The 115,343-nt window shown below is 60.3% G+C and carries 96 protein-coding genes, 2 pseudogenes and 1 riboswitch (1 of these 99 only partly in view); of the genes and pseudogenes, 57 read left to right on the top strand and 41 right to left on the bottom strand.

Annotated elements, in window-relative coordinates:
- Positions 1–173 precede the first annotated feature (173 nt).
- Positions 174–608 carry a pyridoxamine 5'-phosphate oxidase family protein gene (locus tag LVY75_01040; GenBank protein XAZ20580.1) on the top strand — a complete coding sequence of 145 codons (435 nt, stop codon included), beginning with the start codon at positions 174–176 and terminating at the stop codon, positions 606–608.
- An 81-nt stretch (positions 609–689) separates the two neighbouring features.
- Here the strand turns inward: LVY75_01040 and LVY75_01035 are convergent, their stop codons facing one another.
- On the bottom strand, positions 690–2,567 hold the full coding sequence (locus tag LVY75_01035) for a DUF4139 domain-containing protein (GenBank protein ID XAZ20579.1): 1,878 nt from the start codon (positions 2,565–2,567) through the stop codon (positions 690–692).
- A gap of 222 nt (positions 2,568–2,789) precedes the next feature.
- On the opposite strand from LVY75_01035, the gene LVY75_01030 reads away from it, so the two are divergent.
- The 13 genes from LVY75_01030 to LVY75_00970 all read left to right on the top strand — a co-directional run bounded on the left by LVY75_01030 (position 2,790) and on the right by LVY75_00970 (position 15,966).
- On the top strand, positions 2,790–4,313 hold the full coding sequence (locus LVY75_01030; GenBank protein ID XAZ20578.1) for an aldehyde dehydrogenase (NADP(+)): 1,524 nt from the start codon (positions 2,790–2,792) through the stop codon (positions 4,311–4,313).
- 148 nt (positions 4,314–4,461) lie between these two features.
- A riboswitch (TPP riboswitch) is annotated at positions 4,462–4,560 on the top strand.
- A gap of 51 nt (positions 4,561–4,611) precedes the next feature.
- A complete protein-coding gene (thiM, locus tag LVY75_01025) occupies positions 4,612–5,412 on the top strand; it encodes a hydroxyethylthiazole kinase (GenBank protein XAZ20577.1) in 801 nt (266 codons plus the stop codon).
- A complete protein-coding gene (gene thiE / locus LVY75_01020) occupies positions 5,409–6,044 on the top strand; it encodes a thiamine phosphate synthase (protein XAZ20576.1) in 636 nt (211 codons plus the stop codon). The genes thiM and thiE overlap by 4 nt, the downstream gene beginning before the upstream one ends.
- The gene (thiD, locus tag LVY75_01015; GenBank protein ID XAZ20575.1) at positions 6,041–6,853 is read left to right on the top strand and encodes a bifunctional hydroxymethylpyrimidine kinase/phosphomethylpyrimidine kinase; all 813 of its coding nucleotides are present in this window, start codon (positions 6,041–6,043) and stop codon (positions 6,851–6,853) included. The genes thiE and thiD overlap by 4 nt, the downstream gene beginning before the upstream one ends.
- A 183-nt stretch (positions 6,854–7,036) precedes the next feature.
- Positions 7,037–7,516, top strand: a complete 480-nt coding sequence (locus LVY75_01010; protein XAZ20574.1) for a GNAT family N-acetyltransferase — start codon at positions 7,037–7,039, stop codon at positions 7,514–7,516.
- A 26-nt stretch (positions 7,517–7,542) separates the two neighbouring features.
- Complete coding sequence (locus LVY75_01005) at positions 7,543–8,565, top strand: glycoside hydrolase family 3 protein (protein ID XAZ20573.1); 1,023 nt, start codon at positions 7,543–7,545, stop codon at positions 8,563–8,565.
- A 44-nt stretch (positions 8,566–8,609) separates the two neighbouring features.
- The gene (locus tag LVY75_01000) at positions 8,610–10,256 is read left to right on the top strand and encodes an ABC transporter substrate-binding protein (protein ID XAZ20572.1); all 1,647 of its coding nucleotides are present in this window, start codon (positions 8,610–8,612) and stop codon (positions 10,254–10,256) included.
- A 62-nt stretch (positions 10,257–10,318) separates the two neighbouring features.
- On the top strand, positions 10,319–11,296 hold the full coding sequence (locus LVY75_00995; protein ID XAZ20571.1) for an ABC transporter permease: 978 nt from the start codon (positions 10,319–10,321) through the stop codon (positions 11,294–11,296).
- A gap of 1 nt (position 11,297) precedes the next feature.
- Positions 11,298–12,176: an ABC transporter permease gene (locus tag LVY75_00990; protein ID XAZ20570.1), complete on the top strand. Its 879-nt coding sequence runs from the start codon at positions 11,298–11,300 to the stop codon at positions 12,174–12,176.
- Positions 12,173–12,976 carry an ABC transporter ATP-binding protein gene (locus LVY75_00985; protein ID XAZ20569.1) on the top strand — a complete coding sequence of 268 codons (804 nt, stop codon included), beginning with the start codon at positions 12,173–12,175 and terminating at the stop codon, positions 12,974–12,976. Before LVY75_00990 ends, LVY75_00985 begins: the two co-directional genes overlap by 4 nt.
- On the top strand, positions 12,973–13,872 hold the full coding sequence (locus LVY75_00980) for an ATP-binding cassette domain-containing protein (protein XAZ20568.1): 900 nt from the start codon (positions 12,973–12,975) through the stop codon (positions 13,870–13,872). Before LVY75_00985 ends, LVY75_00980 begins: the two co-directional genes overlap by 4 nt.
- Positions 13,873–13,941: 69 nt before the next feature.
- Entirely contained in the window at positions 13,942–14,622 is a 681-nt protein-coding gene (locus LVY75_00975; protein XAZ20567.1) for a hypothetical protein, read from the top strand.
- A gap of 192 nt (positions 14,623–14,814) precedes the next feature.
- Positions 14,815–15,966: an alpha-hydroxy-acid oxidizing protein gene (locus tag LVY75_00970; GenBank protein XAZ20566.1), complete on the top strand. Its 1,152-nt coding sequence runs from the start codon at positions 14,815–14,817 to the stop codon at positions 15,964–15,966.
- Positions 15,967–16,004: 38 nt separating this feature from the next.
- Here the strand turns inward: LVY75_00970 and LVY75_00965 are convergent, their stop codons facing one another.
- From LVY75_00965 to LVY75_00945, 5 genes are all read right to left on the bottom strand, one after another.
- The gene (locus LVY75_00965) at positions 16,005–16,883 is read right to left on the bottom strand and encodes an ABC transporter ATP-binding protein (GenBank protein ID XAZ20565.1); all 879 of its coding nucleotides are present in this window, start codon (positions 16,881–16,883) and stop codon (positions 16,005–16,007) included.
- The gene (locus tag LVY75_00960; protein XAZ20564.1) at positions 16,880–17,914 is read right to left on the bottom strand and encodes an ABC transporter ATP-binding protein; all 1,035 of its coding nucleotides are present in this window, start codon (positions 17,912–17,914) and stop codon (positions 16,880–16,882) included. The genes LVY75_00965 and LVY75_00960 overlap by 4 nt, the downstream gene beginning before the upstream one ends.
- Positions 17,915–17,918: 4 nt before the next feature.
- Positions 17,919–18,776, bottom strand: coding sequence for an ABC transporter permease (locus LVY75_00955; GenBank protein ID XAZ20563.1), 858 nt, complete (start codon positions 18,774–18,776; stop codon positions 17,919–17,921).
- Between the two features lie 5 nt (positions 18,777–18,781).
- Positions 18,782–19,786 (bottom strand): ABC transporter permease, encoded by a 1,005-nt coding sequence (locus tag LVY75_00950; GenBank protein ID XAZ20562.1) that lies wholly within the window; start codon positions 19,784–19,786, stop codon positions 18,782–18,784.
- A 64-nt stretch (positions 19,787–19,850) separates the two neighbouring features.
- Positions 19,851–21,752, bottom strand: a complete 1,902-nt coding sequence (locus tag LVY75_00945; GenBank protein XAZ20561.1) for an ABC transporter substrate-binding protein — start codon at positions 21,750–21,752, stop codon at positions 19,851–19,853.
- Positions 21,753–22,129: 377 nt separating this feature from the next.
- On the opposite strand from LVY75_00945, the gene LVY75_00940 reads away from it, so the two are divergent.
- From LVY75_00940 to LVY75_00905, 8 genes are all read left to right on the top strand, one after another.
- Positions 22,130–23,734 carry a beta-xylosidase gene (locus LVY75_00940; protein ID XAZ20560.1) on the top strand — a complete coding sequence of 535 codons (1,605 nt, stop codon included), beginning with the start codon at positions 22,130–22,132 and terminating at the stop codon, positions 23,732–23,734.
- Between the two features lie 296 nt (positions 23,735–24,030).
- Positions 24,031–24,915 (top strand): dihydrodipicolinate synthase family protein, encoded by an 885-nt coding sequence (locus tag LVY75_00935; GenBank protein XAZ20559.1) that lies wholly within the window; start codon positions 24,031–24,033, stop codon positions 24,913–24,915.
- Positions 24,916–24,938: 23 nt separating this feature from the next.
- On the top strand, positions 24,939–25,598 hold the full coding sequence (locus LVY75_00930; protein XAZ20558.1) for a GntR family transcriptional regulator: 660 nt from the start codon (positions 24,939–24,941) through the stop codon (positions 25,596–25,598).
- Positions 25,599–25,650: 52 nt separating this feature from the next.
- A complete protein-coding gene (locus tag LVY75_00925; protein XAZ20557.1) occupies positions 25,651–26,982 on the top strand; it encodes a sugar ABC transporter substrate-binding protein in 1,332 nt (443 codons plus the stop codon).
- Positions 26,982–27,920 carry a sugar ABC transporter permease gene (locus LVY75_00920; protein XAZ20556.1) on the top strand — a complete coding sequence of 313 codons (939 nt, stop codon included), beginning with the start codon at positions 26,982–26,984 and terminating at the stop codon, positions 27,918–27,920. Before LVY75_00925 ends, LVY75_00920 begins: the two co-directional genes overlap by 1 nt.
- Positions 27,920–28,741 (top strand): carbohydrate ABC transporter permease, encoded by an 822-nt coding sequence (locus tag LVY75_00915; GenBank protein ID XAZ20555.1) that lies wholly within the window; start codon positions 27,920–27,922, stop codon positions 28,739–28,741. Before LVY75_00920 ends, LVY75_00915 begins: the two co-directional genes overlap by 1 nt.
- A 25-nt stretch (positions 28,742–28,766) precedes the next feature.
- On the top strand, positions 28,767–29,822 hold the full coding sequence (ugpC, locus tag LVY75_00910; protein XAZ20554.1) for a sn-glycerol-3-phosphate ABC transporter ATP-binding protein UgpC: 1,056 nt from the start codon (positions 28,767–28,769) through the stop codon (positions 29,820–29,822).
- On the top strand, positions 29,819–30,805 hold the full coding sequence (locus LVY75_00905; protein XAZ20553.1) for a PfkB family carbohydrate kinase: 987 nt from the start codon (positions 29,819–29,821) through the stop codon (positions 30,803–30,805). The genes ugpC (LVY75_00910) and LVY75_00905 overlap by 4 nt, the downstream gene beginning before the upstream one ends.
- Positions 30,806–30,809: 4 nt before the next feature.
- On the opposite strand, the gene LVY75_00900 is transcribed toward LVY75_00905, so the two are convergent.
- Positions 30,810–31,481: a GntR family transcriptional regulator gene (locus tag LVY75_00900; protein XAZ20552.1), complete on the bottom strand. Its 672-nt coding sequence runs from the start codon at positions 31,479–31,481 to the stop codon at positions 30,810–30,812.
- Between the two features lie 26 nt (positions 31,482–31,507).
- Complete coding sequence (locus LVY75_00895; GenBank protein ID XAZ20551.1) at positions 31,508–32,533, bottom strand: Gfo/Idh/MocA family oxidoreductase; 1,026 nt, start codon at positions 32,531–32,533, stop codon at positions 31,508–31,510.
- 220 nt (positions 32,534–32,753) lie between these two features.
- Between LVY75_00895 and LVY75_00890 the strand changes: the two genes are divergently transcribed.
- The 5 genes from LVY75_00890 to LVY75_00870 all read left to right on the top strand — a co-directional run bounded on the left by LVY75_00890 (position 32,754) and on the right by LVY75_00870 (position 37,990).
- A complete protein-coding gene (locus tag LVY75_00890; protein ID XAZ20550.1) occupies positions 32,754–34,466 on the top strand; it encodes a dihydroxy-acid dehydratase in 1,713 nt (570 codons plus the stop codon).
- The gene (locus tag LVY75_00885; protein XAZ20549.1) at positions 34,463–35,335 is read left to right on the top strand and encodes an amidohydrolase family protein; all 873 of its coding nucleotides are present in this window, start codon (positions 34,463–34,465) and stop codon (positions 35,333–35,335) included. The genes LVY75_00890 and LVY75_00885 overlap by 4 nt, the downstream gene beginning before the upstream one ends.
- A 167-nt stretch (positions 35,336–35,502) precedes the next feature.
- Entirely contained in the window at positions 35,503–37,062 is a 1,560-nt protein-coding gene (locus tag LVY75_00880) for a GMC family oxidoreductase N-terminal domain-containing protein (GenBank protein ID XAZ21391.1), read from the top strand.
- 73 nt (positions 37,063–37,135) lie between these two features.
- Positions 37,136–37,486 carry an MbcA/ParS/Xre antitoxin family protein gene (locus LVY75_00875; GenBank protein ID XAZ20548.1) on the top strand — a complete coding sequence of 117 codons (351 nt, stop codon included), beginning with the start codon at positions 37,136–37,138 and terminating at the stop codon, positions 37,484–37,486.
- Between the two features lie 9 nt (positions 37,487–37,495).
- Positions 37,496–37,990: an RES domain-containing protein gene (locus tag LVY75_00870; protein ID XAZ20547.1), complete on the top strand. Its 495-nt coding sequence runs from the start codon at positions 37,496–37,498 to the stop codon at positions 37,988–37,990.
- Between the two features lie 55 nt (positions 37,991–38,045).
- On the opposite strand, the gene LVY75_00865 is transcribed toward LVY75_00870, so the two are convergent.
- The 6 genes from LVY75_00865 to LVY75_00840 all read right to left on the bottom strand — a co-directional run bounded on the left by LVY75_00865 (position 38,046) and on the right by LVY75_00840 (position 47,048).
- On the bottom strand, positions 38,046–39,410 hold the full coding sequence (locus tag LVY75_00865; protein XAZ20546.1) for an alpha-glucosidase/alpha-galactosidase: 1,365 nt from the start codon (positions 39,408–39,410) through the stop codon (positions 38,046–38,048).
- 22 nt (positions 39,411–39,432) lie between these two features.
- Positions 39,433–41,100: an ABC transporter ATP-binding protein gene (locus LVY75_00860; protein XAZ20545.1), complete on the bottom strand. Its 1,668-nt coding sequence runs from the start codon at positions 41,098–41,100 to the stop codon at positions 39,433–39,435.
- A gap of 10 nt (positions 41,101–41,110) precedes the next feature.
- On the bottom strand, positions 41,111–42,244 hold the full coding sequence (locus LVY75_00855) for an ABC transporter permease (GenBank protein ID XAZ20544.1): 1,134 nt from the start codon (positions 42,242–42,244) through the stop codon (positions 41,111–41,113).
- A gap of 1 nt (position 42,245) precedes the next feature.
- Positions 42,246–43,253: an ABC transporter permease gene (locus LVY75_00850; GenBank protein XAZ20543.1), complete on the bottom strand. Its 1,008-nt coding sequence runs from the start codon at positions 43,251–43,253 to the stop codon at positions 42,246–42,248.
- 118 nt (positions 43,254–43,371) lie between these two features.
- Complete coding sequence (locus LVY75_00845; GenBank protein ID XAZ20542.1) at positions 43,372–45,459, bottom strand: ABC transporter substrate-binding protein; 2,088 nt, start codon at positions 45,457–45,459, stop codon at positions 43,372–43,374.
- Positions 45,460–45,581: 122 nt separating this feature from the next.
- Entirely contained in the window at positions 45,582–47,048 is a 1,467-nt protein-coding gene (locus tag LVY75_00840; GenBank protein XAZ20541.1) for an alpha-glucosidase/alpha-galactosidase, read from the bottom strand.
- A 214-nt stretch (positions 47,049–47,262) separates the two neighbouring features.
- Between LVY75_00840 and LVY75_00835 the strand changes: the two genes are divergently transcribed.
- Together LVY75_00835 and LVY75_00830 are read left to right on the top strand one after the other, a co-directional pair.
- Entirely contained in the window at positions 47,263–48,138 is an 876-nt protein-coding gene (locus LVY75_00835; GenBank protein ID XAZ20540.1) for an AraC family transcriptional regulator, read from the top strand.
- Between the two features lie 203 nt (positions 48,139–48,341).
- Entirely contained in the window at positions 48,342–49,370 is a 1,029-nt protein-coding gene (locus LVY75_00830) for a zinc transporter ZntB (GenBank protein XAZ20539.1), read from the top strand.
- 81 nt (positions 49,371–49,451) lie between these two features.
- Here the strand turns inward: LVY75_00830 and LVY75_00825 are convergent, their stop codons facing one another.
- The 9 genes from LVY75_00825 to LVY75_00785 all read right to left on the bottom strand — a co-directional run bounded on the left by LVY75_00825 (position 49,452) and on the right by LVY75_00785 (position 56,805).
- Entirely contained in the window at positions 49,452–50,231 is a 780-nt protein-coding gene (locus tag LVY75_00825; protein XAZ20538.1) for a molybdopterin-binding protein, read from the bottom strand.
- A complete protein-coding gene (locus LVY75_00820) occupies positions 50,228–51,055 on the bottom strand; it encodes a cytochrome b/b6 domain-containing protein (GenBank protein XAZ21390.1) in 828 nt (275 codons plus the stop codon). The genes LVY75_00825 and LVY75_00820 overlap by 4 nt, the downstream gene beginning before the upstream one ends.
- Before the next feature lie 127 nt (positions 51,056–51,182).
- The gene (locus LVY75_00815; GenBank protein ID XAZ20537.1) at positions 51,183–51,812 is read right to left on the bottom strand and encodes a hypothetical protein; all 630 of its coding nucleotides are present in this window, start codon (positions 51,810–51,812) and stop codon (positions 51,183–51,185) included.
- A 91-nt stretch (positions 51,813–51,903) separates the two neighbouring features.
- Positions 51,904–52,485, bottom strand: coding sequence for a TetR/AcrR family transcriptional regulator (locus LVY75_00810; GenBank protein XAZ20536.1), 582 nt, complete (start codon positions 52,483–52,485; stop codon positions 51,904–51,906).
- Between the two features lie 49 nt (positions 52,486–52,534).
- Positions 52,535–53,149 carry a LysE family translocator gene (locus LVY75_00805; protein ID XAZ20535.1) on the bottom strand — a complete coding sequence of 205 codons (615 nt, stop codon included), beginning with the start codon at positions 53,147–53,149 and terminating at the stop codon, positions 52,535–52,537.
- 239 nt (positions 53,150–53,388) lie between these two features.
- On the bottom strand, positions 53,389–53,826 hold the full coding sequence (gene flgD / locus LVY75_00800; GenBank protein XAZ20534.1) for a flagellar hook assembly protein FlgD: 438 nt from the start codon (positions 53,824–53,826) through the stop codon (positions 53,389–53,391).
- 449 nt (positions 53,827–54,275) lie between these two features.
- Complete coding sequence (locus tag LVY75_00795) at positions 54,276–54,587, bottom strand: DUF2934 domain-containing protein (protein XAZ20533.1); 312 nt, start codon at positions 54,585–54,587, stop codon at positions 54,276–54,278.
- Positions 54,588–54,714: 127 nt separating this feature from the next.
- On the bottom strand, positions 54,715–55,998 hold the full coding sequence (locus LVY75_00790; protein XAZ20532.1) for a cystathionine gamma-synthase family protein: 1,284 nt from the start codon (positions 55,996–55,998) through the stop codon (positions 54,715–54,717).
- A gap of 120 nt (positions 55,999–56,118) precedes the next feature.
- Positions 56,119–56,805, bottom strand: coding sequence for a dimethylsulfoniopropionate lyase (locus LVY75_00785; GenBank protein XAZ20531.1), 687 nt, complete (start codon positions 56,803–56,805; stop codon positions 56,119–56,121).
- A gap of 556 nt (positions 56,806–57,361) precedes the next feature.
- On the opposite strand from LVY75_00785, the gene LVY75_00780 reads away from it, so the two are divergent.
- The 6 genes from LVY75_00780 (at position 57,362) to LVY75_00755 (ending at position 62,140) form a co-directional block, all read left to right on the top strand.
- On the top strand, positions 57,362–57,796 hold the full coding sequence (locus tag LVY75_00780; protein ID XAZ20530.1) for a helix-turn-helix domain-containing protein: 435 nt from the start codon (positions 57,362–57,364) through the stop codon (positions 57,794–57,796).
- Positions 57,797–57,804: 8 nt separating this feature from the next.
- Positions 57,805–59,643: a peptide antibiotic resistance protein gene (locus LVY75_00775; GenBank protein ID XAZ20529.1), complete on the top strand. Its 1,839-nt coding sequence runs from the start codon at positions 57,805–57,807 to the stop codon at positions 59,641–59,643.
- A gap of 12 nt (positions 59,644–59,655) precedes the next feature.
- Positions 59,656–59,874 carry a hypothetical protein gene (locus LVY75_00770; GenBank protein ID XAZ20528.1) on the top strand — a complete coding sequence of 73 codons (219 nt, stop codon included), beginning with the start codon at positions 59,656–59,658 and terminating at the stop codon, positions 59,872–59,874.
- Between the two features lie 47 nt (positions 59,875–59,921).
- A complete protein-coding gene (locus LVY75_00765) occupies positions 59,922–61,079 on the top strand; it encodes a YcaO-like family protein (protein XAZ21389.1) in 1,158 nt (385 codons plus the stop codon).
- Positions 61,076–61,813, top strand: a complete 738-nt coding sequence (locus tag LVY75_00760) for an antibiotic resistance protein (protein ID XAZ20527.1) — start codon at positions 61,076–61,078, stop codon at positions 61,811–61,813. The genes LVY75_00765 and LVY75_00760 overlap by 4 nt, the downstream gene beginning before the upstream one ends.
- Positions 61,814–61,888: 75 nt before the next feature.
- Positions 61,889–62,140 carry a hypothetical protein gene (locus LVY75_00755; GenBank protein XAZ20526.1) on the top strand — a complete coding sequence of 84 codons (252 nt, stop codon included), beginning with the start codon at positions 61,889–61,891 and terminating at the stop codon, positions 62,138–62,140.
- Between the two features lie 55 nt (positions 62,141–62,195).
- On the opposite strand, the gene LVY75_00750 is transcribed toward LVY75_00755, so the two are convergent.
- Positions 62,196–63,524 carry an aminotransferase class I/II-fold pyridoxal phosphate-dependent enzyme gene (locus LVY75_00750; GenBank protein XAZ20525.1) on the bottom strand — a complete coding sequence of 443 codons (1,329 nt, stop codon included), beginning with the start codon at positions 63,522–63,524 and terminating at the stop codon, positions 62,196–62,198.
- Positions 63,525–63,624: 100 nt separating this feature from the next.
- Here LVY75_00750 and LVY75_00745 point away from each other — a divergent pair, with 100 nt between their 5' ends.
- The 5 genes from LVY75_00745 to LVY75_00725 all read left to right on the top strand — a co-directional run bounded on the left by LVY75_00745 (position 63,625) and on the right by LVY75_00725 (position 68,516).
- The gene (locus LVY75_00745; protein ID XAZ21388.1) at positions 63,625–64,596 is read left to right on the top strand and encodes a nitrate ABC transporter substrate-binding protein; all 972 of its coding nucleotides are present in this window, start codon (positions 63,625–63,627) and stop codon (positions 64,594–64,596) included.
- A 45-nt stretch (positions 64,597–64,641) separates the two neighbouring features.
- Positions 64,642–65,535: an ABC transporter substrate-binding protein gene (locus LVY75_00740; GenBank protein XAZ20524.1), complete on the top strand. Its 894-nt coding sequence runs from the start codon at positions 64,642–64,644 to the stop codon at positions 65,533–65,535.
- Complete coding sequence (locus tag LVY75_00735) at positions 65,532–66,473, top strand: amino acid ABC transporter permease (GenBank protein ID XAZ20523.1); 942 nt, start codon at positions 65,532–65,534, stop codon at positions 66,471–66,473. The genes LVY75_00740 and LVY75_00735 overlap by 4 nt, the downstream gene beginning before the upstream one ends.
- Positions 66,470–67,249, top strand: coding sequence for an amino acid ABC transporter ATP-binding protein (locus tag LVY75_00730; protein XAZ20522.1), 780 nt, complete (start codon positions 66,470–66,472; stop codon positions 67,247–67,249). The genes LVY75_00735 and LVY75_00730 overlap by 4 nt, the downstream gene beginning before the upstream one ends.
- Before the next feature lie 85 nt (positions 67,250–67,334).
- Positions 67,335–68,516: a M20 family metallopeptidase gene (locus LVY75_00725; protein XAZ20521.1), complete on the top strand. Its 1,182-nt coding sequence runs from the start codon at positions 67,335–67,337 to the stop codon at positions 68,514–68,516.
- 10 nt (positions 68,517–68,526) lie between these two features.
- Here LVY75_00725 and LVY75_00720 read toward each other — a convergent pair whose 3' ends face one another.
- Both LVY75_00720 and LVY75_00715 read right to left on the bottom strand, forming a co-directional pair.
- Positions 68,527–69,711 carry a GTP-binding protein gene (locus LVY75_00720; protein XAZ21387.1) on the bottom strand — a complete coding sequence of 395 codons (1,185 nt, stop codon included), beginning with the start codon at positions 69,709–69,711 and terminating at the stop codon, positions 68,527–68,529.
- Positions 69,712–69,800: 89 nt separating this feature from the next.
- Complete coding sequence (locus tag LVY75_00715; protein XAZ20520.1) at positions 69,801–76,361, bottom strand: DUF4082 domain-containing protein; 6,561 nt, start codon at positions 76,359–76,361, stop codon at positions 69,801–69,803.
- Positions 76,362–77,437: 1,076 nt separating this feature from the next.
- Here LVY75_00715 and LVY75_00710 point away from each other — a divergent pair.
- The gene (locus LVY75_00710) at positions 77,438–79,297 is read left to right on the top strand and encodes a tetratricopeptide repeat protein (protein ID XAZ21386.1); all 1,860 of its coding nucleotides are present in this window, start codon (positions 77,438–77,440) and stop codon (positions 79,295–79,297) included.
- 225 nt (positions 79,298–79,522) lie between these two features.
- Complete coding sequence (gene poxB, locus LVY75_00705) at positions 79,523–81,253, top strand: ubiquinone-dependent pyruvate dehydrogenase (GenBank protein XAZ20519.1); 1,731 nt, start codon at positions 79,523–79,525, stop codon at positions 81,251–81,253.
- Positions 81,254–81,354: 101 nt separating this feature from the next.
- On the opposite strand, the gene ugpC (LVY75_00700) is transcribed toward poxB, so the two are convergent.
- The 6 genes from ugpC (LVY75_00700) to LVY75_00675 form a co-directional block, all read right to left on the bottom strand.
- Entirely contained in the window at positions 81,355–82,458 is a 1,104-nt protein-coding gene (gene ugpC, locus LVY75_00700) for a sn-glycerol-3-phosphate ABC transporter ATP-binding protein UgpC (GenBank protein ID XAZ20518.1), read from the bottom strand.
- Positions 82,458–85,049, bottom strand: a complete 2,592-nt coding sequence (locus LVY75_00695; GenBank protein ID XAZ20517.1) for a non-lysosomal glucosylceramidase — start codon at positions 85,047–85,049, stop codon at positions 82,458–82,460. The genes ugpC (LVY75_00700) and LVY75_00695 overlap by 1 nt, the downstream gene beginning before the upstream one ends.
- Positions 85,050–85,068: 19 nt before the next feature.
- On the bottom strand, positions 85,069–85,920 hold the full coding sequence (locus LVY75_00690; GenBank protein ID XAZ20516.1) for a carbohydrate ABC transporter permease: 852 nt from the start codon (positions 85,918–85,920) through the stop codon (positions 85,069–85,071).
- Entirely contained in the window at positions 85,917–86,825 is a 909-nt protein-coding gene (locus LVY75_00685) for a sugar ABC transporter permease (protein ID XAZ20515.1), read from the bottom strand. The genes LVY75_00690 and LVY75_00685 overlap by 4 nt, the downstream gene beginning before the upstream one ends.
- Before the next feature lie 124 nt (positions 86,826–86,949).
- Entirely contained in the window at positions 86,950–87,369 is a 420-nt protein-coding gene (locus tag LVY75_00680) for an extracellular solute-binding protein (protein ID XAZ20514.1), read from the bottom strand.
- A gap of 306 nt (positions 87,370–87,675) precedes the next feature.
- Entirely contained in the window at positions 87,676–88,155 is a 480-nt protein-coding gene (locus LVY75_00675) for an extracellular solute-binding protein (GenBank protein XAZ20513.1), read from the bottom strand.
- 295 nt (positions 88,156–88,450) lie between these two features.
- Between LVY75_00675 and LVY75_00670 the strand changes: the two genes are divergently transcribed.
- Together LVY75_00670 and LVY75_00665 are read left to right on the top strand one after the other, a co-directional pair.
- Positions 88,451–89,482 (top strand): LacI family transcriptional regulator, encoded by a 1,032-nt coding sequence (locus LVY75_00670; GenBank protein ID XAZ20512.1) that lies wholly within the window; start codon positions 88,451–88,453, stop codon positions 89,480–89,482.
- Between the two features lie 132 nt (positions 89,483–89,614).
- Positions 89,615–90,448, top strand: a complete 834-nt coding sequence (locus LVY75_00665; protein ID XAZ20511.1) for an inositol monophosphatase — start codon at positions 89,615–89,617, stop codon at positions 90,446–90,448.
- A gap of 6 nt (positions 90,449–90,454) precedes the next feature.
- Here LVY75_00665 and LVY75_00660 read toward each other — a convergent pair whose 3' ends face one another.
- The 5 genes from LVY75_00660 to LVY75_00640 all read right to left on the bottom strand — a co-directional run bounded on the left by LVY75_00660 (position 90,455) and on the right by LVY75_00640 (position 95,985).
- Positions 90,455–91,534: an ABC transporter ATP-binding protein gene (locus LVY75_00660; protein XAZ20510.1), complete on the bottom strand. Its 1,080-nt coding sequence runs from the start codon at positions 91,532–91,534 to the stop codon at positions 90,455–90,457.
- Positions 91,535–91,557: 23 nt separating this feature from the next.
- Positions 91,558–92,379, bottom strand: coding sequence for an ABC transporter permease subunit (locus LVY75_00655; protein ID XAZ20509.1), 822 nt, complete (start codon positions 92,377–92,379; stop codon positions 91,558–91,560).
- Positions 92,376–93,266 (bottom strand): ABC transporter permease subunit, encoded by an 891-nt coding sequence (locus LVY75_00650; GenBank protein ID XAZ20508.1) that lies wholly within the window; start codon positions 93,264–93,266, stop codon positions 92,376–92,378. The genes LVY75_00655 and LVY75_00650 overlap by 4 nt, the downstream gene beginning before the upstream one ends.
- On the bottom strand, positions 93,266–94,411 hold the full coding sequence (locus tag LVY75_00645; GenBank protein XAZ20507.1) for an extracellular solute-binding protein: 1,146 nt from the start codon (positions 94,409–94,411) through the stop codon (positions 93,266–93,268). Before LVY75_00645 ends, LVY75_00650 begins: the two co-directional genes overlap by 1 nt.
- Positions 94,412–94,647: 236 nt before the next feature.
- The gene (locus LVY75_00640; protein ID XAZ20506.1) at positions 94,648–95,985 is read right to left on the bottom strand and encodes an epoxide hydrolase; all 1,338 of its coding nucleotides are present in this window, start codon (positions 95,983–95,985) and stop codon (positions 94,648–94,650) included.
- A 250-nt stretch (positions 95,986–96,235) separates the two neighbouring features.
- Here LVY75_00640 and LVY75_00635 point away from each other — a divergent pair, with 250 nt between their 5' ends.
- Positions 96,236–96,619 carry a nuclear transport factor 2 family protein gene (locus LVY75_00635; protein ID XAZ20505.1) on the top strand — a complete coding sequence of 128 codons (384 nt, stop codon included), beginning with the start codon at positions 96,236–96,238 and terminating at the stop codon, positions 96,617–96,619.
- Positions 96,620–96,694: 75 nt separating this feature from the next.
- On the opposite strand, the gene tkt is transcribed toward LVY75_00635, so the two are convergent.
- Both tkt and LVY75_00625 read right to left on the bottom strand, forming a co-directional pair.
- A complete protein-coding gene (gene tkt / locus LVY75_00630) occupies positions 96,695–98,725 on the bottom strand; it encodes a transketolase (protein ID XAZ20504.1) in 2,031 nt (676 codons plus the stop codon).
- A gap of 167 nt (positions 98,726–98,892) precedes the next feature.
- On the bottom strand, positions 98,893–101,919 hold the full coding sequence (locus tag LVY75_00625) for a glycosyl hydrolase-related protein (GenBank protein XAZ20503.1): 3,027 nt from the start codon (positions 101,917–101,919) through the stop codon (positions 98,893–98,895).
- 211 nt (positions 101,920–102,130) lie between these two features.
- On the opposite strand from LVY75_00625, the gene LVY75_00620 reads away from it, so the two are divergent.
- The gene (locus LVY75_00620; protein ID XAZ20502.1) at positions 102,131–103,267 is read left to right on the top strand and encodes an ROK family transcriptional regulator; all 1,137 of its coding nucleotides are present in this window, start codon (positions 102,131–102,133) and stop codon (positions 103,265–103,267) included.
- A gap of 16 nt (positions 103,268–103,283) precedes the next feature.
- Here the strand turns inward: LVY75_00620 and LVY75_00615 are convergent, their stop codons facing one another.
- Positions 103,284–104,330: a Gfo/Idh/MocA family oxidoreductase gene (locus LVY75_00615; protein ID XAZ20501.1), complete on the bottom strand. Its 1,047-nt coding sequence runs from the start codon at positions 104,328–104,330 to the stop codon at positions 103,284–103,286.
- Positions 104,331–104,607: 277 nt separating this feature from the next.
- Here LVY75_00615 and LVY75_00610 point away from each other — a divergent pair, with 277 nt between their 5' ends.
- From LVY75_00610 to ugpC (LVY75_00585), 6 genes and pseudogenes are all read left to right on the top strand, one after another.
- Positions 104,608–105,906: an extracellular solute-binding protein gene (locus LVY75_00610; protein ID XAZ20500.1), complete on the top strand. Its 1,299-nt coding sequence runs from the start codon at positions 104,608–104,610 to the stop codon at positions 105,904–105,906.
- A gap of 68 nt (positions 105,907–105,974) precedes the next feature.
- Entirely contained in the window at positions 105,975–106,904 is a 930-nt protein-coding gene (locus LVY75_00605) for a sugar ABC transporter permease (protein XAZ20499.1), read from the top strand.
- A complete protein-coding gene (locus LVY75_00600) occupies positions 106,901–107,743 on the top strand; it encodes a carbohydrate ABC transporter permease (protein ID XAZ20498.1) in 843 nt (280 codons plus the stop codon). Before LVY75_00605 ends, LVY75_00600 begins: the two co-directional genes overlap by 4 nt.
- 40 nt (positions 107,744–107,783) lie before the next feature.
- Positions 107,784–109,023 (top strand): annotated as a pseudogene (locus LVY75_00595) (ROK family transcriptional regulator).
- A gap of 31 nt (positions 109,024–109,054) precedes the next feature.
- On the top strand, positions 109,055–109,909 hold the full coding sequence (locus LVY75_00590; protein ID XAZ20497.1) for a sugar phosphate isomerase/epimerase: 855 nt from the start codon (positions 109,055–109,057) through the stop codon (positions 109,907–109,909).
- 21 nt (positions 109,910–109,930) lie between these two features.
- Complete coding sequence (gene ugpC / locus LVY75_00585; GenBank protein XAZ20496.1) at positions 109,931–110,992, top strand: sn-glycerol-3-phosphate ABC transporter ATP-binding protein UgpC; 1,062 nt, start codon at positions 109,931–109,933, stop codon at positions 110,990–110,992.
- Positions 110,993–111,404: 412 nt separating this feature from the next.
- On the opposite strand, the gene LVY75_00580 is transcribed toward ugpC (LVY75_00585), so the two are convergent.
- Positions 111,405–111,698, bottom strand: a complete 294-nt coding sequence (locus LVY75_00580) for a hypothetical protein (GenBank protein ID XAZ20495.1) — start codon at positions 111,696–111,698, stop codon at positions 111,405–111,407.
- An 82-nt stretch (positions 111,699–111,780) separates the two neighbouring features.
- Here LVY75_00580 and LVY75_00575 point away from each other — a divergent pair, with 82 nt between their 5' ends.
- The 5 genes and pseudogenes from LVY75_00575 to LVY75_00555 form a co-directional block, all read left to right on the top strand.
- Positions 111,781–112,710, top strand: coding sequence for a J domain-containing protein (locus LVY75_00575; protein ID XAZ20494.1), 930 nt, complete (start codon positions 111,781–111,783; stop codon positions 112,708–112,710).
- 2 nt (positions 112,711–112,712) lie between these two features.
- Positions 112,713–113,042, top strand: a complete 330-nt coding sequence (locus tag LVY75_00570; protein ID XAZ20493.1) for a chaperone modulator CbpM — start codon at positions 112,713–112,715, stop codon at positions 113,040–113,042.
- A gap of 225 nt (positions 113,043–113,267) precedes the next feature.
- A pseudogene (locus tag LVY75_00565) lies at positions 113,268–113,441 on the top strand (alcohol dehydrogenase).
- Between the two features lie 307 nt (positions 113,442–113,748).
- Positions 113,749–114,771, top strand: a complete 1,023-nt coding sequence (locus LVY75_00560; GenBank protein XAZ20492.1) for an ABC transporter substrate-binding protein — start codon at positions 113,749–113,751, stop codon at positions 114,769–114,771.
- Positions 114,768–115,343: the 5' portion of an iron ABC transporter permease gene (locus LVY75_00555; protein XAZ20491.1), read on the top strand. Its footprint extends 465 nt past the window's final position; the window shows 576 of its 1,041 coding nt (coding positions 1–576); the start codon lies at positions 114,768–114,770; its stop codon lies off the right edge, out of view. Before LVY75_00560 ends, LVY75_00555 begins: the two co-directional genes overlap by 4 nt.

Raw genomic sequence — 115,343 nt, 5'->3', positions numbered from 1 at the left:
TCGCCTCCGCGAGCAAGCTTAGTTTTCCTGGATCCGATGAATCCGCTGTCTTACTCGGTGTATCGGCGCCAGAGGCGCCGTACAGACCCATGGCATCAGGCGTTCAAGCGGGCCGCATATTCCATGGAACTTCGATCATCGCCGGTTGTTTTCACCTGGATTGGAGAACCACCATGGCATCAATGACAAAAGAAGAGCTGTCGAAGCATCTGAAGAAGCTGGATTTCTGCATGTTTTCGACACGTGGAGCCTCGAACCGGATCAGCACTCGGCCGATGAGCAACAATGGCGACGTCGAATATGACGGAGATTCCTGGTTCTTTTCCTATGCGGATACGCGCAAGATATCCGACATTCGGAAAGACAACGCGGTGCAGCTGACCTTCACTGCGCCACCGCATCTGCTTGGCAAACCGGGCATATTCATCGCGATCGATGGTAACGCTTCGCTCATTGAGGACGTCTCGGAATTCGAGCAACACTGGGTCAAGGGACTGGAACGATGGTTTCCCGAGGGCACCCAGACGCCTGGGCTTGCCTTGATCAAGGTTGCGGCACGTTCGATCCAATATTGGGACGGTGAAGAAAACGGCAAAGTCGAGGTCTGAGATCCGCAAGCGATGCTTCACCGACGCCGATAGTGCCGTCGGCGGCAGCAGGAATTGGCGCCCAACTCGTCCTCAGCCAAGCTAGAGACGAGCTATTGCTTCCCCGAGCTCCTTGCGAAGCTTTTCAAGCCGATCTCGCGCCTCGTCCCGTTGCGCCCGCAATGCCTTGATCGACTTCTCCTGTTCCGTCAGATCCTGAAGGAACTGCTGCTTGAGCGGTGTGTCGCCGACAGAGGAAAGCAAGCCTGAAATCCGTGAGGATTCTGACGTTGCGTCTTCAATTGCCTGCATGACCGTAGCCAGGTCCCTCTCCGCTTCCTTTTGTGCCTTCCTTGCCGTCACAAGGCCCTGAAGTTTCGAGGCGATTTCCGGAGACGGCCCTTCATCGAGCCATTGCAGGATCACAGTGTCATCGATATCGGCAATCGCCTGCGTCTCGCTCTCGGCCATGCGCCATTCGATGGTCGTCGAAACCTTCTTGCCCGCGGGGACGATCATAGTTGCCCGCGCACCTTGCGGTGTCTCTTCCACGCCTCCGGACTTAACCAGTTCCCATCCTGCCATGCCCGGGTCTTCCGCGACAAACGTCCTGTCGGCATCAGCGCCCCAGACGGAGAAGGTCTTTCGCAGCCGTCGCTCCAGTGTGGCCTCGAGATAACCGTCCTTTACGATGACAGTTCGAAAAGAACTGGATATGGCGCTTGCCACTTCCTGCTCGATCTTCTGATCGGCGGCAAACGTCGCCTTTTCCACGCCGCCCGGCTTCACATTGCCTATGCGTGCGTCGCCGACATAACGCCCTTTGTCGTCATAGACTGCCGCCACCGCCGGCGGTAGCGAAGTCCCCGTGTCGTTGGTGAGCACGAGGGCTGCATCCGGATGTTGCGCACCATCGCGATAGAGAGCGACGAACTCTGCCTTGATCTCGCGATCCAAGATCGGCACGGAAATCGTCTCACCGTTCTTCAGGTCGTATACGCCGGGAAGATCGAAGTTTGCGACCACGTCGCCCTCGTCGGCAGTCGCACCGATGGTAGCGGCTGGAGCAGCCTCAACTGGAGCAGGAGCCTCGGCCAGCGGCTTGTTCGCCAGCGCGCCTCCAAACTTGCTACGTTTGGCGCCTCCAAGGTCCAGATAGGCGAAATCCACTTCCGGGCGTGATGGCCATGCTCTGGCATACAGTCTCTGGCGAAGCGTCACGGGCTTGCCGGACGTCAGAGAAATGGAAACCCCGTGCCAATCCTCGCCGGACGCATTCTCAAGGACTGCCCAGGCTTGCAACCGCGCTTTGCCCTTGGCGTCAACAATGATCCTGTAGGACGGCTTCCAGAGCGGGGCTGCCACGACATAGGAGATATCTACGGCCGCCGACGCCTTGCCTTCGAGCGCGATGGTGACGGCCCGGCTTCCCTGCACGCCGTCACTCGACAACAGTTCTGCGGCTCGGGAAATCATCTCGGCGTCTTTGGGATCGTCGAGCTTGTAGGCCATAGCGCCACCGATCTCGGCAACGTCAAAGGCACCGCTGTCCAGCATCACGATCAGCCGTGCGCGTTGCTTCTCGCTCGCAGGCTCTACTCCGACGATGCGGCCCTTCACTCCGTTCGCAGAGACAGGCGCTCCTCTGAGAGACCGTAACACACCCGCCGCCGAATCCAGATCCTGCGGCTTGATCGGGAGCACCTTGAATGTTTCGTCCACCATGTCTGGGCCGGTGGTCGAAAGGCCCTTTACGGGCGCGGGCCCCGATACGACGAGGGTCTTGAGAAAGTCATCCATCTGATCGGTCGGCACGTCGATGACAGCATTGCCGTCCTCTCCGACATCAAGATTGCGCACATATTCGGCAACGCCGCCTGACGACAGCCGGATCGACTTGATCGTCCCGGTTTGTGCAAATGCGGTTGTGGAGAGCAGTACTGCGGTAAGTGCCGCACAGACAACGGATGCGTATTTCATGGAGCCCCCTCGATTAATCCCGAGCGAGAATGAGCGTAAAAAAGGGGCGGCATTTCGGCATACGATTGCTTTTCCGCAAGCTCGCGCCCAGCCCTTGTCGAGACGCGACCAAGTCTCTGCCGGAGATCTCCATCTTCGATGCGATATCGGGAAAGATGTCGTGAAATTGAGAAGACGAACGCCTATATACGTCGCTCGAATCTGTTTGAAAGGAAATCCGTCATGACTATCAATGGAAGCCTGCTCGTCGCGGGATCGGAGAAGCGCGGCACGCGCGGCGAGCTCTACGGTGTCGAAGCAGCCACGGGGACGGCGCTGCCCGTCTCTTTCGGTGGCGCCTCCGCCGAAGACGTCGAAGAGGCGACCAGGCTTGCATGGGAGGCCTTCGCTTCCTACCGGGAAACCGATCTCGAAACACGGGCTGCCTTTCTTGAAACCATCGCCAGCGAGATCGAGGCCATCGGCGACGAGCTGATCGTGCGGGCAATGGCGGAAACCGGACTTCCGCGTGGACGTCTCGAGGGCGAGCGCGCTCGCACGATGGGACAGCTTCGACTATTTGCGAAAGAGGTGCGCGAAGGCCGCTTCCAGGAGCTTCGCTTCGACGGCGCGGATCCCTCCCGCAAGCCGGTTCCGAAGCCTGACCTGCGCCTGCGTAACGTTCCCCTGGGGCCCGTCGCGGTTTTCGGCGCATCGAACTTTCCGCTCGCCTTCTCCGTCGCCGGCGGTGACACGGCATCTGCGCTCGCAGCGGGATGCCCGGTCGTCGTCAAGGCGCATTCCGCTCACCCGGGCACATCGGAACTGGTCGGCCGCGCCGTTCAGCGCGCCGTTGCCAAGGCTGGTCTGCATGCCGGCACGTTTGCGCTCCTCTTCGATACCGGCTTCGAAGTCGGTCAGAAACTGGTGGCCGATGCCAGAATCCGCGCCGTCGGCTTCACGGGCTCGCGCCGCGGCGGCACTGCGCTGATGAAGATCTCTTCCGAGCGCAAGCAGCCGATCCCGGTCTATGCCGAAATGAGCAGCATCAACCCGGTCATCTTCTTCCCCAACGCGCTGAAAACCCGCGCGGCGGAGATCGCAACGGCTTTCGTAGGCTCGCTTGTCCTCGGTGCCGGGCAGTTCTGCACCAATCCCGGCCTCATTCTCGCCGTCGACAGCGAAGGCCTGGACACTTTCATTGCCAAGGCGCGGGAGCTTCTGCCCGATGTCGGCGCCCAGACGATGCTGACAGGTTCCATCGCCAAGGCGTTCTGCGATGGCGTTGCCCGGCTGGAAAAACATCCCGAAGTCAGGCTCGTTGCCAATGGCAAGCCCGGCAGCGAATTCGAAGGCACGGCCGCTCTCTTCGAGACGACGGCTGCAGCATTCCTTGCGCATCACGAGCTGCAGGACGAGGTCTTCGGAGCAGCCGGCCTTATCGTGCGCTGCCGTGATCTCGCCGAACTCGAGCGCGTCCTCGACGGCCTCGAAGGCCAGCTGACCGTTGCCCTGCACATTACGAGCGAAGACGAACAGGACGCCAAGCGCCTCGTTCCAAAGCTGGAAATGCTTGCCGGACGCCTGCTCGTGAACGGCTTCGGAACCGGCGTGGAAGTATCGCCCGCCATGGTGCACGGCGGCCCCTACCCGGCAACGGCCGATGGCAGATCGACCTCCGTCGGGACGCTCGCCATCTACAGGTTCCTGCGTCCGGTTTCGTATCAGGACTTTACGACCACCCTGCTTCCAGCGCCGCTGCGTTGATCGAGTAGAGCAGCCGGACCTTAAACCGGCATCTGAAAATTGCACCACGGGCGCTCAGGCGGCCCGTGGTACGCATTGGCAAAACCTCAGTCTCAAAATCGTCATTTTGCCGATGACAGCGACGCCATTCTCTGCAAGAAAGAGTGCTGTTGAGAGACAGGGGCGCCCGTTTGCGAAAGCGGGCTGAGAAGCACCCTTCGAACCTGAACCGGATAATGCCGGCGGAGGGAGTCGCTCGGGTCGCCATCTGCTTCATCGCATGATCGTTCCCGCGCCTGCCCCGCCTGAAAGGGGTACTATGGAGAACAAGACACCCGGAGCACTGTTGACGGCGATGCGGGCGAAGCCACCGCTCGTGCAGTGCATCACCAATTACGTGGCCATGAACATCGCCGCCAATGTGGTCCTTGCGGCGGGTGCATCGCCTGCCATGGTCCACGCCGCCGAAGAAGCCGGAGAGTTTGCCGCAATCGCCGGCGCTTTGACCGTTAATATCGGCACGCTCTCCACCCAGTGGATCGACGGCATGCATGCTGCGGCAAAGGCTGCAAACGCGAGCGGCAAACCTTGGGTCCTTGATCCGGTTGCCCATTATGCGACGTCCTTCCGCCGCAAGACGGTTTCCGATCTGCTGGCGCTTCGCCCGACGATCATCCGCGGCAATGCTTCTGAAATCATCGCGCTTGCCGGTGGCGAGAGCCGCGGCCAAGGCGTCGACAGCCGCGACCCGGTTGAGCAGGCAGAAGCGTCCGCGCGGCTGCTTGCCGAACGGCATGGAGCGGTCGTCGCCGTCACCGGTGTGGTGGATTTCGTGACGGATGGTGCGCAGGCGCTGCGCATTGAAGGCGGCTCGCCGTTGATGCCGCAGGTGACTGCGCTCGGCTGTTCGCTCACCTGCCTGACCGGCGCCTTTGCCGCCACCATTCCCGCCGATCCTTTCGCAGCCGCTGTCGCAGCACTTTCTACCTTCGCGGTTGCCGGCGAAGAGGCGGCCAAGGATGCTGCCGGCCCCGGCTCCTTCTCCTGGCGCTTCCTCGATCAGCTCGCCGCGCTCGATGGAGCAAAGCTCGATGCAAAAGTGAGGATCAACGCCACATGAAACGCTTCGATCTTTCCCTCTATCTGGTCCTCGATCCCGATCTCTGCGCCGATATCGGAATGGTCGAGACGGCGCGGCTTGCCGTTGCCGGCGGCGCCACGATGGTGCAGCTTCGTGACAAGCATGGCGGGACGGCAAGGATGATCGAGACCGGTCTGGCGCTGAAGGAGATCCTGAAGGATACCGGCGCTTTGCTCGTCATCAACGACGACGTCGAGGCAGCCATCGCGATCGGCGCCGACGGGCTGCATATCGGCCAGGATGATATGGGGCCAGCCGTCGCCCGGGCGATGATCGGCCCGGACATGATCCTTGGTCTGTCAGCCGAGAGCGAAGCGCTGGCAGCGGCCATCGATCCCGCTATCGTCGACTATGCCGGCATCGGCCCAATCTTTGCGACACCCACCAAGGCAGACCACAAGCAGCCGATCGGCTTTGACGGGTTGGCGAGACTGGTGAAAACCGCCCCCGTTCCGACGGTTGCAATCGGCGGCTTGAAGAGCGAGCATGTCACTTCCGTCTTCGCGGCCGGAGCCGATGGGCTTGCTGTCGTCTCGGCGATCTGCGGCACCCCGGATCCTCAGGCAGCGACGATCCGCATCTCCGAGGAAATCCGAAAGGTCCGCCGATGATCCGCAACGTCCTGTCTATCGCCGGCTCCGATCCATCCGGTGGCGCCGGCATCCAGGCCGATCTCAAGGCTTTCTCTGCTCGCGGCGTCTATGGCATGGCGGCGCTGACGGCCCTGACGGCGCAGAATACGCAAGGGGTGACGGGCGTGCATCTTGTCCCGCCCCTCTTCGTCGCCCAGCAGATCAAGGCGGTCTTTGCCGATGTGCGCGTCGATGCGGTCAAGATCGGCATGATTGCCAATGCCGGCATTGCCGAAGCCGTTGCCGAGGCGCTGGCGCCTCATCGCGGGATTCCCATCGTCGTCGATCCTGTCATGATCGCCAAGGGCGGAGCGGCACTCCTCGACCCGCGGGCTGTCGATGCGCTGACGAAGCATCTGCTGCCGCTTGCGACGCTGCTCACCCCCAACCTGCCGGAAGCCGCAGCGCTGCTGCACGAAGAGGTTGCCGAAAGCCGCGAGCAGATGGCCTCGCAAGCCGAGCGCCTGCGAGCGCTCGGCCCTGCCGCTGTGTTGGTCAAGGGCGGTCATCTCGAGAGCAATGAAAGTCCCGACATATTGGCAACCGACTCCGGCCGGCATTGGTTCGAGGCGAAACGCGTCCCCACGAAGAATACACACGGGACCGGCTGCACACTTTCCAGCGCACTCGCCGCCGAGCTCGCAAAGGGTGCTTCGCCGCAAGCGGCTGTTTCGACTGCGAAAACCTATCTTGCGCAAGCAGTCGCTGCCGCGGGCGAGCTGGCGGTCGGCTCTGGCCATGGACCGATTCATCATTTCCATGCCCTGTGGAAAGACGCCGGGCTCTGAGCCGGATCACAGACCCGATAATGCCCAGCGGCCCGGTTAAACCGGGCCGCTTTGTTTTGCCTACCCCCAGTTGAACCAGGATTGCCTGCCAAAAAGCCTGTTGACATGGCCGCTCGGATATCGAAAGTTATGTCATTAAAAAGGGATACATTCCGTAATAACGGAATAATTGGAGGAATTCGGGTGTCGGACCTGCTTGTGAGCTTATATTCCACGAAGCTCGCCGAACTGAAAGAGAAGGCCGGCTCCATCGGCATCGTGATCCGTCCAGCCCTGCCGCCGGAACTTCATGTCGTCGTTACCTGGGTGCGCGAACATTTCAGCGAGAACTGGGCAAGCGAAGTGAGCGTCGCCTTTTCCCGCCAGCCTGTCGCCTGCCTGATCGCCGTCGAGGATGGCAAGCTGCTCGGCTTTGCCTGCTATGACACGACCGCCCGCGGCTTCTTCGGCCCGACTGGCGTCGATCCGGCCGCACGCGGCAAGGGCATTGGCCTCGCCCTCTTTTCCGCCTGCCTGCAGACCATGAAGACGCTGGGCCACGTCTATGCCTTCATCGGCGATGCCGGCCCCGTCGATTTCTACGTCAAGACCGCCGGCGCGGTCGAAATTCACGCCCCCGACAAGGGCATTTACGAAGGCATGCTGCGAAGCCAGCCGAAATGACCATCTGATACCGGAGTATTGAAATAGTGTCCTCGACCCCGCTCGCTCTCTTCGTCGGCCTTCCCAATCCGACGCTTTCGGACGACGAATTCGCCCTCTTCCGCGAGACGAATCCGCTCGGCCTCTTCGTCGGCCGTCGCAATCTGCGCAATCCGGAGCAGGCAAAGATCCTGATCGACCGTTTCCGCGAGGCCGTCGGCCGCGACGATGCGCCCGTCTTCACCGACCAGGAAGGCGGCCGTGTGCAGCATATGGATGCCGGCCCCTGGCCGCTTTTCCGCAGCTTCGGCCAGTTCGCCGAGCTTGCGCGCCATGACTTCGCACTCGGTAAGAAGGCGCTGCGTCTGTCCACCCAGGCCATGGGTGTGATGATGACCGAACTCGGCCTGTCGAGCGGCTGCTCGCCGGTTCTCGATCTCGTTTTCGAAACAACGAGCGCGGTGATCGGCGCCCGCTCCTTCGGCCCCGATCCGGATTTCATCGCTGCACTGGGCCGCGAAGTGGTCGATGGCCTCCTCGAAACCGGTAACATGCCGGTCATGAAGCACATTCCGGGCCACGGCCGCGCCACGCTCGATTCCCACAAGGAACGCCCGGTCGTCGACGGCTCGCGCGAAACACTGACCGCAACCGACTTCAAGCCTTTCGTGGCGCTGAAGGACACGCCTTGGGCGATGGTCGCCCATGTCGTCTACTCCGCTTACGATGCCGAGCTGCCGGCTTCCATCTCGCCGATCATGCATGACGTGATCCGCAAGGACATGGGTTACGACGGCGTTCTGATCTCCGACTGCATCTTCATGGATTCGCTGCAGGGCACTCTGCCAGGGCGCGTCGCTCAGGTTCTCGATGCCGGTTTCGACATTGCGCTTCACAGCCATGGCGACGTCAAGGAGAGCGAGGCCGCCGCCAAGGCCGCGCGCCCGCTGACGGAAGCCGCTCAGAAGCGTATCGCCGCCGGCAAAGCCCGCCTCGGCACTCTCAAAATCGACTATCGCGCTGCCCATGCGGAAGTCGAATCGATGTTTGCAAGCGCACTGGTCTCCTGACCAGCGCGCGTATTCTTCACCTCATAAGAAAAGGGGAATTTGTAATGAAGAAATATCTTTTAGCGGCTGCGGCCCTGACGATGCTATCGGGCTCGGCCGTCGCGCAGACCGTCCTCACGGCCAATATCGAGCCGGCAACCACCTGGGTGCGCAACTTCAACCCGTTCAACCAGACTTCGTCGCGTCAGTCGACCCTTGACTTCATCTATGAGCCACTGGTCATCTTCAACCGCTTCGACAGCAACAAGCCGGTCTATCGCCTGGCCGAAAGTTTCAAGCTCTCCGACGACCTGAAGAGCATCGATTTCAAGCTGCGTCCAAACCTGAAGTGGTCGGACGGCCAGCCGCTAACCTCGGCCGACGTCAAGTTTACCTATGACTATCTGAAGAAGTTCCCGGCCCTCGATTTCGTCAGCATCTGGACCTTCATCACCGATGTGCAGGCGGTCGATGGCCAGACAGTCCGCTTCACGCTCGCCAATCCAAGCTCGCTTGCAGCCGAACAACTGTCGCAGCTGCCGATCGTGCCCGAGCATGTCTGGAAGGATGTTGCCGATCCGGTCACCTACGCCAACGAAAATCCCGTCGGCAGCGGTCCGCTGACCGAAGTGCCGCGCTTCACCGGCCAGACCTATGACCAGTGCCGCAACCCGAACTACTGGGATGCCGAGCATCTGAAGGTCGATTGCATGCGCTTCCCGCAGCTTGCCGACAACAACCAGATCCTGACGGCGACCGCCGACGGCACGCTTGACTGGGGCGTCTCCTTCATTCCCGATATCGACAATGTCTATGTCTCGAAGGATCCGGCGCATTATCACTACTGGTATTCGCCGAGCAGCATGGTCGCCTTCCTGTTCAATCTCGAAACGTCCAACGAGGCCAACAAGAAGGCCTTCAACGACGTGAAGTTCCGCCGTGCGGTCTCCATGGCGCTTGACCGCAAGACGATGATCGATGTGGCTGGCTACGGCTATCCGACATTGAACGAAGACCCGGGCCTGATGGGCGAGCTCTACAAGAGCTGGGCGGACCCGTCCGTTATGGCCGAGTTCGGCAAGTTCGCCGCCTATGACGCCGATGCCGCCAAAGCGCTGCTCGACGAAGCCGGCTATGTCGACAAGGACGGCGACGGCCTGCGTGACAATCCTGACGGTTCGAAGATCTCCTTCTCGATCATCGTTCCGAACTCCTGGACGGACTGGATCGACACGGTCAATATCGCGATCGAAGGCATGCAGGCAGTCGGCCTTGATGCCAAGATCGAGACCCCGGAAGAAGCCGTCTGGACCTCCGATCTCATCGACGGAAAGTTCGATGCGGCGATCAACAGCCTGCCGGCTTCGGCCTCGCCCTATTATCCCTACAAGCGCGCCTTCAGTGCTTCGGACAAGGGCAAGACCCGCTTCACCGCACAGCGCTGGTTCAACCCGGAAGTGGAAGACCTGGTCACCCAGTTCACCCACACGGCCGATCTCGACAGGCAGAAAGAAGCGATGAACAAGGCTCAGCGCATCGTTGCCGAAAACATGCCTGTCATCCCCGTGTTCAACAACCCGAACTGGTATCAGTACAACACCAAGCGCTTCACCGGCTGGTCGACCAAGGAAAACCCCTTCGTCAATCCGTCCATCTCGCGCACCAACCCGGCACGTCTTCTGAACCTGCTGGCGCTTGAGCCGGTCAAGTAAGCCATTGTTGCAAACTGCGGGAGCGGCGCGGCAAGCGCCGCTCCCGTTTTGACGGAGTCCCCATGGCCTTTCTACTTCGCCGCCTCGCTTTTTACCTGGCGGCCTTCATCGCGGCAGCGACGATCAACTTCTTCCTGCCCCGGCTGATGCCGGGCGATCCCGTGCGCATCATGTTTTCGAGCGCGGGCACCGAACTGCCGCCGGAAAGCCTGCAAGCGCTGAAGCTGACTTTCGGCTTCGTCGACGGGCCGCTCTGGCAGCAATATCTGACGTACCTCGGCAGCATCTTCACCGGCGATCTCGGCCGTTCGATCAAATATTTCCCGCTGCCGGTCACGTCGGTTCTCGGCCATGCGCTGGTGTGGACTGTCGGCCTGATGGGCACGGCGACGATCATCAGCTTTGCGCTCGGCACCTTCCTCGGCATTGTCGCCGCCTGGCGGCGCGGCAGCAAATTCGACGTCATCGTCTCGATCGGCGCGATCTTCGCGACATCGGTGCCCGCCGTCGTCACCTCGCTGATCGTGCTGTTCTTCTTCGGCTTCACGCTTGGCTGGTTCCCGAACGGCTATGCTGCCGATCCCTCGCTCGATCCAGCCTTCAGCTTCCAATATGTGGGCAGTGTCGCCTATCACGGCGTCCTGCCGATGATCACGCTCTGCACTGTGCTGGTCGGCGGTTTTACCGTCACCATGCGCAATAACATGATCAACCTGCTCGGCGAGGACTATATCATCATGGCCCGCGCCAAGGGCCTCTCCGACCGGCATGTGATGCTCTGGTATGCGGCCCGCAATGCGCTGCTGCCGACCGTCTCGAGCCTGGCGATTGCCATCGGCACCATTCTCGGTGGCTCGCTGGTGACCGAGGTCGTCTACAACTATCCGGGCCTCGGCAACATCCTCTACCAGGCGATCCTTGCGCGCGATTATCCCGTCATCCAGGGCCAGCTTCTCATCATGACCGCGACCATGCTGATCGCCAATTTCATCGTCGATGTCAGCTATGTGCTGCTCGATCCGCGACTGAAGGGAGCGTGAGATGAAGAGCCTTCTCCGCAATCGAAAGGCGCTGATCGGCCTCGCCATCATCGCCTTCATCGTCATCGTGGCGATCGCAGCACCGTTGCTGACGCATTACGATCCCGCCGCCCGCACCGGCCGTCCGCACCAGCCGCCGTCTGCCGAACATATTCTCGGCACGACGCGTATCGGCCAGGATGTCTTCGCCCGGATGATCTATGGCGCGCGCACCTCGCTTGCCGTCGGCTTCGGCGCCGGCCTGCTGATCACCGCCGTCGGCACGGCGCTCGGTATCATCTCCGGTTATCGCGGCGGCAAGACGGACGAGGTCATCAGCTTCTTTACGAACATGGTGCTCGTCGTGCCGAACCTGCCGCTGTTGCTCGTTCTCGCAGCCTTCATCGGCCAGGCGAGCCCGATCGTCATCGCGCTCATTCTCGGTGGCACGTCCTGGGCCTGGGGTGCGCGCGTGACCCGTGCCGAAACGCTCTCCGTCAAGCAGAAAGACTATGTCAAATCGGCTGAGATGATGGGTGAGCCGCAATGGCGCATCATGACATTCGAGATCTTCCCCAACGTGATTTCCATCGTCGGCATCAATTTCATCGGTAGCGTCATCTTCGCCATCATCACCGAGGCGACGCTGGAATTCCTCGGCCTCGGCGATCCGCGCGTCGTCTCCTGGGGCACCATGCTCTACAACGCGCAGAAGGCCTCCGCGCTTTCGGTCGGCGCCTGGTGGGATATTCTCACACCCTGCTTCGCGCTCGCCTTCCTCGGCATCGGCATGTCGCTGCTCAATTTCGCCGTCGATGAGATCGCCAATCCGCGCCTGCGTACCGGCAATCATCTGAAGCGCTGGTCTTTTCTCATCCGCTCCGGGGAGGGCCGCCTGTGAACCACCCGTTGCTTTCAGTCAAAAACCTCACGATCGACTATATCGGCGAGGAAAAGGACTTCCGCGCCGTCGACAATGTCAGCTTTGATGTTGCACCCGGCGAAGTCTTTGGTCTGGCCGGCGAATCCGGCTGTGGCAAGAGCACGATTGCCTTTGCCATCAGCCGCCTGCACAAGCCGCCAGCGCTGATCCGCAAGGACAGCCAGATCCTGCTTGCCGGCCGTGATGTGCTCGATCTCGACCCGAAGGCGCTTGCCGCCTTCCGCTGGCGCGAAGTCGCCATGGTCTTCCAGAGCGCCATGAATTCGCTGAACCCGGTGCTGCGCATCGAGGACCAGTTCTATGACGTGCTGCGCACCCACAAGGGCATGACGAAAGCCGAAGCGCGCGAGCGCACGGCCGAGATGCTGCGGCTCGTCGATATCGCGCCGGAACGTATGCGCAACTATCCGCACCAGTTTTCCGGCGGCATGCGCCAGCGCATCGTCATCGCCATCTGTATGGCGCTCGATCCGAAACTCGTCGTCATGGACGAGCCGACGACGGCGCTTGATGTGGTCGTGCAGCGCGAAATTCTGCAGCGCATCAACGAACTCCGCAAGCAGTTCGGCTTCTCGGTGCTCTTCATCACCCACGATCTCGGGCTGATGGTGCAGTTCTGCGACCGCATCGGCATCATGCTCCAGGGCAAGCTCGTCGAGCAGAACGAAGCCGAGGCGATCTACAAGACGCCGCAGCACGAATACACCCGGAAACTCTGGGCCTCCTTCCCCTCGCTTCACGGAGGCGTGCTGCTATGAGCGATGCCATCCTCGCACTCGACAAAGTCACCAAGACCTTCGGCCACGGTGATTCCGCCGTTCATGCTGCACGCGCCATCTCCTTTTCGCTGCACGCCGGCCGCGCGCTGGCGATTGTCGGCGAATCCGGCAGCGGCAAGACCACCTGCGCCCGCATGGCGATGCGCGAATATTCGCCGACCGCAGGGCAAATCCTCTACAAGGGCCGTCCCGTCGAAGGCGCCAAGGCGGACGAGATCGCCCGTTACCGCCGGTCGGTGCAGATGATCTTCCAGGACCCATTCGCCTCGCTGAACCCGGCCCACACGATCGCTCATCATCTGCAGCGGCCGCTGAAGCTCCACCGGCCTGACATACGCGGCAAGCAGATCGATGCGACCGTCCGTGAACTGCTCGAACGCGTGAAGCTTGATCCGGACATCGTCGCGCCGAAATATCCGCACGAGCTTTCGGGCGGTCAGCGCCAGCGCGTCAATATCGCCCGCGCCCTTGCCGCCCAGCCGGAAGTGATCGTCGCCGACGAACCGACCTCAATGCTTGATGTTTCCGTGCGCCTCGGTGTTCTCAATCTCCTGAACGAGATGAAGAAGGAGATGAATCTCGGCCTGCTCTACATCACCCACGATATCGCCACCGCCCGCTATGTGGCGGAGGATATCGCCGTCATGTATTCCGGCCAGATCGTCGAATGGGGCAACACGGCCAAGGTAATCGACAATCCGCTGCATCCCTATACCCGTCTTCTGCTCTCGGCTGTCCCCGATCCGGACGTGCGCTTCGACGATCCGCGCACGCGCCTGCAGCCACAGGAGGTGGACGATATCCGCCGCCGCTCCGCCGCGCCGCAGGAACAGGTGGTGCAGCATGAGCCGGATCATTTCGTGCGTTTGATCTGAGCAAGGCTTGCTGGCTTCGACTGTCACCCTATGCTAGGGGACGGTCCCTTTCAGCGAGACGAAACCGCCATGCTTCCCTGGATCCAGCTCGATTCCGCGACCATCCCCGGCGACGGTGGAGAGCTGCGACTGAAGCAGCGCGGCAGTGAATTTTCCATCATGCTCGGCACCAACGAGCTGATGAACAGCCGCCTCAGCGGTTCGGAAGAAGCACTCGCTACTCTGTCCTTTGAACGGATCAAATCGCATCCGAAGCCGAAGATCCTGATCGGCGGGCTCGGCATGGGCTTTACCCTGCGGGCCGCTCTTGCGGTCGTGCCCGAGGATGCCACTATCGTCGTTGCCGAACTGATTCCGGAAGTCGTTGCCTGGGCACGCGGCCCGATGGCTGAAGTGTTCAGAGGCTGCCTTGACGATCCGCGTGTGTCGATCCACCACGGGGATGTCGGCGAAGCGATCCGCGCCGGAAAGGGCGGCTATGACGCTATCCTTCTCGACGTCGACAATGGGCCTGACGGCCTGACCCGCAAATCCAATGACCGACTCTACGATTATGCCGGGCTTAAATCCGCCCGAGAGGCCCTGCGTCCCGGCGGCGTGCTGGCCGTCTGGTCCTCCGGGCCGGATCCGTCCTTCACGCGGCGTCTGAAGGACTGCGGCTTTGCCGTCGATGTGGTCAATACGCGGGCCAACGGCAAGCGCGGCGGCGCGCGCCACGTCATCTGGCTCGCAGTCAAGCCCGGTCGCTGACCGACCCCCCGGCAATAAAATGCATCTTTATCAGCAAAGGCGACGGATGCGTGCGCAAGAGAGCTTGAGATTGGTGCGGTAATAATCGTATCCCATAGATCACGGATCGCGACGACGAGGAGGTCTCGCGGCCATTCATCGGCCGAGCCGCATGCGGAGGCATGACGCGCCGGCCCTCGATTGGATACGGGTATGCGCCTTTCAGACTGCCATAACTTCCACGATTTCCGCCGTCTCGCCAAGCAGCGCCTTCCGGGGCCGATCTTCAACTATATCGACGGCGCCGCGGATGACGAGGTGACTTACAGGCGCAATACCTCATCTTTCGAAACCTGCGATCTTCTGCCGAGCGTGCTGCGTGGGGTCAGCGATGTCGATATGTCGGTCACCGTCATGGGCCAGAAACTCGCCATGCCGGTCTATTGCTCGCCGACGGCGCTGCAGCGGCTCTTCCACCACGAGGGCGAACGCGCAGTGGCACACGCCGCCGGCAAATTCGGTACTATGTTCGGCGTTTCCTCGCTTGGCACGATCAGCCTGGAAGAGGCGCGGCAGATCAGCAGCGGGCCGCAGGTCTACCAGTTCTATTTCCACCGCGATCGCGGCCTCAATCGTGAAATGATGGCGCGGGCGAAGCAGGCGGGCGTGCAGGTGATGATGCTGACCGTCGATAGCATCACCGGCGGCAATCGCGAGCGCGACAAGCGCACCGGATTTGCCATCCCTTTCAAGCTCAACCTGTCGGGCATGGCGCAGTTTGCCGTCAAACCGGCCTGGGCAATCAACTATTTCACCCATGAGAAATTCCGCCTGCCGCAACTCGACAGCCATGTGGACATGGGCAGCGGCACAATGTCGATCAGCCGCTACTTTACCGAGATGCTCGACCCCGCCATGAACTGGGACGATGTCGCCGACATGGTGAAGATCTGGGGCGGGCAATTCTGCCTGAAGGGCATCATGACGGTCGAGGATGCCAAGCGCGCTATCGATATCGGCTGCACCGGCATCGTGCTGTCCAACCACGGCGGCCGCCAGCTCGACGGTTCACGCAGCGGCTTCGACCAGCTGGCGGAAATCGTCAATGCCGTCGGCGACAGGATCGACGTCATGGTCGACGGCGGCATCCAGCGCGGCACGCATGTGCTCAAGGCACTCTCGCTCGGCGCCAAGGCGGTCGGGGTCGGGCGTTATTATCTCTTCCCGCTTGCAGCCGCCGGCCAAGCCGGGGTCGAGCGGGCGCTCCTGCAAATACGGACGGAAATCGAGCGTGGCATGAAGCTGATGGGCGCCGCTTCCGTCAGCGAGCTGTCGGCCGGCAACCTGCGTTTCCGCACCTCCTGAGACGGAGCACTGCGCCCGATATCACGGTGCGAACTTTATCAGGCTCCGACGATCTCACGGGGCGCAGGTGCACCGACATCCTGCCGGCGCTGGCGAATGATCGTCGACGCCTCGCGGGGATCGGGCGGCAGCACGGCATTCTTCAAGGCGAACGAATATTCGTGCTGCGGATTGTCCAGCACGGTACGCGCATCGCCGCTTTCGACGACCACGCCCTTGCGCATGATAATGACACGGTCGGCTATGTAATAGGCGGTCGCGAGATCATGAGTGATGTAGATGATCGATACCTTCAACGTATCGCGCAATTCGCGAAAGAGATTGACGATCGACATGCGCAGTGACGCATCCACCATGGAAACCGGCTCGTCGGCGACGATGAGCTTCGGTTCGGGAATGAGCGCGCGTGCCACCGCGATGCGCTGGAGCTGGCCACCGGACAATTCGTGCGAATAACGTCCTCGAACCTCCGCAATGGAAAGGCCGACCCGCTGCAGCGCCGTATCTGCCAAGGCCTCCCTTTCGGCGCGGCTCTTCGCACCCTTGAAGCGATGCGCCGTGGCATACAGATACTCGTCGATGCGCGTCAGCGGATTGAAGGCTTCGAAGGGATTCTGGAAAACCGGCTGAACCCTGGTCATGAAGGCTTCGCGGGCGCTACGGCCGCTGATATCGCCAATGTCGGCGCCGTCGAAGCGGATGGTGCCGCGATCTGCGGCCTCGCTGCCGAGGATCATCTTGGCGAGCGTGGATTTGCCGGAGCCGGATTCGCCGACGATCGTGAAAATCTCTGGGCTGTCAGCCGCAAGCGCAAAGCTCACGTCATCGACTGCCGTCATCCTGGCACGTGAAAAGAACCCGCCGATCGGAAAGAACTTGCTGACATTTTCAAGCTGGAGAAGGTGTTCGCCACTCATTGGATCTTGTACTCCCCTGCCCTGAAACATGCCACGCGCCCACCGGTCGCGCTCGGCTGCATGACAGGAACCTCCTTCGAGCACCTGTCGATCGCAATCGGACACCGTGGATGGAAGCGACATCCCGACGGCGGGTTCGAGAGCGCCGGAGGTTTGCCCTGCAGACTCTTCCGCGTCCGCGTATCGCCGATGCGTGGCAGGCTGCCGATCAGATGAGCCGTATAGGGATGTTGCGGATTGTCGAAGATCGCCTGCGTCGGCCCTTCTTCGGCGAGCCGCCCCGCATACATGATCGCAAGGCGATCGGTGATGGCAGCATGGACGGACATATCGTGGGTCACGAAGATGACCGAGGCTTGCATGCGTGTCTGCACCTCCTTGATCAACGCAAGAACATCCTGCTGCACCAAAACGTCGAGCGCCGTCGTCGGCTCGTCGGCGATGATGAATTCCGGTTCGCAGACGGTCGCAAGCGCGATGGTCAGCCGCTGGCGCATGCCGCCGGAGAGCTGGTGCGGAAAGGCTTCAAGGACATGCGGGTCGAGATGCAGGCGGGCAAGATGCGCCTCGACCCGCTGGCGGAAGGCTGCTTGATCCAGACCCATGTGGCGGGAGGCGAAATCGTTGAAAGCATGCTTCACCCGCCGGACCGGGTTCAGCACGTTCATCGAGCCCTGCATGATGTAGGAAAGATGTCGCCAGCGCGCGGCCCGCATCTTTTGCGGTTCGCCATAGACATCGATCGGCTTGCCATCGAAATTGAAATTGACCGTACCGCCGACGACCCGCATCGGCGGGCGAATGGCTCCGGCAAGCGTCTTGATGAGCGAGGTCTTGCCGCTCGAGGATTCTCCGGCAATGCCGTAGATTTCGTTCTTGCGTACAGTCAGGCTGATATCGTCGACGGCCCTGATCTCGCGCCGGACTCCGAAATAATCGTTGACGTAGTAGCATTTGAGCCCGTCGATCGTCAGCGCGTCCCGGGAGTTTTCGACGAGGGTCAAAGGTGCTTTCCTCAAAGAATTCTGCATCGTCTCACGCTCCCATCCGGGCCAGCCGCGAGCGCGGATCGATATATTCATTGACCGACATGGCGAGCATGAAGAGGCCGAGGAAGAGGATGACCACGAACAGCATCGGGAAGGCCACCCACCACCAGATGCCGGCAACCATGGCCGAATGTGCATTGGCCCAGTAGATCATGCCACCGATTGTCGGCCGGTTGATGTCGGAAAAACCGAGAATGGAGAGCGTCACTTCCAGGCCGATCGCCCAGATCAGATTGTTCATCGTCGTGAAGAAGACGATCGGCATGACATAGGGAAGATGTTCGCGAACGAGGATTTGCGACGTGCGCATGCCCGAAAAGACGGCGTGCCGGGTAAATTCCCGTTGCCGTAGCGATAGCGCGACGGAGCGGATGAGCCGGCTGTCATGCGTCCAGCCGAGCAGGGCTGCGACGACCGCCAGCATCGACCATGTCATCTGGTCACGCAGGACAAAGACCAGAAGAAGCAGGATCGGGATGTTTGGCAATGCGCCCAGCGTATCGTTGATGCCCATGATGATCTGGTCGGTGCGGCCGCCGATGTAACCGGAAACGAGGCCGACGACGAGCGCGATGAGGCGGCTGATAACGGCGACGATAATGCCGAAGAGCAGCGTGTTGCGCAGCGACGCGCCGATCTGCCAGAAAACATCCTGGCCGCGCGAAGTCGTGCCGAACCAGAATTCGGCGGATGGCGGCATGTCGGGGATCACCACATAAATGGCGTTCTCGTCATAAGGCGAGAAGAAGGAAGAGACGATCAACCCGACAATGATCAGGATCAGGATCGTCCCGAGCAGGAATTCGCGGTTGTAACGAAGCAGGTCTCTGAGGATCTTGAACATCGCTATTATCCCAGTTTCACGCGCGGATCGATCAGCGGATAGATGATATCGATCACGAAGACGGCCGCAGCGACGGCAATGATGGCGATGGTCGTGACGCCCAGGACCAGGCTGTAATCGCCGGAATAGATGCCCGAGATCAACAGCTTGCCGATGCCCGGATAGTTGAAGACGAACTCGACGATGACGGCACCGCCGAAGACATTGCCGAGGCTGAGCGCGAGACCCGTGACCTGCGGCAACATGGCGTTGCGGGCCACATAATACGAAAAGATGCTGCTCGAGCGCACGCCGCCGAGCTCGGCATAGACGACATGATCGTCAGTGATGATGTTGGAAACGAGCGAACGCATGGAAATGAACCAGCCACCGATGCCGACGAGCACGAGCGTCAGCGCCGGCAGAATGCCGTGTTCGATAACCGAGCTGATGAAGGCCCAGCTGAATGCGGGCGTGAGATTGACCTGCGCGCCGCCACTGATCGGCAGGATCGGCCAGACGAAACCAAAGAGAATAACGAGGCTGAGGCCGATGATGTAGGTCGGGATCGGCTGCAGTGCCATGATGACGATACCGGCAAGCTTGAGCAGACGGCTGTTGCGGAAATAGCCGGCAAGCGCGCCGAGCAGGTTGCCGATGATCCATGCGATGATCGTAGCAAGCGTCAGAAGGCCGACGGTCCAAGGCAAGGCGCGTCCGATGACGGTCATGACCGGTGTCGGGAAGGACGACAGCGACGGACCAAAATCACCGGTCAGCACCCGTCCCCAGAAAGTGAAATACTGATCGATAAGCGGGCCGCCGGTTCCATAGAGTTCCCGCAGCGATTCGCGCAGAATTTCAACCGATTGTGGATCGGTCGAGCCGAAACTCGTCAAAAGCGACACGGTCTGCTCCACCGGATCAACAGGCGAGAAATGCGCGATCAGGAATGCGAGCGTGATGCCGGTGACGACCACGAAAAGGAACTGCAGGAAACGTTTACCCGCATAGATCAGAAAGCCATTCATGGCATCCATCCTCCACTAGCAGAAGGGGAGCGGCCGGCAATCGGCCACTCCCGTGTCGACGCGATCAGTTCTTCGGAGCGTCCGGATTGGCCTTCAGGCCGGTCACCATGTAACGAATGTTCGACCAGTTCGGACCCGAAGCGGAATAGGGGTTTTCAGCGCTCGGATAGTTCGTCCAGTAGGTCGTGTCGAACGGGGCGAACTTGTTGTAGGCCATCAGCGGAATCATCGGCATCTCTTCGACCGCGAGCTTCAGGAAATCCTGACCGACCTTGGTGACGTCGGGCGAGTCGAAGGCGATGGACCGGTTCTTCGCGATGATCTGATCGAGACGCGGATCCTGCCAGCGTTGCAGGTTGCGCGGCGGCTGGATCTGGCCGAGCGGCTTGATGAATTCCGAATGGTAGCTGTCCAGGAAAAAGGACAGATCCGGATGACCGCCCCAGGTCTCAATGCTCCAGTAGATTGCGGCTTCGTAATCGCCGGCACTAAGGCGCTGACCGTTGGTCGGACCGGCAACATCCACCTTTGTAGCGATGCCGTTCTGGCTCCATTGCTGGGCGATAACGGTGCCGGCACGCGCGAGTGTCGGAATGGCGTCGCCCTCGACCTGCAGGCGGATCGTGAACGGCGTGCCGTCAGGCTTCATCCATTGATTGCCGCTCTTCTTGAAACCGGCCTTCTGCAGGAGCTCGGTCGCAGCTTGAACATCCTGCTTCCACCAGCCGAAGCCGAAGGTACGCTGCAGCTGTTTCGGATCGGTCGGGATCTGGTCGCCCCACTGGCCACGCACCATGGTGGCGATCTGGGCGGAGATATTGGGATCATAGGGCTTGATCTTGCGGCTGCCGGTATCGAGCTCGAAATTGGTGAGCCAGTCCTGCATCGGTGCGTAATAATCGTCCGGAGCCGAGCCGGTCGGCGGCGTGGCGAGAGCAGCCAGATTGGCGGCACCGCGATAGGAGCCGAGGGCCACGGCGCGGATATCGATCATCAATGCCAGCGCCCAGCGCACGTCCTTGTTGTCGAAGGGCGGCTTCTTGGTGTTGAGCAGCACGGAAGGCAGGGTCGGATCGGGATGGGCGAAGGGGAAGCCCTTCAGCCAGGAGGCGACGCTCTTGCTGTCGCGCATCATCGCAAACATGCCCTCGGGTGCCATGTCGTTGATCACGTCGAGATTATGATTGCGCTGCTCGATGACGCGGGCTTCCGGGTTACCGGCGGCTCGATAGACGACATATTTCACCTGCGGCGGCTCCTTGGCAGCCATGCCGATCGAAGTGCGCTGCCAGTCGTCGCGCAGTTTCCAGATGGTCCAGTTGCCAGCCTTGTCATAGCTCTGCAGCACATAGGCGCTGAGCGAGACCGGCGGATTGTTCTTGAATGCCAGGGGATCGCCGGCCTTTTCGAAGACATGCTTCGGCATGATCCAGGCAGCGTTCCAGCGCACGGTGAACACTGTGTGGAAGCGCGAATTCGGCTTCTTGAGATGGAGGATCACCGTCTGCGGATCTGGGTTTTCCACGCTGGCAACGTTGACGGAAAAAGGCGCGCTCCAGGACATGCCGGGATGGTCGATCTGAGTCTTGACCGTATAGGCCACGTCGTCGCTGGTGAATTCGACACCGTCGCTCCAATAGATGCCCTTGCGCAGCTTCACGGTCATTTGCGTGAAATCGGCATTATAGGCCGGCGGCTCGGTAGCGAGCGCATTCTGCCAGGCATCCGGACCACCCTCCGGATTGATGAACCAGAACGTATCGGTCGTCAGCTGCTGCAGGCCGTTGACATTGGCAGACCCACCACCGCCCGGCGCCCAGACATTAAACCAGTCGGCATTCTGCTGCGGCGTGCCCTGGATGATCAGAGTTTCATTGCGCGGAATTCCGGCAATGAAGTCCTGCGCATAAGCAGGCAGAGCGGCTAGAGACAATAAGGCAATGGCTGCAAATCTTGGGAACTTCATCGGACGCTCCTCCTCCTTGGCCCGCAGAGGCGGGCGCTTCCCGTAATCCGTTATCGATCGCGTTCCGGCGAAAGCGTCTTCATAGGGACCTGATAGTCCATATGGCTCCTCCAGACGACAAGTTTCGCCTCAACATTTATCGACAATTTTTCGCCAAACGGCAACAGGTAATTTTTTAAATGCCAAAAACTCTCGTAAATACCGGCATTTTTCATCACCCATTTAATCGTCATTTTTTATATTATTGACAAAATGGTCATTTCGCTTAGCTTTTGCGGCGAGCGCGGCGCCCTCCCAAGACAGCCGCAACTCATCACAATATTGGTCGGTTAGCCTTCGGGAGGAGGCCGAGGCTTGGCCGTTCAAGAGGAAAGACGATGACGAGTTCCTATGACGTGACCATCAACGTTCACGCCGGCAGGCCGACAGGGGCCTATAAACCGCTGTGGAACTGGTTCGGCTATGACGAGCCGAACTACACCTATTCCCCCCATGGCAAGAAGCTTCTGAAGGAGCTGACAGAACTCAGCCCCGTCGCTCCGCGCATTCGTACCCACAATCTGTTGACGAGCGGCGACGGCAAGCCGGCACTGAAATGGGGCTCGACCAATGCCTATACGGAGGATGCGAACGGCAATCCCGTCTATGACTGGACGATCATCGACCAGATCTTCGACGCCTATGTCGAGGCCGGCAACATTCCGCTGATCCAGATCGGCTTCACGCCGGAGGCGCTTTCCGATTTCGACGGCCCCTACAAGCATCATTGGGAGCCGGCGGATAAATACGCAACGATCACCACCGGCTGGACCGCGCCGCCGAAGGACCTGAAAAAATGGGGAGACCTCATCGAGGCCTGGGCACGGCATCTTGCCGATCGCTACGGCGAAGATGTCGTCTCCTCCTGGCCCTGGGAAGTCTGGAATGAACCCGACGGCCATTACTGGACGGGTACGATTCCGGAATTCTGCGCCATGTATGATGCGAGCGCACGTGCCGTAAAACGCGCCCTGCCGAAAGCACGCGTCGGCGGTCCGCACACGTGCGGCGGCTTCGCCAATGAGAAGGCGCAGACTTTCCTGCGCGCCTTTTTGCGCCATGTTGTCGAGAACAAGCCGCCGATCGATTTCATCGCCTTCCACGCCAAGGGCAACCCGGTCATCTTCGACGGCCATGTGCGCATGGGTCTGCACAAGCAGCTGCGCGACATCGAAACCAATCTCGCCATTATCAACGAATTCCCCGAGCTTCGGCATCTGCCCGTCGTGATCGGCGAATCCGACCCGGAAGGCTGTGCGGCCTGCTCGGCCCGCGTCCACCCGCAGAACGGCTACCGCAACGGACCGCTCTACGGCGTCTATGTCGTCGAGAGCATGATCCGCACTTATGAGCTGTCACGCCGAGCCAATATCGAGATCGAAGGTGCGGTGACCTGGGCCTTCCTTTTCGACGACCAGCCCTATTTCGACGGCTTCCGGGATCTCGCGACTAACGGCGTCGACAAGGCGGTGCTGAACGGCTTCCGGATGCTCGGCAAGCTTGGCGGCGAGTGGCTGGAATCCGAAAGCGACTATCGCCGCGATATCGAGGATATCATGAGCCACGGCGTTCGCGACAAGCCCGACGTCAACGTCGTTGCGACCCGCGACGACAAGGGCGTCTCCGTTCTCGTCTGGCACTATCATGATGACGATGAGGCAGGCCCCGCTGCCGATATCAGCCTGGCGATTGACGGCTGGGGCAATCGTCCGGCCGCGCTCAAGCATTTCCGCATGGACGAGCAGCATTCCAACTCCTTCCGCATCTGGAAGGAAATGGGCAAACCGCAGGATATCGCGGGCGCCGATTACGCCAGGCTCGAGGCCTCGGGAAAGCTCGCCGAGATCGACGACAAGGCGTCTGTTTCGGTCCGCGACGGCAAGATCAATCTCACCTTCTCCCTGCCGCGTCAGGGCGTTTCTCTCCTACGCCTGGACTGGTGAGACGGCGGGAAAAGTGGGAGCGCAACCCTCCAAGTTGCGCTCCGTAACCACCTCAGAGCAATCCGGCGCGCGGTCATCGTCACGTCATTGACCGCGTGTCGTTTCACTGCGCCACAATTGGCGCCGTCGAGACCATCCCGCGTAGCACCGCGGGCAACAACGAGCCGCCTGTCCCCGAGACCGCGACGCTCCAACATTCCACAGCCCTTTGCCATCAAGAGACCAATTTACCACAAACAGGTTTACAGCTAATAACTGACATGTTAGCCATACAGTACTGACATGAAGGAGACATATTGATGACGGGGTTTGGTTTGTCGGTCGCATTGGCGACACCTTTTGACCGCAGCGGCGCCATCGCCGCCGAGGTCATGCTCGCCCAGGCAAAGCGAAGCCTTGATTCGGGCTGCGCCAGCGTCACTCTGTTCGGAACAACAGGCGAAGGCGCATCGATCGGCAGCCAGGAACGCGAACGGATCCTCGACGCATTTATTGCCGCCGGCGTTCAGCCCGGGCAGATCGTCGTCGGTGTGCTCGTCGACGCGGCGGAGGATGCGGCGCAGCAGATGTCACAGGCCCTGTCGAAGGGCGTGCGCAGTATCCTTCTCGCCCCGCCCTCCTATTTCAAAAACGTCAGCGATGATGGTATCTTTGCCTGGTTTGCCGATGTGTTTGCGCGTGTCGGCGAGGCAGCGCGTGATGTACTGGCCTACAATATTCCCTCGGTCACGATGGTCGCGTTGAGCATCGACCTGATCAGCCGGTTGCGAAAGGCTTTCCCCTCCATCGTCACCGGCGTCAAGGACTCCTCCGGCGACTGGCCCTACACCGAAACCCTGCTGCGCCAGCATGGCGACCTGATCATCCTGATCGGCGACGAGCGGCACCTCGCCAAGGGTGTGCGCATGGGCGGTCAGGGTGCGATTTCGGGCATGGCCAATTTTGCGCCGCACGAAGTCCGCGCCATGGCCGTCGACGGCAATGACGATCCGCGCGTCGAACAGTTCGTTGGCGAACTTCTCAAGCACCCCGTGACGCCGGCTGTGAAAGTCATGGTGGCAAAAATGACTGGCGATGATAGATGGCTTGCGGTTCGCCCTCCTTTGACGTCAATCTCCGCCGATGGCAGACGCGAGCTTGCCCTTGCCTTTGACGGACTTTTTCGCACAAAGGCAGCATAGCGGTCATGTACGAGGAGAGCCCGATGGATGGAGCGGACGAGCAGCCGACGCTGAGAGAGAAAGCTTATGAAAGCTTTACCAGGCATCTGCTGGCGCGTGACGTCCGTCCCGGGCAATTCGTCTCGCAGCGCAGGCTTGTCGAACTGACCGGCCTGACGCTCGGAGCTATTCGCGAACTTATACCGCGGCTAGAAGCCGAGGGCCTGATCAAGACGGTGCCGCAGCGCGGGCTTCAGATTGCCCATATCGACCTGAACCTCATTCGCGAAGCCTTCCAGCTCCGGCTTTTTCTCGAAAAGGAAGCCGTCGGGATCTTCACAGAGACGGCAAGCGACGCGGCGATCGCGGCACTCCTGAATCAGCATCGTGAGATCGTCGCGGCAATCGAGGCCGGCAATCATTCCCACGAACTGGAAATCCATGCCCAGGCTGTCGACTGGGGCATGCATGACGCCTTCATCGATGCGCTAGGCAACACGATCATTTCCAACGCCTACCGCGTCAACTCCATCAAGATGCGCCTGATCAGCCAGGAACGCTTCCGCATCGACGGGCGCGTCGGCCCCGTCATGGGTGAGCATCTTCGCGTGCTGGAGGCGATTGAGCAAAGGAACGTGCAAGGCGCCGTCGATGCGCTTGCCGCACATATCAATCACGCGCGAAGTCGTGCGCTGAGAATTTAGAAAGACGCCTGCGGTGAGGAGATCGCAGGCCACACAAGAGGAGGAGAGCAGCATGTCATCATCATTCATTCGTCCCACGCGCCGAAACTTCCTGGCGGGTTCGGCAGCGATCGGCGCCGCCGGCCTGCTCGGCATCAGGCCTGCTTCGGCAGCAGTCGACTGGAAGCGCTTTGCCGGAACGACGCTCGAGGTGAACCTCGTCAAGAGCCCGCGCAGCGAAACGATCCTCAAATATCTGAGCGAATTCGAAGCGCTGACCGGCATCAAGGTCAACGCAGAAGCCACGCCTGAACAGCAGCAGCGTCAGAAGACGACGATCGAGCTCAGCTCCGGCAAGCCGAGCTTCGACGTCGTGCACCTCAGCTACCACGTGCAAAAGCGCCAGTTTGAAAAGGGCGGCTGGCTTGCCGATATCAGCGGCTTCGTCAAGGACCCGTCACTGACCGACCCGTCGCTGGTCGAAAGCGACTTTGCGGAAGCCGGCATGCAGTTCGCCAAGGATTCACAAGGCGTGCTGCGCTCGCTTCCCTTCTCGGTGGACTACTGGATTGTCTACTGGAACAAGGAACTGTTCGAGAAGAAGGGCCTGTCCTATCCGTCGACATTCGATGAGATGGCTAGTGCCGCTGAAGCCCTGACCGATAAGTCCTCCAATACCTACGGCTTCGTGGCTCGTGGCCTCAAGAATGCCAACGTTCCGGTTTGGACCACCCTGCTGCTCGGCTATGGCTCGACGCCGCTCGGCCCGGATGGAAAGCTGCGCACGACCTCTGACGAAGCCGTCGAGGCGGCCAAGATGTATCAGCGCCTGATGACGAAGTCTGCGCCTGTTGGCGTGTCCGGCTTCAACTGGGCGGAGGCACAGTCTGCCTTCCTGCAGGGCAAGGTCGGCATGTGGCTCGATGGCGTCGGCTTCGCGCCGCCGATCGAGAATCCGGAAAAGTCCCGCGTCGTCGGCAAGGTCGGCTACGGCATCATGCCGAAGGGACCAAAGGCACAGGCGGCCGCCACGACCGGTGACGGCATCGGCGTCACCGCCGCCAGCAAGAACAAGGAAGCGGCCTATCTCTTCTGCCAGTGGGTCATTTCCCACGACATGGGCGCGCGCCTTCTGCAGGCGGGTGCCGGCGTTCCCTTCCGCAATTCGATTCTCGAAGACGCCAAGGTTCGCGAGGGCGTCACCATGCCGAGCACCTGGGTCGATGCCGTTGCGGGCTCGGCAAAGGTCTCGCAGCTCGCGCTGCCGGTCATCATTCCGGTCACCGAGTTCCGCGACATCTATGGCGTCGGCTTGACCAACATGATCGGCGGCGCCGATCCGGCAGCGGAACTGAAGAGCGCCACGGCGCAGTTCGAACCGGTACTGGCCCGAAGCGAGGGATAATGGCATCCGTGAGCATGGACACCACGCGATCGAATAGCATCGCAAACGGGAGGAGCAAGCCAGGTCGGCTTGCTCCAAACTACTGGCCCTTCGTTGTCCCGGCGCTGCTCGTCATCGCCGCGGTCATCGTGTTTCCTTGGGTGTTTACGCTCTGGATGAGCGTGAACAGCTGGACCCTGGGCCAGCCGGTGGTTTTTGCCGGTCTGGACAATTACACCCGGCTGCTGGTGGACATGCGCTTCTGGGAATCGCTTTGGCACACGGCGCTCTACACGCTGCTTGCCGTCGTCGCCCCGCTCATCCTGGGCACGCTCGCCGCCCTGATTTTCGACGCACAGTTTCCGTTCCGCGGTTTGCTGCGGGGCGTTTTCGTCATGCCGATGATGGCGACACCGGTCGCCATAGCGCTCGTCTGGACGATGATGTTCCATCCGCAGCTCGGCGTGCTCAATTACCTGCTGTCGCTCGTGGGCATCGGGCCGCAGGAATGGATCTACAACCAGAACAGCGTCATTCCCTCGCTCGTGCTGGTCGAGACCTGGCAATGGACACCGCTGATCATGCTGATCGTTCTCGGGGGCCTGGCGGCCGTTCCGCGCGAACCCTATGAGAGTGCCGAAATCGACGGCGCCAACGCCTGGCAGAAGTTCCGCTACCTGACCCTGCCGATGATCGCACCCTTCCTGATGATCGGCGTGATGATCAGAAGCATCGATGCGGTCAAGAGCTTCGATATCATCTATGCGATGACCCAGGGCGGGCCAGGCACCGCATCGGAGACGATCAACATCTATCTCTATAATACGGCCTTCTCCTACTATGACATCGGCTACGGGTCGGCGATGGCGGTCGTCTTCTTCATCATGATTGTCGCGCTTTCCTTCGTCCTGATGATGATCCGGCAGCGCGCCAACTGGTCCGACACGGAGACACGCTGATGAAACGCAAGACGATCGATCGCATCGGGCTGCTGTTTGTCGCCCTCGTCATGGTCTCCCCTGTCATCCTGTTCTTTCTCTGGATGATCTCGCTGTCGCTGAAATATGAAATCGACAATGGCGCCTATCCGCCGATCTTCATCCCCGAGCGTTTCGCCTGGTCGAATTACATGAAGGTCTTCGAGGAGAATAATTTCTTCCTCTATTTCTGGAATTCGATCCTTGTAACCGGCGGCGCAACCTTGCTCGCGCTGCTGATCGGCGTACCCGCCGGCTACGGCATCGCGCGGCTCAAGGCGGAGCGTTCCGCCATGGTCATCATGATCGCCCGCATGACGCCAGGCCTGTCCTTCCTCATTCCGCTGTTCCTGCTGTTCCAGTGGCTGAACCTTCTCGGCACGCTCTGGCCGCAGATCATCATCCATCTGGTGGTAACGGTGCCGATCGTCGTCTGGATCATGATCGGCTATTTCGAAACGACGCCGATGGAGCTTGAAGAGGCGGCCAGCATCGACGGTGCGACCTCCTGGCAGGTCTTCCGTCTGGTGGCGCTGCCGATCGCCAAACCCGGCATCGTCGTGGCTTTCATCCTCTCGGTCATCTTCTCCTGGAACAACTTCGTCTTCGGCATCGTGCTTGCCAGCCGCGAGACCAGAACCCTGCCTGTGGCCGTCTATAACATGCTCTCGTTCGAGCAGGTCAGTTGGGGGCCGCTTGCTGCAGCCGCACTCATCGTAACCCTGCCCGTGCTGGTACTCACCATGTTTGCGCAAAAGCAGATCGTTGCGGGCTTGACGGCTGGTGCCGTCAAGGGCGGCTGACCCAGGCATTCAAAGGACCATCAACATGGCAAATGTGAATATTCGAAACGTCCAGAAACGCTTTGGCGCCGTCAATGTCATCAGGGACATCAGCGTTGATATCGCCGACGGAGAATTCGTTGTGCTCGTCGGTCCGTCCGGCTGCGGCAAATCCACCCTGCTGCGCATGATTGCCGGCCTGGAGGAAATGAGCGACGGCGAAATCCGGATCGGTGCTCGTGACGTCAGCAACCTGAGGGCCCGCGACCGCGATATCGCAATGGTCTTCCAGAACTATGCGCTCTATCCGCATATGAGCGTCGCCGACAATATGGGCTTTGCTCTGAAGCTGAAAAAGGCCGACACGTCGGAGATTTCCGAACGGGTCACTAAGGCGGCTAACATCCTTGGCCTTGAAAAGCTGCTCGACCGTTATCCCAAACAGCTCTCAGGGGGCCAGCGTCAGCGTGTCGCCATGGGCCGCGCATTGGTGCGCGATCCGCAAGTCTTCCTGTTCGACGAGCCGCTTTCCAATCTCGATGCGAAGCTGCGCGTGCAGATGCGCGCCGAAATCAAATCGCTGCATCAGCGTATCAAGACGACGACGATCTATGTCACCCACGACCAGATCGAGGCGATGACGATGGCTGACAAGATCGTTGTTCTGCATGATGGCGTCATCGAGCAGGTCGGCGCTCCCCTGGAACTCTATGACCGCCCCGCCAATCTCTTCGTCGCCGGCTTTATCGGCTCGCCCTCGATGAATTTCATCGACGGCAGGATTGAAGAAGGTGTCTTCCGCACCGAAATGGGCCTCATCTTGCCACTGCCGGAAAACATCAAGAGCGCACCACCCGCTGGTCAGCTCGTCTACGGTATCCGTCCCGAACATATTCGCGCCAGCCAAGGCGGCATTGGCGGCCGTGCCGAAATCGTCGAGGGAACGGGATCGGAAATCTTCGCCAAGCTGGATTGCAATGGCGAACAGATTTCCTGCCTCTTCCGTGAACGGCTGGCAATCGCGTACGGCGACACAGTTTCGATCGCGATCGATCCGGCAAGTGTCCATCTCTTCGACAAGTCAACTGGCCGACGCATTTGAGCCCGACCTTCTCCGATGCGGGCAGCAAGCCGCGCCACGTGCTCTGCGTCGGTGCTGCCGTGCTCGATACACTGTTTCGTGTCCGCACGATCCCGCAGACGCCGGGTAAGGTTCTGCCCTATGAAATGCTGCAAGTGGCCGAGGGCATGGCTTCCAGTGCGGCCTATGCGATCGTGCGCCTCGGTGGTCTTGCAAGCCTGTGGGGCGCAGTCGGCGACGATCCGGCCGGCCAGCAGATCCTGTCAGAGCTCGAGCAAGCGGGAATTGATGTCGGCGGCAGCGCCCGGGTTGCGGGCGCCCGTTCGGCCGTTTCGACGATCCTCATCGACGACGATGGCGAAAGGCTGATCGTTCCCTTCTACGATCCGCGACTGCACGAACACGTTAAGGAGGTCACAGCCGACGATCTCGCGGCGTTCAATGCCGTCATGGTGGATGTGCGCTGGCCCGCTCTTGCCCTGAAGGTCCTGCAAGCAGCAAGGGCAGCCGGAAAGCCAGCAATCCTCGATGGCGATGTCGCTGCGCCTCGCATCATCGACATGCTGGCGAAACATGCCGACCACATCATCTTTTCAGAGCCGGCAGCCGGTAGCCTTTCGCAGATCGACGATCCGGCCGGCATGGTACCGCATCTCAAGACGCAATATCCGCAGGCCTTGATCGTGGTCACCGCCGGGGAGCGCGGCAGCTATTGGTGGAACGAAGAAACAGCTGACGTCGCACATGTGCCTGCATTTCGGGTCAAGACGATCGACACACTGGCGGCCGGGGATATTTTCCATGGCGCCTATGCGTTGGCGGTCACGGAGGGATTGACGACAAATGCGGCTATCCGGATGGCCTCTGCCGCCGCAGCGTTGAAATGCAGCACCTTTGGCGGGCGGCTCGGCGCACCGCAGCGTGCCGAGGTTTCGGCTTTGCTGGGGGAAGGCGATCGCACGCCAACGGCGGCAGCCGATATGATTGCCGGCCAATCCATCTAGGACCTCAGTTTTCGCTCACATAGGCGAGGTAGCGCTTCTTGCTCGGCTGCAGGTGATCGACACAGAGCTGCGCCAAGACCCAGTTGTCCCTACCTTTCAGCATCTCGATCATCAGCCGATGATGTTCGTGTGAGATCTGCAGCGATTCCTTGCTGGACATGGAATTGGCACGTACCGGCAGGCTGAGGCGCATATAGAGTTCGATCGACTGGACGAGATGGGAATTGCCACAGGCCCCGAAGAGCGTCAGGTGGAACCGGTCGTTCGTCTCATGCACGCCGCGCAGATAGCCGGATTCCACATGCCGGCCGTGCTCTTCATGCAGGACCGTCAGTTCAGCGATCAGCTCGTCGGGTGCCGGCAATGGAATCCAGAGCGCGGCCTGCCGCTGCAGCAGCTCGCGCACGTCATAGATCTCCTGCACCTGTCGAGGGGTCAGCGAACGGACAGTGGCACCCTTATTGCGCTCGCGCACGACAATGCCCATCGCCTCCAATTGGACAATCGCCTGGCGGGCGAAATGGCGGGTGACATGGAAGCGCGCCAGCAGCGTGTCTTCGGTCAGCCGCGTGCCTGGCGCCAGCCGTCCGAAGATGATGTCTTCCTCAAGGGCGCGCGCGATGCTCAGGTCGTCGTGTTCGATCTCGCCTTCACTGATATCGTCAAGCATCTGCATCCATAATCCTCCGGCGGCTGGCCATCTTATCGCGGTTTGCCTCGAGCGTCGAACCGGCTCAGCCGATAGATATCTTCAACCAGCGCCAGCGTCTTCATGTTATCGTCGGGAACAGTCTCCATCGCCGCACGCCCCTCCAGCCCATCGAGGAAATGCGCGATCGTTGCATCATAGGCGCCCTGATAGACCGCATCCGCATCAAATTCCTCCAGGCGCTGAATTTGCCCCTTCGCCGAAAGACTGATGCCGTCCAGTTCCAGCGTCGCCTGTGTACCAAAAACCCGCAGATGGTCACGCGGCGCCGGCGGAGCGCCATGCACCGCGAGATTGGCGTTTACAGTGACCATCACCCCGTCGTCCAGACGGCGCAGGACGACGGACGCAACATCTTCGGCGACAATGTCGTCATTGCTGCGCTCGAGATGTGCGGCAACAACCTCCATCTCGCCGAACAGGTAGCGCAGCGTATCCAGGTGATGGATCATCACCTCCATGACAAGAAGGCGTTCCTGTGTGCGGAAAAACGGCTGGCGGACGAGCGCCGGCCTTCTGCCCTCACCGTCTGCAATCATCCCACTCGACAGGAATTCGAATTGGACCTGCCTGACGGCGCCCGCGATGCCCTCCTCCAGCCATGCCTTCAGCCGGCGATAGTAAGCGCGAAACCGCCAGTTCTCATGCACCATCAACCGGATCGACGGCGGCAGACCGGCAACGAGAGCAGCGGCCTGATCGTAGTCACGCGCGAGCGGCTTCTGGCAGATGATATCGAGGCCCCTTGCCGCGGCAAGCCGCACAAGCGCAACATGGGCCTCGCGCGGCGCGCAGATATCGACCGCATCGAGCGCTTCATTCGCCAGCATCGTCTCCGCAGTCGCGTAAGCGCGTGGAATGCCAAAGTGCTGGCTTTTGGCCTCGCGCGCCTCGGTGGAGGGATCGGCGATCGCGACGATCTCGGCGCGTGCCGACTGTTTTGCCCATGCCGGCAGATGATATTCACTCACCCAGCCGGCGCCAATAATCCCTACACGCCTTCGCCTGATCTCTTCCATAAATCACCGCACCCTATTTTATCGATAATCTAAGCGCCGCCGGCCGGAAAGCCAATGCGTAATGCAGATAAAAAACGGAAAATATCGTGAATTATATTGAGTTTTCTTTATAAAAATCGCCGACCAAGCTGATCCGCATGCGTGTCGCCATATCTTATTTATTGACAATCCTGCATATCCCACTAGGCTTGAGATCAATTTAAGGGACGAGGGAGGAACAATGTCGAGCGGTCTTCGTCGCAAGCTGACGAGTTACGGCGATCAGGGTTTTTCCCTTTTCCTCCGAAAGGCCTTTATCAAGGCAATGGGCTATTCGGACGATGCCCTCGATCGCCCGATCGTGGGGATCGCCAATACTTACAGCGATTTCAACCCCTGCCACGGCAATGTCCCGCAGCTGATCGAAGCGGCCAAGCGTGGCGTTATGCTCGCAGGCGCCATGCCTATGGTTTTCCCGACAATTTCCATCCATGAGAGCTTCGCCTCACCGACCTCGATGTATCTGCGCAATCTGATGGCGATGGAAACCGAGGAAATGATCCGCGCCCAGCCGATGGATGCCGTCATCCTCATCGGCGGCTGCGACAAGACCCTGCCGGCGCAGATCATGGCCGCTGCCAGCAGCGAGATACCGGCGATCTTCCTGCCGACGGGGCCGATGGCCGTCGGCCATCACAAGGGCGAAAGGCTCGGCGCCTGCACCGATTGCCGCCGTTTCTGGGGCCGCTTCCGTGCAGGAGAAATCGACGAGGCGGAGATTACCGATGTCAATAACAAGCTCGCAAGCTCGATCGGCACCTGCACGGTCATGGGAACGGCGAGCACTATGGCCAACCTGACCGAGGTGATGGGTCTCTGCCTGCCGCGGGCGGGATCGGCACCCGCCGCAGAATCCGAGCGGGTACGGCTAGCCGAAGAGACGGGCCGTGTCGCCGCCGCGCTTGCAGCCAACCCGGATGCGCCGACTGTCCGCGATATCCTGACCCCAGCGGCCATCCGCAACGGTCTTGTCGCCCTGCAGGCGATGGGCGGCTCGACCAATGCCGTCGTCCACCTTGCCGCCATTACCGGGCGGCTCGGCATTCGCCTCGACATGGCCGAGCTCGACAGGCTGGGCAAGGTCATACCACTTCTCGTCGATCTGCAGCCATCCGGCCAGCACTATATGGAACAGTTCCATGAGGCCGGCGGCGTGCAGACGCTGTTGAAAGCCGTTCGCCACGAGATCGACGGCAGCCAGCAGACGGTCTATGGGAAGACCATTGGCGAGGTGATCGACGCCGCCCCCGATGAGCCTGGGCAGACAATCATTCGTACCGTCGAAAAGCCGCTGAAGCCGATCGGCACCATTGCCGTACTCCATGGCAATCTCGCGCCTCGCGGCGCAGTCATCAAACAATCTGCCGCATCGAAGGATCTGCTGCAACACGAGGGGCGAGCGGTCGTGTTCGATTCCGTCGAGGACATGACCCTGCGGATCGACAGCGACGACCTTGACGTCAGCGCCGACGATATTCTCGTTCTGCGCAATGCCGGTCCGAAAGGCGCGCCGGGCATGCCCGAAGCCGGATACCTGCCGATCCCGCGCAAGCTCGCCCGGCAAGGTGTCAAGGACATGGTGCGGATTTCCGATGCCCGCATGAGCGGCACCGCCTTCGGGACCATCGTACTCCACATCGCCCCCGAAGCTGCCGCCGGCGGACCCTTGGCGATCGTCAGAACCGGTGACCGCATCCGACTCGACGTCAAGGAGAGACGCATTGACCTTGCCATCGACCAGACAGAATTCGACCGGCGGATGGCGGAACTCGGAGAGATATCGGCTGCCGAGCCCGTGCGCGGCTATGCGAAACTCTACCATACGCGCGTGCTGCAGGCCGATGAAGGCGTCGATTTCGACTTCCTCCAACATGAGGAACTGGATCGGAAATGAGCCAGCCGGACAGTGAAGCGCCATTCTGCCTGCCACGTCTGCCATTGACCCGTCTTCCGAACAAGCCGCTGCCTCAGGGCACGATCGACACGCATTTCCATGTCTTCCGGTCGGACGCACCCCTCAACACGCCGCGCAGCTATACGCCAGAGATCGCGACGACGGCCGACTGGATCGCCTTTGCCGACCGGCTCGGTATCGGCAGGGGCATTCTCGTGCAGCCGAGCGTCTACGGCCTCGACAACCGGGTGCTTGCCGAGGCGCTGGCTGCCTTTCCGAAACGCCTTCGCGGCATTGTCGTCATCGATCCCGAGACCAGTGCCGAAGAGATCGCCCGCCTCGACAGGCTCGGCGTCCGCGGTGTGCGCATCAACACCCGCAACAAGGGCGGCCTGCCGCTGGCAGCCGCCGAAAAGCTTGCTGCAGCCGTCCGTGAGTTCGGCTGGTCGCTGCAGTTTCAGATCAATCCGGACCAGATCGATGATCTCGCCGGGCGGTTGCCGCCTCTCGGTGTCCGCTTCGTCATCGATCATCTGGGCTTCATGCCGCTCACCGACAGCGCATGGCGTGAGCATCTTCCGGCGCTGCAGCGGTTAGCCGATCATGCCGGCGGATATATCAAGCTGACGGCGCCTTATCGGCTGACGCGTGACCGCGGCTATCCCGGCTTTGCCGAAGTGGTCCGAGCGCTTGCGGCCAGCCATCCGGAAAAACTGCTCTGGGGCAGCGATTGGCCACACACCGAACTCTGGAGCGATATGCCAGATGATGCCGACCTGATCGATGGGATGCAGGATGCAATCGGCGACCTCGCGCTTGCCCGTAAAATCTTCATCGAGAATGCCGAAACGCTATTCTTTGGGCGCTGAGCGCAAAGCGCCTTGACGATCGCCAGTGTCATCTATGTCATTGTTGTCACTCGTTTTGTCAGTCGATTGCGAGTCGGCGGATACCATCATCCCGGTTCGGAGGAAATGTGAGCAAGAGCTATGACTTCATCATTGCTGGTGGCGGATCCGCGGCCTCGGTTGCCGCGATGCGGCTGGTGCGGGATTTTGGGTTTTCGGTGCTCATCATCGAGCGCGGACCGCGCGATACGGCGAGGCTTATGTCCTTTCCTGCCGGTTACATGAAATACCTTGCCCGCGACGATTTCCTCGAGATGCACCACACGGTGGCGCAGCCGCAACTCGGCGGCCGTGGCCCGATCGTGCCGGTCGCAAAAGCGCTTGGTGGCGGCAGTGCGGTCAATGCCATGGTGTATATGCGCGGCCAGAAGGAGGACTATGACAGTTGGGCCACCTATCTCGGCAACGGAGCAGAGTGGTCCTATGCGGATATGCTGCCGCATTTCAAAGGCATCGAAGCAAACAGCCGTTTCAATAACGAATTCCACGGCATTTCCGGCAATCTGCGCGTCTCCGAGCCGCGCCATATCTCGGATACGACCGAGGATTTCATCCTTGCGGCCCAGGGGCTCGGCCATCCCTACAATCCCGATTTCAACGGCGTCAGGCAGAATGGCGTCGGTATCATGCAACATACCTTCGCCAAATGGGGCCGGCGCACGCAACGCTCGGATGCGAAGAAAGCCTTCCTCGATCCGCTCTCGGGCGACAGCAGGCTGGAGATCATCACCGAAGCCCGCGTCGATCGCCTGATCATCAGGAACGGCCGCGCCGTCGGCGTCTCCTATACGCGGGCTGGCCAGACGCATGAGACCATGGCCGAACGCGAAGTGCTCGTTGCGTCGGGAACCTATAACAGCGCCAAGCTGCTGATGCTCTCGGGCATCGGGCCTGCCGACCATCTGCGTGAACACGGGATCGAGGTGATAGCGGACCTTCCAGGTGTCGGCGCCAATCTGCAGGATCATCACGAGGTTCCGGTCATCGCCACCACGAAAGGCAAATCAGGCTATTTCGGCGAGGACAAGGGTTGGCCGATGATCCGCAACGGGCTTCAGTATCTGCTCTTCGATTCCGGGCCGGTGACGACGACAGGCATCGAGTCCTGCCTCTTCTACGATCCCGATGGCGGTGAGCGGCCGACGATCCAGCTCTATTGCGCGCCGATCGTCTACCTCGATCGTGATGTCTCCTCCGCCAAGCCGACCTGGGGCGTGACCTTCACCTCCTGCCTGCTTCGCCCGAAGGCGCGCGGCAGCGTAAAGCTGCGCTCCGCAAACCCGGCCGAGCAGCCGCTCGTCGACTGCAATTTCTTCGGCAACCCCGATGACCTGCGCCTCACCCTGGCGTCTCTGAAAACGGCGCGGCGGCTTCTGGAAACCGAGCCTTTCCGTTCCAAGATCGCCATGGAAATCCTGCCCGGCAAGGCGCTGCAAGATGAGGAGGCGCTCACGAAATTCGCTGGCCAGACGGTCAAGACCAACTATCATCCCTCCGGCAGCCTGCGCATGGGGCCGGATAACGATCCGATGGCAGTGGTCGATGGCGCGCTCAAGGTTCGGGGGGTCGATGGCCTGCGGGTGATCGATTGTTCGATCATTCCCTTCATTCCCTCGGGCAACACGAACGCGCCAGCCATGGCGATCGGCTCCAAGGCGGCCGACATGATCGGCCGGCGACATCGATAAAAACGCCGTGATCATTGAATGCCGCTCATTTCGACGCTATATAGTGTCAGTAATACTGGCATGGAGATGGATCATGGGCTTGGCACAATATGCAGATGACGGGCTATTTGCCCCGCGCAAGATCGCCGATGCCTTTCGCACGACGAGCGAGGAAATTGCCCGCACGGCAGGTCTCGGCAAGGATGCGATCCAGCGCAAGGACCGCCTGCGCTCTGACAAGACGCAACGACGCCTGCGCGAGATGATCGAGGTCGTCAACAAGGTCGAGCCCCGCTTCGGCTCGGCGCTGATGGCCTATGCCTGGTATCGTTCCGAGCCCCTGTCAGGCTTTTCCGGCCAGACGGCTATGCAGCTCGTTCGCGACGGGCGGGCGGAGGAAGTCCTCGACTATATCGATGCGATTGATGCCGGTATCCACGCCTGATCCCGGCCGATGCGCTACGAAGGAAAGCTATATCGCGCACTGAACCCGATCCATGCACGCCAGCCGCTCTCCGGCCGGGGCGCAGAGCTTTATGGCGGCCGCTTCAACCCCAAGGGAACGCCAGCGCTTTATACGTCGCTCTCGGTGCTGACGGCACTGCGGGAGGCCAATCAGGTCGGCAGCCTGCAGCCGACGACACTCGTCTCTTACGAGGCCGATATCGAACGGATCTTCGACACGAGGGACGCGACCGCCCTTCAAGGGCTCGGTATCGATGCTGCAGGGCTCGCCACAGCAAGCTGGCGCGATGAGATGAAGGCCAAGGGCGAAGCAAGGACGCAAATGCTTGCGCGCGAACTCCTGTCCGACGGCTATCACGGGCTACTGGTCAGAAGCTTTGCGCCGGCGGCGAGAGCCGACGACCTCAATCTCGTGCTCTGGCAATGGAGCGATAAAGCTCCCTGCCGCCTGACCTTGATCGACGACGAAGGCAGGCTGTCCTGACCGATTGGTTTGATCGGCGCCGACTTTAAACCGGCGCCGATTGCCTTACGGGCTCTCAGGCCGCGCGAACCTTGTTCGGTCGCGCCCATTCGGGCAGCCAGTCGCCATGAGCGGCAAGCAACTCGTCCACCAACGACCAGATCTGGTCGAGATCAAGTTCGGCGGCCGTATGCGGGTCCATCATCGCGGCATGATAGATATGCTCCGGATTTTCCGTCATCAGCGCCTGGACCGTCAGTTCCTGGACATTGATATTTGTGCGGATCAGCGCCGTCAGCTGCGGCGGCAGGTCGCCGATAAAGGTCGGCTGGATCCCAGAGGCATCGACCAGGCAGGGCACTTCGGCAGCGCAATTGGACGGCAGCGACGTGATGCAGCCATTGTTGCGCACATTGCCGTAGATAACAGAGGGCTCACCCGTCCAGACCGAATTGATGATCGAGGAAGCATATTCCTTCGATTCCTTGACCTCGATCTTGTCGGCCGAACGATAGGCTTCCGCCTGCCCCTTCCAGCGGGCGATCTGCTCGATGCAGCGCTTCGGATATTCGTCGAGCGGAATGCCGAACTTCTCGATCAGATCCTCACGGCCTTCCTTGATGAAGTAAGGCGTGTATTCGGCAAAATGCTCCGAGCTTTCGGTGACGAAATAGCCGAGCCGCGTCAGCATCTCGTAGCGCACCTTGTTGGGGCAGCGCGGGTTCCAGCCGGGCTTCGGCGCGCGGCCTTCGCGATAGGCGCGAACCAGATCCGGATAGAGGTTCCTGTAGGAACCATCAGGCTGGCGATGCTCGAACTTCAGGTAGAAGGCCATGTGGTTGATGCCGGCCGAGCGGTAGCGGATCTCGTCATAGGGAATGTCGAGATCGTGGGCGAGCTCCATCGCCGTGCCCTGTACGGAATGGCAGAGGCCAACCTGCTTGATATCGGGATATTTTTCGGAAATCGCCCAGGTGTTGATCGCCATCGGGTTTACATATTGCAGCATGATGGCGTTGGGGCAGACTGCGCGGATGTCCTCGCAGATCTTCCAGAGATGCGGCACGGTCCGAAGACCGCGCATGATGCCGCCGACGCCGAGCGTATCGGCAATCGTCTGACGCAGGCCGTATTTCTTCGGCACTTCGAAGTCGGTCACCGTGCAGGGCTCGTAACCGCCGATCTGGAAGGCGACGACGACGAAATCGGCGCCCGAGAGTGCCTTGCGTTGATCGGAATAGGTTTCCGCCTTCGCCTTCACGCCAAGCGTCGAAATCAGCTTGTTGACGACGATGGCGCTTTCTTCCAGTCGCTGCGAATTGATATCCATGAGCGCGATCGTGGCGCCTGACAGCGCCGGACGCTGCAGGATATCGCCGACGATATTCTTCATGAAAACGGTGGAGCCAGCTCCGATGAACGTTATTCTGGGATTTGCCATATGAACCTCCGGCATTCTGAAATTACGCTACCTCGAAAGCGGCTTTGACGAGCCGTTCGGTGTAGGGTGTCTTGGGATTGGAAAGGACTTCGTTGACGGGTCCCTCTTCCATGATCTTGCCGTGCTGCATGACGATGACACGGTGGCAGAGGGCGCGCACGACCTTCAGGTCGTGCGAAATGAACAGGTAGCTCAGGCCTCGCTCATGCTGCAGCTTGCGCAGGAGTTCGATGATCTGCGCCTGGACGGACAGATCGAGCGCCGAGGTCGGCTCGTCGAGCAGGATGAATTCCGGCTCCAGTGCGATCGCCCGCGCAATGGCGATGCGCTGGCGCTGGCCACCTGAAAATTCATGCGGGAAACGCGACAGGATATTGCCCGGCATGCCGGCGGCAGTCAGCGCTTCGCGTACGCGGTCCAGCCGCTCACTCTTGGTGGCACCAAGCTTGTTGACCACCAGCCCCTCCTCGATGATCTGACCGATCGTCATGCGCGGATTGAGCGAGGAGAACGGATCCTGGAAGACGATCTGCATGCGTGAGCGCAAGGGGCGCATTTCTGCCCGTGACCTGCCGTGGATCGGCTGCCGGTCGAAATAGATCTCGCCATTATCGGTGTCGTTAAGCCTGAGAATAGCCTGGCCGAAGGTCGTCTTGCCGGAACCGGATTCACCGACGAGGCCCAGCGTCTCGTGCCGCCGCAGCGTCAGGTTGAGACTGTCGACGGCGACCAGTTCGCGCAGTTCCGGCCTGAAGAAGCCGCCATGGCGCAGCATGAAGGAGACGCGCACGCCACGGGCGTCGAGAATGATATCCGATCCCTCCGGCAACGGGTTGGCCTGTCCGCGCGGCTCGGATCCCAGAAGATGCTTGGTATAAGGATGCTGCGGATTGGCGAAAAGCTGCTCGGTCACATTGTGCTCGCGCATCTCGCCATGCTGCATCACGTAAACATAGTCCGAGAACTTGCGCACGACCGTCAGGTCATGGGTGATCAGGATCACTGCCATCCGCAATTCCGTCTGCAGATTGCGGATAAGGTTGAGGATCTGCGCCTGGACGGTCACGTCGAGCGCCGTCGTCGGCTCGTCGGCAATCAGGACATCGGGATCATTGGCAAGCGCCATCGCGATCATCACGCGCTGGCGCTGGCCGCCCGAAAGCTGGTGCGGATATTGCCGCAGGCGCGCTTCGGGATCGGGGATCTGTACCTGCTTCAAAAGCTCCAGCGCTTTGGCATTGGCCTGCTTGCGGCTCATCTTGCGGTGAACGCGGATCGCTTCGACGATCTGGCTGCCGATCGTGTAGATCGGGTTCAGCGAACTCATCGGCTCCTGGAAAATCATCGAGATGCGGTCGCCGCGCAGCCTGCGGCGGGCCTTCTCGGAGAATTTCAGGATATTGTTGCCGTCATATTCGACGCTCGAACGCGGCGAAATCACCGCGCGCTTGGAAAGAAGCCCCATGACGGTGCGTGCCGTTACCGATTTGCCGGAGCCGGATTCACCGACGATGGCGATCGTTTCGCCGCGATAGAGCTGGAAGGAAATATCCTTCACGGCTTCGACGGTGCCATGCTCGACCTTGAAATTCACGCCGATATTGCGCGCATCGATAATAGGGCTTTCCTTGCGGCCGTCGTGATCGTGACGGACGGGCGGGGCAAAGGAACTGACAAGAGCAAGAGCCATCTTCATCACCTCAATAGGGATCGACCGCATCGCGCAGACCGTCGCCCAAAGCATTGAAGGCGAAGACGGTGACCAGCACGAAGGCGACGGGCGAGAGAATCCAGGGATAGGTTCCGATGACGGAATAATTCGCCGTATCCTGCAGCATCAGCCCCCAGGAGATCAGCGGCGGCTTCACGGCAAAGCCGAGGAAGCCGAGGAAGGATTCGAGCAGCACGACGCTCGGAATGTGGATGGTGACGGCGACGATCACGTGGCTCATCACATTCGGGAAAATATGCTGGAAGATGATGCGCCGGTCGGTGGCACCAACGGCCATTGCTGCCCGCACATATTCGATGCGCGCCAGCGCCAGAGTCTTGCCGCGCACCTCGCGCGACATCTGCGCCCAGCCAAGCGCCGACATGACGAAGATCACGAAGGCGAGGAAGATGTTGGTCGGCGCTGTGATCGGGATCAGCGATGTCAGCGCCAGATAAAGCGGCAGCTGCGGGAAGGCGAGCACCAGCTCGACGAAGCGCTGCACCCAGATATCGAAGGCACCGCCATAGTAGCCTGACACCATCCCGACAGTGGTGCCGACGACGGTGACGATGAAGACCACCGTCAGCGCGATCATCAGCGAGATGCGTGAGCCGATAATGGCGCGCGACAGCACGTCTCGGCCGAACTTGTCGGTGCCGAGGAAATGCACCGGTTCGCCATCGACCGTGCCAAAGAAATGGCGATTGGCCGGGATGAGACCGAGTAGATTATAGTCAGCACCCTTCACGAAGAAGCCGAGCAGACGCGGATTGTCATAATCCAGGCCGACGACCGGCTGGAAAGTGACCGGATCGAGCTCTTCGGAATCCGCAAGCGCATAGACGCGCGGCCAGACGAGACTGCCCTCCTTGTCGTGGATGCTGATGAGCTGCGGCGGCGCAAAGCCGACATCGGTCGCCTTCGGATCCATCGGCGCGAAGAAATCGGCAAAGATCGCCATGATGATCAGGAGCCCGACGAGGATGAGGCCGATCATGCCGGTCCAGGAGCGCCGCAGCCGGCGCCAGACCAGAGCCATGTAGCTCTCATTGCCATGGCTGGTATTCTTGACCGTTTCCTCGTGTGGCGGCGGCGGTGTGGAAGAGTCGAAGGCAAACATATCAGGCTCCTCCATATTGACGGACCCGCGGATCGAGCATGGCAAGCAGCATGTCGGCGATGATGTTGCCGACGATCAGTGTCGCCGACAGCACCAGCATGAAAGTCGCGGTGACATAGACGTCACCGATCGCCATGGAGCCGACGATTGCCGGACCGACGGTTGGTAGAGCGAAGATGATCGCGGTCTCGATCTCGCCGGTCAGCATGTAGGGAAGCACGACACCCTGATACATGACGAGCGGATGGAGCGCGTTTGGAACGGCGTGGCGCATGACGACCGCGCCGCCCGAAAGCCCCTTGGCGCGCGCTGTCTCGACATATTGGGCGTTCAGCGTATCGAGCAGATTGCCGCGCATGACGCGCATATTGTAGGCGAGCCCGCCGAAGGTGGCGATCGCGACGACCGGCCAGACGTGGCTTACGAGATCCATGAATTTCGCCCAGGACCACGGCGCTCCGCCATATTGCGGTGAGAAGAAGCTGCCGATTTCCGTCACATTGAACTGGAAGACGAGCAGGTAGACGATGATCAGCGCCATCAGAAAGCGCGGCACCGTCATGCCGAGGAAAGAGATGCCGGAGAGCAGGCTGTCGATCCAGCTATATTGGCGGGTCGCCGCCCAGATGCCGAAAGTGATGCCGAGGATCGACGCGAAAATGTGGCAGACCAGCGCCAGGGCCAGCGTGCGCGGCAGGCGCTCGCCGACAACGTCGGCAACCGGCTTGTTGTAGAACATGCTGTAGCCGAAATCGCCTCTGGTCACTATGCCCGTGATCCAGTTGACGTACTGGACGACCAGCGGCTGATCGAGGCCATGTTCGACACGATAGGCCTGAGCCTGGGCATCGGCTTGCGCGAAGGAAGCGCCGCCCTGATTGATCAACTGCGAACGGATGTAATCGGCATAATCTCCGGGGGGTGCCTGGATAATCGCGAAGGTCACCACACTCAGGATGAAGAGGACGGGGATCGCCGAGGCGATGCGCATGAGCAGGAATCGTAACATCAGACGGTTCGCTTCTCCTTGCCGCCAGTCGCTCGTCTCAGCGCGGCCGGCTTGTTGATTCTGACCGGCCGCGCGCAGCACGCGCGACCGGAAGCTCTTGTCATTCGGGAGGGAGCTCTTAGTTTATCGGACCCTTGTCCCCGGGCTTACCGGGAAGCTGTTGAGGGAAGAGTTCGTACTTGCCCTGCTTGTCGGCGGCCACCCACACACGCTCGCGGATGACGGAGTCCTCGGCCCAGTTGAACATCATGATCGGCGTGCCCTCGGGAATATTCGAGAAACGCTTGTTGATGATCAGCGCGCCCGGATATTCGGTCAGGCCGACGGTATCGACGTGTTCGGTCGCAGTCTTCTGGTACTGCTTCATGAGCGCGACGCGTTCGTCATTGTCCTGGCTCGTGCGGAACTTGTTGACGATGTCGGCAAGCTCCTTTTCGTAAGGCAGGAGGTCGAGCTGATTGTCCTTGCCGGCGCGATGGTGCCAGCTGGTACGCGGGCCGACAGCGGCAAGCTGCTCGGTGTTCTGCACCACGGAGGCGAGCTCGGTTGTGTTGCGCTGGATCAGCCAGTCGAACTGGCCGGCATAATGCGCATTGTCCCGCTTCGGGCCATCAAGAGCATTGATGATGATCTTGATGCCGAGCTTTTCCATCTGGCCGACGACACCTTCGGCAAGGCTCTTGTCGGTGGTGTAGTCGTTGTTGACGAGAAGCACGATCTCGACGTTCTTGCCGTCAGCTGTTCCGGCCGGGAAGTTCACGAAGCCATCGCCGTCGGTATCCTTCAGGCCGACCTTGGCGAGCAGTGCCTTCGCACCCTTCAGATCGAAGGGATAGTAGACTGTCGAGTTGCGATCATAGAAGCTCGTGCCTGAGGAAAGGCCGCCTGCATAAATTGCCGTGAACGGTCCCTTGACGAGGGAGTCGCCGATTGCCTTGCGGTCGACCGCCATGGTTATGGCCTTGCGGAAGTCCTCGTTGCGGTCGAGTTCGCGGATCGCCTGACTGCGAGCGTCGGGATCACCCCAGCCATTGCCCGACAGGTTCATACGCAAGTTATAGCCGATGAGGCGCGGACCGAAGGCGAGACGCGCCGGAGCGGTCTTTTCGGCAGCGCGCTTGAGCGAGGCAACGAAGTTTTCCGGCTGCTCGAGGTTCGAGAAGTCGGCAGAACCGGCTACAGCCTGCACGTCACGGTCGGCCCAGGTCGAGAGCTTGTAGTGCAGCTCGTTGAGATAAGGCAGCTGATTGCCCTTCTCGTCGACCTTCCAGTAATAGGGATTGCGGCGCATGACGATGATATCGTCAGGCCGATATTCAACCGGCACCCAGGCGCCCATCACCGGCATGTTCATGAATTCCGGCGGGAAGGCGTTCTTGAACTGGTCGTAAGTGTTCTTCGAATATTTTGGATGCTGGAGTTTGAGAATATGCGATGGACCCGGGCAGAAGTTGGGGTAGGCCATCGTATAGAGATACTGCTTCGGGAAGGCTTCCTTGAAGGTCCATTCGACTGTGTAGTCGTCGATCTTCGTGAGCGTCGTTCCCTCACCGAAGGCCTCCGGCGACGCACCGCCACCGAGCGGCGAAACGTTCGGGTCGATGACTTCGTCTTCCCAATAGAACATGAGGTCATCGGCGTTGAAGGGCGCGCCGTCGGACCACTTGGCGCCTTCGATCAGGTGCATGGTGAGCTTGTGACCGTCCTGCGACCACTCCCAGCCCTTGGCGAGGTTCGGCAACGGCTCGGTATCCTTGGCTTCCACCTGGAATAGCGGTGCTGTGCGTGTCAGGCATTCGGAGAGGCCGATATCGATACCGCCCCAGCCCTGCGTCTGACCGGCACCGTAGTTCCAGCCTTCCGGCCGACCGCCGATGACATGGCGCATCACGTCGCCATAGACGCCGGGACCGTCAGGCATGTTCTCGGTCTTGAAGACCATCGGTTCCTTGGGCAGGCGATCCTTGACCGCCGGCAGCTTGCCGGTGTCGACGAAATTCTTCGTTACCCAGTCCGGCTCATGATATTCGGGCAGCGCCTTGAACTCCAGGATGGAGTCGCGGGACACATATTTGATCTTGCCTTCCGCCGGGAAAGCCGGCGGGGCTGGCGGCACTGTAGGCTCGGACGCATAGGCATTCAGGGCCGCGACTGAAACGCTGAGCGCCAGTCCTGCCAGGATGCCGATCTTACGGAAATTCGTCATCGTCTCTCCCTCTTGTTCCGGAGCGCTTGTACGCGTCTCCGCTTCTCCTCAAACGATAATGAAGGAAGCTTAAGCGCGACGGCCTTCCTCCCGAAGAACCGCCGCAGCCTCCCTCACCTGATTTAAACAGCCTGCTTCAGCGCGGCCTTTTCAACGCGAAGTTCCTCGATGGAGCGGACATGGCGGCGCGCAGCCCCTTCCCACTCTCGCGTCTTGACCTTGGAATTTGCCAGCCGCTCCTTGGCAGCCGGGACGGCATCAGCATATTGCGGCAGCCAGCGCGCCTGGGCGACCACCATTTCATCGACCATCTGCCAAACCTCTTCCGGGGTCGAGACGGCACCAACCAGCGGATCGTGCAGTACGGCGAGCTTCAGGAGATCGATATCGCCGGAAATCGCCGCATGCACCGACATGCGCTGGACATTGATCGACGAGATGCAAGTCGCAGCACAGGCTTCCGGAATGGTGATGCCGGAGACCATGTTGATGCCGAAGCGATCGACGAAGCCGGGCGACTCGATGATGGCGTCGGATGGCAGGTTGGTGATGACGCCGGTATTCTTGACGTTGAAGTGACCGCGATAGACCCGACCGGTCTCCAGCGCCTCCAGGATATGGCTCGCATGCTCGTTGGAGCGCTTGGCCGGATCGATCGGCTTTTCGGCCGAAGCGAGGAATTGCGGGAACTCCGTCTCGAACCAGTTGCGGGTCTCTGTCGAGTGACGCAGATAGCCGCCGGTCTCGCCATGGATCCAGTCCGACATATCGATCCAGCGGGTGATTTCGTCCGGCCGCTTGCGATACCAGGGCAGGTATTCGGAGAGATGACCGTTGCTTTCCGTCGAATAGACGCCGAAGCGCTTCAAGACGTCGATACGCAGCTTCTCCTGCTGCGAATAGACAGGGTGCGCCTCGAAAGCGGCGACCAGCTCATCCTTGCCGATCTTGCGGCCGTTGAGACGCAGATCGACGAACCAGGTCTGGTGATTGATGCCGGAGCAGATGTAGTCAAGCTCGCTCTGCGACTTGGCGCCCAGCACTTCGGCAATCTGTTCGGCGCCATGTTGGACACCGTGGCAGAGGCCGACCGTATCGACCTTGCCATATTCGATGGCCGCCCAGGTGTTCATCGCCATCGGATTGGCATAGTTCAGGAACTTCGCGCCCGGTGCTGCGACCTCGCGGATATCCTTGCAGAAATCGAGGATGACGGGAATATTGCGCTGGCCATAGAGAATGCCGCCGGCGCAGATCGTATCGCCAACGCACTGGTCGATACCGTATTTCAGCGGAATTCTGATGTCGTCGGCATAGGCTTCCAGCCCGCCGACGCGCACGCAGCTGATGACATAACGCGCGCCTTCCAACGCCTTGCGGCGATCTGTCGTGGCCGTCACCTTTGTCGGCAGCTTGTTCGACTCGACGATTTTGTCGAGGATCGCCTTGATCATCTGGAGGTTATGCTCGCTGAGGTCGGTCAGCGCGAATTCGATGTCCTTGAATTCCGGCACGCAGAGAATGTCCGTGAACAACTTCTTGGTGAAACCGACACTGCCTGCCCCGATAATAGCGATTTTGAAACTCATATCCTTCACCTCGATCCGATCAAATGCTAGGTAAAAAGACGGCAAAGGAGGATCAGGCGGCATGCTTTCGCACATCGTCTGAAAATACCGGGAAATAGCGCCTGTATTCCTCCCGGCCGTTCTTTCGACCGCGATCTCTTCCTCTTGTGAGAGGGGATTATGCGCATATTCGCAGGAGCGGCCAGAGAAGGATTATGCTTTCGAGGGTAATTTTGTGCTGCATGATTTGATCGCCAACGGCCAGTCGATGAGAACCGTTTCGCTGCCGCGCGGACGGCAGCGTTTGCATGCCATGCCCACGAGCGCCGGTTACGAGGTGCGTGAAAACGAGACCTATGATTGGGACGGCAGAAAGCGCGGCCTGACACCCTTCACGGTGCTGCAGCATACGATCAACGGCACCGGCCGCCTGCGCTACCAGAATCGCAATTACAAGCTCCAGAGCGGCGACACGATGATGGTGCTCGTGCCGCACAATCACCGCTACTGGCTGGAAAAGGGCGACCGCTGGGAATATTTCTGGATCTCGATGAACGGTGAAGAAACGCTGCGCATCCACAAGATGGTGCTGGCACTCGCCGGGCCGGTCTTCAAGCTGCAGCAATCGACCATCGATCATCTGGCGGACTGCAGCCTGCGGCTCGTCAAAGGCGCAAACACGCCGGGCTCGGCCTCGGCGGTCGCCTATGAAGCCGCCATGGCGCTCTATGATGACATCTTCGGCGCCTCCGCCTCGATGGCCGAACAACGCGCCATGCAGGCGGTGACCGACCATATCAACGCCAATCTGGAAAAACCGCTTCCGGTCAGCGAGCTTGCGGCGATCGTCGGCTTGAGCCGCGCCCACTTTTCTCGCAGCTTCGCCGAAAGCGAAGGCGTGCCGCCCGCCGAATATGTCCTGCAGCAGCGCCTGCAACGCGCCGCAAAATTGTTGACCAAGGCGGATTTCCTGCCGGTCAAGGAAGTCTCGATCATGTGCGGCTTCGAAGACGCCAATTACTTCGCCAAGGTCTTCCGGCGCGTTTACGGCATCACGCCGACGGAGTTTCGCACGACCGGCATGTATGCGAGCATCGGCCGCGGCCGGTAGGCGATCAATTGAAGACAGAATGTATCCCGCGACAAAATCGCCGGCGCGACCAGGATTTATGGAATTCGATCTAGCACCTCAAGTTCAGACGAATGCCTGCAGCCTTGTTCTCCGGGCACAGACCATCTTGCCGCCTGACAGCGACTCGCTAAGCTGTTGATCTGTGCTTACGGGAGGTGGGCTTTGGCTGCTGGAGGTTATTCATGGGCGAGCAGGTGGTGAGCATCGCAAGTTACGGCGTCGAGCCGGGTTTGCGTTTCGCCGTGCTTCTTGACGGCAATGGCGGCTGTCGCACCCTCGACATGGAAGCAGTGCGCCGATGGACGCCGGATGACGGCGTCATCTGGCTGCATTTCGAACGCGATCATCCAGCCGCTGCCGAATGGGTGACGACCAGAGGCGGCTTCGACCCGCTCGTCGCCGACGCCTTGCTGGAAGAGGAAACGCGGCCGCGCGTCGAAGCCATCGATGACGGGCTGCTGATCATTCTTCGCGGCGTCTGTGCCGCTCCGCCGGAAGAGGCGGAGGTCAGGTCGGCGGAAATCGATCTCGTTCCCCTTCACGTATGGGCCGATCAGCGCCGGCTGGTGACCCTGCGCGACAGCGGCCACTATATAACCGCCTTGCGCGATATCCGCCTTGCGCTCGACAAGGGCAAGGGCCCGAAGCAGACGGGGGAACTGCTCGCCCTTGTCAGCGAAAAGCTGGTCCGCGACCTCGAACCCGTGCTCGACACGATGGACGAAGAGGTCGACGAGCTGGATGAATTGATCTTTCACGGCGAAGCCAGCGAAGTCCGCGAGCGGCTGAAGCAGCTTCGCCGCCGGTCCGTGCAGCTTCGGCGCTATCTCGCCCCCCAGCGCGACGCCCTGAACCGCATCGAGCATGACGACGCACCGTGGCTGAAGGAGCGCGACAAGCTGCGTTTCCGCGAGGTCATCGACAAGCTGATGCGCTTCATCGAATATCTCGACGCCATCCGTGACCGTACCGGCATTCTTCATGACGACCTGTCCACGGTCATCAGCGAAAGGATTGCCCGCAATTCCAATCGCCTCGCCGCGCTCGCCGCCCTGCTGCTACCGCCGAGCGTGGTCGCCGGTCTTTTCGGCATGAATGTTGGCGGTATCCCTGGCGTCAACGATACTTGGGCTTTCATCATCATCGTTGGCTTTGTTGCGGTCACGTCCGTTGCAACGCTGATGGTCCTCAAACGGATCAACTGGCTATGAGCAGCCAAGGGCAGAGATCCCGAACTGCCTTTCCTGATGATTTCAATACAAGACGATTATCGCACGAGGGCACGGGATCGCTCAGATCCCTGCGTACCACTCGTAGCCGCGGTCTTCCCAGAAACCGCCATTGCCGCCCCACAGGCCGGCAAAGCTGTCGACGATCTCGATGCGCATGATGTATTTGGCCTGCTTGTAGCCGAGTTGCCGTTCGACCCGCAGCCGGAGAGGCGCGCCATGACCGACGGACAGATCCTTCCCGTTCATCTGATAGGCTAGGATGGTCTGCGGATGGAACGCGTCGATGAGGTCAATGCTCTCATAGTAGCGGCCACTTCCATCGAGTGTCTTCTCCAGCTCGTCGGCACAGTGAAAGACCGCAAATCGAGCGTTCGGCTTCAGTCCTGCCGAGCTCAGGACGGCCCCAAGCGGAACTCCCGTCCATTTCCCGATTGCGCTCCACCCCTCGACGCAGTCATGGCGGGTGATCTGGGTGCGAGCCGGAAGCCTCTTGAGATCAATGAGGGAGAGTTCCTGAGGCCGATCGACGAGACCGTCGATCTTCAATCGCCAGTTTGCGAATTTGCCTTCGACGAGTTCGGCATAGTCTTCGCTGTCAGGCGCGCTCGTGCCGTTCACGCGGAAAGAGGGAGAAATGTCCGTCTCGGCAAATTCGCGGGCGAGAGCATCGCGTCCCTGCAGTAGCCTTTGCGCCTTCATCGTCAGATTTTCGGCCGAGCGGATAACGCTTGCCACGCCGGCGTTCTGTTCCAGTATGTCGCAGCCTGAGAGCGTGAGTGCCGAGGCGCCGAGCGTGCTGCCGATAAGAAAGCGCCTGCGGGTCAGAAAGTCGCGTGTCATGAATGTGGACCTTTTTCTCTGATGGCATAGCGACCCGTGATCATCGAGCGCATGTTGTTCCAGGTTCCCGACAGCACGACCATCGCCACATGGACGAGCACGAAGAGGACGAGAAGCGTTGCGGTCATGAAGTGGATCGTGCGCGCCGACTGGCGCCCGCCGAAAATATCCACCAGGGCCGGCACGATGGCATTAAAGCCGGGAGACATCGTCAGGCCGGTCAGCAACATGGTCGGCAGCAGAATGACGATCACGGCAAGGTAAGTGAGCTTTTGGAGCGCATTGTAGTGCTTCGCTTCTTGCCCTCGCGGGAAGCGCAGACGTGCGTGGTCGAGGATTTCGCGCCACAGATGACGCGGGGAAAGGTCTCTGCGCGCCGGTGCGAGGTCACGCCGAAAATGGCCGCTCAGGATGCCGAAGCCAAGATAGAAAATGCCGTTGACTAGAAACACCCAGGCAAAGAAGAAGTGCCAGCGGCGGCCGGTTGCGAGATCCTGAAACGATGGAATGGTCGCCCAGGCCGGAAATGCCCGCGGCGTCGGGCTCCCCTCGAAGGTCGAGACGCCCAGAACACCTGATGTCGGCACCTCGACGCCGGCGATCCGGACGAAACCACTGATATCGTCGCCCTGTCCGCTCGAGCCGATCGTCAGGACAGCTGGATCCCCGTCTGCCCCATAGTGCCCCCAGTAAAGTTCGGGATGAGCGTTGAAAATCTGCAATCCGCTCAAGAGCAGGACACTCAGGCAGATGACGTTCAGCCAATGCGTCAGCCGCGTGACTAGGGAATGACGATGGATCATCAGGATCCGGGAGTATCGCATATTGTCGTTGTCGGGACTGTCGCTCACGGATGCGGCCTTCCGGTCGAGTTGATTTGTTGGGTGTATTGCAATGCTGGATGCCGCCGGTCGGCCAATGGGGGCGGAAGCCGACCGGCGGCGACGTGGCTCACATGGGAGGCACCACGCCATTCTTGCCGACGATAACGCGATGCGCGACTGTGCCGCTCGAGGCCTTCTCGGCCGATATGAAGACCATCGCCCCTGCAACCAGGTCGTCTTTGGTTGCAGGGGCGATGGTCACCACCGGAGTGCCGTCAGGAATGGAAATCTTCTTTTCCTTGCCGTGGTAGGACACGGTAACGGTCCGTCCATCGACATCCTTGACCGCATCGGCGACGGTGGCATTGGTCATGCTGCTGTTCGGCTTGAGGTCCCATCCAAAGCTTCCTTCGCCGGCTCCCTTGAGCGCGGGCGGAAAGATCAGAACTTCGAGAGCGCCATCTCCACCCTGATCCTTCGGCAGGGAGGCGATGCCTACGTAGTCTCCGGGCTGGATGTCGGTGACCTTTGCGTTGGCGACGCTGGCAACCTGCCAGCCGTCGGCGAGAGCGACATCGACGGTTTCTCCCTCGCGCGTCTTCACTTTCAAGTTAGAACCTGCGAAGTCGACGACACTGCCTCGGATGTGGAGTTCGGCCTTTTTCTCTTCGGCTTGGACAGAGGCTGGCGAAACAAGGGTTGCCGGAATGCCGGCCAAGCCGGCGACCATGATGACTGGAAGAAGTCTGCGCAACATGTGAGATTCCTTACCTACTAGTTGGTAGTTTCGACGGCGCTATTTTGCCAGATATTTCCGTCGACGCACCGCCCCGCCGACAGGAATGAGATCATCGCGGCCGCAGCCGTTGAAGACTAGGCTCGAGAATAAGTTCGAAGACAGCGGGCGTCCCATAGGCTCGTGCCGATAGCATTGCGCCATGGACAGTGGCCATGAAAGCCTCCGCCTCTATGCGCGCCGGGCACGAGATTACCAGGGATCCTTGCTGGTCACCGCGCTCGATGACCGATGTCAGCCATTCGGAGAGATGCTGAAAATAGGCCCGCACTTCGATCGCCACCTCCAAAGGAAGGGCGGGCAGCTCGCTTGCAAGAAGCGCGCAGACACAAAATGGACGGCTCGCATCCTCGATACATTGCGCCCAAAAACCGGCATAGGTCTTCAGCAACTCGAGCGGATCGCTGAACCTGCTTTCAACCTCGGCCAAACCAGTCTCGGCCCTTGCGCGATAGCGGGCGACAAGCGTGCGCACTAGATCGACCTTGCTTGGAAAATGATGATGGATGCTGGCTTTGCGGATTCCGACAACGGCAGCGATGTCGGCATAACTGAACCCGTTATAGCCGCCCGATACGATCAGCTTTTCTGCACTGTCCAGGATTTCGTCATAGGTAGTCGAAAGATTGCTCATAAATAATTTCTACCTTCTAGTAGGTAGACAATCAACCTCACTTCCCCTTTTATTTTTGGAAAATATCCCGAACATGATGAATGGCGGGGTAGAGGGACGCAACGAGCAGGACAGAAGCCGTAACGTTGAAGAACCTCAACCTGCGCCCGATCGACAACCATCCCCTCAGAACTGTGCCGGTCCAGGTCCAGATCACGTTGGATAGGAGACCGATCACTCCGTAGGCAGCAGCAATTATCATTGCCGAACCGATCGAACGATCCGGATCAAACAGGGTTATCGCCGACAGCCCGGTTGCCCAGACTTTGGGATTGATCACCTGAAAGGCCGCGGCACCGACAAACGATAGGGGCCTTGCCCCCGCGGCGCTGTTTCTCGCCGCCTGCGCAGTTGCGATCCTGTATGCAAGCCACAGAAGATAGAGGACTGACGCGATTTCAAATAGTCCAACCAGAAACGGAGCGGCGTCCAGAAGCGTTATAAGACCCAGGCCCATCACGAGGACTATTCCCGAAACTCCTCCCGAAATTCCGAGGAGATGCTGCAGCGAGCGTTTAAGTCCAAAATTTGCCCCTGATGTCATGACCATAACGTTGTTGGGGCCGGGTGTGATGGTCGCCGCAAAAACGAATAGAAACAGCGGTAAAAGAATCTCAATGGTCATATTTTCTTCCCGGCGGCAGGATGCCTGCTGTGGCCACATCGATCATGGAAGCAAGCGTGGCTGATCCGGTGAACTCCCGTAACCCTGGCTGCGCTGGAGCGCGTCAGATGGGAAGGGCACTGCGGGTCTTTGGACGGAGACAGCCGATCAACGATTGGTTTCGCAGATGTGTCGCGCACACTCGCCGAAGATCTTTGCCCGAAAGATCTTTCCGCGGCGCAAAAGTGCCTCGGTGAAGGTCAGGGTCCTTCGTTCGCTGCGTTACTACCGTCCGGTTGCGAGAGGCTGACACCAGGCTGGATAAGAATCTTCCCGCCCTCCGTCGTTGTGGCTATGATTCCGTCGCTATAGATCTTGACGGAAGCAATCGTACCTTTGACCGTGCCATCCGCGCTCTCGATATATTTGCCGATATAGCCTTCGGCCTGAGCGAGGCTGGAACCTGCCAGCAGGGCATCCAGCTTCTGATTCGTCTGGATCGTCTGTTCGACCTGCGAGAAGCTGGCGAGCTGGGCCAGTTGTTCACCGGCATCCACGGGATCGGTCGGATCTTGGTTCTTCAACTGCGCGATGAGGAGCTGCAGGAAGTCGTCATAGTTCACCATCGCCTTCTGCTGCGCGGTGGTCGGGTTGCCCGCCGTGGAAGAGCCGAGGCCCGTGAGAGAACTTGTCGTCATAATCGATCTCGGTTGTTTGGGTCAGTTGGAAGCGTGTGATACCGACATTAATTACCTACTAGTCGGTAGTTTAAGCGATGGGTTTTTGCGTGAAGATATGTATGCGGAAGCGTATCAAATGCCTACCTTCTAGTAGGTTCAATGTCAATGTTGAAAGATGGGGACTTCTGCCCAGGGCAAGTTCTGCCTTCTCGCCATGGCCGCCACGTGCCGCCCTCACATTACCGCCCAAAGGCTATCGCTTGGCCGACCGCCGTCGGTGACGGAGATCATCCAGCCGGAGGCTCGAAAGATGGATATGGTTCGTCGAGAACTCGCCGACGTTTCTGGCCGCGCAGCCGCATTTCGAGACCTGGGTTCGTCGTATCCGACAGGCACGACCTATCGGACGCAAGAAGACAGCACAGGACACGAGCTAAAGGTCGGCGCGCGATATCGGCCCGATTGACTCAGTGCTTTGTGACGCCCCCGGATGCCCTGGCGGGCTTCGCCGGCGGAGGTGTCGTAGAAACACTCTGGGCATCGCTCTTGGTCTTCCCAACGCTTTTAGCCTTCGCTGTGCTTTTCGGCTTCGCAGGAGTGCCAGCAGTGGTGGCCTTTTTTGGGCGAGACTTCTTGGCGGGCTGACGGTTAGCCTCGCCGCTCGCCGCGATTTCCTGAAACGCCCGGAGCCAATGCTTCAGATCTTCGCCGTGTGGCCGACCTTCCCGTTCCCAAATCTCGTAGGCGCGCTGTCTGATACGATCCTCATTCGATGCCATCTGACCCTCCCGTCAAGCTGTTGCCAGGAGCAATCAGATGGCGCGCCGCGCTCCAACGGCAATGGCTACGCGCGCATTTCCCAGCGTCATCCGGTGCGCTGTTGGCAGCGACGCTGAAGGTTGCGACCTACGCTGCGTCGAGTGCCAGGGTGAGGTCGGCAATGAGGTCGTCTGGATGTTCGATGCCGATCGACAGTCTGATCGTTGCATCGAGAACACCGATGCGCTGACGTACCTCGGCCGGTACGCCTGAATGGGTCATGGTCGCCGGATGCGATGCCAGGGATTCCGTCCCGCCGAGGCTGACGGCAAGCTTGAAGATCTTCAACGCGTTGAGAAACCGGAACGAGGCCGGCTGGCCGCCCTGGATATCGAAGGAGAATGTCGAACCGGCGCCGCTGCACTGGGCGGCGAATGTCCTGCCGACGGCAGAGCCGGGATCGCTGTAAGGCAAGTAATGGATCGTCTCGACCTTGGGGTGCTGCCTCAGGAAATCCGCCACTGCCTTCGCATTGCTGTCTGCCCGCTCCATGCGGATCTGCAGCGTTTCGAGCGAGCGCCCGAGCATCCAGCATGAATGCGGATCGAGCTGCGTGCCGATGGCACCGCGAAGCGCCTTCACCTGCTTGATCAACGCCCGGCTGCCGAGTGCTGCTCCGGCGATCAGATCCGAATGGCCGCCGACATATTTGGTCAGGGAATAGAGGGAAATGTCTGCGCCATGCTCTATCGGGCGCTGGAAGACCGGGCCGAGCAGCGTGTTATCGCAGGCGACGATAGGTGTATGGCCCTGCTTCTGACCAATCACATCTGCAACCCGTCGGATCATCGCGACGTCGACAAGACTATTGGTCGGGTTTGCCGGCGTCTCGATGAGGATAATCGAAACGCGGCCCTTGGCCATTGCCTGCTCGGCCGCAGCCTTTACCGAGGCCTCGCTGACGCCGTCTGCAAAGCCGACGGCGGCAACGCCAAGATTGAGGAAGGTCTTCGCAAGCAATGTTTCTGTCCCGCCATAAAGCGGTTGCGAGTGGAGGATCGCATCTCCCGGACGAACGAAGGCGAGCAGTACCGTCGCGATGGCCGACATTCCCGATGAAAACACCGCGCCGCTCTCGGCTCGCTCGTAGACCGCCAGACGATCTTCCACGATCTCGCTGTTGGGATGATTGAAGCGCGAATAGACGAGACCTGCACCCTTGCCTTCCGGCGGCTCTTTCCGGCCGGAGACATAGTCGAAGAAATCGCGACCGTCTTCGGCGGAGTTGAAAACGAAGGTGGACGTCAGGAAGACGGGCGGCTTGACCGCACCTTCGGAGAGTTCCGGATCATAGCCATAGTTGAGCATCTGGGTTTCCGGATGCAGGGGATGATTGCCGATATGGGTTCTTGGAGGATGCGGTGCAGTCATGGAACGTCTCCCTCAATTAGCGGCTTTCCGGCATCAACAACGTGCCTGCGCCTTTCTAATATCTGGAGCGCTGCAGCAACAGAGAAACACCCCTCACGACCAGCTCGGCAAATTTGCCATTCACCTTCCGATCTCTTCAACGTGGCACCAGACCGCCAGAAGCGGGGTGGTGGTGCAACGCATGGCAAAGGACTGGCCCGCTTCAGCAGCAAAGACGCCGCCTATTCCGGTCGAAAACCAGCTCTCCCCGGCGATCGAAAGCTCGCAGGGAGAAAGCAGCAGGAAGGCCCTTGAAAACCGCTGCACGTGATCCGGAAAACGGCTATAGGGTTCCATGTAGGTCAGGCCGACCCGGATATCCGCCCGGTCTTCCAGGCCACCCGGGCCAACAATCACGCTATGCGCATGGGCCCTTTCAAAATTCAGGCTGGCAAATGGTCCGCTTCTGCCTCTGATCCAAACGAGCGATTCCGCAAGACGCCAAACACTTTGCGCCACTTCGGCGTAGATGTCTCGAGCAGCGATTGCATTTTGAAGAGCCGCTTCGAGGCCTGAAGGGATACCCGTATCGGGGAGCCGCTTGTCGCGTAGCGTTCCTGTGCGTTCCAGCTTTTGAAAGACTTTTCCCGCGACAAAACTCGCCATCGTCGAGGCCGAAGGATGCAGCATCGCGCGGGCCAGCAGGTTCAGGAAATTCTCGAGCTCCACCGGCCGTTCGGCAGCACCTCGCTCGCGCAGCCTGTGTTTCACCGGCTCTTTCTCGTCGGTGATAAGTAGATCTGCGTCTCGTTTGATGGTCCTGCCCATAACGTTCTCCGTGGAGGACCTTCCCTACAGTGCCCCACCCAGATCCGGCAAGGACTCTGATCAATCTGCCTCAGCCAAAATTGACGATCACGAAGACGGAGGTCCACGCTCTTGTGGATGACGACATCAGGCCTTTATATCCGCGAAATGGCGCCATCGCGGCGCGCATTGAGCAATCCTTGTTATGCACAACTTCATGCAGTCGGTTCCGCTACACGACCCTAGACCGATCGTCGGAACTGCTCGTTGCAACCCCTTCTCGCAAACCAACTTCAGGACGCTTTCTTCCACGCCTTATCCTGCGAGGAAAGCACCCGGCCTATTTCACGCGAAAGCGGACAAGGGAAGCTTTTCCAGGATTTACAGTTCCTAGCCAATATTTTTACTGTCCTGGCCCAGATCAGAGTTATTCAACCGAATGATTCCGATAAAGAAAAGCTATTTTCAACAAAGCGTTACTGGTGCTGCAGCGTCGATCACAGAAATTATTATATTACTTTCGGTTGCATTTTGGCGCAAACCTCGCAATGATCGCCGTTGACCGGAGGTTCCAGCCATGAAGGCCAAGTCGCCCACATCGATCGATACCTATGTCGGCAGCAGGGTGCGGGCACGCCGCAAATTGCTCAGGCTGTCGCAGGTCGGGCTTGCGGAGCGAATCGGCGTTACCTTCCAGCAGATCCAGAAATACGAAAAAGGCATAAACCGCATTGGCGCGAGCCGATTGCAAACGATCGCCGAGACATTGGGCGTACCCGTTCAATTCTTCTTCGAAAATGACACCGAGCCGACCACCTATAACCTTGTCAGCAACGGCAAGGATGATCTGAACGCGTTCTTGACGTCGAAGGATGCCCAAGCCCTCAACCGAGCCTTCATGGCGATAGAGAGCCCGGCTATCCGGCAGAAGCTCGTTGCCCTTGCCAAGAGCCTGGCCAGGAGCACACAGCCTGACAGTGACGACATCATCCATCCCGAAACTGGCGCCTGAGGGCTCTTGTGGTTCACCTCCAGACCTTTGGCGAGTTGCGACTGACGGACAGCTTGGGCGCGCCGATCCGCTATCCGGTCAAGGCCCTGGTGATGCTTGCCTATCTGCATTGCTCGCCGGACCAGCAGCGCAGCCGACAAGAGCTTGCGCGGTTCTTGTGGAACGAGACGGGAGATCATCTTGCAGATCTCAATTTGCGGAAGCTGATATCGCGCATTCGCGATACGACGACATCCGACGAACAGATCCTGAATTTCGGGCCGCCTTTCGTCACCCTGAACAAGAATGTCCTATCGGTTGATCTCGACATATTGCGCCAGGAAGAACAGCCGGTTGCGCAATTGGCGGCCGTCAGCGATCTCGTGCAACGTGGCTTCATTCCCGGTCTGAACGCGTCAACCAGAGCAATCGATGGGTGGATCGAGCGCGAACGGCAACTCCATCTGCTCACCCTGCGGGATATCTTCGTCAAGGCCGCGGATCATATCCGCGATGACGAGGAACGTCGCCTTCTGCGCCGCTCGGGACTTCAGCTTCTTGAAGCCTTTCCCGGTGACGAGCAGATCCGCTCGGTCCTTCGCGGTACGGCGGACGATCATTCGCAATACCGGCCACAGGCGGCGCGCGCCGTGGCAATGGCAAGCAGCCGCATTTCCGAGCAACAAGGCGCCGGAATGCCGCAAATCATAACCGCAGCATCAACACCGCGGCTTGTGCTGCTGCCTCCGGGTGCAACGGCGCTGTCGCGGGAGGCGTCAATTGCTGACGCCCTCATCGAGGATGTCACGATCGAGCTCTGCGCCCTGCGCAACATATCCGTCGTCGCACCCCATACGGCCGAGCAGATTCGTCGCGACTCCGACAAGGCCACGATCGTTCAGCGGCACTCGATTTCCTACCTCCTGGATACGCGGCTTTCCGGAGAGGGCCTGTATGCGCAACTTATCTATTTTCCAACCGACGAGATTTTGTGGGCGGCACGATTTGACATGGCGGTAGAAACGCTGCCGGCGCAGAGGCGCTCGATTGCCCAGAGACTTGCCGACGCCGTCTCCGGACAATTGAAACGAAATGAAAGCATTCGTCTTCGTAACGAGGCTGATCCGCAGGCCTATCATTCCTATCTCGTCGGCGCAGGCCTGCTCACCAAGCTCAGCCTGCCGGACATCCGCCGTGCCCGGAAATCCTTCAAGCGCGCACTGCATTTTTCGCCAGACTATGCCCCTGCTTTCACAGGCCTGGCGCGGACATTCACCAGCGAGTGGCTGGTGACTGCGCAAGGCGATCCCGCCCTGCTGCAGCTTGCGGAAGATCAGGCGCTTCGTGCGATAGAGAGGGATCTGGAATCGGCAGCCGGGCATCGGGAACTGGGTGTTGCGAAGCTCTACCGGGGAGCGGTCGATGACAGCGTTGCAGCACTTGACCTCGCCGAAAGCCTCAGCCCGCATTATGCCGATGTGATCTATAGCCATGCGGACACGTTGGTCCATGCATCGCGGCCGCAAGATGCGCTGGAGAAAATCAAGAAAGCCATCTCGCTCAATCCGATCGCACCCGACGCCTACCTCTGGTGCGCGGCCGGGGCGAGCTACTTCCTTGAACGCTACGAAGACGCGCTCGGCTTTGTCGATCGGATGAAGGACAAGGCACCAGCCTATCGCATTGCGGCGGCCAGCTGCGCGATGATCGGCGATCGAAAACGGGCGCAGTTTTATCGGCAACGCGCCGAGCTCCTCAATCCCGCTTTCGAGGTCGAGAAATGGCTCGCCTTGGTGCCTTTCAAGGAGCGGTGGCAAAAAGAGCTTTACCGGGACGGTCTTTTCAAGGCCGGATTTTCAAAAACCTAAGGGAGAAATACTATGGCAAAAGTTGTTGTATTGGGCGTAACAGGCGAAAAGGGACTCTGGCTCGTGGATATCGCCGCGGGCACCGTAACACCGGTGCAGGTGCCTGCCAGCGGTGATCTGGCGGCAGCCGTCAAGCAGCGCGATGCCGGCGGCGTATTCATCAAGAATGTCGATTTCGCGATTGCCGTCTCCTCGGCTGATACGGTCTTCTCCGGCCACGTGGACGGCTAAGGCGCGCGACGCTGACCGGTCAATCCGACCTTTATTCCGATCGAACGATTGCGCCGCGGGACACGTTGTCCCGCGTCGCGCCCTATTTGGAGGCGATGGGCATCACGCGCCTGTCACGACAGACCGATCTTGATTGTGTCGGTCTTCCGGTCTGGTGCGCCTATACGCCAAACTCCCGCTCCATTGTCATCGCTCAAGGCAAAGGACTTGAGGATATCGACGCCAAGGTCTCGGCGGCGATGGAAGCCTTGGAGCGCGCTGTGGCAGGTGAGCCAATCACCACCACTACGGTTTCATCGGCGCGTGACCTGCGACGCCGAGGCGATTGCGCCGAACCGCTCGATTGCCTGATCGCAAGCGGAGAGCAGACCGTGGGCGAAGACGAGGTGCTGACCTGGAGCCTGGCAACCGAATTGCTTCACGATCGACCGATCCATGTTCCACAGGATGCCGCCCTCCTCGATCGGACGCGACCGAACCGTTTCTGGATGTCGTCGGACGGGCTTGCCTCGGGCAATACACTTGAAGAGGCAATGTTTCATGGCATCCTGGAGCGCGTCGAGCGCGATGCCCACGTCCTGTGGCAGATCGTCAGCGATCACCAGCGCGACGCATCCTGCGTCGATCCGAGAAGTTTTGCCGATGCCGCGCTCTCAGACCTGATCGACAGGATCGAGGCCGCGGGGCTCATCTTGAAACTCTTCGATATCACGAGCGATATTGGTATCCCCTGCTTTACCGCGCTCGTCGCTCCATCAACAATCAACGGCAAAATACCGCTCCGGTTCGTCGAGGTTACAGGCGGAAGCGGCGCTCATCCCTGGGGCGTGCGAGCGGCAATCCGCGCTGTAACGGAAGCGCTTCAGTCGAGACTGACCTATATCAGCGGCGCCCGCGACGATGTCTGGCCCGAACTGTTCACGACACCGCTTCCGATACAGACCCGCAGTGCCTTTCTTGCCGTCCCCGCTTCGGTCTCTGCGGCCGCCATCGCAAGACCAGCCGGGACCGTGTCGGATCTGTTGCAGGAATTGCTGGAGAGACTTCGCGCCGGCGGGATCGGCTCGGTAATCGCACTCCCCCTGACGCCAGCAAACCTTCCATTTTCGGTGGTGAAGATATTCATACCCGATCTTGAAAACCCGGCAGGCAACAGGCTTCATCGTTTCGGCCAGCGGGCCCTTGCAAGGGCTATGCGCGCGTGAAAGTCGTCTTCATTGGCCCGAGCCTGCCTGACGCGGCCAAGCACGCCGCCACGGATATCGCTCTCCGCCCGCCGGCTGTGCAGGGAGATGTGCTAAGGGCGGTGGAAGATGGCGCCAACATCGTTGGCTTGGTAGACGGCGGCTTTGAGAATACCGCCCCGGTTTGGCATAAGGAAATTCTCTTCGCCCTTTCCCTTAATGTCACGGTCCTCGGCGCCGCCAGCATGGGAGCGCTGCGCGCAGCCGAATGCCGGGCGTTTGGAATGATCGGCATTGGCAGGATTTACAACGACTATGTCAGCGGAGCCGTCGTCGATGATGCCGATGTCGCGCTTCTACACGAGCCGATAGAATTGGGCAGCAGAGCGCTGACCGTGCCGATGGTCAATGTGAGAAGCACTTTGGACGAGATGGAAAGGCTGCGGCTCTTCGATAAGGCCTTTCGCCTGGCTCTCGAACAGGCAGCTCTAAACATCTTCTTCAAAAAGAGAACCTGGGCTCTCATCGTTCGCGCATGTGCGGCAATACCGGCATCGCGAAAACAGTATTGGCTCGACATGCTGAGGATGCACACGATCGACCAGAAACGGATCGACGCCCTCGCTCTTCTCGAAGCTGTTCGCGACCGGGATGATCAGCGCGTGTCGACAAATCGCGACTGGGAATTCAGAAGAACCACGCTTTGGTCAGAACAACTGACCCGCTTAAAGGCTCGAGCGCCATTACACCCATAACGTGTTTCACGCGTTTTTCACACACTTTAGTACCGAACTGTCCTTATTGTCCCCTGGGCAATCTGGAGAATCGATATGTCGGTCATAGGGTCGGGAAAGCGCCTGTACGAATCGGCGGCAGCCATGGACAATCTTGACGAGCTGATGGCTTTGGCTCGGATGATCACCTATGCAAAAGCGGTCGCTGAAGATTTGAAGATCGGACCGAGCGCTCAATCTCTCGACGCGGCATTGACGGCGGTCACGCGCGAGCTGCGCAGGGCAACCGATGCGGATCTTCCCGGTCTGGAGCCTCTGCTTTCGGACATGAATATCGAGCTGCACTGATTCGCCCTACCGCTGATGCGCCAGTGACTATACGAAAGCCACAGGACGCCGAAGACTAGGCCGGACTGGCCGCGAGGGCGATCGAGTCGGCCACGGCATCTACGCGATCCGATAGGATGGCCGTTGCCACGCGAAGATGTGCGCTTGGAAGGATGGAGAATTTCGCACCGGGATGAACCGCGATACCCCGCGCCGCCAGCGTGACCATCGCGAAGGGTTCGGATGAGACTGGCACCCAGGCGCATAGTCCGCTGCCATGCTGCGCCTCGATCCCACGCTCGCCCAGGGCATCGACCAGATCGGCCCGACGCCGGAAATAAATGTCACGAGAGCGCTGCAACGAGGCTTCCGTCAGAGGGTCCCTCAGAAGCCAAGCCGTGGCCGCCTGGAGAATACGGCTTGTCCAGCCAGCGCTGAAGCTGCGGTAGGACTGTATCTGTTCGACGATCGCCCGCGAGCTTGAGAGCACGGCAAGCCTCAGATCCGGACCATGCGTCTTTGAATAAGAGAGAATATGAATTGTCCGGTCGGCAAACCGGCCGCCGAGTGAATGACGCGGAGCCGTGGAAATGTCGGCGACACCGTCATCCTCGACGATCAACGTGTCGGTGCCGTCGAGAATGTCTCCAAGCCTTTGCAATCGCTCGCTGCTGACGTTCTGACCGGTCACTGAGTGAAGCCGCGGCTGAAAGATGAAGGCGACGGGCCGCAGCTTCATCGCGGCTTCGAGAGATGCAGGCTGCGGCCCCTCCCTATCGCACTGGACCGGAAGGATCCGCACGCCTCGATCCTCCAGAATATCAAGAAGCCGCATGGCGGTCGGATCTTCGATCGCAACGGAGGCACCGGGCATGACGAGCGCCTGGATGAGCGTGTAGACTGCGTTGTAGCCCCCGTTCGTCGCCAGGAATGCCTCCGGTTCATATGGCCAGGTCTTTCGCACAATCTCTTCGAGCTCCGGAAGGATACGGCTCCGCTCATAGCTGTTGAGATTTTCCGCCGACGCTCCGTAGGCCATGGCTTGCGTAAGCTGCGGCAAAAGCCGGACATCCGGTACCGCCGATGTCAGGTCGAGCACGTCGGCTCCATAACGGCCGGAACTGCCGAGCCGTTCTGGCTTTGCCACGAAACGGTCGCCGCTCACCCAGGTGCCGTTCCGTCCCCTGCCGCTAATGATTTTCTGACGTCTCAGCTCGCTCCAGGCCTCTGAGATCGTTGCCGGGCTGATTCCGAGCGCAAAGGCGAGATCGCGGATCGGCGGCAGCTTCGTCCCGACGGGAAGCGCCCCGGCCCGGATCAAGGCACTGGTTTCAATCGCAATTCCTCGAATTGTCCGATCGGTCAATTTTTGGGCAAACCACGCCGCATCGACAACATCGCTCATTTAATCACCACTTTTAATGTTCAATAACGTAATAACATTTGATCAGACAAATTTGAACATTTAATTATCTCGAAAACAAGGTCTTTGCGAGTGAATGCCGATGCCTCTTAGCCTGCGACTTGCCCTGCGTGACTGGGACTACATGACGCCCCTGGTTCTCGGCGATGTCTCCTCTCCCAAGCTTGATATCAAGGTCGAACGCGTCGGCACATTGCTCTCGCATCTCGGCAAGAGCGACGACTACGATGTCGCGGAGATGTCCTTCAGCCGCTATACGCAGCTGCGCATCGATGGCGACGAGAGCGTCGTCGGCATTCCGAACTTCATCATGCGCGGCTTCCGTCACCGCTGCATCATCACCCGCAAGGACGGCCCCGTCACCGAACTTGGTGAACTGGCCGGAAAGCGCATCGGCGTCACCGGATGGCGCGACTCCGGAAACACATGGACCAGAGCGGCGCTGCGCCGCGAGGGTGTCGGCGTCGATGATGCCATGTGGTATGCGGGCCGCCTGACGCAAGCGCATCCGGTGGTCGATCGCCTCGACGGGTTCGGCCGGCCCGGCCGCATCGAAGCGGCTCCCGGTGAGCGTCCCATGGTCGACCTGCTCGAGGAAGGCTTCCTTGACGCGATCTTCACGCCTTTCATGCCTGACGGCTACTTCGGCGGCGGATCGCCGTTCCGGCAAGTCGTTTCCGATTTCAGAAGTGCCGAACGTCGATATTTCGCCGATGTGGGCTATGTTCCAGGCATGCATCTGATCGGCATCAAAGCGGGCATCGTCGCGCAGAACCCGTGGGTGATCGAAGAACTCAGCAAGCTGATCGATGAATCGCAGCGGATGTGGCTGAGCAAACGCCGCAAATACGCAGACACCTCGCCCTTCATGATGGACGAGCTTTTGAAATCTGCGGCCGAGCTCCCGGCCGGCTGGGAAGCCAGCGGCTTTGCGGTCAACCGCAAGATGATCGCCGATTTCGCCAACGAGCTTCACGTCCAGGGCATCCTGCCGCAGCTGATGACGCCGGAGGATCTCTTCTCCTTCGATGTGGACGGTAGCCGCATCGGGTGAGCGCATGACGAAACGCATAATTCGAACCAAACAGGGGAATGAACAATGTCGATCAGGAAAATTGCATGCCTTGCTCTGACGAGCGCGGTGATGATCTCGGGAACGGCCTTCGCTGAAGACGCGGCCCTGCCCAAGCTTTCGGTCAACGATGCGCTCCATGCGCAGTTGCCCGAAGCGATCCGCACGTCCGGCAAGATGATCTCCGTCAACAATGGCTCGTTTCCTCCCTATGAAATCGTCACGGGCACCGAAATGACCGGCGCAAGCGCCGATCTGACCGATGCGCTCGGCCAGGTTCTCGGGGTCAAGATCGAGCATGAGACCGTCGGCGGCCTGCCGGCGCTGCTCGCCGGTGTGAATTCTGGCCGCTACCAGTTTGCCTTCGGTCCCGTCGGCGACTTCAAGAGCCGCGAAGAGTCTAACGACTTCGTCGACTGGGTGCAGGAATTCGTGGTCTTCTCGGTGCAGAAGGGCAATCCGAAAGGTATCAGCTCCCTCGATACCGCTTGCGGCAACCGCATTGCCGTCATGGCCGGCGGCTCGGCCGAAAAGGTCATCCAGGTGCAGGCTGAAAAGTGCAAGACCGATGGCAAGGGCGCGATTGAAGTGCAGTCCTTCACCGACCAGCCGAGCTCGATCCTGGCCGTCCGCTCCAAGCGGTCGGATGCCTTCTTCTCCTCTCAGGCACCGCTCACCTATTTCGTGTCCCAGGCCAACGGCCAGCTGGAACTGACAGGTGTCGGACAGAAGAACGGCTTCGAGAACCTCTACCAAGGCGCGGTTGTCGCAAAGGGCTCGCCCCTCGGCCCGGTCCTGCGTGACGCAGTCAAGGTGCTGATGGACAACGGCACCTATGCCGCGATCATGAAGAAGTGGGGCCTTGAGAACAATATGATCAAGGAGCCTGGCATCAACCTCGGTGGGACGCTTCCGAAATGAGCACACAAACGCAAACACTCGCATCGCCCCCTGGCGATGCGAGAAGCCGGGACGTGGCCCATGCCCACAAGCCCTTCCCCAAAGGCCGCGTTGCGGCCTGGGCCATCACGCTTGCGATCGCCGCCTACTGCGCCTGGTCGGTCGCGCACAACGAGAATTTCGGCTGGCCGGTCGTCGCACACTATTTCTTCGACCCGACCGTCATCAGCGGCCTCTACGTCTCCCTTGGCCTGACGGTTGTTGCGATGATCATCGGCATCGCTCTCGGCCTCGTGCTGGCCGTCGCGAGAATGTCCAGGGATCACCTCGCAAGCACCCTCGCCTCTCTGTTCATCTGGTTCTTTCGCGGAACACCGCTCCTGGTGCAGCTGATCTTCTGGTACAATCTTTCGACGCTCTTTCCGACGCTGTCGATCGGCATCCCCTTCGGCCCGACTTTCATGAGCTGGGATACGAATTCGGTGATCAGCCCGATGACGGCCGCGATCGCGGGACTCGCCCTCAACGAGTCCGCCTATATGGCGGAAATCATCCGCGGTGGCCTGCTTTCGGTGGACAAGGGCCAGTACGAGACGGCGGAAGCCTTTGGCATGACGCGCATCCGCGCGCTTCGCCGCATCATCATCCCACAGGCCATGCGCTCGATCGTTCCGCCGACCGGCAACCAGTTGATCAGTATGATCAAGGCCACCTCCCTCGTCAGCGTCATCGCCATGGCCGATCTTCTCTATTCGGTGCAGTCAATCTACAACCGCACCTTCGAGATCGTACCGATGTTGCTGGTCGCCGTCCTCTGGTACCTGCTCATCACGTCGGTCCTCAATGTCGGTCAGGCCTATATCGAACGCTATTACAGCCGCGGCGATCGCCGCACGGGTGCTGCCAAGCCTGTAAAGGAAGCGGCCATCATGGCACAGGCAACGGAGGCAGGCGCATGAACGAGATCGCCACGATCGAGCCTCTCGTCAAGGCACGCAATGTCCATAAGTCCTTCGCAGATCTGGAAGTGCTGAAGGGCATCGATCTCGACGTTGCACCCGGCGAGGTCGTCGTCGTCCTTGGACCCTCCGGCTCCGGCAAGTCGACGTTCCTGCGCTGTATCAACCACCTCGAATCCATCAATCAGGGTTCGATCGAGGTGGACGGCGAACAGATCGGCTACCGCCTGCACAAGGACCGGCTGCTGCAGCTGTCGAACCATGCGATCGCGCTGCAGCGGCGCAAGATCGGCATGGTGTTCCAGCAGTTCAATCTCTACCCGCATATGACGGCGCTGCAGAACATCATCGAGGCACCGGTCGGCATACATGGCGAAAGCCGAAAGGTCGCAACCGAAAATGCCCTCAGGCTGCTCGAACGGGTCGGGCTTTCGGCCAAGGCCGACAGCTATCCGCGTCAGCTTTCCGGCGGCCAGCAGCAGCGCGTGGCGATTGCCCGCGCGCTGGCCATCAAGCCGAAGCTGATGCTCTTCGACGAGCCGACCTCGGCACTTGACCCCGAGCTGGTCGGCGAGGTTCTCGCTACCATGCGGGATCTGGCAAATCAGGGTCTGACAATGATCGTCGTCACCCATGAGATCGGTTTTGCGCGGGAAGCGGCCGACCGCGTCGTCTTCATGGATGGCGGCAAGGTCGTGGAACAGGGCAAGCCGGAAGACGTGATCGGCAACCCGCAGCACCCCCGTACCAGAAGCTTCCTGTCGCGCTTCATCTAGCGCGGCGGCTCCCATGCTCTTGCCTTGCGGGCTGGCTTTAGCGTGAGCCGGCCGGCGATACCGCGCCCATCAAACTGGAATTGCCATGTCCCTCGACAATGATTTTGCCCGCCTCTCCGATTTCGAACCTATGGAAGCGGAGCTGACGGCCATCCGCCGGCATCTCCACGCCCACCCCGAGCTCTCCTTCGAGGAAACCGAAACAGCCCGTTTCGTTGCTGAAAAGCTCGAATCCTGGGGCTATGAAGTAACCCGCAATGTCGGGGGCCATGGCGTGGTTGCGCGCATGACGGTCGGAGCCGGAAAGAAGAGCATCGCCATCCGCGCCGACATGGACGCCCTGCCGATCACAGAGGAGACCGGTCGCCCCTATGCCAGCACGGTTGCCGGCAAGATGCATGCCTGTGGGCATGACGGCCACACGACGATCCTTCTCGGTGCAGCCGAATATCTGGCGCGCACGCGCCGCTTCAACGGCACCGTCAATCTGATTTTCCAGCCCGCTGAAGAGGCAGGCGCATTGAGTGGCGCACCCGCCATGATCGCCGACGGGCTGTTTGAACGCTTCCCCTTCGACGTCATTTTCGGTCTGCACAATCATCCAGGCGCACCCGAGGGCACCTGGCTGATGCGATCGGGCCCGCTGATGGCCGCTGCCGACAGCGCCGAGATCGTCATCAGGGGCAAGGGCGGCCACGCCTCGCGGCCGCATCTGACCGTCGATCCGGTGGTCGTTGCCTGCAACCTCGTCGTCAGCCTGCAATCGGTCGTCTCCCGCAGCATCGATCCGACACAGACCGCCGTCGTCACGGTCGGTGCAATCCACGCCGGCGAAGCCGCAAACGTCATCCCAGAAAGTGCAAAACTGCTGCTGAGCATCCGCTCCTTCGATCCGAAGGTGCGAGACACCTTGGAGGCCAGGATCCGCAGGCTCACTGAGACGATTGCAGACGGTTACGGCGCAACCGCGGAAATCGAATACACGCGCGGACACCCCGTGGTCGTCAATTCGGAGACGGAAACCGAATTCGCCCGTAAGGTTGCAGAAGAGCTGGTCGGTGCCGACAAGGTAGCCCTCTGCAACCTCATCCCCGGCAGTGAGGACTTCTCGCATTTCCTCGAGCACAAACCCGGCAGTTTCCTGCGGCTCGGCAACGGTGTGGAATCCGCGATCCTGCACAGCGCCAAATACGACTTTGCCGACAAATCCCTGACGGCGGGCGCCGCGATGTGGGCGCGCTTGACCGAACGCTATCTCGACGACTGAGAGCCTTCGCCTACCAGGCCGGGAACGGATCTTCGAGGGCCGCCCAGTCGCGCGGGTCGGCGCTCGCGAGGCAATCGTCCAGTGCGGTCCGCACGCCCGTCTCGTCCATGCCAACGCCGATGAATACCAGTTCCTGCCGGCGGTCGCCCCAGGCGCTGTCCCACCGGCTCTGCAGGTGTTGCTGAAACTGTTGATGGTTCGGCCAATCCTGTCGCGGAACGGCCGCCCACCAGAGACCCATGGGTTCGCAGCGACGTTGCACCCCGGCAGCCGACATCAGGCCCACGTGGCGCGGACGTGTGGCAAGCCAGAAATGGCCCTTGGCGCGCAGCACTCCCGGCCAGGGCTCGTCGAGGAATGCACGAAACCGCTTGGGGTCGAAGGGACGCCGCGTGCGGTAGACAAAGCTCGATACCCCGTATTCCTCCGTCTCCGGAACATGTTCGCCCGGGCTGTACAATTCCTTGTGCCACAAGGGATGCGCAGCGGCCTTTTCTTCATCGAAAAGGCCGGTATTGAGAACTGTTGCCAGGGAGACCTTGCCGAGATCCGTCTCCACCTGGCGTGCATCGGGGTTGAGGGACGCAACAATCTTGCGGACCTCCGCGCGGACCTCTTCAGTCGCGTCCGAGATCTTGTTGATCACCACAATATCGGCAAACTCGATCTGGTCGACCAGCAGGTCGATGAGGGTGCGGCGGTCCTCGCCGTCGCGTTGCAGGCCCCGGTCGGCAAGCAGATCGGCAGTACCGTAGTCGGCTAACAGGTTCGCGGCGTCGACCACAGTGACCATCGTGTCGAGCCTCGCAAAATCGGAAAGCGAAACACCGTTTTCATCGCGGAAGGAAAATGTTGCTGCAATTGGGCGTGGCTCGGCGATGCCGGTACCCTCGATCAACAGATAATCGTACCGCCCCGCTTCGGCCAATCGCCGCACTTCCGTCAGCAGGTCGTTGCGCAGGGTGCAGCATATGCAGCCGTTGCTGAGCTCGACCAATGCCTCCGTCGTATGCGAAAGGTTGCAGCCGCCGTCTCGAATGAGGCTTGCGTCTATGTTCACTTCACTCATGTCGTTGACGATGACGGCAACCCGCAAACCCTCCCGGTTGTTCAGGACGTGACTGAGAAGTGTCGTCTTGCCAGCACCCAGAAAGCCGGCAAGCACGGTCACCGGCAGCCGCTCGATCCCGTTCATCGGCATGCCCTGGATATGGCCGCCCGGAGCGATTGGCGTTTGCGTCGTATAAGCCTCATACGAATCCTTCGTAATCTCCTTGTGATAGGTCATGCGGCAAGCTGCGGGCGGAAGATCACATCGGCATAGTAATTGGCTGAATCATAGGTATTGCTCGGGAAGAGCCCCGTGGTCGCCGATCCGCCATAGGCGTAGACACCGTTCCCGCCGGCCGCGGCACTGGACTGGGCCGTCAGCGGACCATTTGTCACGGCATTGTTGAAGAAGGCATCCGTCGCGACGTAAGCGCCTGTTGTGTGATAGGAGGCGACATAGGTGGTATTGGCTGTGATGGTGACGGGTGTTGTAAAGTTGACCGTCTGCCAGCCGCTTGCCGTGGTGTTGGTGAAGGTGGCGGTCGCGAGCTTGGTGCCGGTGGAACTCCACAGGTCGACGACGTTCTGTCCGTTGTCGTTGGCGCTGCGATAGAACTTGATGCCGGTAATGTCGCCGCCAACATTCGACTGGAACTTGACGCCGAGCTCAAGCTGCTGACCGTCGTTGAGGTTCGTCTGGGTCGGCGTGCTGGAGGCGGAGAACAGGCTGTAGGTCGTTGGTGCTGCCGACACTGCGACACTGAAGGTCTCGTTGGCCGAAAGACCACCGAGATCGGTCGCCGTTACCTTGACGCCGTAAGTGCCTGATATCGTGGGCGTACCACTGAACGTCCGGGTCGTGGCATTGAAGCTCAGCCAGGTGGGCAGCGCCGTACCGTCGGCGGCCGTTGCCGAGTAGGTCAGCGTCTCGCCGCTGTCGACATCGGTGAAGGTCGTCGTCGGCACCGCGAAGGAGAAGGCAGAGCCGACGGTGGCGTTCTGGGTCGCCGTCTGAACGGCCAGCACCGGTGCGTCATTGGCGCCATGGATGGTGATGGTCAGGCTGGCCGTGGCGGTGGCCCCGGCCGTGTCGCGCATCGTGTAGCTGAAGACATCGCTCAGCGTATTGGTCGACTGGCGCAGCCCCTGGACAGCGGCATTGGTCTCGTTGACGGCATAGCTATAGGCACCCGATGCATTGAGCACGAGGCTGCCATAGGTGCCGTTCAGCGCCGTGCCGAGCGTGCCCGATGTCGAGCCGAAGACCACGGCCGTGACCGTCTTGGTGTCGCCGGCATCCGGATCGGTGTCGTTGGTCAGCACGTTGCCGCTCGCAACCGCACCGCCCGAACCATTGGCCACCCCACCCTTCTCGGTCGCGTCGCCAGCATCGGCAACCGCCGTTGGCGTCGTATTGCCAGGCGTCGATACGGCGATGCTGAAGGTCTCGTTGGCCGAAAGGCCACCGAGGTCTGTCGCCGTTACCTTGACGCCATAGCTTCCGCCTGTCGTCGGCGTACCACTGAACGTCCGTGTCGTGGCATTGAAGCTCAGCCAGGCGGGAAGCGCCGTGCCATCAGCAGCCGTTGCCGAATAGGTCAGCGTCTCGCCGCTGTCGACATCGGTGAAGGTCGTGGTCGGCACCGCGAAGGAGAAGGCAGAGCCGACGGTGGCGTTCTGGGTCGCCGTCTGGACGGCCAGCACCGGTGCGTCATTGGCGCCATGGATGGTGATGGTCAGGCTGGCCGTCGCGGTGGCCCCGGCCGTGTCACGCATCGTGTAGCTGAAGACATCGCTCAGCGTATTGGTCGACTGGCGCAGCCCCTGGACGGCGGCATTGGTCTCGTTGACGGCATAGCTATAGGCACCCGATGCATTGAGCACGAGGCTGCCATAGGTGCCGTTCAGCGCCGTGCCGAGCGTGCCCGATGTCGAACCGAAGACCACGGCCGTGACCGTCTTGGTGTCGCCGGCATCCGGATCGGTGTCGTTGGTCAGCACGTTGCCGCTCGCAACCGCGCCGCCCGAACCATTGGCCACACCACCCTTCTCGGTCGCGTCGCCAGCATCGGCAACCGCCGTTGGCGTCGTATTGTTCGCGGTCGAGGGGCGGAAGACCACATCGGCATAGTAATTGGCGGCACCGTAGGTGGCGTTCGGGAAAATACCTGTCGTGGCCGATCCGCCATAGCGGTAGACGCCATTGCCACTGGCTGTCGCCGTCAGCGGGCCGCTGGTGACGGCCGTTGTATAGAAATTGTTGGTCGCGACGTAAGCGCCTGTTGTGTGATAGGAGGCGACATAGGTGGTATTGGCTGTGATGGTGACGGGTGTTGTAAAGTTGACCGTCTGCCAGCCGCTTGCCGTGGTGTTGGTGAAGGTGGCCGTCGCGAGTTTGGTGCCGGTGGAACTCCACAGGTCGACGACGTTCTGTCCGTTGTCGTTGGCGCTGCGATAGAACTTGATGCCGGTAATGTCGCCGCCAACATTCGACTGGAACTTGACGCCGAGCTCAAGCTGCTGACCGTCGTTGAGGTTCGTCTGGGTCGGCGTGCTGGAGGCGGAGAACAGGCTGTAGGTCGTTGGTGCTGCCGACACTGCGACACTGAAGGTCTCGTTGGCCGAAAGACCACCGAGATCGGTCGCCGTTACCTTGACGCCGTAAGTGCCTGATATCGTGGGCGTACCACTGAACGTCCGGGTCGTGGCATTGAAGCTCAGCCAGGTGGGCAGCGCCGTACCGTCGGCGGCCGTTGCCGAGTAGGTCAGCGTCTCGCCGCTGTCGACATCGGTGAAGGTCGTCGTCGGAACCGCGAAGGAGAAGGCAGAGCCGACGGTGGCGTTCTGGGTCGCCGTCTGAACGGCCAGCACCGGTGCGTCATTGGCGCCATGGATGGTGATGGTCAGGCTGGCCGTGGCGGTGGCCCCGGCCGTGTCGCGCATCGTGTAGCTGAAGACATCGCTCAGCGTATTGGTCGACTGGCGCAGCCCCTGGACAGCGGCATTGGTCTCGTTGACGGCATAGCTATAGGCACCCGATGCATTGAGCACGAGGCTGCCATAGGTGCCGTTCAGCGCCGTGCCGAGCGTGCCCGATGTCGAGCCGAAGACCACGGCCGTGACCGTCTTGGTGTCGCCGGCATCCGGATCGGTGTCGTTGGTCAGCACGTTGCCGCTCGCAACCGCGCCGCCCGAACCATTGGCCACACCACCCTTCTCGGTCGCGTCGCCAGCATCGGCAACCGCCGTTGGCGTCGTATTGCCAGGCGTCGATACGGCGATGCTGAAGGTCTCGTTGGCCGAAAGGCCACCGAGGTCTGTCGCCGTTACCTTGACGCCGTAAGTGCCTGATATCGTGGGCGTGCCGGAGAATGTCCGGGTCGTGGCATTGAAGCTCAGCCAGGTGGGCAGCGCCGTACCGTCGGCGGCCGTTGCCGAATAGGTCAGCGTCTCGCCGCTGTCGACATCGGTGAAGGTCGTCGTCGGCACCGCGAAGGAGAAGGCAGAGCCGACGGTGGCGTTCTGGGTCGCCGTCTGGACGGCGAGCACCGGTGCGTCATTGGCGCCATGGATGGTGATGGTCAGGCTGGCCGTCGCGGTGGCCCCGGCCGTGTCACGCATCGTGTAGCTGAAGACATCGCTCAGCGTATTGGTCGACTGGCGCAGCCCCTGGACGGCGGCATTGGTCTCGTTGACGGCATAGCTATAGGCACCCGATGCATTGAGCACGAGGCTGCCATAGGTGCCGTTCAGCGCCGTGCCGAGCGTGCCCGATGTCGAACCGAAGACCACGGCCGTGACCGTCTTGGTGTCGCCGGCATCCGGATCGGTGTCGTTGGTCAGCACGTTGCCGCTCGCAACCGCGCCGCCCGAACCATTGGCCACACCACCCTTCTCGGTCGCGTCGCCAGCATCGGCAACCGCCGTTGGCGTCGTGTTGGAGCCCGGCGTGGTGAACATCACGTCGACCCAATAGTTGGTCTGTTCGAAGGTGCTCGTAGGGAAGAGGCTGTTGCTGCCATAGGCATATACGCCGTTGCCACTGGCCGGCGCCGTCAGGGAGCCGCTCGTCACGTTGGAGACGAAGTAATTGGCGGTTGTCGAATAGTGGCCGGTATCGGTGTGGTAGGACGCCGTGTAGGTCTGACCGGCCGTCAACGCCACCGGGCTCGAAAAATAGGCGATCTGCCAGCCGCTGGCAGTTTCGTTCGTGAAGGTGAGGGTCGCAAGCCGCGTACCGGTGCTCGACCAGAGTGAACCGGTATGCGTGCCGGTATCCTGGCTGCCCTTGTAAAAGCGAATGCCGGTGACGGTGCCTGCCGCGGAGGTCTGGAATTTGACCCCGAGCTCAACGGCCGACGTATCATCGGTGTTGACGACAGCCGGCGTCGCCGAGCCGAAGAGCGACGTGTAGCTCGCCCCGGTGACGGTGACCGTGCGTCCCGCCGAAGGGGTCTCAAGGTTGATGCTGTCGTCGACTGCCCGTGACCGGATCGTGTAGCTGCCCGCCACCTGCGGCGACCATGTATATGTCCAGTTTTCATCGCCCGTCGCCGGATGCCAGCTCGCCCCATTGTCGGTCGAGACCTCGACACCGGCAATGACCCCGCCGCCCGTGTCGGTGGCGGTCCCCGTGATCGTAACTGTAGAGCCGACGGTCGCCGTTGATGGCACGGTGATGATGGAGGTCGGCGCGACGTGATCGGTGGAGCCTGTCGTGGCGACAAGGCCGGACTGCAGCGTCCCGGGCTGAATGCCCATGTCGGCCAGCAGATTGACCATTGCCTGCTGTACGCGGGGATCGGTCGGGGTTGCCTCATTATCGTGATTGTTGCTTAAGCCCCATGTCCAGTAGACGGTACCGGCGCCGAACACCAGTGCGCCGCTCGGCGCACGATAGAGCGTCAGATTGTGGGTCGCGGTCGCGTTACCGGTCGTGTTTCCGTAATCGAGCAAATAGGTGCTGACCGGAAGCGTCGTCGACGACAGCTTGACGAGGCCGGCGGGATCAAAGCCGTTGTCAGGCGCTTCATCCCATTCGTAACCAAGATAGTTCTTGGTCAGCGTTGCCGTCTGGCCGGGCTGAAGATTGGCGACGCTGGTATTGCGCCAGAAACGCAGGTTGGCATCATCATATCCAACGGTGATCGCGCTGAGATTGCTGCCGACATCATCGACCTTGAACAACTGTCCGGTCAGCGAGTTTTCCGGGTTTCCGCCGCCGATCGCGGGTGGGCTGAGACGCGGATCGCGGAAGGTACCCGTCCACTGGTTGGAAGGATCGATGCTGGCGCCGGGCGACCAGGTCTCCTTGTAGGAAATCAGGGTTCGATAAGGCGTGCCGTCGGCGCTGTAGGCATTGCCCCAACGGGTGCGCCAATAGACCTCGTTACCGCTCCAGAACATCAGGTTGACGCCCGCATCGCGCGCGGCTTCGACATTCGTCCTCTGCTGACCGGACCAGTATTCGTCATGCCCGGCATCAATATAGGTCTTGTGATTGAGCAGCAGGCTGCCATAGCGGTCGACGTCCACACCTGACAGGTACGAAACATCGTAGCCGTTCTGCTCCAGCCAGTAGATGCCTGCATATTCAGCGCCGAACAGGTAGTCCTGCGGACCGGCATACGTGCCAACCCCGCCACGGGTCGCAATCGGCCTGTTGTAACTGACAGCATAGGCGCGACCAGCGCCCTGCCCCGTTGCCGGACCATTACCGCCGTAGAAGTTTGCACCACCCCAGCCGTTATAGGCTTGCCAGGTCTGGTCAGCGGTCTGGAAGACGATATCGCTGTGGCTGTCGTCGTCGCGCACGATGAAAGGGATCTGATTTTCGCCGAAGGTGCCGTCCTGTCGCACGAGCTTGGCGATATAAACGCCTGAAACGGCATCTTCAGGCACGGTCCAAGAGGCCGACACGGCCCAGTTACCGGCATCCACGGTGCCGGTCGTGGCATTGCGCAACGGATTGGGTTGGTTCTGCACGCCGGTGTGCTGAATGGTCGTGACCTTGCGCGCACCCATGCCGCCATAATAGCCGAGGCGGTAGATATCGATCCTGTAATTGTTGGAATCGGTGTCGATCTTGAAGCTGATCGTCTTACCGTTATCGACGCTGATATCGGTCGCGAATCCCTCGATATTGGAGCTGCCGGCGCCGTCGATGCCCCACTCGCTCTCCGGATTGCCCTGCAGCAGATTTTCCGCCACGACCTTGTTGGCGGGCGCCGCTGCGGCTGCCAGACTTTGCGTCGCCAAAGACCGCTGCGTGATCGGGGGTGTGGTGACCGAGCCGGAAAGGACCCCTCGACCCTTGGTGCCGGTTAACGTTCCCATTTCTCCGCCGCCGGGCAACGATCCGTTGAAGTTCGACAAATTCGTCGAGGTAACGGTCGCCCGCCAGTTCGACAGCGGGGATAAGTTGCGATCGAGAAGCGGGTCGCTGACTGATGCGCCGATGGCTCGCTTGATCGTGGCTACATAGTCCGGCCCTTCGGTCAGCCTTGTCCCCGGCAATTGACCATCCTGCTGAAGCATGGCGCCGCCATGGGCCCAATCGAGAATCCGCGTGGGGGATGTGAAGTAGCCGCAGCCGCAGACACCGAAAGGCATGCCGAACGCCAGTGAATTCGATCCGCCGTGATGTGCAGCCACCGCTGCTGCCGACGGGCTCGTTTCGAGGATGACCACCTTGCCGGAGTGAGAGCGCCCGCCTGCTACGGCAGCGGAACCTTGTCCTGATACTGCCGGTCCGGGGCTCTGCGGCAGATAAGGGGCCAGGGGATCCTCGCCCATGGTGCCAATGCCGGCATAACTGCGGTAACCATTCGCGTTCTGCCCGAAAGCTGCAAAAACCGGACCATGGGCCGACAGGACAGACGCGGCTAAGCCTCCGCTTCGAACGCCCGTTTCGCGCGCGGCCGCGAAAGCCTCGGCCAAGGATGGGGACACGGGGTCCAGATCGCTCTGAAGATCTGCTTCGCCGATCGCGTCCACTCTTGATTCTTTATCCTGTCCGCCGAGCGCAGAGCTGTCGTCGGGATTGCCGACAAGGTTGCTTCCCGTGCTTTCGCCCGTTGTCTGCACGGATGTGGCAAGCTGAGCAGTATCCTCGGGCCGCTCGGCATTCTTACGAGGCTTTGCCTTTCCACCAACACCCAACCAACGGGGAGCCCACGAATCCAGCAGAAGTGAGCGCGAAGCCCACCGGCGAGCGTTGCGATACATGGCGTGCCCTCTCGCGAAATTGTCAGGACCAAATCTATGAGGATCGTTCGATACGCGGACCTCCAATTATAATCGAAAATGGACGAGTATATCCTACCCATTTTGACCTAGAGGCGGCATCCTTTAAGGCAAACGGGCTTTCGCGCAGAGCCGTGACTTGCCTTTCGCCGAGCGACGAGCGGTGCGACCGTCGGATCTGCTTCGTATTACGAATCGTTGCTGGCAAACTCGGCAAAGCTTGCTGCCTTGGAGACTTAGCAACTGGCAATCAGTCGCTCTCCATTGCCAACTCCTCTTCGCGGAACACAAGTCGCTCTTCCGCGCAACGGGCACCGAGATGATGTCGGGGGCGGGTTCGAACGCTGTGCTGCGGATCCCTCCTCCGAGACGCCGTCCAAAATCGATGCACGGCCTCAAAATTGAGCACCACGACAAGGCCGGGGTCTTTCCCATCCGAAAGAGCTATCGTTTGGCGCAATCTTCGCCCGTTCGGAGTATTGATGCTGAGCCGTAACGATATAGGCTCTGCGCCGCCGTGACAGCATGCCGAATCGAAAGATTTCGGCTGCATGGGAGGGAGCCCTAGCGCGGTCAAAATCTGGAAAAAGCGAGACACTGACATGAGACAATCCATGGAGAGGATCATGGAGCGGCGATTGAGTGCCATCCTCGCTGCCGATGTGGTCGGATACAGCCGGCTCATGGGCATAGACGAGACGGGCACGCTGCAGGCTTTGAACCGCCATCGCTGCGAACTGGTCGACATCCGCATATCCGATTACAAGGGCCGCATCGTCAAACTGACCGGCGACGGCATCCTGGCCGAGTTTCAGAGCGTCGTGAACGCCGTGGCCTGCGCTGCCGAAATCCAGCGCACCATGGCCGTGCGCAATGAAAACGTGGCCAAGGAAGAGCGCGTCGAATTCCGCATCGGCATCAATCTCGGCGATGTCGTCGTCGAAAATGACGATATCTTCGGCGACGGCGTCAACGTTGCCGCGCGTCTGGAAGGTATTGCTCCGGCCGGCGGCATTGCGGTGTCGGCAATCGTGCGGGATCAAGTCGGCACACGCCTCAATCTCGGCTTCGATTTTTTAGGTGAACACGTGTTCAAAAACATCCGGCAGCCGGTGCAGGTTTACACGGTTTCCTTCGAAAAGCCGAGTTCTACCCGCTTCGTCGCGCAGAACCGCAATACCTGTTTCATCGCCGTCCTGCCCTTCACCAACATGAGCGGCGATGCCGATCAGGATTACTTCTCCGACGGCATCACCGAGGACATCATCACCGATCTTTCCAAGGTCTCCAGCCTCCATGTGGTGCCGCGCAATACCGTCTTCACGTACAAGGGCACATCGGTGAGGGTGAAGCAGGTCGCCCAGGAACTCGGCGTGCGTTACATGCTGGAAGGCAGTGTGCGCATCGTCGGCACGCGGGTGCGCATCTCCGGCCAGCTGATTGACACGGCGAACGGTGATCATCTGTGGGCCGAACGCTTTGATCGAGACCTCACCGATATCTTCGCCATCCAGGATGAGATCACCAACGCGATCGTCAGCCAATTGAAGGTGCGGTTGCTGCCGGAAGAGCGCAAGGCCATTGCCGCCGAGCCGACGGCCAATGTCGAGGCCTATACCTACTACCTGAGAGGCCGACAGCTCTCCCATAGCTGGACCAAGTCCTATCTGCAGCTTGCCCGGCGCATGTTCTACAAGGCCGTCGAACTGGATCCGGATTATGGCCGTGCCTATGCAGGCATCGCCGATTGCGATGCGGCGATCCGCGACTGGGCTCCCGACGATGTGCCCCTGGAGCGCATCCTCGCCATGAGCGCCAAGGCCCTGGAACTCGATCCCGACCTCGCCGAGGCTCATGCCTCCCGCGGCCTCGCACTGCATCAGAAGGGCGAGGACGACGAGGCAACGGCATGCTTCGAACGGGCGCTTTCCCTCGATCCCAACCTCTATGAAGCAAATTTCCACTATGCCCGCATCTTCTTCATGCACGGGAATTTCGCCGAAGCGGTGCATTACTTTAGCCGCGCCGCCGAAATCCGCCCCGACGACTATGTTTCGCCGATCCATCTGATGTCCTCATACCACTCTCTCGGACGGACGGCGGACCGGGAAAGCTGGGCGCGAAAAGGCATTGAAAGAGCCGAGCGGGCGCTCAATCAGAATCCGGAAAACTCCGGCCCCGCCCATCGCGGCGCGCTTGCCCTTGCCCATCTCGGCGAAGCAGCGCGAGCCTGCGACTGGGCCGCTCGGGCGAGCGCCATCGATCCCGATGATATCGTCGCCCAATATAATCTCGCCTGCGTCCACTCCGTGCTCGGCCATGTGGAACGTGCGATCGATATCCTGGAGGGCTTGCTGCCCCGTACCTCGGTCTACCATATCAAATGGTTCACTCATGATTCAGACCTGGACAACCTGCGCAAGGATCCGCGTTTCATGAAACTTGTCGCGGAAGCGATGAAGGGGCGGGAACGGATCGAGGCATAGGTCGCGGTAAAAGGACGCTAATGGGAGAGCCGAGCGCGCCTGTGCGCTTGGCCGGCACGCCGTTCCACGGGATATCAGGCAAGCGGCCTTTTCACGGCGAGCGCCTATACCAAGGTCCAGTTGGGTGTCTCCGCCACTCTGATATCTCTCCGGGTTGAGAAGCTCAGGGCGAGGCCTAGCTTCCTTTTACCATTCACCTGAAACCCAGAGCCCGGGAGCCCTTCGATGAAATCCAAAGTAGCTGATGTCCTGACAGAGGTGCTGCATTCGGCCGGCGTCAAACGGATATATGGGGTGGTCGGCGACAGCTTGAACGGGCTCACGGAAGCGCTGCGAAAGCGAGGCGACATCGAGTGGGTTCATACCCGCCACGAAGAGACAGCCGCTTTCGCGGCCGGGGCCGAAGCCCATCTCAGCGGCGAACTGGCCGTGTGCGCCGGAAGCTGCGGCCCGGGCAACCTCCACCTCATCAACGGCCTGTTCGATTGCCATCGCTCACGCGTCCCGGTCCTCGCCATTGCCGCCCAGATACCGTCGGCCGAAATCGGCAGGGGCTATTTCCAGGAAACGCATCCGGACCAGCTTTTCCGGGAATGCAGCCACTATTGCGAGCTTGTCAGCCATCCCGAGCAATTGCCCGCAGTCATCGAGACGGCCATTCGCACGGCCATCGGAAAGCGAGGCGTTGCCGTCGTGGTTATTTCGGGCGACGTGGCATTGACCGATTTCACGGCGAAGATTTCGACACCGGCCGCACTCACGCTGGCCCAACCGAACGTCGTGCCGGCGAACGATCAGATCGATCGACTGTCGGAACTACTCAATAACAGCTCGAAGGTTACCCTTCTCTGCGGACGCGGCTGCGAAGGAGCGCATGACGAGTTGATCGCCTTTGCGGACCGGCTGAAGGCGCCTGTTGTCCACGCGCTCGGCGGCAAGGAACATGTCGAGTGGGACAATCCCTTCGATGTCGGCATGACCGGTCTAATCGGCTTTTCCTCGGGCTACAAGGCCATGCTAGAGTGCGACACGCTTCTCATGCTCGGCACCGATTTCCCATACCGGCAGTTCTACCCAACCGACGCCAAGATCGTGCAGGTGGATATTCGACCGGAGAATCTCGGCCGCCGGGCCTCGCTCGATCTTGCAATCGTCGGCGACGTCAAATCGACACTGGCGGCAACGCTGCCGAAGCTGATGGAGCGAACCGACAGGGATCATCTCGATGCTTGCCTTGCGGCCTACAGGAAGGCGCGTGAGGGCCTCGACGACCTCGCCACAGGCCGAGAGGGCGGCAAGATTCATCCGCAATATGTGGCACGCCTTCTGAGCGAGCATGCGTCCGACGATGCGGTTTTCACCTTCGATGTCGGGACCCCCACGATCTGGGCGGCCCGCTACCTGAAAATGAACGGAAAGCGTCGCCTCATCGGATCCCTGGTTCACGGATCGATGGCCAACGCACTTCCTCAGGCGATCGGGGCGCAGGCAACATACAAGGGACGCCAGATCATCAGCATGTCCGGCGATGGCGGCTTTGCCATGCTGATGGGCGACTTCCTGACGCTCGTTCAGCAAAACCTGCCGGTGAAGGTTGTTGTATTCAACAATTCCGTTCTCGGTTTCGTGGCAATGGAAATGAAGGCTTCAGGCTTCCTCGAGACGGGTACCGAACTCAAGAATCCGGATTTTGCAGCTGTCGCTCGGGCGGCGGGAGTCCATGGCATTCGCGTGGAGAGCCCCGCCGAACTCGACGGTGCCATCAGGGAAATTCTGGCGCATCCTGGTCCGGCACTGCTCGACGTCGTCGTCACCAATACGCAGGAACTGTCGATGCCGCCCCGGATCGAAGCAGCGCAGGTGAAAGGTTTCGGTCTCTGGGCCATTCGCGCGGTGATGAACGGCCGTGGAGACGAACTCGTCGACCTGACGGTCTCAAATTTCCTGTCTCGCTGACGGCGAATGCCGCCGTCGGTCGGCGCCGGAATAGCCTGCGGGAAAGAGCCCATCGAGCGCTCGGCACCGACCGATACTGCTGTAACCGCTTTGAGCTTGGTTCAGTTCAGATAGGCATCGCGCCAATCACCGTTGGAACCGATCGTCACACCGGCCTCGTTGAACAAATGAACGAAAGGCTCGCGGATGACGATCGGTATTCGTGCGCCGGCGGCTGCACGGCTGATGCCGCGCAGTGCCACGGTAAAGCCATTTCCGGTCGCAGTCTCGGCGTGGATGATCGTTTCCGATCCAAGGATTTCGGTGTCGCCGACAGTGATCTCCAGGCTGCCCTCCCCGATCTCGCAATGTTCGGGCCTTACTCCGAACGTGACCGGAGCGCCGTCAGGCAGATCGACCTGCCGACCGGGCAAGGGAATATGGGTGCCGTCCTCCAGCGTAATCCCCATCAGGCCACCAATGCGCGCGATGCGGCCCGTGAGAAGGTTCATGGGCGGCGCACCAAGAAAGCGGGCGACGAAGAGGTTGGCCGGGCGTGCGTATAGCTCGATCGGCGGGCCGACCTGTTCGATGCGGCCTTCGTTGAGCACGACGATCTGGTCTGCCATGGTCATTGCCTCGACCTGATCGTGCGTCACGTAGACCATTGTCGACTTCAGCCGCCGATGCAGGCTGATCAGTTCCCCGCGCATCTTCACGCGCAGTTCGGCATCAAGATTGGAGAGCGGTTCGTCGAAGAGAAAGGCCTTCGGTTCCTTGACGATGGCGCGCCCGATCGCGACGCGCTGGCTCTGGCCGCCGGAAAGCTGGCTCGGCCGACGGGCCATAAGGTGCTCGATCTGCAGAATATTGGCCGCCTTGGCGACGCGGGCAGTAATTTCCGGCTTGCCAAGCTTCTGATTTTCCAGGCCGAATTTGAGGTTCTGCTCGACGCTCATATGCGGATAAAGCGCATAGGACTGGAAGACCATCGCCATGCCGCGCGCGGATGGCATAAGATGGTCGCAGCGCATGCCATCGATACGGATTTCCCCCGACGTGACTTCCTCCAGCCCTGCCATCATGCGCAGCAGGGTCGACTTGCCGCAGCCTGAAGGCCCGACAAAGACGGTGAACGAACCGTCGGCGATAGTCAGGTCGATGCCGTGTATGACTTCGAGACTTTGAAAGGCCTTGCGGACTGCCCTGAGTTCAATACCGGCCATTATGCCACCGTCTTAAGTTCGATCGACTGGCCCGCTGCGATGGACGTCGTGCCCGGAAGACGATGCGTCAGCCCGTCCACCGAGATTTCGGCGGCATTGAGGTTGCCTCCGAGCACCGCGAGAATGAGGCCGTCACCTTCGCGGGTCAATGTGCCGAAAGCGCTGCCGGCTGACCAAAACAGACGATAATCGCCCTTCACTTTCGGTGCGAAGGCGAGCGTGCCCGAGACGAAATCGGCGCTGAGGCCCGAGAAGGCGTTGACCAACTGCCAGGCCGACATCGAGCGTGCGTAATAGGAACCGCATTCGATGTCGTTCCAGGGATTGCGGCGCGAACCGTCATGCCGGTTGCGCGCACCGCAGACGATATCCATGCCCTCTTCGATAAGGCCGTGCATGATGAGATGCGAGGCAGCCATATATTCGATGCCAGTCCAGACCTCTTCGGCATAGGGAGCCGCGACCATCGGCTGGCGGATGCCTTCAGGATAGGTTGCGATCAAAAGCCCTGCCTCGTCTTCATAGGCATAGTTGCGGCAGGGATTGAAGTGATCCTCAAGCGTCGGGCGGAAATTGTTCCTGTGCACCGATTTCAGCGCGGTCCTCACCTTGTCTACGTCAAGGAACCCGCCGATACCGGCGACCTCGGCATGCCACTGGCCGAGGATCTGATCGGAGATGCAGCCCTCGCCCATCTGATATTTGAGCTCCTGAAACTCCTCCGACCAGTAGGTTTCCATGAAACCGTCGGCGAGGACCCCGGCCGCGCGGCCGACATCGAAGGGTATCAGCACGCCCTTGTCAGAGAGGTCGACCTTCTGGATGAACCAGCGGCCGTTGAAGAGCTCGGAATTGATGTAGGCCGCACCTGCCTTGCCCATGCGCGCCGTCTTTTCCGACAGGTCCGTATCGCCGAGGACCGCCGCCATTTCGGAAACACCGAGCAGGGCCGCCACATACATGGAGGCGAGCCAAGAATTCGGGCCGAACAGTTCCATGTCGAGCGTCTGATGCTGGCGGCCGGAGAGAATACCGGTCTGGTCGGGATCCCAGTGGTCAGGGTTTTCCGACGACCAGGCATATTCGATCGCCCGTTTGACACTAGGCCAGTAACGGCGGAGCCAATCGGTATCGCCGCAGAGCTTCCAGTCCCGGTAGGTTTTGATGATCGCACCGAAATGGCCGTCGGCGCAGGGGCCGATGATATCGAAGCCGGAACCCAGCGGCAGCTTCTGGCGGAAGGTCAACCCCCCGGTCGGCAACTGATTATAGGTAAATTCGGTCTCACGCAGCGTCCGCTCGATGGCGGGAAAGAGGTGCGAGACCGCCTGCTGGTAATTCCAGACATGGGTGCAGGTTCCCTCACAGGAGCCATCCTGGCTATGCTGGCCTTCCCAGGCCCAGAGCGCGCCATTTTCCAGGCGGATGCAGGTGGCAGTGCGCAGCAGCGCCAGGGTCGCACTCGCCGCATCCTTGACTTCCGCCGGAAGCGTTGTGTCGAACAATCCATCGCGAAAGGCCGCGGTATTCGCATGCAACGTGTCCCAACGTGTTAGCGCCTCGGTGGCGCTAGCGGTGGAATCTGCCCATTGCGTCGCATAATAGTTCGTCCAGCTCGGCGTCGGCCGATCGGGAATGGCGCCATCCGGCTTGTCGCGATAGGCCCAATAGACATCCCCATGCGGGAAGTTCCATGTGATGACGAAGCGCACCTTCCTGCGTTCGCCAGGGGCGACGGCGAAGCGGGCACCGAGCGTGCCGTGTTCCGGTTGCAGGCTCATGTGTCGAGAGGTGCGAGGCTCATCATAGTGCCGTTTCGGCAGGCGACCGGGTCTTGCAAACTCCTTCCAGTAGACAGAGAGATCATCGAACCATTGGCCCCGATAATGATGGTCCGTATGGTCGACATCGTCAGCGTCCGTTGCGATCGTCAGATCGCCGCGTTGTGTTGCCGACAACGTCGTATCGGACGAAGTCAGATGCAGGCTGCTGATGCCGCCTTCCTGCCTGAAGGTATGGATACCGCTGTTCGAGCCGTAATTGCCGAGCGTGCCGGCAAGCGTGTAGGTCAGTTCGTCCGCCGTATCGTTGACGATCTCGAATTCGAACATCGCCACCGGCATCGAGGAATCGCGGTCGTTGTGGGGAATGAAGGGGCTCAATGCCGCCAGCCTGACACCGCCCGGAAAACGCTGATCCCTGAAGACGAGATCGGCGGTCGGGAAGCGGCCGTAGAAATCGACCTCACGGAAATGCGGCACGCCGACCAGCGTCTGGCGGTTTGCGCCATGACCGAAGCCATCGAACATCTTGCGCAGCCCCGGCGCCCCGGAAGGGTTCAGGTCATAAGGCCCGTTCAGCACACGGGCATCGACGAGTTCTCCATCCTTTTCGGCCTTGATGGCGAAATGCGAGTAGCCGTTATAGCCCTGCAGCGCAGGCCGGTTGCGGATTGACCAATCGATCAGCCGGCCGCTGCCGGAGATAGACAGGCCGCCGGAGCCGATGCCGCCGAGCGGAAAGGCGATATAGCGCGTGCGCTCGCCCTTATAGGCAAAGCGGGGTTCGATGGAGGCGAGATCATCCCACATGAAATCAATATCCCTGATGTTAGTTCTTGATACCGCTCATCGTGATGCCTTCGATCACGAATTTCTGGGCGAGGAGAAAGAGGAGAACGACGGGCAGGATGGACATGCTCATTGCGGCCATCACGACCGAGAGATTGCCTGACGCCATGTAGCCGCGCAGCACATCCATCGCGACCGGCAGTGTCAGCGATTCATTCGAGCTCAAAAGCACTTTCGCCTGAAAATAATAGTTCCAGGTCTGGGTGAAGGTGATGATGCCGAGAGCCGAGAGCGCCGGGCGAAGCTGTGGCAGCGATATCCGCCAGAAGATCTTGAAATAGCCGGCACCATCCATAAGCGCCGCCTCTTCCAGTGCCTTCGGCTGGCTGAGCATGAATTGCCGCACCAGGAAGATGCCGAAGCTGGACGTGAGATACATCAGCGCCAGCCCGATCGGCTTGTCGAGCAGGCCGAGGCGCGCATAACCGAGATAAATCGGCAGGATCGTCACCTGTGCTGGAAACATCAGCCCGATGAGCAGGATGAAAAACAGGGTGTCGCGGCCGCGGAAATTCAGCCTGGCGAAGGCGAAGGCCGCAAGCGTACAGGTCACCATCTGGCCGACGGTGACGATGACGGCGATCATCACCGAGTTGAAGTAGATTTCCAGGAACGGCACACGCGAGGCCAGTACCTGCCGGTAGTTGGTGAGATCGAAGTTCGGCGGCAGGAAGCTCGGCGGCAGCTTGTAGGCATCCGAAACCGGACGGAACGACATCGAGAACAGCCAGAGGAACGGCAAGAGCATGCCGATCGCCATCACCACCATGGTGGCGATGATCGCCCAGTCGATCCAGCGTTGGGCGGCGCGAGTCTGCATCATATTGCTCATTGCTGCACCCACTTACGCGAGAGGATCTGCTGGATTGCCGTGATGATGAGGATGATCACGGTCATGACGACAGAGATCGAGGCCGCATAGCCGATCTGGAAACTGCCGAAGCCTTCCTCGACGATCTGGATAGACAGCGAGCGCGTGGCATCGCCCGGACCGCCCTGTGTCAGGATGACGATAGATTCGAACACCTGCAAAGCACCGATCGAGGCATAGACGATGCAGAAGAAAACGACGGGCGAGATATAGGGCAGCGTGATGCGGAAGAACTGACGCCAGGCCGGCGTCCCGTCCATCACAGCCGCCTCCAGGATGTTCTTCGGTACACCCTGAAGGGCGGCGATGAAGATGATCATGAAGAAGCCGGTATTCTTCCAGACGTCCATGATGATGATCGAGGTCATGGCCTGGCCGGCATCGGTGAGCCAGCGCACGCCAGGAAGGCCAAGGAGCCGCAGGTAATAATTGATGACGCCAAGATCATCGCCGTAGAAATAGGTCCAGACGATCGAGACAAAGGCGGCAGCGATGATGACGGGCAGGAAGAAGGCGAGCCTGAAGAAATAGAGCAGCCAGCCCGGCATGGCGCGGTTCAGTGCCAGTGCCAGCACAAGCCCGATAGACACGTTGAACGTGACGGCAAAGAGTGCGAAGCGCAGGGTGTTCCAGAGGATCTGAAGCGAACGCTGATCGGTGAAGAAGCGAATGAAGTTATCGAAACCGACCCATTGCGAGCCGAGCATGGGATCGTAATAGGCAAAGGCGAGGATCGTCGTGACGATGACCGGCGCGATGACGAAAGTCAGATAAAGCACCGTTGCCGGCAGCACGAAGAGGTAGCCGGTTGCAGCCTGCGCACGGCGCAGCTGCGATGTCTGGCGTCTTTCAATGGTCGCGGTCATGGCACCTGGTTCAGATAGCGGACATGGTTTGTCATTCGCCGCGCCCGGAATGGCAGATGCCGTCACGGCAACCTGCCCACCCGGCCGCGACGGCGGGAGGAAGATCGTGAGAACCCTTGATCGATCAGCCGCCCATGCGCTTCTTCAGCCGTTCGAAGGAAGCGTTGAGCTCGGCATCCGCCTGCTTCACGCCGTCGGCGATCTTGACTTCGCCGGCCATCATCGCCGTGTAATAGCGGATGAAGATCTTCTCGACTTCCTGGAAATTGGCAGGAGACGGCACGGCCTTGGTGTTCGGCAGCGTCTGGTAATAGAGCGCGGCACTCGGCGGGAAGCTCAGGAAGCCCGGCGTCTCGGCGGCCGACTTACGGCCGGGAACACCGCCACCCTTTTCGCCTTCCTCCTTCTGCGTTTCCTCGCTCGTCAGTTCGAGGATCAGCGCCTTGGCAAGATCCGGCTGCTTGCTCGTCTTGGCGACCGCATAGCCGCCGAAGCCGATCACGGTCGTGTCGGTTTCCTTGCTTGGCGGAATGGCGACATCCATGTTGAGCTTGTTGTTCTTGGCACTCTGGATGATCCAGTGGGCCGCGGCTGATCATGGCCACCTGGCCGGCCATGAACTGGTTGTCCATCGTATCCTTGCCGGGGATTGGCGAGACGCCGTCGACATGGATGAGGTCATGCAGGAATTGCAGGCTTTCGGCGACCTTGGGGTCGAGCAGGTTGGACGCCGTCCACTCGTCGTTGATGATGCCCGTACCATTCGAGAAGAACCAGGGCTGGATGAAGAAGTTCTGGTTCGGCACTTCATAACCGAACTGGGTAACGTTGCCGGAGGCATCCTTGATCGTCAGCTTCTTGGCGCGACGTCGCGGAACTCATCCCAGGTCCACTTGCCGTCCTTCGGATAGGCAATGCCGGCCTTGTCGAACAGATCCCTGTTGTAGTTGATCATGATGTTGTTCCAGCCGATCGGGATATAGTTGATATCCCCCTTGTAGCTCGACCTGCTTGAAGAGGCTCGGAGCGAAGTCCGAGAAGCCAGGATTTGCGGCAACGAAATCGTTGAGTGGCAGAAAGAGGCTGCCGCGACGAGAAGCTCTGGAAGGTCTCGATCGCCGTGCCATAGACATCGGCCTGCTGACCGGAATTGAACTGGCTGAAGACCTTGGTGACGTAGTCGCCCCAGCCCCGTCGAAATCGGGTCGACGGAAAGCTCGACCTTGACGTTCGGGTATTTCTTGTTGAAACGCGCCAATGGCGTTGTGGTCATGGCCGATAGCTCGGCGTCACCGCCGAAGCCCTGCATCTTCAGGGTCGCCGTTGACATCCGATTGTGCGCGAAAGGCGCGCCCGACACTTGCGCCGACAGCAAGAGCGGCAGACGAAATCAGCAGCGAAACGCCGCGAGAACTCATGCATGTGATCCTCCCTGATGCGCCTCCTCCGGCGCGTTGCCACGTATCCCGGCCTCCACCGGTCGAAACGTTTCGTGTATTCCTACTGAAATATTGCGGACCCAGTTCCTCCCCGGTCCCGCATGGCGTCATTTGCTTAGTCGAAACGTTTCGTATAAGAGCATCAGAACGGCCCGGTGGCAAGAGGGCCTGAGAAAAAGCTGGAGGATGCATGGCCACTATCAAGGATGTGGCGAAACGAGCGGGTGTCGCCATATCGACGGCATCGGGCGGCACTCAATCGTTCAGGCGCCCGTCAGCGACGAGGTGATCGCCAAGGTGGAGGCCGCTGTCCGCGACATCGGTTATATCCCGCATGGCGGCGCGCGCAGCCTGCGCATGGGCCGCTCCCGGCTGATCGGTCTGATCCTGCCTGATATCACCAACCCGCATTTTGCCAAGGTCGCCAAGGTCGTCGAGTCCGCCTGCCTCAATGCCGGCTACATGGCGGCGGTCTATTCGACGAGCGAGGATCACGACCGCGAGCAGCAGATCCTGACCATGATGCGCATGCAGCGCGTCGAAGGGCTCATCATCATTCCGACACGCTCGGATGCCGAGCATGGCGCCCGCATGGTCGACAAGATCCATGTGCCGACGATCCTGCTCGACAGTTTCATCGAGGGCCTGCCCTATGACGTGATCAAGCTCGACAATATCGCAGCCGGCCGCATGGCCACGGAACATCTGATCAGCCTTGGCCACAGACGGATCGCCGTCACTGCGGGACGCGCCAACATCATCACCGGTGAAGATCGTCTTGCCGGCTATATGCAGGCCCATGCCGCCCATGGCCTGCCCGTTGATCCGGGGCTGTTGCTTGAGGGGCGTTTCGACCAGGCGCGCGCGCATGACAGCACGATCCGCCGCATGCGCGAACCTGATCCGCCGACCGCGATTTTTGCATTATCGAACATGATGACGCTCGGCGTCCTGAATGCGCTGCGCGAATTGGGTTTCAGTGTGCCTGATGACGTCTCGGTCATCGGGATAGACGATTTCGATTTTGCTAACATCATGAATCCGCCGCCGACAGTCGTTGCCGCCCCGGTGCTCGATATGGCGCAGCAGGCCATCTCCACCCTTCTCAGCGAGATCTCCAGCAGGACGCCGCCAAGTGGCGCGCGGACGATCTTTTCCCCAAATCTGATCCTTCGTGAATCCTGCGCTGCACCGGCGGGTGAGCGGGCCAAAGCATGAGCTGAGAAGTCCAGAACGAAAGTCGACCCGACACCGCATGCCATTGCGCTCGCTTCATAAAAGCATCATGCGCATTTGCAATGAGAAACACCGAACCGCCTGCCATCCCCAGTCATCACACGGATTGTCTTCATGAAATCGTCTTCGACCGCCGCGCGCCTGTCGCCGGCAGCCTCGCCCCGCCTTCTCGTACTCGCCGAAACAGCCCTCAAGGCAGGGGAGACGGCGCGCAATGGCCTCAGACGGCGTACGGCCGCCGAGATGGTCCACAAGGCACCGCGCGACTACCAGACGGAAATCGATGTCGCGGTCGAGCGGATCATCGTCGAGGAAATGATGAGCGCGTTTCCGGCCTATGCGATCAAGGGCGAGGAAGAGGTCGGCAACCGGCAGGGCAGCGCGGACGCGCCGGTCATCTATATCGACCCGATCGACGGCACGACCAATTTCGCCTGGGGCATCCCGCATTTCGGCATGACGATCTCGATCGCCGAGGCCGGCCGCGTCGTCTCAGGGGTCGTCTATGACGCCATGCAGGACGAACTCTTCAGTGCAGAGGCCGGCGGCGGCGCCTGGCTGAACGGCGAGCAGATTCATTGCGCTGAGGTGGCCGATATCCAGAACGTGCTCGTTGGCGCCGGCCTGCCGATCCCCGGCCAGGTCAAGGCGGTCCCGGAAGAGCTTTATTTCGACGCCGTCAAGCGGCTGATGGCCAATACCGCCGGCGTGCGTCGGCTCGGTTCGGCAGCGCTTTCGATCGCCTATGTCGCCTGCGGCCGACTGGACGGCTTCTTCGAGGACGGCCTGTCGGTCCATGACTTCGGTGCCTCGGCACTCATGGTCGAGGAAGCAGGCGGTGTCGTCACACGGTTTTCCGGCGCGGCTGTGACCGGCAAAGGCGACATCCTGGCAGCAAGCAAGCCACTCTATCCCTGGCTGCGGGAGGGTTTTCAGCCGAAAGCCTGAGACCGTTCAAGCCGTATGAAGCGGCTGCATTATCGCAGCCGCCTGTGCGCCAGCCGACTGGTGAATCAGCGCATTGTCGCGGAAGGCGAAGAAGCCCGAGCAGCTGGGAGCGACGGTCATTCCGGCCCGGATCATATCGCCCGGCGCAACCATCGCCTTCAGCCTGACGCCATCGGCGAGATCGATATCGACGATCTTGTGCGTACCGAAGTCGGTGACGCGGTGGACGATTGCACCTGCCGCTCCGCTGGCCGGATGCACAGTCAGGGCTTCCGGGCGCATCGCAAGCATCACGGGACCATTTGCGACCGGAATGGAAAAACCGAAAAGCGGATGCGTGCAGATCCCATCTCGGATCTCGCTCTCGACGAAATTCATCGAGCCAATAAAGCCGGCGACGAAAGCCGTCTGCGGTTCGCGGTAGATGACGCTCGGCGGCGCCACCTGCTCCGTTCGGCCGTCGCGCATGACGACGATGCGGTCGGCAAGCGCCAGGGCTTCATCCTGGCCGTGGGTGACGAACAATGTCGTGATGCCGAGGCGCTGCTGGATGTCGCGCACTTCCTCACGCAGCCGCTCGCGCAGATGCTGGTCGAGACTGGCGAAGGGCTCGTCTAGCAGCAGGATCTTGGGCTCGAGGACGAGCGAGCGGGCAAGTGCGACACGCTGCTGCTGGCCGCCGGAAAGCTGCGTCACCGCGCGCTTCCCGTAATCTGCGAGACCGACGAGAGCGAGGGCATTCTCGACGCGCTCTCGAATTTCGGTCTTCGGCAGACGTCGCAGTTTGAGGCCGAAGGCGATGTTGTTGAAGACATCCATATGAGTCCAGAGCGCATGGCTCTGGAAGACCATGCCGGTTGGGCGCCGTTCCGGCGGCAGGGTCGTCACATCCCTGGCGTCGATGCGGATGCTGCCGCCGGTCGGCCGCTCGAAACCGCCGATCATACGCAGCAACGTCGATTTGCCGGAACCTGACGGGCCGAGCAGGCAGACGAGCTCACCATCACCGACCTCAAGCGAAAAATCGCTGACGGCAAAGGTATGGCCGAAGCTCTTCGAAACGCCTTCGATCGCCAGATGTGCCATTGTTATATCCTTTCTGCCGGCGCTCAGGCGCCGAAGCCCCGCGCAAAGGCGCCGGTCCCGATGACGCGCCGCGCAAACATCAATGCCGCAAAGGACGGCACCCAAAGCATCACGGAGAGAACCGCACCGTATTGCACGACGATCTGGTTGTTGATGAAGCTGATCATCAGCACCGGCATGGTGCGGATCTCCGGCGCACCGATCAGCCAGGCGCCTTCCGTCTCGTAAAAGGTGCCGACGAAGGTCAGGAGCAGGGCCGCTGATATGGTCGGAGCGGCCTGCGGCAGCGTGATCGACCAGAAGACGCGAAGCGGCGTGGCGCCCGCGTCGCGCGCGGCCTCCTCCATGCGCCGGTCGACATTCTGGAAAGCCGCGACCGGGATCCAGATCATCAGCATCAGCGTGCCGACGAGCTGGATCAACACCACACCCCAGAAGGTACTGATCAGACCGAGTTGCAGGAAGATGCCGGCAATCGCCACCAACAGACCGAATTTCGGAAAGGCATGGGAGGCAAGAAACGAGAGAAACAGGATGTTGCGGCCGGGAAAGCGCATCCGAGCAAAGGCATAGGCCGCCGGAAGACAGATGATCGCAGAGAGCAGCGTTACCGTCGCCGTCAGCCGCAAGCTGAGGAATAGCGCATCCCAGACATCCTTGCGAGCGAGCGTCTGCGACCAGAAACGCAGGCCGAACTGCTGGGGAATGACGGAAGGGTAGCGCCAGATCTCGGTGAAAGCCCAGGTCGCGACGACCAGCAGCGGCAACGCGATGAAAAGCGTCAGCAGCAATGCCAGCAGCAGCCCCGTCCAGTCGAATTTCAGAGCTGGCGACTGAGGCATCATCGGCCCTCGCGGTTGCGGGCGATCGACCAGACATAGAAGATGCCGAAGAGAAGGCAGAAGCCGAAGCTGATGACCGCCTGAGTCAGCGCGTTCAGCGGGTCATTCATATCCGCGAAGGTGCGCTGCATGAAGGGTCCCATCATCTCTGGCGAGGCGGGGCCGAGCACGTAGGGCAAGGTGAAAGCCGAGAATATGCCGAGAACGGCAAAGGAAGCGGTCACCAGCAGCGAGTTGCCCATGCGCGGCAAGATGATCGAGATGAAGACCCTTGGAGGCGTCGCGCCGACATCGCGAGCCGCCTCGATGGAACTGTTGGAAACGGACGTGAGCCCGGCCGTCAGCATCAAAACAGTCAAAGGCAGATTGTCCCAGGCAAGCCCTATGACCGGCCCCCAGGGCGTCAGATAGGGGCTCGGCAGCTTTGGCAAGCCGACGGCATTGAGCAGGATGTCGACCGTGCCGTTCGGTCCGATCGTGCGGATCAGCGCATAGGAAAGAATGATCGAAGGAACGAACATCGGAAAGATCGCGAGACCCTGCACATAGCCGGCAAGGCGACCGCCTGAAAAGCGCAGATAAAGCGCAATCGGAAGGCCGATCGCAAGCAGGAGCAGGCCGCAGACAAAGGTCGTCCAGAGCGTCAGCCAGAGATTGTTCAGGCTGTAGGCGTCGCTGAAGAAGAAATGGTAGGAGGCGAGCGAAAACGCAGTCGTTCCGTCAGGTTGACGCACGAAAATGGTCGTGGCGACCGCCGAAAAGATCGGAAAGATGATCAGCCAGCCGACCAGAAAGACCGGCATGCCGACGAGGAGGAGCCCGTAAAGGCTCCCCCTGCTGAGAGGCTGAGCACGGTCTATGACCGCAGGCTGCGCCGTATCGACCGTCATCAGGTGCGGCTGATACCGGGAGCGACGGTACGGTACCAGCCATCGTTGATCGCCTTTTCCCAATCGCCGCCCGGGAAGGTCGGGATGGTTGCCGGGATGACGTCGGCATATTTCTTGCGCAGATCTTCGGAAATGTGATCCCAGGAAACGCCCGGGAAACCACCGATTTCGGTGATGATGGCTTCCTGCATCTCGCTCGTCAGCATGAAGGCGGCAAGCTTGAGGGCGGCATCCTTGTTGGCACCGTTGGTGAAGATCGTCATAGCCGAAAAACCGCCGCAAAGCGCGAGGTCGGAAAGTTGCACAAGGCCGGTCGTCTCGGGCAGAACACCCTGCGAGATCGCCTGCAAGACCTGGTCGGACCAGACCGGAGCCATGGTCACGACGCCCTGGGAAAGCAGCTGGATCGACTGCGTGTTGCCGGCGGTATAGGCGCCCTTCTGATAGAGCGACGGCGCGAGATCGTTGAGGATCTTCCACGCCGGCGTCAGCGACTGCTCGGCAAAATCGACAGTGAAGTTGTCGATCTTGAATTTCTTCGGGTCGCGGCCGTTGGCTTCATGAATGGCGCGGCGAACGAAATTACCGCCCGAACCGCCCTTGTCCGGACGGTTGTAGATGAACTGGCCGGGATTGGCCTTGATCCAGGCCGTCAGCTGTTCCCAGGTCTTCGGCGCATCCTTCGGGTCGAGCTTGGTCTTGTCATAAGCGAGCAGAACCTGCGAGCCGCGATAGGGCAACGAGTAGGGCGTGTCGATAGCGAGCGGATTGACGCGGTCGAAGCCGGGTACGTTCTCAGCGGAGAACTTCACCCAGAGACCGGCATCGATACCGCCGGCCGGAAGGCGCGGATCAAAGGATTCGAAGAGGTCGGCCTGCGGATCGGTCTTGGTCTTAAGCGCAGCGAGAGCGCGGTCGCCGATGGCGCGAAGGCCGTTGTTGTCGCCGGCATCGGTAACCTTCAGCGCGACTTCCGGATGCGCCTTTTCGAAAGCCGGACGGATGATGTTGTTCCACAGGTCGATGATATTGGAATCCGACCCGCTGTAGAGGTCGATCGTGCCTGCGGCGGCCGAGGCAAAGCGCGGAAGGGCGAGAAGGCTCGCAGCCGCCGACGATGTGATCAGAAATTCGCGTCTATTCATACCCTGTCTCCCTTCACTGTCGAGGCCGCGCCCCTGATGAGTTCTGAGACTTGCTAGCCCCGGCGCGTAACACCGGAATGACAGGAGGAAACAAAATGCACACGTGTGCTAAACTTGCTTCGCGATTTTTGGCGACGCCCGTGATGACGGAATCTGGAGCGAAGAGGGTATGAGATTTCCAGGTCACCTGTTCGGTTGAGGTGGCCCTCGCATGAGAGCCACTTCTTTCGACATTGTCAGCGTACGGACTTGAAAGCGGCTCTTACTTCTTCTGCGAAGAGCTGCGGCTGCTCCCAGGCCGCAAAATGCCCGCCCTTCTCGACCTGATGATAGTAGGTCAGCGAGGGATAGGCCTGCTTGGCCCAGCTTTCCGGCGCCTGGTAGATTTCCTTCGGGAAGACCGTGATGCCGACCGGGACCTTGATGTCCTTCGTCTTCTGCGCTTCGGCACTGAAGTTGTTGTTGTTGTTTTCCCAGTAGAACCGCGAGGACGATGCGCCGGAGTTCGTCAGCCAATAGAGCGTGATGTCATCAAGCATTTCGTCCTTGGAGAATACGCGTTCAGGAACGCCGCCGCTGTCGCTCCACTGGGCAAACTTCTCGTAGATCCAGGACGCCAGGCCAGCCGGCGAGTCGGAAAGCGAATAACCGATCGTCTGCGGCCGGGTCACCATTATCGCGCCATAGGCAGCGTTTCGTCCGAAGAAGGTGCTCAGGGAATTATATGCTTCCCGCTCCGGCGACGACAGGCTCGCAGGGGCCGGGTCCCCGCTGTTGATAGCCTTCATGAGGTCGCCCGGCACCGTCGCGGGCATATTGAGATGGATTGCCAGCAGACCCTTCGGGGCCTGACGCGCCAACGCGTCGGAGATCACCGAACCATGATCGCCACCCTGAGAGACATAGTGGTCATAACCGAGCCGTTTCATCAGGACATCCCAGGCGCGGGCAACCCGGTCCGGGCCCCAGCCCTGATCGGTCGGCTTTCCGGAAAATCCGTAGCCCGGTATCGATGGGATGACGACGTCGAACGCATCTTCCGGCCGGCCGCCATATGCGGTCGGGTCCGTGAGAGGGCCTATGGTCTTGATGAATTCAAATATCGACCCCGGCCAGCCATGAGTCAGAATGATCGGGAGAGCGTTGGGATGGCGCGAACGAACATGGATGAACTGGATGTCGACACCGTCGATCGTGGTGACGAATTCCGGCAATGCATTGAGTTGCGCCTCGGTCTTGCGCCAGTCGTACTCTGTACCCCAATAGCGAACAAGATCCTGAACGCGTGACAATTGAATACCTTGGGAGTCGTCGCCGACCGTCTCCTTGTCCGGCCATCGGGTGTCGGCGATGCGCCTGCGCAGGTCGTCAAGCTGCGACTGCGGCACGTGGACCTGAAACGGGCGGACACTTTCGTCCGCGCTCACCGCTGTTGTGGCAACACTCGACGCAAGATCGGCGGCATGAACCGGAAGTGCATAGATCACCGGAACGAGCAACAGAGAGCCAAACGCCATTGCGATCGCTCGATCGGAAACACTACGCCGAATTGAAACATTGTCGGCCTTGGTCATGAAACACTCTCCTTCAATTGCTGCCACATTCGCGGCGCCTGTTAACGGAGAGTGATTTCAGGGATCCACGTGTCCTAGATATTTCGAAAATCGGCTGAAATGTATCAGCGTGTACCGGCCCCGCGCTGATACCCACAATCGCCAAATTGCCGGCAGCTCTCGGCAAGCGTATCCTTCGAACGATCAGCGATCGAACTCACCATTTCGGCGCCCTGAGGATGAGGGCGGCAAACGAAGGTTGGAGATCCCATTGAAAGATCAAACGGTGCAGGAAAGATTGGAGCGCCATTGGCGGGCTTCGGACGCGAGCGATTTCGATGCCGAACACGAGATCTATCACGACGACGCCTTGCTGGATTATCCGCAATCAGGAGAGCGGATTCGCGGTCGGCACAATATTCAGCGAAGCCGGTTCGTTCAGCCGAACAAGAAGCGGTTCACCGTCCGACGAATTGTCGGCAACGGCGATCTTTGGGTCACCGAATTTACACTCACCTATGACGATGTACCCTCATACGTCGTCAGCATCATGGAATTTCGCGACGGGCTGGTGGCCCATGAAACGCAATATTTCGCAGATGGTTTCGAACCATCGCCGTCGCGAGTACATCTTACAGAGCGGATGACGAAATAGTCTTGTCCTTGATAATGCCGAAGCGCATGCGCCGAGAGCAGTTGGGATCACAAATCGTCCGCGATCGCCAACAACTCACCGACGGCGGGGACCCAGCGCTCCCCGCGCGGCTTTCACAACTGCGTCGGTGGTGATGTCGAATTTCCTGTAGACATCGTCGATCTTGCCGGACGCACCGAAGCTGTGCATGCCGACGAACCGGCCATCGAGCCCGATATATCGGTCCCAGCTATCCTGGACGGCGGCCTCCACCGCAACGCGCGCGGTCCCGTCTCCGAGAACCTCGCGCTTGTAGTCCGGTGCCTGCGCCTCAAACAGCAGCCGGCACGGCATGGAGACGACCGCGGTCGGAACGCCTTCCGCCTGAAGCCTCGCCCTTGCCTCGACAGCAAGGTGCAATTCCGATCCGGTCGACATGATGGTCAGTTCGCGCGCGCCACCTTCAGCCTCGAGCAGAACATATCCGCCCTTTGCCGACAGGTTGAGAGGGCCTGGCTGCTTCCTCAGAAGCGGCATGGGCTGGCGGGATAGAGCGATCAGGGCTGCCTGCCGCGGGGCATCGAGAATGGCCTGCCAGCATTCCGCCGTCTCGATCGGGTCGCCCGGACGGAACACGGCAAGGCCCGGAATGGCGCGCAGCGCCGTCAGATGTTCGACGGGCTGATGCGTCGGTCCATCTTCGCCGAGACCGATCGAATCATGTGTCATCACGAAGATCGAACGCACCGCCATCATTGCCGCCAGCCGGATGGACGGACGAGCGTAGTCGGAAAAGGTCAGGAAGGTGCCGCCGTAAGGGATCAGCCCGCCATGAAGGGCAATCCCGTTGATGGCCGCGGCCATTCCATGTTCGCGCACGCCATAATGGATATAGGATCCATTATACTGGCCCGGCGCAATTTCGACCATGGACTTAGCTTTCGTATTGTTCGACGGTGTGAGGTCCGCCGATCCGCCGAGAAGCTCGGGCAGGGCTTCGGCAAGGTGGTTGAGAACAATCCCGCTCGCCTGTCTGGTCGCCAAATCCTTGTCGGCGGACAGAAGCTCCTGTTTTGCTGCTTCTATTGCGCTGGTCCAGTCTGAAGGCAGCTCGCCTTTCATGCGGCGCTCAAAGTCAGCGCGAACATCCGCCTTCGCGGTCTGGACCCGGACCGCCCAGGCCATCCGGGCGTTGCGTCCCTTGGCGCCGATCTTCCTCCAGTCTTCCAGCAGGCCGGACGGGATCTCGAAGGGAGGCGCGGTCCAGCCCAGAATCTTGCGAGCGCCGGCAATCTCCTCTTCGCCTGGCGCGTCACTATGAGCCTTCTGCGTACCGGCGCGCGTCGGAAAGCCGAAACCGATTATGGTCTTGCAGGCAATCAACGACGGGCGATCGGTGACCCGCTGCGCTTCGACGATTGCGTCGCGGATGGCGTCCGTATCGTGTCCGTCAATCTCCTGCACATGCCAGTTCGATGCACGGAACCGCGCCGGCTGATCGTCGGATTCCGCCAGACTTGTCGCCCCGTCGATCGAGATCGAATTGTTGTCCCAGAATGCGATCAGCTTGCCGAGCTTCAAGTGGCCTGCGAGCGATATGGCCTCCTGGCTGATGCCTTCCATCAGGCATCCGTCACCCAGGAACACATAGGTGTAGTGGCTCGAAAGATTGTCGCCAAACCTGGCGTTCATGATGCGCTCGGCAAGCGCAAAACCGACCGAATTGGCAATGCCCTGTCCGAGCGGCCCGGTGGTCGTCTCGATGCCCGTCGCATGGCGGTATTCGGGATGACCTGCCGTCCTGCTGTCGATTTGACGAAAGTTCTTGATCTGATCGATCGTCATATCCTGGTAGCCGGTCAGGTAGAGCAGGCTGTAAAGCAGCATCGAACCGTGCCCGTTGGAGATCAGGAAACGGTCCCGATCGAACCAGTATGGGTCTTCGGCATCGAATTTCAGGAATTCGGAAAAGAGCACGACGGCAATGTCCGCCATGCCCATCGGCATGCCGGGGTGCCCGCTCTTGGCCTTCTCGACGGCATCCATCGAGAGGAACCGGATGCAATCGGCCATGTCGCGAAGGTGCTGATCGCGGGGCGCCGGTACGGATTTTACGGATTCCGTCATGATGGTTTCCTCGGGTCTGGTGAAAGGACAGACCCGAAGATAGTGCCCGATACGAACTGGGCCACTGCGACATGTTGAAATCCGACCAAGAACTTCATCATCCGGTCGTCATCTCGCCGCCGTGGCCTCCTGTCCGCATCCTCTCCGGACAGGCGCTGCAATCGCGATCAGCTTTGTTGCAGCCGCCAGGTCCGGATTTCAAACGGCATGATGTCGGCAGGGCCTGCACGTTCGATCGGTTCTTCGAGGATGTTCAGAGGTCCCGAAGACTGCCAGCCGGACGGCAGGGCAAGCGAAAGCAGCCCGCGGCGGCCTGCCGGCTCGTAAAGCCGCAGGATAAGGCCCTCTCCATCCTCCGCCGCTTTCAGTCCCGAAAAAGCGACCGGTATGCCCTCGACGCCAAGCGGCGACAGCGTGCCTGCCGAGAGCCCGGTTGACTCGCCGGTAACGAGCGGCTGGTTGAGATCGATCGCCTCCTGCAGGACCCCGCCTTCATGCCAGGCGCCCTCATGCGGCATCAGCGCATAGGTAAAGCTCTGCTCGCCTTCGTCGGCGAGCGGATCGGGATAAATTGGTGAGCGCACGAGGCTCATGCCGATGACATTGCCGCGTGCGCTATGCCCGTATTTGGCATTGTTCAGCAGGGCGACACCGAAGCCCGGCTCGCTGAGATCGACGAAACGGTGCGCGGCAGCTTCGAACATCGCCTGTTCCCAGGAAGTGTTCGTATGCGTCTGGCGCTCGACGATACCGAAGGCGCATTCGAAAGTGGCAGTGCGGGACCGCACGGCGACAGGGTTCAGTGTTCTCAGCAGAGTGCGCCGGTCGTGCCAGTCGATCGTCGTTTCGATATCGAGCCTGCGGCCATTCGCGGTCAGCGCGTAAAGCTGGGTGACCGTCGAGTTCCGGTATCGATGGACGACACGGATCGCCGCGCGATGCGGCCCCTGTTCGACAAGTGTGATGCTTTCGGGTTTGTCGAGGCGGACGGCCTTTTCCGCATAGTCGGCGTCGACATCCCATGCGTCCCAGTTGCGTGGCTTATCGGCCGGATAGACCCAGAGCTGATTGGCGCCGCCCTCGACCGCCTCCCTGCCCGTTGCCTTGTGGACGAGGCTCGAAACGGCGCCATCCTTGCCGATGACAACAGACAGATGTTCGTTCTCAAGGCTGTGGGCGTCGGCCTTCAGCATGCCGGCCGGCTTCAATGCCCTGCGATCGAAGACTGCGACGGAAAGCGGAGCGACAATATCGGCAGATGACAAGACCGTTCCATCCGAAAGCCTGGCGGTCAGGGGTCGCGGCGCGAGCGACGGATTAACGGCAATGACCGCGTCCGTCAGTCCGCCTGCCGGAAGCTGGGACGACAGCGCCTTCAAAGCCTTGGCCTGATCTGCCCCGGCATTGACGATTACGCCGTCAAGCTCCTGCTCGGCATCTATATAGACCTCGCGAATGCTCGAGCCCGGCAGGATGTCATGAAATTCGTTCTTAAGGACGACACGCCAGTCCGCTTCCAGGCTTTCCGGCTTACCGGCACCCAGCAAGTGCGCAAGTGAAGCGATCGTCTCCGCCGTAATGAGCGCCCGCTCGGCCTGCCGGTGCTTGCGCTTGACACCGCTTTGCGAGGTCAGCGTCGCACGGTGCAGTTCAAGGTAGATTTCCCCGTCCCATACCGGAAGCTCTTTTTCCTCCGCAGTACGGTGGGCCTTTTCGTAAAAGCCTTTCACCGTGCCCCAGCGCGCACTGGGGATCGCCGGAAAGTCGCGCAGTTGCACTTCGCGCTCGACCATTTCAGGTGTCACGCCGCCGCCGCCATCGCCATAGCCGACTGCCAGGAGCGACGTATCGTGCTGCGTCTTGCCGCGGAAATTCTTCCAGGTCGGCACGAAGCAATCCGGCTGCACGAAACCATTATAGCCATGCATGGGATTATCGAATGTGTGGGTTAGAACCTTGCTTCCATCGAGGCCCTTCCACCAGAAAAGATCGGATGAAATATGATTGGTCTCGCTCCAGTTCACCTTGATGGTGAAGAAGCTGTCGATTCCGCCGAGCTTCAGGATCTGCGGCAAGGCGCCCGAAAAGCCGAAACAGTCAGGCAGCCAGCAGACCGTGTGGCGCAGGCCGAAATGTTTTTCGAAATAACGCTGCCCGTAAAGCACCTGCCGCGCAAGACTTTCGCCAGTCGGCATGTTGGTGTCGGGTTCGACCCACATTCCGCCGACCGTTTCCCACTTGCCCTCGGCGACCTTCTTCTTGATACGCTCGAGAAGCTCCGGATCGTCCTCTTCCATCTGCGCATAATAATGAGCGGTCGATTGGTTGAATCGGAAGTCGTCCGACCGCTCCATCAGCGAGAGCGCGGTATTGAAGGTGCGGCGCATCTTCCGGCGCGTCTCGCGGTAGGGCCAGAGCCAGGCAAGGTCGATATGGGCATGGCCAGTCAGCAACAGCTCGCCATTCGGCGGGAACCGCTTCTGAAGCTCTTTCAGACGCGCGACCAGCTGATCGTAGGCCGCTGCGGCCAAAGCACTTTGTGTTTCCGTCAGACCGGCCGGGTTTTCCTGCAGTTCCGGCAGTTCCCAGATCTTCTGCTGCATGACCGCACCGGATGTGCGCGAAATATAGGCTGACGTGTCCGAGGGCCAGTCCAGGCTGCGCAGCACCTGTTCGGCCGCCTCGATGAGGTGCGGCAAGACCTCATGGTTTTCCAGCACATCGGCGGCTTCGCCGAGCTGCCGCAACAGAAGGTGCAGTTTATGGACCGGTTCATCCAGCCAGATCAGCCGCGCCCTGTTGAGCTTCGGCGCCCGGTTCGGCTCACCGAAGGGAAAGCGTGCAACGCTTTCGGTCGCAATTGAAAACTCCCTGCCCTTGATCGGGAATTCCTGATGGTAGGGGTCGAGACCGAATGTCTCGGCCTCACCGCCCGGATATTGCAATGTGATCAAGCTTTCGCCGCCGAGATCAAGCTGCAGGCGAACCTGTTCGATTGGCCAGTCGCGCGGTGCGGCCGCGGACGCCGCGAAATGAACCGTTCCGTTGCGGTGCGGCCAATCCTGATGATGGGCGATCGGCTCGCCGTCGAAGGTCCAGCCGTCGATCACAACGCTTTGCCGGTCGCGCCAGTGAGCAAGCTCGGCTGTACGGACTTTCAGACGATCGAGACGTTGGGCGATAGTGAGAGACATGACGGGTCCTATTGGAAAATAAGCAACTGACGGGCGGGGAGAAATCAGGTCGCGCAAATGAGCCGCAGGCGCCGCGTCCCGTCTCCTCCAACCGAAACGCGTGGCGGCTCTTAGATTAAGTAACTTTGTTTTCACGTCAAGCGCACAAGAAATAAGTTGCTAGAGTTTTGCCTGTGATACACAAGCATTCAGGTGCTTAGGGAAGACGGTCATGCGGTATCTTCGATCCGGGCCGCGGCGACGTCAGGCAGAGGAAACGGCCGTTACGCGGGGTAAAACAATCGGTCTGCGGTCGGGAGAAATCGCCGACAGAAATATCCGCGTCATCCTGGAAGCGATCCGCCGACATGGTCCGTTGACCCGGACGGAACTTGGCCAGCATTCCGGGCTTACCGGTCCGGGCATCACTAATATCCTGCGCCGCCTGAGTGACGGAGGATTGGTGACGTCGCACCGCCGCAACGGCGCGGGCAACAGCGCCACTGCGGCGGAATTTGCCCTGCGGCCGGATGGAGCCTTCTCGATCGGTATCAGGGTTCGCCAAAGCCGAGGCGAAGCGGTGCTGATCGATCTCAGCGGCCAGGTCCATGATCGCGAATATTTTCCCCTCACCCCGGCAACGCGCGTCCCGTCAATCCTTTCGGTAACGGAAAACATGATCGGCCGGCATGTCGGCTTGCCGATCATCGGCCTGGGGATCGGGTCCAATGACTGGACGGCAGCGGAAAGCGATGAACTCGACGCAGCATCGACGCTTCCGGCCAGCCACGTGGAAAACGAGTGCACCGCAAGCCTGCTTGCCGAGCGCACCATCGGCGCGCCCGCCCCCGAAGGCGGACTGGCGATGATCATAATCGATGAAGATGTCCAGGCCGGCTTCCTCGTTCGCGGTATCCCCTATTCCGGTGTTCACGGACGCGCGGGCAGTATCGGCGAAATGCTGACCGGCCCCGACAATGTCCGGCTGAACGCCGTGGTCGGCTTCGGCGCCCTGCGCGCACTGGTCAGCGAGGACGAGTTCGGGCGGCTCGTCGCGGGCGAGGAGCCGTCTTCACCTCAATTGACGCAGTGGATCCGCGATGCCGCAAGCCACCTGCTTGATCCCATCATCGCCATGGCCGGCTTCATCGCGCCAGGTGTCATCATGATCGGCGGCGACCTGCCGCGAAGCGTCATCGAAGCGCTGATCCACCAGCTCTCCGTCGAACGGCGCGACACGTCAAAGCGTCCCTTCCTGACGCCATGGATTTCGCCGATGAAGCCGGCAAGCTTCAGTGGCGGCGGCGTGGCACTGGGGGCGGCATTGCTGCCCTTCCTCAACACCCTGCTGCCGCCGGTATCAGCCTGAACCGGCCCAAGTCGGCTCAGCCAAGCGCCTCGTCTCTGTGACTGGCATCCGAGGCAAGCGCCTTGTCGAGCACCTTCTGGATATTCGCTGCGCGGCGGAACGACGGTTCCTGCGTCTTGCCCACCCTCACCGCCTGCACGAAGCGCTGGTAATTGGTTTCGACCGGGTCGAAGGGAATATCGCGCCATGTGGCAGTGTGAACGTCTTCACCAAGGCAGGCGCGAAGCGTCGACTTTCCTGTATCGTAGATCATCTCGACCGACCCTGTCTCGCCATAGACACGGAGACGCAACTGATCCATCTGGCCGGCCGCGGTTCGCGTCGCCTGGATGGTGCCAATCGCCCCGGTCGTGAAGTCGACATTCATCGTGAAGCTGTCATTCGCATCGAGATCATATTCACCGATCTTGTGGCCCGGTGCCTTGTTGAAGGTCTTGAGCCGCGCAAACACATGGGCGACGTCCAATCCCGACCCGTAGGACGCGAAATCGACGATATGGATGCCGATATCGCCGAGCGCGCCGTTCGAGCCGTGCTTCTTGCTGAGCCGCCACAGCCATTTGCTCTCTGTTTTCCAATCGCCCCAATGACGACCGACGAGCCAGCTCTGCAGGTGCGATGCCTCGACATGTCGCACCTCGCCGATCTCGCCGGCAAGGACCATCTGCCGGCCTTTCTGCAGGGCGGGAGAATTGCGATAGGTGAAGTTGACCATGCCGACCTTGCCGGCCTTTTCGATGGCATCGGTCATTTCCATCGCCTTGATGGCGTCAGTCGCCAACGGCTTTTCGCAGAAGACGTGTTTACCCGCAGCGATCGCCTGAAGCGTCGTCGGGTGGTGAATGCGGTCAGGCGTGACGTTGGCAACGGCATCGAACTCGCCCCACGCAAGAGCTTCTTCCAGCGAACTGAAATGGTTGGGAATGCCGTGTTCCGAACAGAATGCCGCCAGCCGTTCGGGAACGACGTCGACGCCGCCCACCACGCTGACGCCGTCGATCGCCTTGAAATTTGCAGCATGCTGGTTGGCCATCCCGCCAGTGCCGAGAATGAGTAAGCGCATCTTATCCTCCATAGATGTCAGGTTCGGCCACCTCACGCAGCCGGGGCAAAGTCCTCACCACGCCATTGCGGATGCCCGAAATGGCTCGATTTTCTGTGATCGGGAAATGCGGCTGGCGCGCGCTAACTTGTGTTGAATGTCGCCGGCATCTCAATCCTCCCAAGCTGCGGCTTGACATCAAATCAAAGTAACTTAATCTAATTAATGCAGCATGGAATTGAGGAGAGGTCAACTGACCACCAGGCTGTATCCGTTTAAAATGGGGAGGAGACCCATCATGAAGAGAGCGTTCATCGGCGCATTAGCGCTGAGCACAATGTTATTTTCAGTGCCTGCCGCATTTGCCCAGGAGCTTGCGACAAAAGACAGGATCGGCGCTGCCGACGCACCAAAAACCCTTGTCGTCCGGCTCACCAACGACAGTCCCAACAATGCCGATCCGGCAATCGCCGAAGGCTATCAGAAACTTTTCGTCGACTTCATAAAGAAGCATCCCGACTGGAAGCTGCAGATGCAGTTCATGTCGGCCGATATCGGCACCGAACAGGCCAAGATGCTGGAACAGGCCAAAGCCGGCAACGCTCCGGATTGCGCCGCAGTCGACTCCTTCGTGCTCTCGCAGTTCATGGTCAACCATGTGCTTGCCGACTTCACCCCCTATTTCTCGAAGGAAGAAGTCGCCGACCTGTTCCCCTTCATCCGCGACGGCATTACCGACAAGGACCAGACGATCCGTGCATGGTGGTGGGACACGGATCTTCGCGTGCTTTACCGCAATAAATCCATCGTTGCCGATGCGCCGCAAACCTGGGACGACCTGAAGAAGGCCGGGCTTTCCTCTGTCGAACAGGGCATGGAGGGCATCCTCTTCAATGCCGGTCGCTATGAAGGTTCCACCTTCGATTGGCTGGCGAACTACTGGGCGCTCGGCGGCAAGCTCGTCGACGATTCCGGCAAGCCGATCTTCGGTGAAGGTGAAAACAAGGAGAAATTCCTCAAGGCCCTGACCTATTACAAGGACCTCGTCGATTCCGGTGCAGCGCCCAAACGCGTGACGACCATCGGCAACTATGACGACCTCAACGCCGCCGCGGCAGCCGGAACCACTGCGCTCTTCATCGGTGGCAACTGGCAATATGCCCAGCTGAAGGTCACGCTCGACGAAGAGGAGTTCAAGAACTGGACCTTCTCGCCGATCCCCGGCCCGACCGCAGATCAACGTTCGACGGGCACCGGCGGATGGACGATCGCCTCCTTCAGCAAGGACAAGGACAAGGTCGAAATGTGTGCCAACCTTGCCCGCGAAGTCTATATGGGACCGGCCAATGCGCTGCAGCAGCAGCTGCCGACGCGCAAGTCGCTCTTCGACAAATATGATGTCTTCGCGACCGAAGCCAACAAGACCTTCGCCGGGGCTCTCGTCGATGGTCAGGCTCGTCCGGGCGCCCCGATCTATCCGGAAATCTCCAACCAGATCCAGATCATGATGGGCGACGTGCTGTCCGGCACCAAGAAGCCGGAAGAGGCACTGGACGGCGCGTTCAACGCGACGATGGAGGCTTACAAGCGTCTCTGACGATTGAGATCATGGCGGCGCCCGTGACGGGCGCCGCCGGTCATGTCAAACCCGGACAGAGAAGCCCAATGAGCCCCATTGCCATCGAGGCTGCCAGCCCGCCTCACAGCAGATCGTTCATGCGCCGTTTTGCCGGGGCTCCGTTGCCCTGGATCATGCCCGTGATTGTCGTCATCGGCATCTTCTATCTCTACCCCGTGATCGACGTTTTTCGTCTGTCCTTCACCAATGCGACGCTGATCGGCGACAATCCGGTCTATACGCTCGGCACGATATCGAATGCGCTGAGCTCACCGCAATTGCCCGACATCATGTGGGCGACCCTTATCTTCGTTGGCGGCAGTGTCATTGGACAGCAGATCTTTGGTCTCGCCGTCGCCGTCGTCGTCATCAGAGGTGAAAAACGCGGACTGTTCGGCACGACGATCCTGCGCACCACGGCGCTTGTCGCCTGGGTGGTCCCGGGCATTGCCGGCGGCATCATCTGGCAGATGCTGTTTTCGGAAGCTCCGTATGGGGCGCTGAACAGCATATTGCGGCTCATGCACCTGCCGACCGTCGCATGGCTTTCCGATCCGGCGATCGCGCCATGGTCGGCGCTGATCTCGAACATCTGGCGCGGCACGGCCTTCTCGATGGTCGTCATGTACGCCGCCCTCAAATCGATCGACCCTTCGCTCTATGAGGCGGCTGATGTCGACGGCGCGACAGGCCCGCAACAGTTCTTCTTCATCACCCTCCCCCAGCTGCGTGCAGCCATGCTCGTCAACATGATCCTCATCACGATCATGACGCTCAACACGTTCGATGCGATCATCACGCTGACGGGCGGCGGACCCGGACGTGCGACCGAGGTGATCTCGCTCTACGTATTCAACATCGTCTTCCGCAATTACGACCTTTCCGGCGGCAGCGTGCTTTCCGTGCTGATGCTGATCATCAGCCTCGGGCTTGCCGTCGTTTACGCATCGTTCCTGCCGAAGGAGGAAGAGCAATGAGCAGACGTACCGGCACGCGCTTCGGCGACTTCCTGAGCTACCTCTTCATGCTGGTGATGTTCATCTTCTTCGCCGGCCCACTCTCTTATCTCCTGTCGATGGCCGTGCGTGACAAACGCGAAATCTATCGCGGCGTGGCACGCTATATACCGCACAATCCGACGATCGATAATTTCGTGACCGTCCTCAACAACAGCTACTTCCCGATCTATCTCTGGAACGGCCTGAAGCTCGCAGCACTCAGCGGTTTCGGCGTTCTGGTCGTCGCCCTGCCGGCGGCCTATGCGTTCTCCCGCTTCCAGTTCCGCGGCAAGGGCCTGTCGATGATGGGGCTCTTGTTGTTCCAGATGATCTCGCCGCTCGTGATCATGGTGCCGCTCTACCGCTACATGAACCGTCTCGGCCTGCTCGATACGCATTTTGCGGTGACGATGGTCTATATTGCCCTCGGTGTGCCACTCGCGACATGGCTGCTGAAGAGCACGATAGACGGCATTCCGCGCAGCCTCGATGAAGCGGCGATGATCGACGGGTGCAATCGGTTCTCGGTCTTCTGGCGGATCGTCCTGCCGCTTTCGGCGCCGGGCATTGCTTCCGTCTTCATCATCACCGTCATTGCCGGCTGGTCACAATTCCTGGTGCCTTTTCTTCTGCTGACGCAAAACAATCTGATGCCGATCGGCGTCGGGATCTTTAACTTCCGTGGCATGCAGACCGACTCGTCCATCCAGCTGCTTGCGGCCGCCTGCCTGATCTCCGTCGTACCGGCGATCGTGGCGTTCCTGTCGCTCCAGCGGCTGATCCTCGGCGCCATGACCAGCGGCGCGGTGAAAGGGTAAGGTCGGTTTGCGTGTCCGTGGCTGATAGAGGATCCCGACCATGAACCAGATGACCGGCGCCAGACTGTCCCCCGATCTGACGGGGGCCAATGTTGAGGATGCGGGCGAGCACAACAGAGCCGTCGTGCTGCGCTGCGTCCATCGGCAGGCACCGATTTCGCGTGCCGAAATTGCGCGGCAGACCGGGTTTACCAAACCGGCGATCGCACGGATCGTCGATCGCCTGCTCGACGAAGGCCTGATCATAGAGGCTCGCCGGCGCCATGGGTTGAGAGGCCAGCCGGCAATCGAGCTCGAAATCAACCCCGATGCGTTTTTCGCCATCGGCATCAATATCGATCGCGATCACCTGACGATTGTCGCCGTCGATGCCGTCGGCAACGTGCGCGCCCGCGTTCACCATGAAAAGCGCTATGTGCGCCCTGCCGAATTCATGCAGCTGACGGCCGATGCAATATCGCATTTCCAGCGAAGCCGGCTGATCGACGACGCGCACCTGGCCGGCATCGGGCTCGCCATGCCCGACTGGCTCGGGGAGATCCCCTTCCTCGGCATGCCCGAAGACTATTCGGAATGGATGGAATTCGACGTACGCGCAGCACTCGAAAACCTGACGCAGCATCCGGTTTTCATCGAAAATGAGACCAATGCGGCCGCACTTGCGGAGCTCGACTATGGCCTCGGGGCGGAAAGCCGCAGCTTCTTTTACATCGCCATCAATGCCTGCCTCGGCGGAGGGCTCGTTCTCGACGGCAACGGCCATCGCGGCGCCATGGCGCTGAGCGGCGAAATCGGCTGGCTGCCGATTGCCGACGACCGGGACAAGACCGCACCGAAGGTCGATCTTCTCGGCGAGGTGGTGACGATGTTTTTTTCTCTACAAGTTTCTTGGCGAGCACGGCGTCCTTGCAAGCGTGCCTCAGGATCTCCTGACGCTCGATGCGCGCGGCAAGGCTCTGGTGTCGAAGTGGCTGAAGGAAATGAGCGCTCACCTTGCCGTGGCGGTCAAGCATATCGGCATGATCGTCGATCCCGACGCCATCATCATTGGCGGCCGGCTGCCGATCCGCATGATCGACGAGTTGCTGCGCTACGTTCACGAACATCTGACGGCTGGAGACAACACTCTGCCTACGCTGCATCGTGCCTCGATCGGCGAGGATGCTTCAGCGCTCGGTGCGGCGGCAATGCCGATGGCGGCGGCCTTGATGCTGGCATCCGCCGATGCTGTGCAACGCACCCGATCGCCCCTCAAATTCATGGATCGCTTGAACAATTAATACGGCCGGCAGGGCCGCTGGGAGGATTTTGATGAAGATTGGCTTTTATACGTCGACATTCAACGACCGGCCGCTCGAGGAAGTGGTGCATTTCGCGGCCTCTGCAGGTTTCGACGCGATCGAGATCGATGTCGGTGGCCATATCAAGACGCCGGACAAGGTGCAGGCTGCCGTCGCACTTGCCCGCGACCACGGCCTCTTCGTCTCCTCGATTACCTATTTCGGCAATCAGCTCGATGCCGACAGCGGCAAGCGCGGCGCGCTTCGCGTCCGAACGGAGGAATTTGCCCAGGCGATCGGCGAAGCGGGCGTGCCGATCTTCGTGATCTTTCCCGGACGCGACGACAGTGCCGATGACGAAGCCAACTACGATGATTTTGCCGCCTTTGCCAACGAGCTGATTGCCAAGACGACATCAAGCGGTCTCGTCTTCGCAATCGAAAACTGGCCCGGCCCCAAGGATAATTTCGTCGGGACGACGCCGAAGGGCTGGCAGGAGCTCTTCAAGCGCATACCAAGCCCCCGCTTCGGTCTTGAATTCGACCCGTCCCACCTCATCCGCATCGGCGTCGATCCCTATACGGCGATGGACGCGGTCAAGGATCGCATTGCCATTCTCCATGCCAAGGATACCGCAATCGATGCCGCCACCCAGCAGGCCGTCGGCTATCACGGCAAGGGCTGGTGGCAATACAAGCTGCCGGGTAAGGGCCTTCTCGACTGGCAGCGCTTCCTGCGCCAGGCACGGAGCAACGGCTTCGACGGTACGCTTTCGATCGAGCATGAGGACGCCGCCTACGGATGGCCGGGCAAGGATCTCGAAGCGCGAAAAGAGGGGGAACGCCTCGGCCTCGCCTACCTCAGAAACGTGTTGGACAAGCTCTGAGAGCGACTGGGGAGGACGAAAATGGCTCATGTTAGAGTGAACGATGCGCGCAAGGATTACGGTGCGTTCAAAGCCATCAAAGGTGTGTCGGTCGATATCCGTGACGGCGAGTTCGTCGTGCTCGTCGGCCCCTCGGGCTGCGGAAAATCCACCCTTCTCAGGATGATCGCGGGTCTGGAAGACATCAGCTCGGGCCAGATCCAGATCGGCAAGCATATCGTCAACGAGCTGGCGCCGAAGGATCGCGACATCGCCATGGTGTTCCAGAACTATGCTCTCTATCCGCATATGACGGTCGCCAAGAATATGGGTTTCTCTTTGCGGCTGAAGCGTATGGCGAAGACGGAGATCGATCAGCGCGTCGGCAATGCCGCCAAGATCCTCGGCCTTGAGGCCCTTCTGGAACGCTATCCGAAGCAACTGTCGGGCGGTCAGCGGCAACGTGTTGCCATGGGCCGCGCGATCGTTCGGGACCCTGCCGTCTTCCTGTTCGACGAGCCGCTGTCGAACCTCGATGCAAAGCTCCGCGTCCAGATGCGCACGGAGATCAAGGAACTGCATCAGCGGCTGAAGACAACAACGATCTACGTCACACACGATCAGATCGAGGCGATGACAATGGCGGACAAGATTGTCGTGATGAAGGACGGCCTGATCGAGCAGTCCGGCTCGCCGCTCGAACTCTACGACCGGCCGAGCAACCTCTTTGTCGCCGGTTTCATCGGCTCACCCGCCATGAACTTCATCAGGGGGAACATGACGAATGAAGGTTTCCGGACGACAGACGGGCTTATCCTGCCGAGCGAGCGGCGCCCTTCCGGCGCCGTCACCTACGGCATTCGCCCCGAGCACCTCGCGCTCGATCCCAACGGGATCGAGGTGACGACTGCCGTGGTCGAGCCAACGGGATCCGAAACATTGGTAATTGCCCGTCTTGGCACCCAGACCATCAGCTGTGTGTTCCGGGAGCGGATCAGAGCAGCCCCCGGCGATATCCTGCGGATCGCCCCGCTCCACGATGCCGTCCATCTGTTCGACGAAGGCGAGCAACGCATCACCGTTGGCGAACCGGTCTTGAACTGATTGCATTTGACGGGGGCGGACGGCGTGATCGAGCGGGCGCCCCCCGAAATCAGCAATTTGATCTTCTTTCACGGAGCGGTGCCAACGGGCAAAATGAAACTGAATGCAGATTATGCCGTGGAAGCGGCATGACCTCGAGAATCCGGGAAGAATCACAAGCACACAAAAGCCTTGTGTCCGGTGCTTAAAAAGCTCTCGTCAGAGATCGAGAAGCAGATCACCACCATTGTGATCGTTGCCCCCGCTACGAATCTCCCGCTGCTTTGGGCTCACCGCCTCCTTGCCCTTCCTGGTACCCGTCTTTCTGCCCTTCGGAGGGAGCTCCGCGGATAACTCAAGGAGTTTTGCGGCGGGCTTGGCAGGTCCCGGTATCGTGATGGCAGCCTGCGCTTCTATCCCGTCGGTTTCCTTCTCAGCAGTAGCGCTGGAAGTGTCCGATGGCTCGATCTCGGATCGTGGGCTGGCGTTCGGCTTTGCAATCTTGATCGATGGGGCAGCGTCCTGCAGTGTCTTCGGGGCGAAACGTATCATAAATGCGTACCTTTTCATCTGTTCTATTTTTGTTCTCATTGAAGGGAGCATTTGTCAACCTGGCTGGCGGCGCAGGGTGGCTCAGAAAATGTTCGACTTCGAAGCGGTCGGAGGGCGTGGCGAGCCCTTTACAGGCCTTCAGATAGAAGGGGGCACCGTTCAAGCTTCCGCTCATCCCCTCCCCGGCAGCCAAGCCGCAACCTATATGAAGGCGGATTCCGATCCGCAGTATTGGCTACCCTTGCACGGAGACATGTATGAGCCAAGATCCATACGAGCTTCTCGGCGTGAAACGGGAGGCCACCCAGAAGGAAATTCAGGGGGCATTCCGCAAGCTTGCCAAGAAGCTTCACCCAGACCTGAACCCAGGCGACAAGAAGGCCGAGGCGAAGTTCAAGGAGATTTCTGCCGCCTATGAAATCCTGAGCGACGAGGACAAGCGGGGCCGCTTCGATCGCGGCGAGATCGACATCACGGGAGCCGAACAGGCGCCCCGCAGCTATTATCGCGACTATGCCTCCTCAAACGGCCCCGGCAGCGCCTATCACAACGGCGCCGGCTTTGCCGATTTTGGAGACGCCGACGATCTCTTCTCAAACTTCTTTTCCCGCCGCTCTGGCGGCGGCAGCGCCGGCGGCGGCCAGTTTCGCTCCCAGGGCCAGGACCGGCGCTTCACGATGGAGGTGGATTTCCTCGATGCGGTGAATGGCACGCAGAGCCAGGTGAGGTTGTCGGAAGGGCCGGCGCTCGACGTCAAGATCCCGCCCGGTACGCGGGACGGCCAGACGCTGCGCCTGCGCGGCAAGGGCGAACCCGGTTTCGGCGGTGGGCCGGCCGGCGATGCGCTGATCGATATCCGTGTTCGCCCGCACCGTTTCTTTACCCGCGACGGCGACGACATCCGCCTCGATCTGCCTGTCACCTTGAGAGAAGCGGTACTCGGTGGAAAGGTGCGCGTGCCGACGCCTTCAGGGCCGGTCAACCTGACCCTGCCGGCCAATTCCAGCAGCGGCAAGGTCCTCCGGCTCAAGGGCAAGGGTGTCGCCAGGCGTGGCGGCGACGCAGGTGACATCTATGTTACGCTGAAGATCGTGCTGCCCGAGCAACCAGACGAACAACTGACCGCCTTCGCAAAGGACTGGGCGGCAGCCGACACACAGGATCCGAGAAAGAACATGGAGGCTTGACCATGGACGATCGCGAATTCCGTCTCTACCTGAAAATAGACGTGACCGAGCTCGATCTATGGGTCGAGCAGGGTTGGCTCGCTCCCGATATTTCCGAGGGGCGGCGTCGCTTCCGGGATGCCGATCTTGCCCGCGCCCGCCTGATCCTCGACCTCACGCGCCAGATGGGCGTCAACGAGGCCGGCGTCGATATAGTCATGGAGCTCGTCGATCAGCTCCATGGCATGCGCGGCTCGATGCGCAGCCTTGTTCTCGCGATCAACAGGCAGGAGCCCGCAATCCAGCAACGTCTGCTCGACGCGCTCGAAGAGCTCGACGACGGCGTCCGCTGATAGCTTCCTTTATGGCCATGAAGATCAGACTTTGCACGGCATGAAGGACGGCTGAGCGGGCAAGCCAGCCTCCCTGTTCTGGCAGAGAGCTTCTCTGCCCTGGCAGGTCCCTCATTGAATAGAAGCAGAAGCAAAGGAGCGCGGGCGTGAGCCGTCTTTGACAAACGTCAATGCCGGTTTGCCGCGATTTCAGCATCATAGCATCATGCCGATGAGGAACAGGTCATGAAAGCTATGATCCTGGAAGCGCTTGGGATGCCTCTGCGCCCGGTCGACCGACCGGAGCCCTTACCCAGTAGAGGACAATTGATGCTGAGGGTCGAAGCCTGCGCGGTGTGCAGGACGGATCTTCATGTCTGCGACGGCGATCTTCCGAACCCAAAACTGTCGCTCGTTCCCACACCAAAACCTATCAGCTCAAAGATGCGAATGCAGCACTTGACGATTTGCGTGCCGGCCGCCTCAGCGGAGCGGCTGTCCTGACAACTTGACCGAACGCGGTCCGGTTCCGGCGGCACGTTTGGGAGCCGCTTCCAACGGGGCGAGTCAGCGTTTTCTCAATCCGCTCGACCGATAGGAGATGGTTGCCAGCATCTGCGCCTCAAAAGATGACTACGTTACTCTTGTTTTTTTCTCGGGCAAGCAGGTTATACCGCCGGCACCCTCAGAATCCTCATGCTGGGTTCTCGAAGAACAGGAAGTTTTCATGAAGGTTTTCAAGTCCCTTACGGTGCCTGGGCTCGCAGCCATACTCGGCCTGATCGCGACGCCGGCATTCTCCGCACCGACCCAATATCCGCTGACGCTCGAAAATTGCGGCGCGAAGGTCACCGTCACCAAGGTTCCAGTGCGAGCCATAGGACTTGGCCAGAACAGCGCGGAAATCATGCTGCTTCTTGGTCTGGAAGACAAAATGGCGGGTACTGCGTTCTGGCCAAGCAAAGTTCTGCCTGAGCTCGCCGAGGCCAATGCGAAGGTCAAGCTTCTGTCCGTCGAGTTTCCGACCTTCGAGTCGATTCTGGCGCAAAACCCGGATTTCGTGGCAGCGGCCTTGCCAAGCCTGGTCGGACCGACGAGCAAGGTCGCCAAGCGCGAGGACTTCGACAAGGTCGGCGTGCCAAGCTACATTTCGCCCAGCACCTGCCTCAGCACCGAAAAGGTCAAGGATCAGTATGGCAGCCGTGACCGGCTCTGGAACATGGATCTGCTTTACCAGGAGATCGACGAGCTTTCGCAAATATTTGACGTCGCCGATCGTGGCCAGGCGCTGATTGCCGACTTCAAGAAGCGTGAAGCGGCATTGCGCGCCAACGCATCCCCGGACGGCAAGCAGCTTTCCTACGTCTTCTGGTTCTCCAGCCAGTCCCCTTCCGCAGACGCCTATCTCGGCGGCAAGAATGCCGCCTCCGGCTTCATCGCCGATCTTCTCGGCGGGAGGAATGCCGTTAGCGCGGATGCCGAATGGCCGACGCTCGGGTGGGAAAGCATCATCGCAGCCAATCCCGATGTTATCGTCGTGGCCACTCTCGACCGCAACCGCTGGGAACTCGACAAGCCGGAGGCCAAGATCAAGTTCCTGAACAGCGACCCGGCCGTCAGCCAGATGCCAGCAGTGAAAAACAAGGCAATCGTCATCATGGATGGCCAGGCCATGAACCCGACGATCCGCACGATCTACGGCGCCGAACAGGTGGCCGAACAACTGAAAGCGCTCGGCCTGACCAAGTGACCGCCGCAAACCGCCTCCTCCGGCAGGCTACGCCCTTCGCCCTGCTCCTGTTGGCCTCCCTTGCGGCGGTCGGCCTGGTCATCGGCATCAGTGTCGGGATCGGCGATCTGCCGATCCCGCTGACCACGACGTTTGCCGCCGTCACCAACAGGCTGGGATGGACGGCGGTCGAACTCAACCGCATCCACGAAACCGTGATCTGGGATTATCGGCTCAGCCGCGCACTCGTGGCGGCTTTCTGCGGCGCGGGACTGGCGCTTTCGGGTGCGATCATGCAATCGCTGCTTCGCAACCCGCTGGCCGAGCCCTATGTGCTTGGAATCTCTGCCGGTGCGTCCACCGGCGCGGTTGCCATCGTCATCCTCGGCGTTGGTGCAGGTGCGGTTTCGTTGTCGGCCGGAGCTTTTGCCGGCGCATTTGCGGCCTTCTTTTTCGTGGCCCTGCTATCCAACGGCACGCGTGGCGGTACCGACCGGACAATTCTTGCCGGCGTTGCCGCTTCGCAGCTCTTCAACGCCGCCACATCCTACGTGGTTACGACATCAGGCAACGCGCAGCAGGCGCGCGATGTC

It is taken from the genome of Sinorhizobium sp. B11 (assembly GCA_039725955.1).
Lineage (GTDB): Bacteria > Pseudomonadota > Alphaproteobacteria > Rhizobiales > Rhizobiaceae > Rhizobium.
Note: the sequence above shows the minus strand (reverse complement) of the source record. Positions and strands in the feature narration are given on the sequence as shown.

Excerpts from the sequence above, each read along its gene's own strand:
- LVY75_01040 (XAZ20580.1), top strand. The coding sequence starts at position 174 with ATGGCATCAATGACAAAAGAAGAGCTGTCGAAGCATCTGAAGAAGCTG.
- LVY75_01035 (XAZ20579.1), bottom strand. The coding sequence starts at position 2,567 with ATGAAATACGCATCCGTTGTCTGTGCGGCACTTACCGCAGTACTGCTC.
- LVY75_01030 (XAZ20578.1), top strand. The coding sequence starts at position 2,790 with ATGACTATCAATGGAAGCCTGCTCGTCGCGGGATCGGAGAAGCGCGGC.
- thiM (XAZ20577.1), top strand. The coding sequence starts at position 4,612 with ATGGAGAACAAGACACCCGGAGCACTGTTGACGGCGATGCGGGCGAAG.
- thiE (XAZ20576.1), top strand. The coding sequence starts at position 5,409 with ATGAAACGCTTCGATCTTTCCCTCTATCTGGTCCTCGATCCCGATCTC.
- thiD (XAZ20575.1), top strand. The coding sequence starts at position 6,041 with ATGATCCGCAACGTCCTGTCTATCGCCGGCTCCGATCCATCCGGTGGC.
- LVY75_01000 (XAZ20572.1), top strand. The coding sequence starts at position 8,610 with ATGAAGAAATATCTTTTAGCGGCTGCGGCCCTGACGATGCTATCGGGC.
- LVY75_00995 (XAZ20571.1), top strand. The coding sequence starts at position 10,319 with ATGGCCTTTCTACTTCGCCGCCTCGCTTTTTACCTGGCGGCCTTCATC.
- LVY75_00990 (XAZ20570.1), top strand. The coding sequence starts at position 11,298 with ATGAAGAGCCTTCTCCGCAATCGAAAGGCGCTGATCGGCCTCGCCATC.
- LVY75_00980 (XAZ20568.1), top strand. The coding sequence starts at position 12,973 with ATGAGCGATGCCATCCTCGCACTCGACAAAGTCACCAAGACCTTCGGC.
- LVY75_00975 (XAZ20567.1), top strand. The coding sequence starts at position 13,942 with ATGCTTCCCTGGATCCAGCTCGATTCCGCGACCATCCCCGGCGACGGT.
- LVY75_00970 (XAZ20566.1), top strand. The coding sequence starts at position 14,815 with ATGCGCCTTTCAGACTGCCATAACTTCCACGATTTCCGCCGTCTCGCC.
- LVY75_00965 (XAZ20565.1), bottom strand. The coding sequence starts at position 16,883 with ATGAGTGGCGAACACCTTCTCCAGCTTGAAAATGTCAGCAAGTTCTTT.
- LVY75_00960 (XAZ20564.1), bottom strand. The coding sequence starts at position 17,914 with ATGCAGAATTCTTTGAGGAAAGCACCTTTGACCCTCGTCGAAAACTCC.
- LVY75_00955 (XAZ20563.1), bottom strand. The coding sequence starts at position 18,776 with ATGTTCAAGATCCTCAGAGACCTGCTTCGTTACAACCGCGAATTCCTG.
- LVY75_00950 (XAZ20562.1), bottom strand. The coding sequence starts at position 19,786 with ATGAATGGCTTTCTGATCTATGCGGGTAAACGTTTCCTGCAGTTCCTT.
- LVY75_00945 (XAZ20561.1), bottom strand. The coding sequence starts at position 21,752 with ATGAAGTTCCCAAGATTTGCAGCCATTGCCTTATTGTCTCTAGCCGCT.
- LVY75_00940 (XAZ20560.1), top strand. The coding sequence starts at position 22,130 with ATGACGAGTTCCTATGACGTGACCATCAACGTTCACGCCGGCAGGCCG.
- LVY75_00930 (XAZ20558.1), top strand. The coding sequence starts at position 24,939 with ATGGATGGAGCGGACGAGCAGCCGACGCTGAGAGAGAAAGCTTATGAA.
- LVY75_00925 (XAZ20557.1), top strand. The coding sequence starts at position 25,651 with ATGTCATCATCATTCATTCGTCCCACGCGCCGAAACTTCCTGGCGGGT.
- LVY75_00920 (XAZ20556.1), top strand. The coding sequence starts at position 26,982 with ATGGCATCCGTGAGCATGGACACCACGCGATCGAATAGCATCGCAAAC.
- LVY75_00915 (XAZ20555.1), top strand. The coding sequence starts at position 27,920 with ATGAAACGCAAGACGATCGATCGCATCGGGCTGCTGTTTGTCGCCCTC.
- ugpC (XAZ20554.1), top strand. The coding sequence starts at position 28,767 with ATGGCAAATGTGAATATTCGAAACGTCCAGAAACGCTTTGGCGCCGTC.
- LVY75_00900 (XAZ20552.1), bottom strand. The coding sequence starts at position 31,481 with ATGCAGATGCTTGACGATATCAGTGAAGGCGAGATCGAACACGACGAC.
- LVY75_00895 (XAZ20551.1), bottom strand. The coding sequence starts at position 32,533 with ATGGAAGAGATCAGGCGAAGGCGTGTAGGGATTATTGGCGCCGGCTGG.
- LVY75_00890 (XAZ20550.1), top strand. The coding sequence starts at position 32,754 with ATGTCGAGCGGTCTTCGTCGCAAGCTGACGAGTTACGGCGATCAGGGT.
- LVY75_00885 (XAZ20549.1), top strand. The coding sequence starts at position 34,463 with ATGAGCCAGCCGGACAGTGAAGCGCCATTCTGCCTGCCACGTCTGCCA.
- LVY75_00880 (XAZ21391.1), top strand. The coding sequence starts at position 35,503 with ATGCGGCTGGTGCGGGATTTTGGGTTTTCGGTGCTCATCATCGAGCGC.
- LVY75_00875 (XAZ20548.1), top strand. The coding sequence starts at position 37,136 with ATGGGCTTGGCACAATATGCAGATGACGGGCTATTTGCCCCGCGCAAG.
- LVY75_00870 (XAZ20547.1), top strand. The coding sequence starts at position 37,496 with ATGCGCTACGAAGGAAAGCTATATCGCGCACTGAACCCGATCCATGCA.
- LVY75_00865 (XAZ20546.1), bottom strand. The coding sequence starts at position 39,410 with ATGGCAAATCCCAGAATAACGTTCATCGGAGCTGGCTCCACCGTTTTC.
- LVY75_00860 (XAZ20545.1), bottom strand. The coding sequence starts at position 41,100 with ATGGCTCTTGCTCTTGTCAGTTCCTTTGCCCCGCCCGTCCGTCACGAT.
- LVY75_00855 (XAZ20544.1), bottom strand. The coding sequence starts at position 42,244 with ATGTTTGCCTTCGACTCTTCCACACCGCCGCCGCCACACGAGGAAACG.
- LVY75_00850 (XAZ20543.1), bottom strand. The coding sequence starts at position 43,253 with ATGTTACGATTCCTGCTCATGCGCATCGCCTCGGCGATCCCCGTCCTC.
- LVY75_00845 (XAZ20542.1), bottom strand. The coding sequence starts at position 45,459 with ATGACGAATTTCCGTAAGATCGGCATCCTGGCAGGACTGGCGCTCAGC.
- LVY75_00840 (XAZ20541.1), bottom strand. The coding sequence starts at position 47,048 with ATGAGTTTCAAAATCGCTATTATCGGGGCAGGCAGTGTCGGTTTCACC.
- LVY75_00830 (XAZ20539.1), top strand. The coding sequence starts at position 48,342 with ATGGGCGAGCAGGTGGTGAGCATCGCAAGTTACGGCGTCGAGCCGGGT.
- LVY75_00825 (XAZ20538.1), bottom strand. The coding sequence starts at position 50,231 with ATGACACGCGACTTTCTGACCCGCAGGCGCTTTCTTATCGGCAGCACG.
- LVY75_00820 (XAZ21390.1), bottom strand. The coding sequence starts at position 51,055 with ATGCGATACTCCCGGATCCTGATGATCCATCGTCATTCCCTAGTCACG.
- LVY75_00815 (XAZ20537.1), bottom strand. The coding sequence starts at position 51,812 with ATGTTGCGCAGACTTCTTCCAGTCATCATGGTCGCCGGCTTGGCCGGC.
- LVY75_00810 (XAZ20536.1), bottom strand. The coding sequence starts at position 52,485 with ATGAGCAATCTTTCGACTACCTATGACGAAATCCTGGACAGTGCAGAA.
- LVY75_00805 (XAZ20535.1), bottom strand. The coding sequence starts at position 53,149 with ATGACCATTGAGATTCTTTTACCGCTGTTTCTATTCGTTTTTGCGGCG.
- flgD (XAZ20534.1), bottom strand. The coding sequence starts at position 53,826 with ATGACGACAAGTTCTCTCACGGGCCTCGGCTCTTCCACGGCGGGCAAC.
- LVY75_00795 (XAZ20533.1), bottom strand. The coding sequence starts at position 54,587 with ATGGCATCGAATGAGGATCGTATCAGACAGCGCGCCTACGAGATTTGG.
- LVY75_00790 (XAZ20532.1), bottom strand. The coding sequence starts at position 55,998 with ATGACTGCACCGCATCCTCCAAGAACCCATATCGGCAATCATCCCCTG.
- LVY75_00785 (XAZ20531.1), bottom strand. The coding sequence starts at position 56,805 with ATGGGCAGGACCATCAAACGAGACGCAGATCTACTTATCACCGACGAG.
- LVY75_00780 (XAZ20530.1), top strand. The coding sequence starts at position 57,362 with ATGAAGGCCAAGTCGCCCACATCGATCGATACCTATGTCGGCAGCAGG.
- LVY75_00770 (XAZ20528.1), top strand. The coding sequence starts at position 59,656 with ATGGCAAAAGTTGTTGTATTGGGCGTAACAGGCGAAAAGGGACTCTGG.
- LVY75_00755 (XAZ20526.1), top strand. The coding sequence starts at position 61,889 with ATGTCGGTCATAGGGTCGGGAAAGCGCCTGTACGAATCGGCGGCAGCC.
- LVY75_00750 (XAZ20525.1), bottom strand. The coding sequence starts at position 63,524 with ATGAGCGATGTTGTCGATGCGGCGTGGTTTGCCCAAAAATTGACCGAT.
- LVY75_00745 (XAZ21388.1), top strand. The coding sequence starts at position 63,625 with ATGCCTCTTAGCCTGCGACTTGCCCTGCGTGACTGGGACTACATGACG.
- LVY75_00740 (XAZ20524.1), top strand. The coding sequence starts at position 64,642 with ATGTCGATCAGGAAAATTGCATGCCTTGCTCTGACGAGCGCGGTGATG.
- LVY75_00735 (XAZ20523.1), top strand. The coding sequence starts at position 65,532 with ATGAGCACACAAACGCAAACACTCGCATCGCCCCCTGGCGATGCGAGA.
- LVY75_00730 (XAZ20522.1), top strand. The coding sequence starts at position 66,470 with ATGAACGAGATCGCCACGATCGAGCCTCTCGTCAAGGCACGCAATGTC.
- LVY75_00725 (XAZ20521.1), top strand. The coding sequence starts at position 67,335 with ATGTCCCTCGACAATGATTTTGCCCGCCTCTCCGATTTCGAACCTATG.
- LVY75_00720 (XAZ21387.1), bottom strand. The coding sequence starts at position 69,711 with ATGAACGGGATCGAGCGGCTGCCGGTGACCGTGCTTGCCGGCTTTCTG.
- LVY75_00715 (XAZ20520.1), bottom strand. The coding sequence starts at position 76,361 with ATGGGCGAGGATCCCCTGGCCCCTTATCTGCCGCAGAGCCCCGGACCG.
- LVY75_00710 (XAZ21386.1), top strand. The coding sequence starts at position 77,438 with ATGGAGCGGCGATTGAGTGCCATCCTCGCTGCCGATGTGGTCGGATAC.
- poxB (XAZ20519.1), top strand. The coding sequence starts at position 79,523 with ATGAAATCCAAAGTAGCTGATGTCCTGACAGAGGTGCTGCATTCGGCC.
- ugpC (XAZ20518.1), bottom strand. The coding sequence starts at position 82,458 with ATGGCCGGTATTGAACTCAGGGCAGTCCGCAAGGCCTTTCAAAGTCTC.
- LVY75_00695 (XAZ20517.1), bottom strand. The coding sequence starts at position 85,049 with ATGTGGGATGATCTCGCCTCCATCGAACCCCGCTTTGCCTATAAGGGC.
- LVY75_00690 (XAZ20516.1), bottom strand. The coding sequence starts at position 85,920 with ATGAGCAATATGATGCAGACTCGCGCCGCCCAACGCTGGATCGACTGG.
- LVY75_00685 (XAZ20515.1), bottom strand. The coding sequence starts at position 86,825 with ATGACCGCGACCATTGAAAGACGCCAGACATCGCAGCTGCGCCGTGCG.
- LVY75_00680 (XAZ20514.1), bottom strand. The coding sequence starts at position 87,369 with ATGGATGTCGCCATTCCGCCAAGCAAGGAAACCGACACGACCGTGATC.
- LVY75_00675 (XAZ20513.1), bottom strand. The coding sequence starts at position 88,155 with ATGTCAACGGCGACCCTGAAGATGCAGGGCTTCGGCGGTGACGCCGAG.
- LVY75_00670 (XAZ20512.1), top strand. The coding sequence starts at position 88,451 with ATGCATGGCCACTATCAAGGATGTGGCGAAACGAGCGGGTGTCGCCAT.
- LVY75_00665 (XAZ20511.1), top strand. The coding sequence starts at position 89,615 with ATGAAATCGTCTTCGACCGCCGCGCGCCTGTCGCCGGCAGCCTCGCCC.
- LVY75_00660 (XAZ20510.1), bottom strand. The coding sequence starts at position 91,534 with ATGGCACATCTGGCGATCGAAGGCGTTTCGAAGAGCTTCGGCCATACC.
- LVY75_00655 (XAZ20509.1), bottom strand. The coding sequence starts at position 92,379 with ATGATGCCTCAGTCGCCAGCTCTGAAATTCGACTGGACGGGGCTGCTG.
- LVY75_00650 (XAZ20508.1), bottom strand. The coding sequence starts at position 93,266 with ATGACGGTCGATACGGCGCAGCCTGCGGTCATAGACCGTGCTCAGCCT.
- LVY75_00645 (XAZ20507.1), bottom strand. The coding sequence starts at position 94,411 with ATGAATAGACGCGAATTTCTGATCACATCGTCGGCGGCTGCGAGCCTT.
- LVY75_00640 (XAZ20506.1), bottom strand. The coding sequence starts at position 95,985 with ATGACCAAGGCCGACAATGTTTCAATTCGGCGTAGTGTTTCCGATCGA.
- tkt (XAZ20504.1), bottom strand. The coding sequence starts at position 98,725 with ATGACGGAATCCGTAAAATCCGTACCGGCGCCCCGCGATCAGCACCTT.
- LVY75_00625 (XAZ20503.1), bottom strand. The coding sequence starts at position 101,919 with ATGTCTCTCACTATCGCCCAACGTCTCGATCGTCTGAAAGTCCGTACA.
- LVY75_00620 (XAZ20502.1), top strand. The coding sequence starts at position 102,131 with ATGCGGTATCTTCGATCCGGGCCGCGGCGACGTCAGGCAGAGGAAACG.
- LVY75_00615 (XAZ20501.1), bottom strand. The coding sequence starts at position 104,330 with ATGCGCTTACTCATTCTCGGCACTGGCGGGATGGCCAACCAGCATGCT.
- LVY75_00610 (XAZ20500.1), top strand. The coding sequence starts at position 104,608 with ATGAAGAGAGCGTTCATCGGCGCATTAGCGCTGAGCACAATGTTATTT.
- LVY75_00605 (XAZ20499.1), top strand. The coding sequence starts at position 105,975 with ATGAGCCCCATTGCCATCGAGGCTGCCAGCCCGCCTCACAGCAGATCG.
- LVY75_00600 (XAZ20498.1), top strand. The coding sequence starts at position 106,901 with ATGAGCAGACGTACCGGCACGCGCTTCGGCGACTTCCTGAGCTACCTC.
- LVY75_00590 (XAZ20497.1), top strand. The coding sequence starts at position 109,055 with ATGAAGATTGGCTTTTATACGTCGACATTCAACGACCGGCCGCTCGAG.
- ugpC (XAZ20496.1), top strand. The coding sequence starts at position 109,931 with ATGGCTCATGTTAGAGTGAACGATGCGCGCAAGGATTACGGTGCGTTC.
- LVY75_00580 (XAZ20495.1), bottom strand. The coding sequence starts at position 111,698 with ATGAGCGGAAGCTTGAACGGTGCCCCCTTCTATCTGAAGGCCTGTAAA.
- LVY75_00575 (XAZ20494.1), top strand. The coding sequence starts at position 111,781 with ATGAGCCAAGATCCATACGAGCTTCTCGGCGTGAAACGGGAGGCCACC.
- LVY75_00570 (XAZ20493.1), top strand. The coding sequence starts at position 112,713 with ATGGACGATCGCGAATTCCGTCTCTACCTGAAAATAGACGTGACCGAG.
- LVY75_00560 (XAZ20492.1), top strand. The coding sequence starts at position 113,749 with ATGAAGGTTTTCAAGTCCCTTACGGTGCCTGGGCTCGCAGCCATACTC.